Origin of the sequence: Vibrio sp. S12_S33 (genome assembly GCF_963889785.1) — a bacterium.
Taxonomy (GTDB): Bacteria; Pseudomonadota; Gammaproteobacteria; order Enterobacterales; family Vibrionaceae; genus Vibrio; species Vibrio aestuarianus.
The window spans coordinates 57,672-173,014 of the sequence record NZ_CAWPQZ010000002.1 but is presented as its reverse complement, the minus strand read 5'-3'; the positions used below and the strand labels follow the sequence as shown (position 1 = coordinate 173,014).

At 42.3% G+C, this 115,343-nt stretch carries 91 protein-coding genes, 2 tRNA genes and 2 pseudogenes (2 of these 95 cut by a window edge); 36 read left to right on the top strand and 59 right to left on the bottom strand.

What is annotated here, in order from left to right:
- Positions 1-304 (bottom strand): annotated as a pseudogene (locus tag AACW06_RS01830) (thymidylate synthase) (its annotated part extends 371 nt beyond the left edge of the window); the annotation flags it as partial.
- A gap of 415 nt (positions 305-719) precedes the next feature.
- Between AACW06_RS01830 and AACW06_RS01825 the strand changes: the two are divergent.
- Positions 720-2,276: an AAA family ATPase gene (locus AACW06_RS01825; RefSeq protein WP_192073749.1), complete on the top strand. Its 1,557-nt coding sequence runs from the start codon at positions 720-722 to the stop codon at positions 2,274-2,276.
- Between the two features lie 32 nt (positions 2,277-2,308).
- Here the strand turns inward: AACW06_RS01825 and AACW06_RS01820 are convergent, their stop codons facing one another.
- From AACW06_RS01820 to AACW06_RS01810, 3 genes are all read right to left on the bottom strand, one after another.
- Positions 2,309-3,199 carry a DNA adenine methylase gene (locus AACW06_RS01820; RefSeq protein ID WP_238336608.1) on the bottom strand — a complete coding sequence of 297 codons (891 nt, stop codon included), beginning with the start codon at positions 3,197-3,199 and terminating at the stop codon, positions 2,309-2,311.
- Entirely contained in the window at positions 3,196-4,779 is a 1,584-nt protein-coding gene (locus AACW06_RS01815; protein ID WP_192073748.1) for a ParB/Srx family N-terminal domain-containing protein, read from the bottom strand. The genes AACW06_RS01820 and AACW06_RS01815 overlap by 4 nt, the downstream gene beginning before the upstream one ends.
- Positions 4,780-4,974: 195 nt before the next feature.
- A complete protein-coding gene (locus tag AACW06_RS01810; RefSeq protein ID WP_192073747.1) occupies positions 4,975-5,184 on the bottom strand; it encodes a helix-turn-helix domain-containing protein in 210 nt (69 codons plus the stop codon).
- Between the two features lie 106 nt (positions 5,185-5,290).
- On the opposite strand from AACW06_RS01810, the gene AACW06_RS01805 reads away from it, so the two are divergent.
- The 5 genes from AACW06_RS01805 to AACW06_RS01785 are packed head-to-tail and all read left to right on the top strand — an operon-like array spanning position 5,291 to position 7,972.
- Positions 5,291-5,830 carry a hypothetical protein gene (locus tag AACW06_RS01805; RefSeq protein ID WP_192073746.1) on the top strand — a complete coding sequence of 180 codons (540 nt, stop codon included), beginning with the start codon at positions 5,291-5,293 and terminating at the stop codon, positions 5,828-5,830.
- A 1-nt stretch (position 5,831) separates the two neighbouring features.
- Entirely contained in the window at positions 5,832-7,139 is a 1,308-nt protein-coding gene (locus tag AACW06_RS01800; RefSeq protein ID WP_192073745.1) for a HipA domain-containing protein, read from the top strand.
- A gap of 60 nt (positions 7,140-7,199) precedes the next feature.
- Positions 7,200-7,409: a hypothetical protein gene (locus tag AACW06_RS01795; protein WP_136980313.1), complete on the top strand. Its 210-nt coding sequence runs from the start codon at positions 7,200-7,202 to the stop codon at positions 7,407-7,409.
- Positions 7,399-7,596, top strand: a complete 198-nt coding sequence (locus AACW06_RS01790) for a hypothetical protein (RefSeq protein WP_192073744.1) — start codon at positions 7,399-7,401, stop codon at positions 7,594-7,596. The genes AACW06_RS01795 and AACW06_RS01790 overlap by 11 nt, the downstream gene beginning before the upstream one ends.
- A gap of 13 nt (positions 7,597-7,609) precedes the next feature.
- On the top strand, positions 7,610-7,972 hold the full coding sequence (locus AACW06_RS01785; protein WP_095661243.1) for an HVO_A0114 family putative DNA-binding protein: 363 nt from the start codon (positions 7,610-7,612) through the stop codon (positions 7,970-7,972).
- Positions 7,973-8,152: 180 nt separating this feature from the next.
- On the opposite strand, the gene tenpIN is transcribed toward AACW06_RS01785, so the two are convergent.
- The 3 genes from tenpIN to AACW06_RS01770 form a co-directional block, all read right to left on the bottom strand.
- Entirely contained in the window at positions 8,153-8,632 is a 480-nt protein-coding gene (tenpIN, locus tag AACW06_RS01780; RefSeq protein WP_017042795.1) for a type III toxin-antitoxin system TenpIN family toxin, read from the bottom strand.
- A 999-nt stretch (positions 8,633-9,631) separates the two neighbouring features.
- Positions 9,632-10,018, bottom strand: coding sequence for a hypothetical protein (locus AACW06_RS01775; protein ID WP_088721514.1), 387 nt, complete (start codon positions 10,016-10,018; stop codon positions 9,632-9,634).
- Positions 10,011-10,886, bottom strand: coding sequence for a hypothetical protein (locus tag AACW06_RS01770; RefSeq protein WP_045591519.1), 876 nt, complete (start codon positions 10,884-10,886; stop codon positions 10,011-10,013). The genes AACW06_RS01775 and AACW06_RS01770 overlap by 8 nt, the downstream gene beginning before the upstream one ends.
- A gap of 194 nt (positions 10,887-11,080) precedes the next feature.
- On the opposite strand from AACW06_RS01770, the gene AACW06_RS01765 reads away from it, so the two are divergent.
- Positions 11,081-12,580, top strand: a complete 1,500-nt coding sequence (locus tag AACW06_RS01765; protein WP_045591518.1) for an SIR2 family protein — start codon at positions 11,081-11,083, stop codon at positions 12,578-12,580.
- A gap of 238 nt (positions 12,581-12,818) precedes the next feature.
- Here AACW06_RS01765 and AACW06_RS01760 read toward each other — a convergent pair whose 3' ends face one another.
- The 13 genes and pseudogenes from AACW06_RS01760 to rppH all read right to left on the bottom strand — a co-directional run bounded on the left by AACW06_RS01760 (position 12,819) and on the right by rppH (position 28,004).
- A complete protein-coding gene (locus AACW06_RS01760; RefSeq protein WP_136998840.1) occupies positions 12,819-13,061 on the bottom strand; it encodes a hypothetical protein in 243 nt (80 codons plus the stop codon).
- A gap of 104 nt (positions 13,062-13,165) precedes the next feature.
- Positions 13,166-15,331: an AAA family ATPase gene (locus tag AACW06_RS01755; RefSeq protein ID WP_192073742.1), complete on the bottom strand. Its 2,166-nt coding sequence runs from the start codon at positions 15,329-15,331 to the stop codon at positions 13,166-13,168.
- Positions 15,328-15,765, bottom strand: coding sequence for a VPA1267 family protein (locus AACW06_RS01750; RefSeq protein WP_192073741.1), 438 nt, complete (start codon positions 15,763-15,765; stop codon positions 15,328-15,330). Before AACW06_RS01750 ends, AACW06_RS01755 begins: the two co-directional genes overlap by 4 nt.
- A gap of 1 nt (position 15,766) precedes the next feature.
- Positions 15,767-16,591, bottom strand: coding sequence for a thymidylate synthase (locus AACW06_RS01745; protein WP_192073740.1), 825 nt, complete (start codon positions 16,589-16,591; stop codon positions 15,767-15,769).
- A gap of 15 nt (positions 16,592-16,606) precedes the next feature.
- The gene (locus AACW06_RS01740; protein WP_192073739.1) at positions 16,607-17,074 is read right to left on the bottom strand and encodes a hypothetical protein; all 468 of its coding nucleotides are present in this window, start codon (positions 17,072-17,074) and stop codon (positions 16,607-16,609) included.
- Complete coding sequence (locus tag AACW06_RS01735) at positions 17,071-19,134, bottom strand: tyrosine-type recombinase/integrase (RefSeq protein ID WP_192073738.1); 2,064 nt, start codon at positions 19,132-19,134, stop codon at positions 17,071-17,073. The genes AACW06_RS01740 and AACW06_RS01735 overlap by 4 nt, the downstream gene beginning before the upstream one ends.
- A complete protein-coding gene (locus AACW06_RS01730) occupies positions 19,131-21,989 on the bottom strand; it encodes a site-specific integrase (RefSeq protein WP_192073737.1) in 2,859 nt (952 codons plus the stop codon). The genes AACW06_RS01735 and AACW06_RS01730 overlap by 4 nt, the downstream gene beginning before the upstream one ends.
- The gene (locus AACW06_RS01725; protein WP_192073736.1) at positions 21,986-23,239 is read right to left on the bottom strand and encodes a tyrosine-type recombinase/integrase; all 1,254 of its coding nucleotides are present in this window, start codon (positions 23,237-23,239) and stop codon (positions 21,986-21,988) included. Before AACW06_RS01725 ends, AACW06_RS01730 begins: the two co-directional genes overlap by 4 nt.
- A 150-nt stretch (positions 23,240-23,389) precedes the next feature.
- Positions 23,390-23,575: pseudogene (locus tag AACW06_RS01720) on the bottom strand (thymidylate synthase); the annotation flags it as partial.
- 9 nt (positions 23,576-23,584) lie between these two features.
- A complete protein-coding gene (gene lgt, locus AACW06_RS01715; protein ID WP_192073735.1) occupies positions 23,585-24,397 on the bottom strand; it encodes a prolipoprotein diacylglyceryl transferase in 813 nt (270 codons plus the stop codon).
- Between the two features lie 45 nt (positions 24,398-24,442).
- Positions 24,443-25,234: a TSUP family transporter gene (locus AACW06_RS01710; RefSeq protein ID WP_192073734.1), complete on the bottom strand. Its 792-nt coding sequence runs from the start codon at positions 25,232-25,234 to the stop codon at positions 24,443-24,445.
- Positions 25,235-25,242: 8 nt separating this feature from the next.
- Positions 25,243-27,489, bottom strand: a complete 2,247-nt coding sequence (ptsP, locus tag AACW06_RS01705; RefSeq protein WP_192073733.1) for a phosphoenolpyruvate--protein phosphotransferase — start codon at positions 27,487-27,489, stop codon at positions 25,243-25,245.
- Positions 27,490-27,491: 2 nt separating this feature from the next.
- Positions 27,492-28,004: an RNA pyrophosphohydrolase gene (gene rppH, locus AACW06_RS01700; RefSeq protein ID WP_172531807.1), complete on the bottom strand. Its 513-nt coding sequence runs from the start codon at positions 28,002-28,004 to the stop codon at positions 27,492-27,494.
- A gap of 614 nt (positions 28,005-28,618) precedes the next feature.
- On the opposite strand from rppH, the gene mutH reads away from it, so the two are divergent.
- Together mutH and AACW06_RS01690 are read left to right on the top strand one after the other, a co-directional pair.
- Positions 28,619-29,284 (top strand): DNA mismatch repair endonuclease MutH, encoded by a 666-nt coding sequence (gene mutH, locus AACW06_RS01695; protein ID WP_192073732.1) that lies wholly within the window; start codon positions 28,619-28,621, stop codon positions 29,282-29,284.
- A gap of 136 nt (positions 29,285-29,420) precedes the next feature.
- Entirely contained in the window at positions 29,421-30,455 is a 1,035-nt protein-coding gene (locus tag AACW06_RS01690; RefSeq protein WP_192073731.1) for an NADP(H)-dependent aldo-keto reductase, read from the top strand.
- A gap of 38 nt (positions 30,456-30,493) precedes the next feature.
- Here the strand turns inward: AACW06_RS01690 and AACW06_RS01685 are convergent, their stop codons facing one another.
- The 5 genes from AACW06_RS01685 to brnQ all read right to left on the bottom strand — a co-directional run bounded on the left by AACW06_RS01685 (position 30,494) and on the right by brnQ (position 36,994).
- Positions 30,494-30,745, bottom strand: coding sequence for a hypothetical protein (locus AACW06_RS01685; protein WP_053311244.1), 252 nt, complete (start codon positions 30,743-30,745; stop codon positions 30,494-30,496).
- Positions 30,746-31,242: 497 nt separating this feature from the next.
- Entirely contained in the window at positions 31,243-32,577 is a 1,335-nt protein-coding gene (vpsR, locus tag AACW06_RS01680; RefSeq protein WP_192073730.1) for a cyclic-di-GMP-binding transcriptional regulator VpsR, read from the bottom strand.
- A 270-nt stretch (positions 32,578-32,847) separates the two neighbouring features.
- On the bottom strand, positions 32,848-34,380 hold the full coding sequence (gene lysS / locus AACW06_RS01675; protein WP_192073729.1) for a lysine--tRNA ligase: 1,533 nt from the start codon (positions 34,378-34,380) through the stop codon (positions 32,848-32,850).
- A gap of 30 nt (positions 34,381-34,410) precedes the next feature.
- Positions 34,411-35,509, bottom strand: a protein-coding gene (gene prfB, locus AACW06_RS01670; protein WP_141652882.1) for a peptide chain release factor 2 whose coding sequence is annotated in 2 segments (ribosomal slippage) — positions 34,411-35,433 and positions 35,435-35,509 — 1,098 coding nt in all. Because the reading frame shifts where the segments join, the coding sequence is not laid out codon by codon here.
- 171 nt (positions 35,510-35,680) lie between these two features.
- Positions 35,681-36,994, bottom strand: coding sequence for a branched-chain amino acid transport system II carrier protein (gene brnQ / locus AACW06_RS01665; protein WP_192073728.1), 1,314 nt, complete (start codon positions 36,992-36,994; stop codon positions 35,681-35,683).
- Positions 36,995-37,302: 308 nt separating this feature from the next.
- Between brnQ and AACW06_RS01660 the strand changes: the two genes are divergently transcribed.
- Complete coding sequence (locus AACW06_RS01660; RefSeq protein ID WP_192073727.1) at positions 37,303-38,022, top strand: tRNA1(Val) (adenine(37)-N6)-methyltransferase; 720 nt, start codon at positions 37,303-37,305, stop codon at positions 38,020-38,022.
- A 92-nt stretch (positions 38,023-38,114) separates the two neighbouring features.
- Positions 38,115-39,353, top strand: a complete 1,239-nt coding sequence (gene srmB, locus AACW06_RS01655; protein ID WP_192073726.1) for an ATP-dependent RNA helicase SrmB — start codon at positions 38,115-38,117, stop codon at positions 39,351-39,353.
- 117 nt (positions 39,354-39,470) lie between these two features.
- Here the strand turns inward: srmB and prfC are convergent, their stop codons facing one another.
- Positions 39,471-41,060 carry a peptide chain release factor 3 gene (gene prfC / locus AACW06_RS01650; RefSeq protein WP_172531801.1) on the bottom strand — a complete coding sequence of 530 codons (1,590 nt, stop codon included), beginning with the start codon at positions 41,058-41,060 and terminating at the stop codon, positions 39,471-39,473.
- A 243-nt stretch (positions 41,061-41,303) separates the two neighbouring features.
- On the opposite strand from prfC, the gene AACW06_RS01645 reads away from it, so the two are divergent.
- Positions 41,304-43,355, top strand: coding sequence for a putative bifunctional diguanylate cyclase/phosphodiesterase (locus AACW06_RS01645; RefSeq protein ID WP_192073725.1), 2,052 nt, complete (start codon positions 41,304-41,306; stop codon positions 43,353-43,355).
- Between the two features lie 5 nt (positions 43,356-43,360).
- Here the strand turns inward: AACW06_RS01645 and rimI are convergent, their stop codons facing one another.
- The 4 genes from rimI to ubiT form a co-directional block, all read right to left on the bottom strand.
- Complete coding sequence (rimI, locus tag AACW06_RS01640) at positions 43,361-43,807, bottom strand: ribosomal protein S18-alanine N-acetyltransferase (RefSeq protein WP_053311252.1); 447 nt, start codon at positions 43,805-43,807, stop codon at positions 43,361-43,363.
- Positions 43,808-43,814: 7 nt separating this feature from the next.
- A complete protein-coding gene (locus tag AACW06_RS01635) occupies positions 43,815-44,216 on the bottom strand; it encodes a DNA polymerase III subunit psi (protein WP_192073724.1) in 402 nt (133 codons plus the stop codon).
- A 159-nt stretch (positions 44,217-44,375) separates the two neighbouring features.
- A complete protein-coding gene (locus AACW06_RS01630) occupies positions 44,376-44,879 on the bottom strand; it encodes a GNAT family N-acetyltransferase (protein ID WP_192073723.1) in 504 nt (167 codons plus the stop codon).
- Positions 44,863-45,390 carry a ubiquinone anaerobic biosynthesis accessory factor UbiT gene (ubiT, locus tag AACW06_RS01625; RefSeq protein ID WP_192073722.1) on the bottom strand — a complete coding sequence of 176 codons (528 nt, stop codon included), beginning with the start codon at positions 45,388-45,390 and terminating at the stop codon, positions 44,863-44,865. The genes AACW06_RS01630 and ubiT overlap by 17 nt, the downstream gene beginning before the upstream one ends.
- Positions 45,391-45,589: 199 nt before the next feature.
- Here ubiT and AACW06_RS01620 point away from each other — a divergent pair, with 199 nt between their 5' ends.
- The 3 genes from AACW06_RS01620 to AACW06_RS01610 all read left to right on the top strand — a co-directional run bounded on the left by AACW06_RS01620 (position 45,590) and on the right by AACW06_RS01610 (position 49,648).
- Positions 45,590-47,641 (top strand): sensor domain-containing protein, encoded by a 2,052-nt coding sequence (locus AACW06_RS01620; RefSeq protein WP_192073721.1) that lies wholly within the window; start codon positions 45,590-45,592, stop codon positions 47,639-47,641.
- Between the two features lie 98 nt (positions 47,642-47,739).
- Entirely contained in the window at positions 47,740-48,753 is a 1,014-nt protein-coding gene (gene ubiU / locus AACW06_RS01615; RefSeq protein ID WP_192073720.1) for a ubiquinone anaerobic biosynthesis protein UbiU, read from the top strand.
- 16 nt (positions 48,754-48,769) lie between these two features.
- A complete protein-coding gene (locus AACW06_RS01610) occupies positions 48,770-49,648 on the top strand; it encodes a U32 family peptidase (protein WP_420895659.1) in 879 nt (292 codons plus the stop codon).
- Between the two features lie 189 nt (positions 49,649-49,837).
- On the opposite strand, the gene AACW06_RS01605 is transcribed toward AACW06_RS01610, so the two are convergent.
- From AACW06_RS01605 to rlmE, 16 genes are all read right to left on the bottom strand, one after another.
- The gene (locus AACW06_RS01605; RefSeq protein WP_168523205.1) at positions 49,838-51,181 is read right to left on the bottom strand and encodes an MATE family efflux transporter; all 1,344 of its coding nucleotides are present in this window, start codon (positions 51,179-51,181) and stop codon (positions 49,838-49,840) included.
- An 89-nt stretch (positions 51,182-51,270) separates the two neighbouring features.
- Complete coding sequence (nlpI, locus tag AACW06_RS01600; protein WP_192073719.1) at positions 51,271-52,185, bottom strand: lipoprotein NlpI; 915 nt, start codon at positions 52,183-52,185, stop codon at positions 51,271-51,273.
- A 155-nt stretch (positions 52,186-52,340) separates the two neighbouring features.
- The gene (gene pnp, locus AACW06_RS01595) at positions 52,341-54,476 is read right to left on the bottom strand and encodes a polyribonucleotide nucleotidyltransferase (RefSeq protein WP_192073718.1); all 2,136 of its coding nucleotides are present in this window, start codon (positions 54,474-54,476) and stop codon (positions 52,341-52,343) included.
- Between the two features lie 316 nt (positions 54,477-54,792).
- Positions 54,793-55,062 carry a 30S ribosomal protein S15 gene (rpsO, locus tag AACW06_RS01590; RefSeq protein WP_192073717.1) on the bottom strand — a complete coding sequence of 90 codons (270 nt, stop codon included), beginning with the start codon at positions 55,060-55,062 and terminating at the stop codon, positions 54,793-54,795.
- A 109-nt stretch (positions 55,063-55,171) separates the two neighbouring features.
- Positions 55,172-56,122, bottom strand: coding sequence for a tRNA pseudouridine(55) synthase TruB (gene truB / locus AACW06_RS01585; RefSeq protein ID WP_192073716.1), 951 nt, complete (start codon positions 56,120-56,122; stop codon positions 55,172-55,174).
- Positions 56,123-56,539 carry a 30S ribosome-binding factor RbfA gene (gene rbfA / locus AACW06_RS01580; protein WP_053311263.1) on the bottom strand — a complete coding sequence of 139 codons (417 nt, stop codon included), beginning with the start codon at positions 56,537-56,539 and terminating at the stop codon, positions 56,123-56,125. It lies immediately after the preceding gene.
- Positions 56,540-56,643: 104 nt separating this feature from the next.
- Positions 56,644-59,355, bottom strand: coding sequence for a translation initiation factor IF-2 (gene infB, locus AACW06_RS01575; RefSeq protein WP_192073715.1), 2,712 nt, complete (start codon positions 59,353-59,355; stop codon positions 56,644-56,646).
- 24 nt (positions 59,356-59,379) lie between these two features.
- Positions 59,380-60,867: a transcription termination factor NusA gene (nusA, locus tag AACW06_RS01570; protein WP_192073714.1), complete on the bottom strand. Its 1,488-nt coding sequence runs from the start codon at positions 60,865-60,867 to the stop codon at positions 59,380-59,382.
- A gap of 35 nt (positions 60,868-60,902) precedes the next feature.
- Positions 60,903-61,358, bottom strand: coding sequence for a ribosome maturation factor RimP (gene rimP / locus AACW06_RS01565; protein WP_053311266.1), 456 nt, complete (start codon positions 61,356-61,358; stop codon positions 60,903-60,905).
- Between the two features lie 206 nt (positions 61,359-61,564).
- A tRNA-Met gene (locus AACW06_RS01560) sits at positions 61,565-61,641 on the bottom strand.
- 54 nt (positions 61,642-61,695) lie between these two features.
- Positions 61,696-61,779 (bottom strand) — tRNA-Leu (locus AACW06_RS01555).
- Between the two features lie 27 nt (positions 61,780-61,806).
- Positions 61,807-62,142, bottom strand: coding sequence for a preprotein translocase subunit SecG (gene secG / locus AACW06_RS01550; protein ID WP_192073713.1), 336 nt, complete (start codon positions 62,140-62,142; stop codon positions 61,807-61,809).
- Positions 62,143-62,403: 261 nt separating this feature from the next.
- Entirely contained in the window at positions 62,404-63,744 is a 1,341-nt protein-coding gene (gene glmM / locus AACW06_RS01545) for a phosphoglucosamine mutase (protein ID WP_192073712.1), read from the bottom strand.
- A 22-nt stretch (positions 63,745-63,766) separates the two neighbouring features.
- Positions 63,767-64,597 (bottom strand): dihydropteroate synthase, encoded by an 831-nt coding sequence (gene folP / locus AACW06_RS01540; RefSeq protein ID WP_192073711.1) that lies wholly within the window; start codon positions 64,595-64,597, stop codon positions 63,767-63,769.
- A gap of 58 nt (positions 64,598-64,655) precedes the next feature.
- A complete protein-coding gene (ftsH, locus tag AACW06_RS01535) occupies positions 64,656-66,614 on the bottom strand; it encodes an ATP-dependent zinc metalloprotease FtsH (RefSeq protein WP_192073710.1) in 1,959 nt (652 codons plus the stop codon).
- A 99-nt stretch (positions 66,615-66,713) separates the two neighbouring features.
- Positions 66,714-67,343: a 23S rRNA (uridine(2552)-2'-O)-methyltransferase RlmE gene (gene rlmE / locus AACW06_RS01530; protein WP_192073709.1), complete on the bottom strand. Its 630-nt coding sequence runs from the start codon at positions 67,341-67,343 to the stop codon at positions 66,714-66,716.
- Between the two features lie 119 nt (positions 67,344-67,462).
- Here rlmE and yhbY point away from each other — a divergent pair, with 119 nt between their 5' ends.
- A complete protein-coding gene (gene yhbY / locus AACW06_RS01525) occupies positions 67,463-67,759 on the top strand; it encodes a ribosome assembly RNA-binding protein YhbY (protein ID WP_053311272.1) in 297 nt (98 codons plus the stop codon).
- 84 nt (positions 67,760-67,843) lie between these two features.
- On the opposite strand, the gene greA is transcribed toward yhbY, so the two are convergent.
- Positions 67,844-68,317, bottom strand: a complete 474-nt coding sequence (gene greA / locus AACW06_RS01520; RefSeq protein ID WP_053311273.1) for a transcription elongation factor GreA — start codon at positions 68,315-68,317, stop codon at positions 67,844-67,846.
- Between the two features lie 558 nt (positions 68,318-68,875).
- On the opposite strand from greA, the gene AACW06_RS01515 reads away from it, so the two are divergent.
- On the top strand, positions 68,876-69,937 hold the full coding sequence (locus AACW06_RS01515; protein WP_192073708.1) for a porin: 1,062 nt from the start codon (positions 68,876-68,878) through the stop codon (positions 69,935-69,937).
- A 100-nt stretch (positions 69,938-70,037) separates the two neighbouring features.
- The gene (dacB, locus tag AACW06_RS01510; RefSeq protein ID WP_192073707.1) at positions 70,038-71,480 is read left to right on the top strand and encodes a serine-type D-Ala-D-Ala carboxypeptidase; all 1,443 of its coding nucleotides are present in this window, start codon (positions 70,038-70,040) and stop codon (positions 71,478-71,480) included.
- Here the strand turns inward: dacB and AACW06_RS01505 are convergent.
- Both AACW06_RS01505 and tyrS read right to left on the bottom strand, forming a co-directional pair.
- Positions 71,459-72,304, bottom strand: coding sequence for a magnesium transporter (locus tag AACW06_RS01505; RefSeq protein WP_192073706.1), 846 nt, complete (start codon positions 72,302-72,304; stop codon positions 71,459-71,461). The two genes, dacB and AACW06_RS01505, sit on opposite strands and share 22 nt — an antisense overlap.
- 440 nt (positions 72,305-72,744) lie before the next feature.
- Positions 72,745-73,932, bottom strand: a complete 1,188-nt coding sequence (tyrS, locus tag AACW06_RS01500; RefSeq protein ID WP_171979557.1) for a tyrosine--tRNA ligase — start codon at positions 73,930-73,932, stop codon at positions 72,745-72,747.
- 129 nt (positions 73,933-74,061) lie between these two features.
- On the opposite strand from tyrS, the gene AACW06_RS01495 reads away from it, so the two are divergent.
- Complete coding sequence (locus AACW06_RS01495) at positions 74,062-75,354, top strand: peptidoglycan DD-metalloendopeptidase family protein (RefSeq protein ID WP_192073705.1); 1,293 nt, start codon at positions 74,062-74,064, stop codon at positions 75,352-75,354.
- 59 nt (positions 75,355-75,413) lie between these two features.
- On the opposite strand, the gene AACW06_RS01490 is transcribed toward AACW06_RS01495, so the two are convergent.
- The 3 genes from AACW06_RS01490 to erpA form a co-directional block, all read right to left on the bottom strand.
- Positions 75,414-78,515, bottom strand: a complete 3,102-nt coding sequence (locus tag AACW06_RS01490) for an efflux RND transporter permease subunit (protein ID WP_192073704.1) — start codon at positions 78,513-78,515, stop codon at positions 75,414-75,416.
- 8 nt (positions 78,516-78,523) lie between these two features.
- Positions 78,524-79,630 carry an efflux RND transporter periplasmic adaptor subunit gene (locus AACW06_RS01485; protein ID WP_192073703.1) on the bottom strand — a complete coding sequence of 369 codons (1,107 nt, stop codon included), beginning with the start codon at positions 79,628-79,630 and terminating at the stop codon, positions 78,524-78,526.
- Between the two features lie 105 nt (positions 79,631-79,735).
- Positions 79,736-80,077, bottom strand: a complete 342-nt coding sequence (gene erpA, locus AACW06_RS01480) for an iron-sulfur cluster insertion protein ErpA (RefSeq protein WP_053311281.1) — start codon at positions 80,075-80,077, stop codon at positions 79,736-79,738.
- A 441-nt stretch (positions 80,078-80,518) separates the two neighbouring features.
- Here erpA and hemL point away from each other — a divergent pair, with 441 nt between their 5' ends.
- The 14 genes from hemL (at position 80,519) to AACW06_RS01410 (ending at position 103,408) form a co-directional block, all read left to right on the top strand.
- The gene (hemL, locus tag AACW06_RS01475; RefSeq protein ID WP_192073702.1) at positions 80,519-81,811 is read left to right on the top strand and encodes a glutamate-1-semialdehyde 2,1-aminomutase; all 1,293 of its coding nucleotides are present in this window, start codon (positions 80,519-80,521) and stop codon (positions 81,809-81,811) included.
- A gap of 239 nt (positions 81,812-82,050) precedes the next feature.
- Positions 82,051-83,136, top strand: coding sequence for an AI-2E family transporter (locus AACW06_RS01470; RefSeq protein ID WP_192073701.1), 1,086 nt, complete (start codon positions 82,051-82,053; stop codon positions 83,134-83,136).
- A 75-nt stretch (positions 83,137-83,211) separates the two neighbouring features.
- Entirely contained in the window at positions 83,212-84,237 is a 1,026-nt protein-coding gene (rsmC, locus tag AACW06_RS01465) for a 16S rRNA (guanine(1207)-N(2))-methyltransferase RsmC (RefSeq protein ID WP_192073700.1), read from the top strand.
- Positions 84,238-84,444: 207 nt separating this feature from the next.
- Complete coding sequence (locus tag AACW06_RS01460; RefSeq protein WP_192073699.1) at positions 84,445-87,831, top strand: hybrid sensor histidine kinase/response regulator; 3,387 nt, start codon at positions 84,445-84,447, stop codon at positions 87,829-87,831.
- A gap of 897 nt (positions 87,832-88,728) precedes the next feature.
- On the top strand, positions 88,729-90,402 hold the full coding sequence (locus AACW06_RS01455; RefSeq protein ID WP_192073698.1) for an ABC transporter substrate-binding protein: 1,674 nt from the start codon (positions 88,729-88,731) through the stop codon (positions 90,400-90,402).
- Between the two features lie 167 nt (positions 90,403-90,569).
- Entirely contained in the window at positions 90,570-91,556 is a 987-nt protein-coding gene (locus tag AACW06_RS01450; RefSeq protein ID WP_192073697.1) for an ABC transporter permease, read from the top strand.
- Between the two features lie 2 nt (positions 91,557-91,558).
- Positions 91,559-92,593, top strand: coding sequence for an ABC transporter permease (locus AACW06_RS01445; RefSeq protein WP_192073696.1), 1,035 nt, complete (start codon positions 91,559-91,561; stop codon positions 92,591-92,593).
- A 2-nt stretch (positions 92,594-92,595) separates the two neighbouring features.
- A complete protein-coding gene (locus AACW06_RS01440) occupies positions 92,596-93,579 on the top strand; it encodes an ABC transporter ATP-binding protein (protein ID WP_192073695.1) in 984 nt (327 codons plus the stop codon).
- Between the two features lie 35 nt (positions 93,580-93,614).
- A complete protein-coding gene (locus AACW06_RS01435; RefSeq protein WP_192073694.1) occupies positions 93,615-94,610 on the top strand; it encodes an ABC transporter ATP-binding protein in 996 nt (331 codons plus the stop codon).
- A gap of 165 nt (positions 94,611-94,775) precedes the next feature.
- Positions 94,776-96,497, top strand: a complete 1,722-nt coding sequence (locus tag AACW06_RS01430) for a glycoside hydrolase family 9 protein (RefSeq protein ID WP_192073693.1) — start codon at positions 94,776-94,778, stop codon at positions 96,495-96,497.
- Between the two features lies 1 nt (position 96,498).
- Positions 96,499-97,374, top strand: a complete 876-nt coding sequence (locus AACW06_RS01425; protein WP_192073692.1) for an N-acetylglucosamine kinase — start codon at positions 96,499-96,501, stop codon at positions 97,372-97,374.
- A gap of 9 nt (positions 97,375-97,383) precedes the next feature.
- Positions 97,384-99,297 carry a beta-N-acetylhexosaminidase gene (locus tag AACW06_RS01420; RefSeq protein ID WP_192073691.1) on the top strand — a complete coding sequence of 638 codons (1,914 nt, stop codon included), beginning with the start codon at positions 97,384-97,386 and terminating at the stop codon, positions 99,295-99,297.
- 91 nt (positions 99,298-99,388) lie between these two features.
- On the top strand, positions 99,389-101,794 hold the full coding sequence (locus AACW06_RS01415) for a GH36-type glycosyl hydrolase domain-containing protein (RefSeq protein ID WP_192073690.1): 2,406 nt from the start codon (positions 99,389-99,391) through the stop codon (positions 101,792-101,794).
- A 201-nt stretch (positions 101,795-101,995) separates the two neighbouring features.
- Complete coding sequence (locus tag AACW06_RS01410; protein ID WP_192073689.1) at positions 101,996-103,408, top strand: phosphoglucomutase/phosphomannomutase family protein; 1,413 nt, start codon at positions 101,996-101,998, stop codon at positions 103,406-103,408.
- Between the two features lie 200 nt (positions 103,409-103,608).
- Here the strand turns inward: AACW06_RS01410 and AACW06_RS01405 are convergent, their stop codons facing one another.
- From AACW06_RS01405 to AACW06_RS01380, 6 genes are all read right to left on the bottom strand, one after another.
- Positions 103,609-104,637, bottom strand: a complete 1,029-nt coding sequence (locus AACW06_RS01405; RefSeq protein ID WP_192073688.1) for an ABC transporter ATP-binding protein — start codon at positions 104,635-104,637, stop codon at positions 103,609-103,611.
- Positions 104,637-106,262: an ABC transporter permease gene (locus tag AACW06_RS01400; RefSeq protein ID WP_192073687.1), complete on the bottom strand. Its 1,626-nt coding sequence runs from the start codon at positions 106,260-106,262 to the stop codon at positions 104,637-104,639. Before AACW06_RS01400 ends, AACW06_RS01405 begins: the two co-directional genes overlap by 1 nt.
- Before the next feature lie 100 nt (positions 106,263-106,362).
- The gene (locus AACW06_RS01395) at positions 106,363-107,376 is read right to left on the bottom strand and encodes a Fe(3+) ABC transporter substrate-binding protein (protein ID WP_192073686.1); all 1,014 of its coding nucleotides are present in this window, start codon (positions 107,374-107,376) and stop codon (positions 106,363-106,365) included.
- A 139-nt stretch (positions 107,377-107,515) separates the two neighbouring features.
- Positions 107,516-108,745: an ammonium transporter gene (locus tag AACW06_RS01390; protein ID WP_192073685.1), complete on the bottom strand. Its 1,230-nt coding sequence runs from the start codon at positions 108,743-108,745 to the stop codon at positions 107,516-107,518.
- Between the two features lie 28 nt (positions 108,746-108,773).
- Positions 108,774-109,112, bottom strand: coding sequence for a P-II family nitrogen regulator (locus AACW06_RS01385; RefSeq protein WP_053311301.1), 339 nt, complete (start codon positions 109,110-109,112; stop codon positions 108,774-108,776).
- A gap of 190 nt (positions 109,113-109,302) precedes the next feature.
- Positions 109,303-109,677 (bottom strand): YacL family protein, encoded by a 375-nt coding sequence (locus AACW06_RS01380; RefSeq protein WP_192073684.1) that lies wholly within the window; start codon positions 109,675-109,677, stop codon positions 109,303-109,305.
- A gap of 70 nt (positions 109,678-109,747) precedes the next feature.
- On the opposite strand from AACW06_RS01380, the gene AACW06_RS01375 reads away from it, so the two are divergent.
- The 3 genes from AACW06_RS01375 to AACW06_RS01365 all read left to right on the top strand — a co-directional run bounded on the left by AACW06_RS01375 (position 109,748) and on the right by AACW06_RS01365 (position 113,574).
- Positions 109,748-110,890, top strand: a complete 1,143-nt coding sequence (locus AACW06_RS01375) for a sugar diacid recognition domain-containing protein (RefSeq protein ID WP_192073683.1) — start codon at positions 109,748-109,750, stop codon at positions 110,888-110,890.
- 184 nt (positions 110,891-111,074) lie between these two features.
- Positions 111,075-112,427 carry a GntP family permease gene (locus AACW06_RS01370; RefSeq protein ID WP_192073682.1) on the top strand — a complete coding sequence of 451 codons (1,353 nt, stop codon included), beginning with the start codon at positions 111,075-111,077 and terminating at the stop codon, positions 112,425-112,427.
- Between the two features lie 10 nt (positions 112,428-112,437).
- Entirely contained in the window at positions 112,438-113,574 is a 1,137-nt protein-coding gene (locus tag AACW06_RS01365) for a glycerate kinase (protein WP_192073681.1), read from the top strand.
- Positions 113,575-113,638: 64 nt separating this feature from the next.
- Here the strand turns inward: AACW06_RS01365 and acnB are convergent, their stop codons facing one another.
- Positions 113,639-115,343, bottom strand: the 3' portion of a protein-coding gene (gene acnB, locus AACW06_RS01360; RefSeq protein ID WP_192073680.1) for a bifunctional aconitate hydratase 2/2-methylisocitrate dehydratase. Its footprint extends 884 nt past the window's final position; only the last 1,705 of its 2,589 coding nucleotides appear in the window; its start codon lies beyond the right edge, outside the window — the gene reads right to left on this strand; it ends in the stop codon at positions 113,639-113,641.

Genomic DNA, 115,343 nt, shown 5'->3' with positions numbered 1-115,343 from the left:
TGCAAGGACGCAAACACCCCATATGAAACTCACCAGGGTTATAAAAATTGAGAATTTCGCCCCGATCATCAACACCTCGAGTTAAGTCATCAACAATTTTGCGCAGTTGATCCACATGCCCGCCATCAGGCTTTGCCCATGCTCGACCTTGAACTCCGTATACTCGCCCCATATCGTCTTGCCCTTTGCGGTATGGGTTGTTCAACCATGCTTCGTTAAGGTTTGCATTTGCATCCCAAGTTTTGGTACCCAACTTACGAAAGTCTTCCGCATTATCATAGCCACGAATATAACCAAGCAGTTTTATACCACACAAAAAATGCACAATACGACTGATTGAGTGAGTGAATAAGCACTTTTATAGGTGTGCATTTAAAATATTGCACAGTTACCCAGGGATTTTTTGGTAAGGCAAACATCCATAGATCTTAAAATTCGATTCAGGTTTTACGAACTTATGTCGGAAACAGAACCGTATCAGTGTAAAGTTTAATAAGAAGCATGTGTTGTTGAACATTAAAGTTTGATATGCATATTTCGGAGCATTCCGATCAGTCATTTCGGGATTATCCGATCACCACAAGTGGCAAAAAACTTTAATAGATTGAAATGTAAAGTTAATATCTATGAAAATGCGCTCTATTTCCGTTAGAATCGCTTTATATTGGGCAATACCGTATTAGCTTCGCCCCTCAAAATTTGTAATTTACGTGGTTCTCATGATTATTGATAAAGCTCATATCGAAAAGTTTCGTGGTTTTACAGATGTCAAATTTTCTCTAGGGAAATATGTAACGCTCATTGCTGGTCAAAATGGTACACAAAAGAGTACTTTGCTAGGGATTCTTAGTCAAACCTTTACAATCCCAAGCAAAGATCATCCTTTTTCACACGAAAAGCCTTTGGTAGGTGGAAGTTACCGTTCATCTTTTGCCGATAAATTTAGTTTGTCGCCTAAAAGGGACTTGGCGGGAAACCATGAGTGGACTCTTTATTTTTATGATCATAATTTACACGAAGATATTGGCGAGGATGGTGGATTCACTGTTGAAAGCATACCTCGAACAGCTGATTCCATTCGATTTTGGCAAAAGGGTAAACGAGAAGCAGGAAGTGGCTATATTCAGCTCCCAGTACTATATCTCAGCTTGAAGCGCCTCATCCCTATTGCTGAGGCAGGGAAAGTCCAAGAAAAGGATATAAAACTAACTGATGCGGAACAACGTTGGTTTACCAAACACTACAAGAAAATTCTCTTAACCAGAGATAACGTACAAGCTATTGACTATTTAGAAGGACCTTCCAAAAATACTCTAGGTGTATCAACTGAGCACTATGACTGGCTTTCGAATTCAGCAGGGCAAGATAATCTAGGTAAGATTCTTCTAGCGATTTTGTCATTTAAACGACTAAAAGCAAAGCATCCTGACGATTACAAAGGAGGGATTCTAGCTATCGATGAGATTGATGCGACCCTCTATCCTGGCTCACAAGTGCAACTGTTAGAGCTACTAGCTAGTATTAGTAGTAAAGATAACATACAAATAATAGCAACTACTCATTCACTTCAAATGCTTGAAAAGCTTTCCGAACTGAAAAATTCACGTGGTAGAAGTCAACAGTTCAATACCGTATATTTAACAAAGCAGGACAACCTAATTTTAGTAAACGAAGCACCTAGCTTCGAGGATATTCTACACAATTTAAATGTTAGTATAGGTCGAACTGAAATAGTCAAACAAATATCTGTTTATACTGAAGATAAAGAGTGCATTCAATTTACAAAAGCATTATTGCAAGGAAATAAGTTAAGCTTAAAATACGAACCATTAACAATGGGCTGTAATAATTACCTAGAGCTAGGAAGAAAAAAAGTACCTAGTTTTCAACACCCTAACTCTATTGTAATCTTGGATGGGGATGTCAGAGGCAAGCTACCAAAAGGTCCAGCTACACTTAAAAATTATATATGCTTACCTGGAGAGTTAAACCCAGAGAGCTTACTTGCAGATTTTCTTGACTCATTACCAGATGCACATCCATTTTGGAAACAGAAAAAAAATCATTACTCACATCAAGTCTGCTTTAGAAACTTCGATGTTGAGGAAATAAAAGCAAATAGAGAAACCGCAAAACAATGGTATTTAGAGCAAGTAGAATCTGGAGCTTGGGGAAGAGGAGCTAATAACATCTACAAACACTATTTAGAATCGATACCTGAAGATAGAAAATCTTTTGTAGAGCAATTTACAAATATATATAACTCTTGCCTTTAATAATAAAAATCCCTGTCAAACAGGGCTTTTTATTATTTTATCTCTGTGCCTAATCTTTGTAGTTTTTTAATTTCATTGAACGTCACATCAGGCTTAAAGAAAACTTTACGAGTTATTGGGCTATGAATGATAACCTCCGATCCCTTTCGCTTCGTTTGTGCCGTGTATGTTAATCCAAATTCCTGAGGTTCAAATTCAGCATAAATACCATAAATTTCAGGTGTATTATCATACGTAACAATCCATGGATGCTGTATATTCCTCACACTCCTAAATAAACGATAGTGATCATCATGTTCAAAAAAGTTTTGATATAAACCCTTACCTTTTACATAGTAAGGTGGATCTATATTGACGAGGCATGGCCCCTCTATAGAAAAAAGATATTCATCTATAAACTGCGTGGCATCAAGATTAGTTAAAACAATATTATCTTTATATTCTGAGATAGATCGAATTTGTTCGATCAACCTATCTTTATTAAATCGACAATCAAGTAGATAATTACCATTTTGTTCCAGACCTCCTATTACACCAGCTTTGATGATTCCAGAGCGATTTGTTCTATTAAGAAAAAGCGTCGCAAATCCTAGCTGAAGTGAATTTGTCCGATAATTGGCATAGATTGCTTTCTGCCTGTGCCATTCTTCAATAGTTACTTCAGTATCTTTAATAAGTTGACATAATTCATCAGTACGATTTAGAACACTGAACCAAAAGGCGTGAATGGCAGGGTCTAGATCATTAATCCAAACGCTATGTACATGCTTTTCTAGGAGTAAATACCATGCTATTGCACATCCACCCGCAAATGGTTCCACGTACGTTCCGCCCTCAAGCCCATTAAGCTTCAAAGTCTCCACGACATAAGCAGTGAGTTTTGACTTACCACCAGGATACCTTAAAGGTGAATAAAACATCATCTTTCCTTCAATTCAATCAGGACTTTTAGCAAGGGCGTAAGCATATCCCAAAAACCATTTACAAATCTATAATCAATTTTGTGAGTTTCGTGCCCATGCATGTAGCTATTTAGCGTATCTAAACTATGTTCATTTTTGGGCTGAAGAAGCTTACTAATCACTTTGTTCGCTTGAGAGTCATTCATATGTTCATCACATAAGAATTTTAGTCGCTGCTGTAAGATCGTGTGATTGTAATCTTTCTTGTATTGTGTGGCCACACTCTTCTCTAACCCATTTCGTCGAATAAAGTCATCTACTGATAGATCTAGAAATACTCGCAAAGTAATTGACGCTGAAAGAGTGTATAGATGTACTGGTACTCTTTTTAATTCACTAAATAAACTGTTAAGTTTCGCACTATGTACTTTTATCGTGGTCTGAGGAACAACCATACGACGTCTATCATTTTTATTCTTGACGTTAACAAGATTAACATCTTTGGATGCTTCGTCACCATTGTTACTCTCGTGCTCTTCTTGGTTGCGTTCATCAGGTAATGGAACAACGAATTGGTTATCCCTCTCTTCAGACACTTCAGACACTTCAGACACTTCAGACACTTCAGACACTTCAGACACTTCAGAAGATGGATTCAATATCTTTTCTTCTTGTACGCTAGGAAAAGTGACCTCAGGGAGTACTTTAAAAATCTCCTCGTTCTTTTCTGGGATGGAACGAGTGTTTACAACAAATTTTAAATCATTCGGCTCAACGTTGAACATCAACTTCAAAAACTTACCGTATGCATGTAAAAAACTATCTTCATTAGAAGTAATTTTAACTTTCATACCATCAAACTTAACCCCCCAACGCTCCCGAACAGACTCACTCGCAAACCAGCGCTCAAGGATTGTCATTGATATTCTATTGCTGTATATCAGCTCCTTTTCTTCGGTAGTCATGAGATCTGTGACTTGTTTACGCGTAGCAAGGTCTCGTAACTGAACATATCGTAAGGCTTGTATAATCTCTGAACGAGTAAATCCTGTAACAGATATAATCTTTTCTATATCGTGGTTATACTCATCATATAAACTCACAATAAAACGCTGTTGTTGTAAACGCTGCCAGGGCTTTTGAATTGAGCTTGTCGAATGTCGCTGTAATACATACCACCGCGTAGCTTCAAGACTTGGAGCCACGCACACTTGAACCTTTTCGATATCATTACGGCTGATCAATTTTGACTGCTGCAAGATAAACTTACGTATCGATATAGGGGCCTTATCGGGGTTTCTGAGTAATTTGAGAGCTAAGATTCGGCGATTCCCCTCAGCGACCACATAGCGATCACTATCATCTTTCCAGACAACTATAGGCTCAAAGTCCATAAATCCAAGTTTAATAATTGACTTAATAAGCTCAAAAAAGCTCGCTTTATCAGAAGGTTCACTAATAATGTCTTCTGCAAAATCAGCTAACTTTATTCTTGATTGACTTTCTGCTGTATCAAAACGTGGATTTTCTTTCCATAGCTTAAGATAATCAACTGAGCGTGGAGTACGCTTTTCCCACCACTTATTTTTATTGTCAACCATGTCACATCAACCTTCAATCCAATATACAACGAGATGATATACATACATAGGTGTATGTTAAGCACATTTTTAATTATTTGAGACGTTTACTATCTTCTAGTGCAGACCTTTACTACAACTAAAAATAAAAAGGCTCTTCCTTTTGTCTCTGCAATAGCTAATTGGTTTATCGAAAGCCGACCTATTCTTGCACCATTAAGGTAGTAGCTCCTTAGCATCACAACCCAAAGTCTCCGCAATCTCATACAACTTCTCAATCGTGAGATTGACTTCACCGCGCTCAATGCGTCCCACATAACTTCTATCTATCTCTGCGAACAACGCGAGTTTATCTTGAGTTAACCCTTTGGATTTCCTAATTTTTGCAATGCGTTTGCCCACAAGTGCTGCAAGCTTCTTGTTCATGTTTTTTATTTATGAAATTAATTTGTTGAACAATTGCACAGTTGCGGCATATAACTCCACGGATTATAATCCCCAAAATCATCAATAAAGGCCATTTTTTGAACACATGAAGATAAAAATCAGAAAAGAGTTATTTCTCGCCATTTATTACAATGAACATTTCTCTGCTAATGACTTAACGTCCTTTCCAATAGACTGTGATGAGAAAGAATACTTATCAGATGAATACGTCGAAAAAAAATTGAAGGAAATGTCGCTTATCGGCGCAGTCCTGTCGTGCGGTTTCGATCAGCATGGAGATGAGTTGTTTTCCAAAGGTTTTATGTTTAACCATACCGACTGGGAGGTTGTTGATTACGACAATTACAGTGAGGATTCCAATTACCTTTCTCTCAAAAAAGAAAGTCTCTTGACGATTTTGCAAGATAAACAGTCAGAGCTGTCAGAGTCCAATTCTCTTCATCAAAGGGCATGGAAGCATTTCAATCGGTTGTGTGCGCAATACTCCGAGCTTAGACCATGCATAGAACAATACATCTCAGAACATGACAATCGTAGATTGGATATCAAAGCCGAAATGCTGGCAGTAGAAAATGCAATTAACCTCTACAAAAACACAGCCCAACTAGAAGAAAGTGGGAGCTAATTTGCACAATCCTATACTTTACGTACATGCCACAAATAACAACATGCTCGTGGGGCAGTTTGTCCAACAGTCGAAGACCAACGGGGCATTTTCATACTCTGATGAGTGGTTAGCATATGATTCAGCTTTCCCTATCTCGTTAAGCCTGCCGCTCGTAAAGGGAGAACGCTCATCATTTAATGCACTGAATTTTATGCATAACCTGCTTCCTGACTTGGAAGAAGAACGATTAAGTATTGCTCACTCGGTCGGTGTGCAATCCAACGATGTATTCACCTTACTCTCAAAAATTGGTCACGATTGCACGGGCGGCATTTCATTTACTGAGAGTAGGGAGCCGCCAAAGATAGGGTGGAAATATCGAGAGATCTCGGCAAGTGAATTAAATGAACTCGTTACCCAGCGTAAGTCATTTCTTCCATTCTTTGGGGATTATCGACCTTGTATTTCGGGAACACAGCGAAAAACAACGTTAACTAGGTTGAACGGTAAATGGTATGTACCTCAAGAGAAATCACTAAGTAGCCACATTATCAAATTCCCAATGGATGTAATTGCGCAAAGCAACTCAGTATTAGATATGAGCGGCAGTGTTGAGAATGAATTCATCTGTACTCAAATAGCGAAGGAACTTGGTTTTAAAGTCCCAGATATTGAGATAATAACCGCAGAATCAGGAGCTAAAGCCCTTGCAATAAAACGGTTCGACCGATGTTTTGGTGACGGAGTTGTGACTCGTAGACACCAAGAAGATTTCTGCCAGATTTTTGGTGTACCTGAACATCAAAAATATCAATCGGAGAACAACCTAAGTGTCTCCAAAATTGTTGATGCTTTAAGTCTCTCTGCGGAAAGCAAGGTGAACAATTATGACTTTTTTAAGTTCATGATTTTACAGTGCCTTCTTGGAGCCACTGACGGTCATCTCAAGAACTTTTCCGTGCATATTGCTCCTGGCGGACACTATCAGCTCGCACCGTTCTACGATTTGCTATCAGCTTATCCTGCCGTCGGTGCTACTGGGTTAAATAAGCGAAAGTTAAAGCTAGCTATGGGACTGAAAGCATCACGAGGATACAAATACCATATCAACAAAATTTGCTTACGCCATATAGAGCAGACAGCTAATCAGTTCGGTATCAGCAATACGAACTGTCATGAAATCATCTCTGCCTTTCTCGCTCAATTTAGTAGCGCACTTAGCTCTGTAGACAATCGATTTCCTGAAAAGGAGTTCACGTTAGTAAAGGATGCAATATGTCAACATGCCACTGAAATCGTAGGAAAGTTAAACAGAACAATCAAGTAAACATCTTGGGTAATAATTTTTGCCCTTTTTGTACATATACTCGTTAGTAGTGAGGGAAAGATGACTGAAACCACGACCAATGGAAGTAACACGACTCTTGATTTGAAGCAGTCTTTCGCTCTGTTAAGTGTCGATAAGAATGGAATCGTAACGATGAAATTTGGTGATGAAGTAACGGTTTTTATGAACGACAAATGCCCAGCAATCGCAACAGATTTGTTAAAAGTGATCGCGTCAATAAAAACGGGAGCAGCTAACAATGGAACGTGAGGAAGATAAGAGTAATGATCTAACAGAACCTTCTTGTGAAAACCTGGGCGTAGCTCGCTTTTTAGCCTTAATCGAAAAAGACATCGAGCAGCATACAGACAAATTAGTTTTTCCTTCTCACGAAATGAAAGATGAATTGGGCGAGGTCGTTGGAAACTGTTCAGCCGATTTAGATGGCGACTATTAGGAGTGAGGATGGTATGAAAGCAACAATCGGCATTCTATCAGAAGAGCTTGCTCGTAAGCGCATGATTCGGATTGCAGAAGGAAAAGTGACCTCTAAAGAACAATACCCTAAATTTTTGTTTGAGTCACTGGCTGATCTTTCACTACTGCTGTCTAACGAAAATGTTGATCTGCTGAATTTGATTGCTCGCGAAAAGCCAAACAGCCTTGATGACCTTGCTGAAATAAGTGGGCGCAGTATCAAGGATGTTACTGATACCTTTGAAGCTCTGTCATCTAAGGGCTTTGCTTATCTGGATGTGAGGGGAAGTGAATCTCGACCAATAGCGTTGTTTACGACATTCGAGATCGTTATGGGCAGGTCCCTTTTACTTTGAATCGCTAACACACAATTGGACAATTATCAGTTTCGGAAAATCGAACATTAGCAAATCATGAATAACTAGGGGTATGGAAAAGTTGTTGTGAAGTGCCAGTGCGATGAATAACATCGCACTGGCAAAAAGGTTGGACTAGGGTGCTCACTAAGTGACGTTACGTTAAATACTGGTTCAGAATTAGATCCCTAAATCAGCATGGTAGTTAATAAGCGTAGTGTGTACATACTCCTGATCAGAAAGGATATTTTGATCTTTCACCGTCACTGCATGTATGTATTTTTTTACATATTTCTCAAACTGGTCTGTAACATGCTTTTCTTTCCCTACTAACTTTTTACCTGCATCCTTAACCTTCAAGTTAAAGTTTTCATCACTTACATACTCTGGTTTTCGAATTAACAAAGCTTTTGAATAATCAAGCCCCATCCCCTTAATCCAGCGATTTTTGGTGTTTTTTAATAAAATGTAAGATGCTGAGTGAGTGACATTACTTCTCACAGGAATTGCGAACATCAAATTATTAACTGTAATGTTAACCACCCCATGCCCACGAACTTTCGTTTGATCCCAAAGACCATCATCACTGTAATAATCTAGAGCATTCTCAACTGTAGGGTTTTCATCGTAAAAAGATGCGTTTAGTTTTTTTAGTTCCATATAAAATCCATAAACGAAAAAGCCCTGAACGAGTCAGGGCTTTTAAGGTAGTTAATACAAGGAATTTGAGTTTTTAACGTGGGGATGTTCCTACCGCCACAAATAACTGGAATTTGAGTTTTTAACGTGGGGATGTTCCTACCTCCACAACTACACTCTAAATATACACGTCACTGTTACACCTGTACAGAAAAATCCACCCACCCTAAGGTAAAATTAGGTAGTCATTATTGGTCATATGTTAAATAGCCCCAAAAGCCCCTAAAAACACCTCACTGGAACGCCTCAGACGCTCTAGGCTCGTTTTTAAGCACTCACTATGTCCTACTGACCCAGAAATCGGGCTGAAAGTTTGTGACGCTTTTCAGGCGATTTACAGGGTAAAAATCAGCAAGTCTATTTAAAACAAAAAACTCCCTCTAAGGCGTGTTTTTGTCATTTTTCTTGGCAAGGGGGTGTGAAGCCCAATGGAACGAAAACGTACGCTAAGCTTTTTTCGCCATTGAACGCTCACTTGCCAACTTTTTAGCAACGCGAATTAGGGGTTTTGCGCCCATTTCAGCGAAAAGTCCAATGTAAGCCGTTAGCCCTTTATTTATAAGGGCTTTGGAGGAGGACTGGTTGGGAAAGATCTTAATTTTTACATTAAAGTAGCGAACTTTTTATGTGGGAAGCACAGCTATTACCTTACAGCTCTAGCACGTCTCTGGACAGAAATGAGCTGGTTCGTTGGAATGCCTTTGCCTACTTTGGATAATCTGGGTTTAGTTAAAATAAAGCTGACGACTTTAATAAACGCGATTTAAGAGTGGGTAAAACCCCATCACTCATGATTGTAGTAGCTATATTTATTCAAATAATGAAATGATACGTATCAAAAGCTGACCTGTAGACGGTGGACTCTTTTATTTGAGTGAGTATGAGACGATTAAGAAAACAACAGTTTTCCGATATTTTGTTTTTTAGGCAGTTCGAAGTTGCTTCAGGCTTCTAGTATCATTACTCTTTTGATAAATCACTCATGAGTGTTGATAGCGGGATATAAAACACAATCCCAGCAAAGAAAGTAACTATCTGAGCTATGTAAAAGTTGAAGTTAACATCAGGTATCAACTGAAATCCGATATACATTGCCATCGACAAAATAGACACAACAAAAATGTATACCTGATAAGTGCTGAACCTATCTCTTTTCTTGTTTTTATCAGGTACATCAAGTGTCTTAGCTAGTAACTGTCCGTACATGATGGAGGTCGCTAGAGAGAAGTCAGACAGCTTTAAGAAGGACATCAGCTCATTGTTAAGTATCTTTATCAAGAACAGCACCAGAAGCGGCAATGCTATGAATACCGCTTCTTTCTTAGCCGTGTCATAACTTCTAGTCATTTTCTAAGTCCAGTGTGAACTGCTTTATCTCACTTTGCGGGATAACTCGAATCACTTTTAAAATCTCAGTTTCATATGATGCTTTTTTCTTGAGTTTGTTCGTACTTCTCTTCGTTCTTACTTGAACATGCAATGCATCACCAGGCCATATTTGTTCTTCATGATTCGACCATTTTTTGAACCATTTCTCGTCTAACATTTTCGCGCTGAATTTCTTAGGTTTGCGTGTATTGCACTCAAAGTCCCATTGTAGATTCTCAACATAAGACGGACGACGAACAATGAACACTTCTTTCGACGGAAAAGGCTGAACAGTATCTTCAAAAATTTGGTCTCCCGTTCGCGGGCAGGAGAAATCTTTATTAATGTCATCAAAGTCTAGTTCACGACCGAATTGAACCAAATCGGATGTTGAAAGCATACCTTTGGCTTTGTAGATTTTATTCAATGCGTCTGCCACATCTATTAAGTGAGCATCACCCTCACAAGTAAATTGCTCGAAAGATGATTCATTTGCAGATGCTGTTTTATAAACGTTATCCACGAACTTTCGTACATCATTTTCTGAATCAATTTTATTAGCAGTGGCGATTTCTTTTCTTACACCATTATAGATGCCGTCAAAGATTCTATTCAGCTTCGCATTGAGAACTTTATCTTTAAACTTTGTACCAATATCAGCGATACAAGAGCCTTCGCGAGTACTCTTTAATGAAGAAATAAACTCTATGTCTTTGCCGTAGCCTTTGATAAAAGCTTCTTGAAGCTCGTTGAACCCTTCGATGAATACAGCCATTGCGTGAAAGACTCGTTCTGGTCTTCCCTCTGTTTTGTCGAAGTCGATTCGGATTGAGTAGCCAACAGACATACAGTTCTCCATTATTTAGTCTATTAGATTTTCACCTGTAACTAGCAGTGACACAAGTAGTTTGCCGTTGCATATTAACGCAAGTCCATCAAAAGCAATAACAGGAGTAAGATATCAATATGAAAATTAACACTATGCCACTGAGGATATAGACATTACTCTAGTAGTAAATTTTTGATGTTTTAGAGGGTAACGTGGACATACGAAGATTTATTGAACTGTATCGAAATCACCCAGTACTTTTTGTTGGTGCTGGCGTCAGTCTTCGATACTTAAACAACTCATACACATGGGATGGTTTGCTCAAGAACATTGCTATCGAGCTAACAGGCAACGGTGAGTTCTATCTTGATATCAAGTCACAGTGCCAAGTAGATGGTAAGTACGACTTCACTAGGGTTGCTTCTAAGCTTGAAAAAGCATTCAACCAAGCTTTGAGTGAAGACCGTCACGGCAAATTCAAAGCGGTGAATGACATCTTCTACGAGGAGATGGAAAAAGAGAACAACTTGAGCCGCTTCAAAATCTATATCTCGCAGCTACTAGGTGAGCTAGATTATCGCGCAGTAATGGCAGACGAGATTGCCGAGTTAAAGAAAGTTCGTAAGAACATCGGTTCTGTTATCACGACTAACTATGACCGTTTGATTGAAGATGTGTTCGGCTTTCAAGCACTAGTAGGTAATGACATCTTGTTGAGTAACCCGTACGGATCTGTATACAAGATTCACGGCTGTCATACTGATCCGTCTAAAGTGATTATCACAGAAGACGATTACAGTAAGTTCAATGATAAGTACGAGCTTATTCGTGCTCAACTGCTTTCCATCTTTATTCATAACCCAATCATTTTTATGGGCTACGGTATCGGTGACGAGAACATCAAGAGTCTGTTGAAGACCATCTTCACTTATGTAGAACCTAACTCAGAAGACGCGGAACGTATTCGCAATAACTTCTTACTAGTAGAGTACGAGCGTGGTTCAGCTTCGCATGAAATTTGTGAGCATGATATTGACCTTGAGGGCTTCTCTACAATTCGAATCAACAAGGTCAAGACCGATGATTTCTTGGAAATCTACAAAGCACTTTCTGACTTGAATCTACCTGTTTCTGCAATGGACATCCGAAAGGTACAGGGCATTGTGAAAGAGATTTACTCAGGCGGTAACATCAAAGTAAGCATCACAGAAGACTTAGACTCGCTTGATAATAACGCTAAGATTCTTGCTATTGGTTCAAGCAAGACGATCACTTACACCCATCAAGACGCTTCAGGAATGATGAGTAATTATTTTGATATCATCGACGAAGCTAACGCTCAGCTACTAAAATTGATTAATAAAATCAATATTGCTAGCACTCAGTGGTTCCCTATCTTCGGATTTCATCAAGTTTGTCCAGATATCGCTAAAGCTGAGACGCTAAAAGCACAACAAGTGGCTAAGCTTGAAACTTATCTAAGGACTTTGAGCGCTAATGTTCAAAACACTCTGACAAGCATTGATGAAATTATTGCTGAAGAGTGCATAACCACAGCTAACAAAGTTAACGCTATTCTCTGGTCTGTATTGCATGGACACTTAGATTTGAGCGAAGTCGAAGAGTTCTTACTAGCAATGACAGATAAAAAAGACACTCACTATCGTCGTTTGCTTTGTGCATATGACTATAAGAAGTACGGAGCAGAATAAAAAACAAGCAAAAGGGACTCTAGCGAGTCCCTTTTTAATATAAATACCTTAGCTACTATTAACATAACTCAAAATAGGTCGAATCAATTTGTAGGAAAACATGTCTTATTACTTTGAATAACATGTTTGGGGGCAAAAATGCGTCAGATAAACGCATTGGGACAATGGCGTGAAAACATCAAACCAGTTGGCTCAAAGGTGGGTAGATTTCAGACATTATGTGTATAATATCCGCAAGCTAAGCTTCATCATACTTACCCGAATCTAATTCAGTGAAAAAATAATCGCCATCCATTAAGTCATCTTCTGTGATATCTAAAAAACGAGAACAAACTAACCTCATTTTCTCTTCTTCCGTAAGAGAATCGTTTTGCTCTAGCCCTAACTCACCTGATGCTACATTTGCAATTTCATTAGCGTGTACAGTAGAAGGGGTCATTCCCTCTAGAAGTTCTTTCTCTGATGGCCGCATTTTGCTCATTTTTCTCTTCTCAGCACATGATGACATTAGATAATGTATAGCATAATGAGTTACCAGCAAAATGCTGTAAACCACTCAACAACAAGGTTTGGGGCAGATCCGAGCTAGCTCAAAAGCTCTTTCAGGTAGCTATTCCGCTTATGAGAGTGGCTTGGTGCTTTGGTGATACTCTTCATATCATCGCTACTACCAACGATATGAATTTCACTTTCAGCTCTCGTGATTGCCGTATAGAGCCATGCTCTATCAACTATTCTTCCGTTTTGTAGGGCGATGATGATACGTGGAAACTGTGAGCCTTGGGCTTTGTGTAAGGTGATGGCATAACCTAATTCCATACAGTCTAGGACGGATTGTGTTACCTCGATCTTATCACCTGTATCTAGTGTTATTTCACCGTAACTATCACCAGAATGCTTTACGCTAGTTAGTGTGCCAAGAGAGCCGTTCTGAATGCCTTTTTCGTAATGATTCTGAGTGAATAACACCGCATCATTGAGGCGAAGTGGAAGAAAGAATTTGTCACCATTGATTGCGAACTCAAGGCTGGTACTATCTGGGTTAACTGCTTGTTGAGTGAGTTTATTTATTTCTGATGCTAGTGTCTTTGTTGGAGCCATGACACGACTGCTATCAGGAGATTCTTGGTAAAGCTCGCAACAGACTTTGGAAATGTCTGTTTTACTGGTTTCGTGAAAGTGTATTGCACCTGTGCTTAATTGTTCAGGCATCGCACCTTGATTAATGAGCTTTGAATATTCGGGGATACCCGTCGAACCTTCTTGTCTCTTGACGATATCTAGCATCGTATTAGCCACCGTTTTTGCTTCAACGATGTCTGCCAACACCTTGCCGCAGCCGATTGGTGGAAGTTGGTCAGGGTCGCCAGTGAATATCAATCGTACAGAGGGGTGAATGTGATTCACAAGACGATACATGGTTGGCAAGTCAATCATGCTTGCCTCATCAATCACCAGTAGGTGATTTGGTTTATCGACACTGGGTTCAATAGGGTCTTCACGGAGCAATTTGGCAATGGTTGAGGTAACAAAGCCGATGGACTCATGAAGTCTCATTGCAGCACGGCCACTGAGCGCAATGGCGTGTATTTCAAATCCAAGTTGATGGTAAGCCCTGAGAGCTGTTCTGAGTACCGTTGTCTTGCCTGTTCCTGCACCGCCCGTAATACAGCTTACCGAATTATCTAGACACGTTGTTACGGCTTCGATTTGTTTAGGAGTTAATTCGTAGGGAAGCTCCGCAGCCGCAGAGCAATACGCAGCATTGGCGTTTTCATCAAACAAGTCATTTCGCTTAATCAGTGTATTTAGCCGCTTGGCAACGACACTTTCCATCAGAAGTTGCGCAGTTGGATGGTAGGTTCCTGTGTCGGGATTTAAAATGTACTGGGCTTTATCATGACCTGATTGGAACGCTTGAGTGACTAGCACTTTGTCTTTCAGTAACTTGTTGAGATAAGGGCGCACATTAGCATGAGTGGTGTAGGTGTGACCTTTTTCAATCTCTTTTCGAATCGCCATTTCCAGAGCAGCGCTGAGCCTTCTTGGATCATCCTGCGCAACATCGGTCTTAAAATTCGTTACCTTGATAATACCTTCAATGGCACTGAACGAAAGACCAAAGCCCATCAGAGCATAAGGATTACCCTTGATAACATCGATGGAGGCTTCACCGTGATGCTTGAGCAGCCGTTGCTGCACACTGGCAGGGATTTTGTGCTCACTCATCCAGTTGCAATGCGCCAAATTTTTGTATTTGGCGTACCCTCTATAGAGTGCTTCTACTGAATCTTCACTCAGAATCGATGTCAGGTACTTTCTGGATTCTGGGGTGTCATTTCTTAATGTGGCATGGAATTCTTTCCCCAAGAGCTGCCAGAGCGCCCTAGCTTTGCTTTCGCCAATACCCTTGAAGTCACTTTCTCTGGCGATGAAGCGAATCAGTTGCTCACCTGTTTCGGGCAAGGTGCATTCAACATGCTCTGGCGATTCATAAGTGTGCTGCTGCATCACATAATCGCCTACCTCCATGTTTTCTATCTGGCGAGCGCCTTTGACTGACCAATGCTGACCCAGCGTTGGAAGCACAGGGATGCTATCGGGGTCGGCTTTGATAGTGACATAATACTTCCCACTATTGGTTATATAAGAGTCCTTCGCCAGTGGCACACCAGTGAATATCACTAAATTTTTAGAGTGAAAAGGGATACTAGTTACGCGCACCTGATCTTCATGCAAAATGGCGCTCATCGTGGCATCAACCCCATTTCGGATAATGTTTCAGAAAGTTCACCAAAGCGCTCAAGTCGTTTTTCAAGCTCCTTAACTTTGGCTTTCAATTCGATATTCTCAGCCTCCAATGAAGACACCCGCTTTGAATCAAGTAGTCTACGGTTAGCTGTATTATCGTAGGCTTTGAGTGTATCCACATCCTTGCTGGCAGTGTCAATTAAAGGTGGCAGGACACCTTTATTGCGCAGTTCATCTTCTAATTCTTTGACTGATTTTTTGAGGGCAGGATTTTGAGTAAGAGCAGACTTACCGCAGCCAATAGCTTTAGCTATTTCACCACGATTGAGCTGTCCTCTGAATATAATTTGAGTAAAATCATCGTCAGTTTGGGTAGCAGCCCAAATGTCAAAAGCTGCTACGATTCTCTTTGCTTTTTCCTGACCATTCGCCATATTAAATTGCAACCTCAGCTTTGATGGCTGCCTGTGGCTCATAGCCTATTAACTCAAAATCTTCTAATTTGTAATCGTAAATAGAATCTGGCTTTCTATTCAGTTTAAGCGTTGGAAGCTTGGTAGGCGTACGAGACAGTTGCTCTTCTACTTGCTCAATGTGATTATTATAAATATGTGCATCACCAATCGAAATAATCAGATCACCTACTTGTAAATCACACTGCTGAGCAAGCATGTGAACCCATAATGCAGCCTGTGCAACATTGAAAGGATGCCCAAGGAACAAGTCATTTGATCTAATCGTCAACATTAAGTTTAATTTATTATCAATAACTTGGAATTGATACAAGAGATGACAAGGTGGAAGTGCCATCTTGCCCTGTCGCACATTTTCATGCGGAGACAGTTTTTCACTAGGAAGATATTCAACATTCCAGCCATGGAATAAAATACGTCTGGATGTAGGGTTATTTTTCAATAAATCAACAACATAGTCAATTTGATTAATGGTTGAGCCATCTTTACATTCCCAGGCTGTCCACTGTTTTCCATAGACAGGACCAAGAGAGCCGTCCTCTAACGCCCACTCATCCCAGATTCTCGCATTCAAGTCATTAATGTTGGTGCTCCCAGAAATAAACCATAACAACTCATTCACCACACCTTTGAAGAATACTTTCTTCGTGGTTAGGAGTGGGAATCCCTCTGACAAATCAACACGATACATGCGACCAAATACTGAACGAGTTCCTGTTCCTGTCCTATCATCTTTTTGTGCGCCATTTTTTAAGACGTCATTTAATAATTCTAAATACTGTTTCATACTGCTTAATTAACCTCAATTCAATACATTTTTAATTTGATTAAGTTCTGCTTTAAGAGCGACGACCTTCTGTCTCTCCTCGCTTAGCATTTGTTCATATACCTTTCTTGATTCGGACATTTTATCAAGATTTTTCTGTAGTTGTTTATTGCTGGTATCAAGAGCACTACATTTCTGAAACCAGTAAACTAATTCTTTTTGAGCATTATCCAGTGAATCTTCAAGAATTTTCTTTTGAGTAGGGATCTTTTCTTTCTGCTCAGCTTTCTTTTTCTCCAGTCGATTCTTTTTTATCTCTTTAAGTCGTACTTTCGGGAACTCTCGCGCACTTATAGTATTTCGATGAATCCCTGTAAGCTCAGCTAATTGAGTAATCGTCGGACTCAAATTTTTATTTCTCTCTATCTCATCAATTTTTTCGATAAGAAGTTTTGTATTTCTTTCATAGTCATCCTGATTCTTCTCATCATAAGCTTCAGTCATAAGATTATTTCCTCATTTAAATATTGAAGAACCATCTTAGCTTCATTCATCGCTTCTAAGATCTGGTCAGTACTATCTGCATATTCAGGCTTATGCAGATTAGCTTTATTAGAAAAATACACATCTCTCCATTTCTGAGCGTTGGATTTAGAAACAATTGCATTACTACAACGAATAGGATTACACCTTAAAGAACCAATACATGGGATATTTTCATCAAAATCTTCAAATGCACCACCGTAACAGAAACCTTGACCGACATTAATAAGTGCAATCCCTTGTTCAGCAAGAGCTTCGAATATCTCTTCTTTCGAATAACCTGCTTCTATGTAACCTCTAAAGGCCTTTTGTAGTCTCTCCTTATGCTCTTTACCTTTTCCTCCGAGATAAATACCATCAGGATCCATTGTAGATTTTATGGCTTCTAGCTCAGCCTGATGACGCAAACCTCTAGTACCATAAGCGAGCTTGTCTCCGATACTACCGTAGTCGATAGTAACCTCGCTAACTCCTCCTAATTTCGAGTGTTTTTTTACAGCATCAACAAAATGTTTTAATTGATATGAAATAAATGAAAGACCTAAATCGGCTCGGAAAAGTTGATAAGCAAGGGTATGCCTGATCATATAAGTATTAAACTTCAACCCATTAGGATTACTGGTGCAAAAAAAAGCTTCTAAGAGCAAATTAATTTGATGTGAAAAAGAAGAACTCGTTAGTTGTGCTAAAGAAGATCCAACTTTTGCCGTCTTTAGTGACGAAAAAAGATAATCGCTTTGATGAATTTTATTTAGTAAGCTCAATGCAGATAGTGCATCTTTCAAACAGGGGATTACTATCCACTTATCATCAAACAGTCCTTTATAGAGATTTTCTCTATGCTTCAACACTCTACTTTTAATTAAGGCGATACCACCTTCTTCACAAAAACAATTAATCGGAACTTCTGCTAATTCAGAGGGACGCATACCTGTAAATTGAGCAATCAAATACTGACATGCATACTTAATAATTCCTAAATGATTCTTAATCTCTTGAAACGAGAACCCCATACTATTAATGCGTTGGATCATTATAGCAGGGCTAGCAATACCATTACGACCAGACGATAATTGATTATTTTCGATATCATCTAGCTGTGAGGATATAAAGTCATAATCATATTTCGCAGCATTTAATCGTAACGCGGCATAAGCATTAAATGAAGTATGATCAATACCTTTATCAATACATAGTCCAAGCCCATGCGACTCTATCCTTAAGTGTTTTAAGGTGATTTTATCTTCTGGTTCTATACCTTGAGATAAGAGAAAATCAGTTATTATAAGGCTAGAATAAAGTACCAGTTTTTCATAAACCTGATCAGGTATTATTTTCTGAGCTGGTATGATTTTAATATTACCACTAATCTTATTCCAGTCAAAAGTTTCTGAAAGGTCGCTCTCGATCATCTGCCCAAAAATATTCTTCTTTGCGAATGAATGATTTAAGTTTTCCAAAAATATCTTACAATCAGTACAATATGCATAATCATGTACAGTAGCAGCTTCTTCAAAGATATCCCTTCCCACTTCTGTTAAAGAATAATGCTCTCTTTGTATATATTCAGAACCATACTTTGAACTTAAAGTACTGTATACAGTATCAAGAAATGCCAATCCATCTTTTGTCACTTTCACAAGAGTGTTGGGTTTAATTACTTTCTTTTTTCTTCCATTTCTCATGAAAGATCCTGGATGAAGCATATAGAGATGTGTTACACACTTAACTTCAGTGATAACAAATTTTGGTATGTTTTCGTATTTGTCGTAATCAATAACAAGATTCGAACCTCTACAATTAACCGACGAGCCATGTGCATCTTCGCTATAATCCCAAATGCTATCAATGAATTGTGATTTACTCGTAACTCTTTGATACATTAAACTCGCGAGATATTTGGATATCGCACTATCAGGTTCTAGAGGTTTATCTTCATACATGTGCTTAAGGATCAACATTCGATACGTTGTAAACTGTTTAAAAACTTCCAACGTATTCTTCTGACTTTTAGTATTCATGCAGAAACCCCATCTACTACCACCGACGTGTCTATATGCATTGACAGTTTTTCAGCTTGCTCTAAGTCATTTTTACTAAATTCAGATTTTCCTGGATTTAGTATTTCGTCCAATAGAAACAAATTTTCTTGAATAACTTGACCATATGGTGTATCACTTAATCTACTTCGCTGATTAAGCTCTGTGTAATCTCTTTGCATAGCAAACAACTCAGGAAGGTGAACTTTAGAGATCATTATGTTGTCACAACCTAGACACCTGTTGTAATTGCCACATGGTGTACCTGCCACATAATTTTTTGATTTTTTTATAAAGTCAGGTGGATTAAAGATATTCTTGCAAGCAGCTAATGGTGTCTTGAATACTACATTTCCATTAAAATCACTGCCTTTTTCGACCTTCTCGTTTCCATCTTGATGATTCTTACAATTGCTTAGCGCATTCTCATGAACCAACTCTAGCTTTAACTTAACCTTATTCCTCGCCAACTTATTAAAATCAAGTTTATCCAAGTAAGATATTGTTGTTATTATGGTCGAATGTCCTAACAGTACCTGTATATCTCTGATTGATGCACCTAGTTCAATCATTTCACTTACAAACGTAGGACGGAATCTTGCAACATTTAATTGAATAGCCTCATTATTAGAGTCACGTAAATTGTGCTTTTCTGAAAATGTTTGAAGTGATTGATAAATAGAATTGAACCGCACTCGATAGACATCTCCTCCAGACACACGTTCATAGATAAACAGATAACCTTTTACTTCATCTGGTGCAGAATCTCGAATTCGCTTTGTAAGTACCTTTATTTCAGAAAAGATTTTTCTGACTTCAGAAGATTGTTTAATTGTGAGCCAAGTTAGTTTTGCATCAAACAAGTCCACCAAATCTAATTGATACTCCTTTTCACCAGTAGAGCGTTCTTTCCAATATCGTAAACATGGCTTACCTGTAATATTGTGCTCTTCAAGATAGTCATCTAGTTGAAGTTCAATTAGTGATTCCAAGTTTAGACCTGTAACTTGTGCTAAACGTAGTATATATGGCAGAATAAAGTCCATATTTGTCAATGAATTAACACCAAATCGAGCATAAACTTCATGCAATCTGCCAAGCTTACTCATGGATTTTATGAATGCTATTTCTAAGGGGGCTTCAGTTCGTGTATTAACAATCTTTTGGTTTAACTTATTTTCAAACAACCATTTGACATTGTTTTCGTTCAATAATGACCAATTAACTCGATTGTTACTGTCAAGAGGATCATGACCATCAACGCTTTCTTGATATGGTTTTAATAATTCTCTGCGTTCATTAAGTTCACTATGTATTGCATCAGATATACATCTCCTTTCAAATTCAGTAAAAGGCCGATAACGATCTGTTACTCTCTTAGAATCAAAACCTTGAGCATCAAGAAATGGCTCTAACTTTAACTGATTGATGTGTTTAGTTTTATCCAATGCTTTTCTGAGACAACTTAATAAACCATTTGAGTAAGACGGTGAAATTTTTTTGTCAACAACAAGTTGTTGAAGATACGCTTTATAGTTAATAACTGTATATTCATTAAAAAAATCAGCTATATACAGATTTTCACTTCCTCTATATGACATAAGGTAGCTGGAATATTTATAGTAAGCATCTTTCAAACTATCTTTTGCAGATTTTGACTTTGATTCTTTTAGGCAACGAGCAAAAAGTTGCTGAATCTGTACGAAAGGTTCATCGTCTGTCGGTTCTAAAAAATCATCAATGCTACTAAGAGTTAAGTTTGACAAAAATAACCAGTATTGTGACTTTTCATCTCTCTTGATTCGAAACTCTTTATCTTGTAATTCTCTACGTTGAGAATACGATAAAAAGACCTCATCAGGCTCAACGATCCCTTTACTACAAAGCTCATTGTGTATTTTTTTAAGAACATCGCTAACAGCCAAAGATTGTTTATAGATCGAGTATCCAGTACATATTTCACTAAGATAAGCTCTAGAGACTTTATTATTATAAATAGGTATTTCTCGTAGTTGATTTTGAGTCAATCCATCAAACCACAAAAAAAGTTCTCTTCTTGCATTGGTCGCACCTGCTGGTTCATCAATATAAACGATGCCAGCTTCAATCATCAATGGTATCACTGCATTAATTTCATATTTAAGAGTATTATATGTAGCTACCGTAATACCAAATGCATTTCTTGCCCACTCTGCTGAAACAGCGTAATGGTTACAACCATCTTTGTTAACTTTCTTAGTTACTACTGGGATTTTCCACAGAAGTGTGGACTTTCTAGATACTCTTTTAACCCACTTCCGAATGGGCTTTCGGTAATCTTCTGCGACTTGCCGTTCTGTTTTATTCCGTTGAGTTCCCGAGTAATTCTTTCTGACGATAGAACGATAATCTCTGCGAATTTGTTTAAAAGCTAACTGTATCGCTTTAGATGATCTAAATTTTCGATATGAGTGAGATTTTACCACCTTACTAAAAAGCGGCATTCCTTCTTTTAATCGTAATGATGCTTTTTCACTTTTAGATAGTTGATTATATTCAGATAGTAATAAGCGTCTTGCTTCATTCGCACCGCTAGATTCACCCTCGATCAAGATATCAGCATCAATCATTGCCTGAATTACTCTGTCAAGCTGAGCTTGTATTAATGGGTTTCTCTCTGCTGCTTTTCGATGTACAGGAACTTGCTTTTCTAACCAACTTTTATTAATACCCATACCATAATGATTCAGTTTAGTGCTGTAGACTGGTATACACCAAAGAAAATCAATATCCTTAATAACGGTCTCAACCCATTCTGAAATAACTTCTAAATTCGAAAGGGGCTGTTTAACCGTCATTTTCTATCTCCTATTAGAATCTTAATTTTTGTCCTCTTTGTAAGAAGTTCCATTTTCTTTGCTTTGGTCAGTACCTCGCCGTCTTTATCTAACATTTTTTGATATATATCGACTGGTATTCTGGTATAAGTATTTTGTGTAGTTTCGATCTTAGAGTGTCCCAATGTTTTAGAAACATTGACTAAACGATCTAGATAGTCATCACCAAAATCTTTCGAATTTAGAACTTCATATGCATATCCATGTCTGAGCTTGTGCGGAGATATCAATTTCAAAATTCGACCATTTGCTAAAGCTTTGTTACTGAGTTTTTCAAGCAAATTATCTATAGACTTTGCGTTAATCCTTTCTCCATGAGAATTTAAAAATGCAGGTGTTAACTCAGGGTGTCTCCGATAATCATATTTTCGAGCATACTTTTTATAAAGAGGGGATGCATGATAAGCCTTAATTCTATTCAATGTTGCAATACTTACGACAGCAACTCTTGGCTTTATTTGTCGAGATTTTCCTTTGGAACCAGCGATTATTATTGGAATATAGCCACTGGGTGATATGGCTTGATCTTTACTAACGCCCCATAATTGCGATTCTGTAAAACGTAGTGCTTCTTGTATGTCACTTAGATTAATTCTCCCAAGTTCTGATCGGCGTACTCCAGAATCGAATATAAACTGCAATATTAAACGCTCTCGCTCGTATTTTGAGCTTAACATCAATTGTTCAAGGTCTATAATATCACAAGGTTTTACGATATTTTTCTTGGGTGATGGAGTCATAAAACCGCCCTCGCAATATGGATTGTCATCACGAAGAGCAGGACGTTCAGATGTAGTCTTACACAAGAATTCATCAAAAAAAGCTTTTAAAGATGCATCTCTATTTCTTATTGTAGAGTCTTCAATTCCATCAGATTGTAAAGATGAAAAATAGTCTTCAAGAACAGCCCTACTAACAGTCAGAAAATGCTGATCTAGTTCAAAGTGCTTAAATTCAGATCTCTTACTCAAATATGAGAGTATATACGACAAATTTCGGCCATATGTTTTGGCCGTTGTATCTGCGTTTTTGTTCTTTGTTTGACGTTCACACAAGAATGCCGAAATCAAAGGCAAGATTTGCATTTTCTCATTTAGAACTATAGTTCCGTCAATATCGACAACAGACTCATTTAGATCCACGCCATCCAACTCATGAAGCAAAGAGTGAGCTAAATTAAGTCGTTGTCGATTTACAGATACTACTTTCACACTATGCACCTCGATTGCACCCTAACTATAGAATACAATCGCACTGTGCAAAAGTCAAACGATGGACATAAACAAAAGGTAATGAAGAAATATCGTTTCGACTAATTACCTGATATATACGTACTGTGCAAAAATTTCAAGAGGGGAAAAAAGCAGTTCTGCAACCGCCGCTTTCCAAAAACTTTTGCGGGTTGTCACCAAAGGAAAATGGTTATTGCCAACATCATAAGTAAGATCTGCATTAACCACCGTTAAACACCGCTTTCCGGTACGCTCATTTTCAATCCAAATTCCGTCGTCTACGATTCGACGACAAAGATCTAAATACTGTTTCACTCTAATTCCTTACTTAGCGATTGCATCTATGTAGTGGCCACGCTTGTAAGCCCAAACCATCATCAACACTCCCAGAATTACCATAGGTAGAGATAGAATTTGCCCCATGGAGATAAACCCACCAAATAAACCTAATTGCGCGTCCGGCTCACGTACATATTCAACAAGAAAGCGAAATGTACCATATCCAGCTAAAAATAATCCGGAAACCGACCCTAGCGGCCGTGGCTTCTTGATAAACCAGTTAAGGATGAAGAACAAGACAATCCCTTCCAGCGCCATTTCATACAACTGAGATGGGTGACGTGGCACTGGTCCACCATTTGGGAAGACTATCGCCCAAGGTACATCCGTAACTCTGCCCCACAATTCACTGTTCATAAAATTACCTAATCGCCCCATACCAAGCCCAAATGGCACTAATGGTGCAATAAAATCAGCAACCCCAAAGAAAGTGCGACCATTTTTCTTCGCATACCAGAACATCGCACTAATCACACCTAATAGACCACCGTGAAAAGACATCCCTCCCGTCCAAACTTTAAAAAGATAAAGTGGATCATCGAGGAACAATTCAAAGTTATAGAAAAGTACGTAGCCAATACGACCACCGACAACTACTCCTAGAAAACCAGCAAAAAGAAGATCAGATACTTGTTCTCGAGTCCAGCCGCTGTTTGGTTTGTCCGCACGGCGATTCGCTAACCACATGGCAAATACAAAACCGACTAAATACATCAAGCCATACCAACGAATGGAGATTGGCCCAATGGCAATTAAAACGGGGTCAATATTAGGAAATTGAATAAAACCCTGAGACATAAATGCGCTCTCTTATTAAGCAAGTAATAGATAAATAATGAGTGATTACAGCAGCATGGTTGCCGCTATGCACATAAGGAAAATGGAGAATATTTTTTTCAAGACCACTGTAGGCAATTGACTCGCATAACGAGCACCTATTCTGGTCGTCAAAATAGAGGTCGAGGCAATAGCGACCAATGCTGGCAAATAAACATACCCCAGACTGTACTGAGGAAGACTTTCAACTTGGTAACCATGTAAGATAAAACCTATCATTCCAGAGATAGCAATAACACAGCCACATACCGAAGACGAACCAACCGCTTTACGCATTTCAACGCCATGGCGGCTTAAAAATGGCACAGATAAAGACCCTCCACCAATACCAGCCAAGCTAGATACAACACCAATAGCGCCACCGCATAGCATCGTCACCCACGCATTAGGCATGCTACGTGAGGTGGTCGCTTTGATCGATAGAAACATTTGTATAGCGAGGAAAAAAACAATCACACCAAACACTTTAGGAAGATATTGAGTCGGAATAAGTTCAGCGACAATTGAGCCCAAAAAACCACCAACAATGACACCAGGCATCAACCATTTCACGACAAACATATCTACGTTGCCCAGTTTAAGGTGGTTTAGGGCAGATGATCCTGAAGTAACAATGATGGTCGCGAGTGATGTAGCCAAAGCAAGGTGCATGCTCAATTCAGGAGCAATGCCCGCTATAGGAAGCAAAAACAACAGCGCAGGAACAACAATTAACCCACCACCGATGCCGAGTAACCCAGCCATAAAACCGACAACAGAGCCCAACAACAAGAGCAAAGACAACAACTCAAAATTCACATCGGTTCCTATTTTTTACCAGCACGGATAAAGCCAGCAAAACCTTTATTTTCAAAATATGAATGCATCATATTATAGATATCATTACCATAAGGTTGCATCAGCGCTTTGTCAGCAAGTGCTTTTAAATGTTTCGATTGAGAATGACGTACCAGATACTTCACTTTAGCCACATTAGACGTATTCATACTTAGCGTCTCATACCCCAAACCAATCAGCAGTAGCGATCCAATAGGATCCCCAGCCAACTCACCACACACACAAACAGGAATATTATGTAGCTTACAGGTATCATGAATTTGCTTCAGTGCTAGCACAACTGCGGGATGCATCGATTCATAGACATCAGCAACATGGGCATTGTTCCGATCCACAGCTAATAAATATTGTGTTAAATCGTTGGTTCCAACCGAGACGAAATCGATCTTCTTCGCGATTAGTGGGAGTAGGTAGATCATCGATGGTACTTCAATCATAATGCCAATTTGTGGCATTACAATTCGCTCATCAACAGCAGAGACTTCTCGGTACGCCTGATGGATGAGGTGCAGAGCATCATCTAGCTCTTTTGCTCCCGATACCATGGGTAACAAAATACTTAAGTTTTGATGATCAATACTGGCGCGCATCATCGCGCGCAGTTGAATTAAGAAAATATCTGGATGATCTAAAGTAAAACGAATACCGCGCCACCCTAAAAATGGGTTGTCTTCTTCGATCGACAGGTATGGTAATGGTTTATCGCCACCGATATCTAAGGTTCGCATCACGACTCGTTTATCAGGGTACGCATTAAGAACACTACGATACTGTTGCAACTGTTCATCTTCAGAAGGAAAACGATGCTGCAATAAAAAGGAGATTTCGGTTCGATATAAGCCGACACCATCAACACCTTGATTAATAGCAATATTGGAGTCGGCGCTCAACCCTGAATTAAGCAATAATTCAATGCGCTGGCCATCTAAGGTCACAGGTGCTTCGGCAATGGTTTCATTCACCATTTTGGAAAGCTCTGTTTCTTCATCCGCTAAAGCACGATATTCAGCTAACAGTTGTCGATTAGGCGCAATGAATATTTTGCCACTATAGCCGTCAACTATCCCTTGCTTACCATTAATCTCTTTAAGATTAAGCGATACTCCCATCACGGCAGGAATACCCAGCGCGCGTGACAGAATCGCCGCATGCGAGTTAGCCGCCCCTTCGATAGAAACCACCGCGAGAAGTTTATCTTTGGGAATGGAAGCTAAAATTGAAGCGGTTAGTTCTCGTACCACCAAAATAATTGGCTTATCCAACTGCTGTTGATCATGTTCACTATTATGCAAAAAGAATAACAGACGCTGCCCAAGCTCACGAATATCTTGCGCCCTTTCGCGCAAGTACACGTCCGACATTCTGGCAAATCGGTTTGAATAGGTCTCGACCACTTGTCTTAACGCCCAATCGGCGCGATCACCTTTTTGGATCTGACCTTTAAGGTCACTGCGTAACATCGGATCGTTTAATAAGTGGGTAAAAAGATCAAAGATAGCTAAAGCATCTTTATTGATTTCGCTATCTAATTTTTTTCTCAGTCGACGAAAATCACTAAGCGCATTTTCAATCGCTAGTAAAAGCCATTCTTGTTCACGGTCAATATCTAACGTAGAAGCCGGATAAACCTCGGATAACTGAGGTTGAGTGTTATCCCACCAAAACTCACCAATCGCGACACCAGAAGACGCAGCAACACCCGTCGTTGCTAATTGATTCTTTGAAAGTAACCACTGCCCTTGTGTTTGGGCATGAGCGATAATAACCGCCACTTGGGCGGCCAGAGTCACAATAAAAGACTCTTCCATTTCACTAAATAAACGGGGAGATTTTTGCTGGACCACCAGCACACCAAGTACTCGCTTACGGTGGATAATCGGCGTGCCAAGAAAGCTGTGATAAACCTCTTCACCCAACTCTTTGACATATTTGAAATTAGGATGCTTCGACGCTTCAGCAAGGTTGATTAGCTCAGCTGAGCGCTTAACTAAACCAACCAACCCCTCATCAAAACCGAGATGAATTTTATCGCCTTTGAATTTTAAGCCTTGTGTGGCCATCAATTCTAAGCGCTGCTTTTCTTCATTAGCAAGATAGACAGTGCAACACTCTGTACTCATTGCATTGCACGTTTGCTTAACCAAAATATCCAACGCTTGATAAACGTTTTCTAGCTTGGATACTTGTTCAACTATTTCCCTTAGCTGAGAGAGCATGTCTATCCTCTTCGGTTTTTGCGTTTACCTTTACGTTCTTTAAATGGCATCGCAACTGATGCAAACTCTTTCATCGCCCGGCGATAAACATCGCGCTTAAAAGAAACCACTTGTCTAACTGGATACCAAAAACTTACCCAGCGCCAACCATCAAATTCAGGGGTATTTCCACGTTGCATGTTGATTCTTGATTCATCACATTCCATACGCAGAAGGAACCATTTCTGTTTTTGTCCGATACAAACCGGTTGTGAATCCCAGCGAACTAATCGTTTGGGTAATTTGTATCTTAACCAATGACGACTTGTTGCTATGATTCTCACATCTTTTTTGGTGAGACCAACCTCTTCATAAAGCTCACGAAACATGGCTTGTTCAGGAGTTTCGTCTTCATCAATTCCACCTTGTGGAAATTGCCAAGAATGTTGTCCGTATCGTTTCGCCCAGAATACCTGACCATGGTTGTTACAAATCACAATACCAACATTGAGTCGGTAACCATCGCCATCGATCACTGGCCAACCTCTAATAAAATCTTAATTACTTTGATTTTTCCACATATCCCCAATCGGAGCAAACTTACTAATGTGATTAACACGAGATTTATGTGCTCCCAACAGAAGATTGGATAACTTTTAATCTAAAATGAACTTATCAACAAAATAATGAGAGCACTGCCACATTTATTCACGTTTTCTGTGAGTAACTATGTGAAGAATATCGCTCCAAAGCATGAAAACCGCATAATTCACGATCCAAACCATAAAAAAGCAACATACAAAAAAATTAATAACAAACAAAAACAATAGGTTAAAAACAAAAAAAGATACAAGCCTACTTGTAAAACGTATAAAATTTGATCTTTCAGCAAGATGCTCAAAGATCCACCACTTTATTCGTTATCCACACAACCAAACGGAAATTATAGAGATAAGCGTAATGAATGCTCACATCCCACCTCTAAAACCCCTGTAAATACATACATACATACCAACTGTATAATATTTTTGAGGTCAACATGTGGATAACTCACTTTTCGATGATCTTTTAGACAAAAGATCCAAACACGACACAACACTACATTACCTGTTAGATTTGCTACAATCCGACTTTTACAAGTCCAACTATCATGAAACCAGTACCTAAAACCGAACATGAACTGCTGCTTAGGGCGCAAGATATCGCTGGACTAAGCTTTCGAGAGCTGGCCGAAGAAGCTCAGATGCCGATTCCTCCTAACCTTAAGAAAGACAAGGGCTGGGTTGGACAGCTGTTAGAGTGGCATTTAGGGGCCACTGCAGGCAGTAAACCTCAGCAAGACTTCGAACAACTCGGCATTGAACTAAAAAGTATTCCAATAGGTTACTCAGGCAAACCTCTTGAAACGACGTTTGTTTGCGTCGCTCCCTTAACCGGTGTTCAAGGATTAACCTGGGAACAAAGTCATGTACGAAACAAGCTATCACGAGTTTTATGGGTTCCTATCGAAGGAGAAAGAGAAATTCCACTTGCAGAACGCCACGTTGGATCGCCACTACTTTGGAGTCCTTCGGTAGAAGAAGAGCAACAGCTCAAAAATGACTGGGAAGAGTTAATGGAATTTATTGTGCTAGGCAATGTAGAACAGATCACTGCAAGGCATGGTGAAGTGTTACAACTACGCCCAAAAGCGGCTAATAGCCGAGCATTAACCGAAGCCTATGGCGCTAACGGCAAACCCATCAGAACCTTGCCTCGTGGTTTTTATTTAAGAACCCAATTTACTGCTACAATTCTTGAGCGATATTTTATTTAAACAAGTAAGGTCAGTGGTTGTAAAATAGTTAACAGTTTGATCTCTAGTCACAAATTTCATTTCCGTTTATCAATATTCTTCGCTTATAGTGAAAAAACATCACGCACTCATCCGCGATATTCAGCAAGGAAGGATTATGCAATATACCAAACTGCCGCATTCAACACTGGAAGTGAGTAAAATCTGTTTAGGCACAATGACTTTTGGTGAACAAAACAGCCAACAAGAAGCCTTTCAACAACTCGATTACGCATTTGAACGAGGGGTTAATTTCATTGATACCGCAGAGATGTACCCCGTTCCTCCTACAGGACAGACTCAAGGATTAACCGAGAGTTACATTGGTAATTGGCTTGAAAAATCAGGTAAACGAGAAAAAATCGTATTAGCGACAAAAGTAGCAGGACCTCGTAATGTTCCTTACATTCGCAACAACATGTCACTCGACCGACGTAATGTCCACCTTGCTATTGATGACAGTCTTAGCCGTCTAAAAACGGACTATGTCGACCTATACCAACTACATTGGCCACAGCGTCAAACTAATATGTTTGGCCAACTCAACTATCCTTATCCAGATGAGCAAGAAGAAGTGACGCTTATCGAGACACTTGAAGCACTAAATGACTTGGTTAAAGTGGGCAAAGTACGGTATGTAGGAGTATCTAATGACACCCCTTGGGGAGTAATGACTCTGTTAAAATTGGCTGAAAAGCACGATTTGACACGAATAGTCTCAATCCAAAACTCCTACAACCTCCTAAACAGAAGCTTTGAAGTGGGGCTATCAGAAATCAGTCACTTTGAAGGGGTTAAGCTGTTAGCCTATTCACCATTAGCTTTTGGTTGTTTGAGTGGCAAGTATCTCAACGGTGCTCGCCCGCAAGGAGCTCGTTGTAGTTTGCATGAACGTTTTTCTCGTTACTTTACTGCACAGGGAATGAAAGCCACCCAAGCCTATGTGGAACTTGCCAATCAATATGGCATAGATCCGGCTCAAATGGCTCTCGCATTTGTCAACCAACGTCCGTTTGTCGCTGCCAATATTATTGGAGCGACAAACTTGGAACAATTGAAAAATAACATAGATAGTTTAGATGTCGTGTTAGATGAAGAACTGCTTCTTAAGATTCAAGAAATTGGGACGACTTACTCCAATCCTTGTCCATAAATAACGCCGGGGCTGGTGAAGTAACCAGCCCCTATTGATTACGTCGGTATTCGCGCACTTAAAACTCGACGTAGATGACGCACACGACGCTCGGCTTTAACGGCATCTGGCTCGGATTGACCAATTGGACGGCCATCACTCTCTAGACCAATATCTTTCAACAGATGGACGTTATGCACAGGTAAGTCAAACGCACTACGACGAAATTTTCGTTTCCATTCGCGTTCTTCACGACGCAAATCGGCACGAACAAGTAGAGTAGCAAGTTGTAGATAAATTGAATGACGCATGGGTATTCTCCAGTTTTAAAATGTTTACTGGGGAAAAATGAAAGCCAAAGGAAAGGTAGATAGAACACTCTCATAAGCTGCCATTTTTCCGCAGCCTATTAGAGGTTACGGATTAACTAAAAATCAGTGCCTTTGATATGATCACAGAAACGAATAGCGTCGGAACGCTTAATCGCTTTGGGCATAGTGATATCATCAGAAACGCGAACAGTGTGAACAAATACGTAATGTGTCATGTTGCGCCTCCAAGCAAATAAGTTAATCCAATAAGAGATGTACGTGAGTTAATCTCACAGTTAAATTCTAAGTAACTGAGCTTATTATTCAACCATTAATATTCAACTGATTTAAAAACAACGTATTAACCTATAATCACACCCAATCAATAGAAAAAAATAAGATATTCACCTAAAGAATATCTTATTCACAAAAGATATTATTACAAAAAAATGGCCACTTCTTACGAAGTGGCCATTTTTATTATTAACATCATGGTGTTAATACGTATTTTCATTAATTAAATTATGTTTATTGAGCAATCGATACATGGTTGCTCTAGAAATACCAAGTTCTTTTGCGGCCATTGAGACTTGACCGGCGTTAGATTCCAGTACCAGCAACAGTGCGTCTCGTTCAGAGCGCTCACGTATACTTTTAAGACTTCGTTTACCATCACTTCGCTTCGGCAAATCTAAGTGGACTTCATCCAACATTACCGAGTCTGACATCAAAACAATTCGCTTGATCTGATTCATTAACTCACGAACATTACCCGGCCAGTGATAACGAGTCAGTGAACGTATTGCTTCTTCAGTGAAACTACGAGCTTGTGCGTTAAATTCTTTAGAATACTCTTGTAAGAAATGACGAGCCAACAGTGCAATATCACCGACCCGTTCCTTTAAGCTAGGCACATTAATACGCAACACATTGATATAATGGTAAAGTTCTTCATTAAAGTTTCCATCAATCAACGCTTTTTCAATATCCGAAGAGTTTGCCGCCAATATCCTGACATCAGCTTCTTTTACTCCTTCTGGAGTCTCAATGGTTCCTTCCTGCATGAAACGTAACAGGTTAACTTGCTGACTCTTTGGTAAAGTCAGAATGTCATTGAGTAAGAGAGTACCGCCATCAGCTTTCTCTAACAATGGAGTTTGCGCGGGATCGTCACAACCAATACCAAATAGCTCACATTCAAAACGGCTCTCAGACATTGCTCGACAATTTACTGAAATAAAAGGTTTTTGCGAACGAGCGGAGGTTTTATGGATCGCTTTAGCAACCGTCTCCTTACCAGTACCGCTTTCACCATAAATAAGAATACTGACATCAGTTGGACCAATACGCTTGATTTGATCACGAAGACGTTTGACTGGTGTTGAATCACCAATCAGTCCGATGTCACCAGTCGAGCCATAATGTGGCCACACTTTCTTCTCGAGTTTCAACATCCCCAACTGATGGCCTATCGTACTCAGAAGCTGCGCATCAGGAATTGGAGCGGTAAAAAAGTCGATACAAAAGTTCACGATAAACTGGCAAATCGTATCGGAACTCAATTGCGATTCTCGAATAAATGCAAGCCAGCGAACTTGCTTGTGATTACTTACTAAATTCGCAATACCATTGAGGCTAAATTCATCGTGGCTTAAATCAACAATACCGATACACGGACCTGTTTCAGAAAACAGAACATCAGCTTTACGTAAATCTGCACACTGTGTGCAGCGCCAGCCTACCTGTTCAAGGACAGATAACCAAGGTTCGTATGTTCCACCAACCACGACAAGCGAACCAGGGACAGAATCCATTCGGAATTGAGTTCCCATCAGCTATTCCTTATCTTTTGATTTATATTTCTATGCAGTGCTAGTTTAGGCACATCAGACGAACGATACATTAACGAGACTTATCGATGTAGTCTGTCTCATCTTTAAGACTGAATGCTATATAAGCCATCTACCAATCGATATAGAGAAGTATTTCATAGTTATAATGAAAGTTTTACTTCATATTTCATACAAATGACGGAATTATTCAATAGAACTGATACAAAAAAAGCCGCCAATTAAGGCGGCCAATATCAACTAAAGTAGCAATTACTGCTGTGGACGCATCGCAGGGAATAAAATTACGTCACGTATAGTATGTGTATTGGTGAATAGCATGGCTAAACGGTCAATACCAATCCCTTGACCTGCTGTTGGTGGTAAACCGTGCTCTAGTGCAACAATGTAATCTGCATCATAGAACATCGCTTCATCATCACCTGCATCTTTCGCGTTAACTTGTGCGAGGAAACGTTCATCTTGATCTTGAGCATCGTTTAGCTCAGAGAAACCATTAGCTACTTCACGCCCACCAATGAAAAACTCAAAGCGGTCAGTAAAGAATGGGTTATCATCGCTACGACGCGCCAATGGCGAAATATCGGCTGGATAACCGGTAATGAACGTTGGTTGGATAAGCTTAGGTTCAGCCGTTTCACCAAAGATTTCTTCTAACAGTTGGCCACAAGTCCAAAATGGCTCTACTTCTACATGCACTGACTTGGCGATCTTCACCATCAATTCACGATTTTGTACGCCTTCATTATCAAGCGCTTGGATCTCTTCATGCTTAGGGTTGTAATGTTTAATGGCTTCCAACATGCTCATACGTGCATATTTACCACCAAATTCAACCACTTGATCACCATATGGCATTGAGGTTGAACCTAGAACAGACAATGCTACCGTGCTGAGCATCTCTTCTGTTAGATCCATCAAATCTTTGTAGTCGGCATAAGCTTGGTAGAATTCCATCATAGTGAATTCTGGGTTATGACGTGGTGAAAGACCTTCGTTACGGAAGTTACGATTGATTTCGAATACGCGATCAAAGCCACCAACAACCAAACGTTTTAGGTATAACTCAGGAGCAATACGCAGATACATATCAATATCTAACGCATTATGGTGAGTAACAAATGGACGAGCTGAAGCGCCACCAGGGATAACGTGCATCATTGGTGTTTCAACTTCTAAGTAACCTTTAGAAGTCATGAAACTGCGAATGGCAGCAACAAGCTTGGAACGAATAATAAATGCATTACGTGAATCTTCGTTAACGATTAAATCAACGTAACGTTGACGATAACGCATCTCTTGGTCAGTCAAACCGTGGAACTTTTCAGGAAGAGGACGCAGCGCTTTAGTCAGCAACTCGAATTCTTCCATATTCACGTATAAATCACCTTTGCCAGATTTATGCAAAGCACCTTTTACACCGATGATGTCACCAATGTCTAAACCTTGGTATTGCTCTTTCAATACTTTTTGTACTGCTTTATCAGCGTATGCTTGAATGCGACCAGACGTCTCTTGAATCACAAGAAAAGGACCACGTTTAGCCATAACACGACCAGCAATAGCAACGACATGATTTAGCTGTTCTAGCTCTTCTTTGCTTTTTTCACCGAATTGTTTTTGAAGGTCACCCGCTAGGCTATCACGACGAAAATCGTTAGGGTGGCCATTTGCTTTACAGCTCTTACGGATGTGATCCAACTTGCTGCGACGTTCTGCAATCAGTTTGTTCTCTTCTTGCGCTATTTGCTCTTGATTCATTTCGTTTTGAACAGCATCAGCCATTTTACATACACCTTATATGTCGGAAAAAGCTTAAAGACCTGATTTCAGGCTAGCTTCAATAAATTTGTCTAAATCGCCATCTAATACTGCTTGAGTATTACGGTTCTCAACACCTGTACGTAGATCTTTAATGCGAGAGTCATCTAATACGTAAGAGCGGATCTGGCTACCCCAACCAATGTCCGACTTCGCGTCTTCGTTGGCCTGTTTTTCTGCATTTTGCTTTTGTAACTCAAGTTCAAACAATTTTGCACGCAATTGTTTCATCGCCTGATCTTTATTCTTATGTTGCGAACGATCATTTTGGCATTGAACAACGGTATTGGTTGGTAAGTGAGTAATACGAACCGCTGATTCTGTGGTGTTTACGTGCTGACCACCCGCACCTGACGCGCGGTATACATCAATACGCAGATCCGATGGATTAATATCAATAGCGATGTTTTCATCAATCTCAGGATATATGAATGCAGAAGCAAACGAAGTATGACGACGGCCACTAGAGTCAAATGGAGATTTACGAACCAAGCGATGAACCCCAGTTTCCGTGCGCAGCCACCCGTAGGCATAATCGCCAGAAATACGCACTGTCGCACCTTTCAAACCAGCAACATCACCTTCTGAGACTTCAATAACTTCAGTTTTGAAACCTTTGGCTTCAGCCCAACGAAGGTACATACGCAGTAACATCGAAGTCCAATCTTGTGCTTCAGTACCACCAGAGCCAGACTGCAAGTCGATATAGCAATCAGAGCCATCGTGATCACCAGAAAACATACGACGAAATTCAAGTTGGCCTAATTTTACTTCTAACTCTTCAAGTTCAGGGCCAATTTCGTCAAACGTTTCTTGATCTTCAGCTTCAATAGCAAGCTCAAGCAACCCTTCAACGTCATCAACACCTTGATCAAGCTGATCAATAGTATCAACAACGGCTTCAAGTGATGCGCGCTCTTTACCTAACGCTTGGGCGCGCTCAGGTTCGTTCCACACATCGGGTTGTTCTAGTTCGGCATTAACTTCTTCTAAACGCTCTTTCTTAGCGTCGTAGTCAAAGATACCCCCTCAGGATATTTGTGCGCTCTGACACATCCTGAAGACGGTTTTTAATAGGATTGATTTCAAACATGTTTGCTCAGCATTTATGAGTAGAAAATAACCGAAGAATTCTACTTAAAAATGTGACGAAGATACAGGAAAAATTAGTTTGATGAGATAGAAGGGAAACGAGTATTTACTTTCATTTTTAGACAAAAAAGAGACTGATCATCAATGACCAGTCTCTCACTTTATTTTTGAACTAAGCGGTTTCTTTAACCAGTGTTTCTTGTACAGAACCTGCCACAAAAAACATACAGACGATCGCAACAGTAGTTGGTAACAACCATCCCATACCAATTTCAAACAGTGGTAGCATGTTGAATGCAGAAACATCAACCCCAGCAACCTTGGCAGCATCAATCAAAGCAAATAGCAATGAAATTAATAATACTACGCGGTATGCCACCCGAGGATTAGGCAGTTTGCTACGAACAAACGTAAGGGCTACTAAAGCAATCGCCACTGGGTAAAGTGCAAATAGTACAGGTACTGATAGCGAAATAAGCTGAGATAAGCCAACATTAGCGACAATAGCGCAAATAGTACCAATGATTAATACCCACTTTTTATAAGTAATAGAAGTCAATGAACTAAAGTAATCAGAACATGCTGAAATCAAACCAATCGCCGTTGTTAAACAAGCTAATAGAACGATAACTGACAGCACAATTTGACCATAAGGACCAAATAATGCCTGAACGTATTGGCTAAGCACCACACCACCGTTTTCAGCGCCAGCTGCAACCACAGAGCTCGTAGCTCCCAAGTAGAACAGCGAAACATAAACAAATGCTAAACCGGCTGCTGCAATACATGCTGCATTGATTAAATATTTAGTGGTTGCAGAACGCTCAGTGATACCTTTGCTACGTAGAGCATCAACCATCAACATACCAAACATTAGTGAACCAAACGTATCCATTGTGTTGTAGCCTTCAAGGAAGCCTTTCGTAAATGGTTGGGTTAAATATTCACCGTGTGCACTCAGCATTTCACCTTGAGGGTCGATAAAAACGGCCACAGCAAGAACGATCAGCGCAATAAATAATGCAGGTGTTAGCACCTTACCAATCACATCAATTAACTTGCCTTGAGACCAGGCAAAAAACATCGCTACAGCAAAAAATATAATGGAAAAAAGTGTCAAATGTGATTGCTGAGCATCAATGAAAAATGGCTTAATCGCCATCTCGTAGGCAACAAGACCAGTTCGTGGCGCTGCAAATGCAGGACCAATAATGATAAAGATCATTACCGCCATAAGCGTTGCCGCTTGTTTTGGTAGATCTTTAGTGAGGTGCTCCCATGTACCACCAGCGATCGCAATTGCGATAATGGTAATCAACGGTAAACCAACCGCTGTAAATAAGAAACCTGTCATTGCTGGAAAGAGGTGATCCCCGGCAAGTTGGCCAGCAATTGGCGGAAAGATGATGTTACCAGCACCCAAGAAAAACGCGAAAAGCATAAAGCCGATCGCGATAATATCTGTTAGTTTTAACGTCTGCTTCACAGATAGCCCTTAATTATTATTTGATAAATGTTGTGTATGCATTGATGGGTATATAACCACATCTATTTTTTAAAATTAAGGGCGAATAATGACGAAACACTTAATATTTCGCAAGGGCAAAGCCAAAAACGCTACATTAATTTATATATATAGCAAAAAAGCAGTGAAAAAACCTAAATGTTAAAAAATAGATAGAATGATATTCCGATCTTCTTATTATACAAAACAACAACAGTTAGAACAAAAAACCAAACAAACCAGTAACAATGGTGGTATTCACTCAAAATGAATCAAGTTTTGAAATAATCATGAAAAGTAGCATATTAAAGACTAAAGACTTCCAATTTAAACAGTTTTCCGTTGAAGGCGGTCATTCTGGTATGCCAGTTAGTACCGATGGTGTACTGCTCGGCGCATGGGCCTTCACTCATTCCCCCAATTCCATCTTAGATATTGGGACAGGAACGGGCCTGCTTGCGCTAATGTCTGCTCAACGCTTTCCCGATGCGTATATTACAGCTGTCGAAATTGATGATTTTGCTTTTGCAACAGCTAGTCACAACAGCGCAGCTTCACCATGGTCAAGTCGGATTCAAGTCATACATAGTGATATTATACATACGCCATTCGTGAAACAATTTGATGCTATTATCTGTAACCCGCCTTATTTCAATGATGGCGAGCGGTCTCAGCATCAACAGCGCGCTACCGCAAGGCACACTACAAGCCTTAGTCACCAAGACTTATTGCTAAAAGCAAAAAAACTGCTTCATCCCAACGGAAATGCCTGTTTTGTCTTACCCAAATATGAAGGGGAGCTATTTATCAGTTTAGCGAAAACATTGGGATGGCATATCAGCCGGCTGTGTACTGTACAACCAACCGTCAATAAACCCGTACACCGCCTTCTGATTGAGCTCAGTTTAACAGCAGTGGATACAATGCAATCACATCTAGTTATTCATTCTCAAGAGGGTTACAGCAAAGAGTTCATCGCCTTAACAAAAGATTTTTATCTCAAGATGTAGAAATAACATGTGATCCTAATCACCAATCCCACTATAATGTCCGACCTTAATTTTTTTGCCAAATAAGCCCCTCGGCTTGTGGAGTACTCACTGTGATCAAAACCTTTGCTGACCTCGATCTTGACCCTAGCATTATTGCGGCCATTGAAGATATGGGCTTTGAACGTCCCACCCAAGTTCAAGCAGAAGCGATCCCACAAGCCCTAGATGGACGAGATATTCTTGCCTCAGCGCCAACGGGAACCGGTAAAACCGCTGCATTCGTTTTACCAGCACTTCAGTATCTTTTAGATTTTCCTCGTAAAAAATCAGGTCCTGCACGCGTACTGATTTTGACACCAACTCGTGAATTAGCGATGCAAGTCGCTGATCAAGCTCGTGCACTGGCTAAAAATACTCGCTTGAATATCTTTACGATTACCGGTGGTGTTCAATACCAAGAACACGCAGATATTCTTGCAACCACTCAAGATATTGTGGTTGCAACGCCAGGCCGTTTGATGGAATACATCGAAGGTGAGCGTTTTGATTGCCGCGCTATTGAATGGCTCATTTTGGATGAAGCTGACCGCATGTTGGATATGGGCTTTGGCCCAGTTGTTGACCGTCTTTCAGCAGAATGTCGCTGGCGTAAACAAACGCACCTTTTCTCGGCAACCTTAGAAGGCCGCGGCGTCGAAGGATTTACAGCAGATCTATTAAAAGAACCAGCTGAAATCAATGCCGATCCTTCTCGTCGTGAGCGCAAGAAAATCACTCAGTGGTATCACCGTGCTGACACCATGGAACATAAAGTCGAGCTACTGAAGAAGATCCTCACCGAGCAAGCAGAACGCTCTATTGTCTTTCTTAAAACACGTGAGCGCCTTGCCGACTTACGTAACGAATTGGAAAAAGCGCAAATTCCATGTGCGTGGATCCAAGGTGAAATGCCACAAGATCGCCGCAACAATGCCATTACTCGTTTCCGTGAAGGTGATGTAAATGTGTTGCTAGCGACGGATGTTGCGGCTCGTGGTATCGACCTTCCTGACGTGAGCCACGTAATCAACTTCGATTTACCTCGCTCTGCGGATGTTTATCTGCACCGTATTGGCCGCACAGCTCGTGCAGGCAAAAAAGGCAACGCAATATCTCTAGTTGAAGCACATGATCAACAAATGATGGATCGTGTAGCACGCTATGTTGATGAGGAAATCAAAGAGCGTTTTATAAAAGATATGCGCCCTCAACATAAGAAATCGGTATTTAAGAAGAAAAAGAAAAAGGCCGATGACAAAAAAACAAAAACCATTGCCAAGAAAAAGAAAGTGAAACCCAAGAAGAAATAATCTTCGTTTGTAAAACTGACTGATCAAAAATGCCGATGTTTTCACATCGGCATTTTTCTATTTCCACTTTTTAAATTCAATTTCCGGTGAAAATGACTTCCACCAGAAAAGTACGAATTAGTGTTCGCGAGTCGCGCGGAAATCTATCTCAGGGAAACGCTCTTTCGCTAAGTTTAAGTTGACCATCGTTGGCGCAACATACGCAAGGTTATCACCACCATCGAGTGCAATATTACTTTGATTTTTACGCTTAAACTCTTCGAGTTTTTTCTCATCGGCGCATTCAATCCAACGTGCTGTCGCTACATTGACACCTTCGTAAATCGCTTCAACGTTGTATTCTGATTTCAAGCGAGAAACCACCACATCAAACTGCAGTACACCAACCGCACCAACAATTAAGTCGTTGTTTTGTAGCGGACGGAAAACTTGTACAGCCCCCTCTTCAGATAACTGTACTAACCCTTTAAGCAATTGCTTTTGTTTCAGAGGATCGCGCAGACGAATACGACGGAAAAGTTCTGGGGCAAAGTTGGGAATACCAGAGAACTTCAGTGATTCACCTTGAGTAAAAGTATCACCAATCTGAATCGTACCATGGTTGTGTAAACCGATAATATCACCAGCATACGCGTGATCAGCACGAGAGCGATCACCCGCCATAAACGTAACAGCATCAGAAATGCTCACTTGCTTGCCACTACGCACGTGGTTCATTTTCATGCCTTGGCTATAAGTGCCCGACACGATGCGCATAAAAGCAATACGGTCACGATGTTTTGGATCCATATTTGCCTGGATCTTAAATACGAAACCAGAAAATTTCTCTTCAGTTGCTTCCACAATACGTTCATTGGCTTGACGCGGCATGGGTGCCGGAGCCCAGTCAGTCAATCCATCAAGCACGTGATCAACACCAAAGTTACCTAAAGCAGTACCAAAGAAAACTGGCGTTAACTCCCCCTTCAAGAACAGCTCACGATCAAATTCGTGTGAAGCTCCAAGCACAAGTTCCAACTCATCACGCAATTGTGACGCTAGCTCTTCGCCGACAGCTGTATCTAGCTCAGGGTTATCTAACCCTTTAACAATACGCTCTTCTTGAATGGTATGGCCTTGGCCTGTTGCATATAAAATCGTTTCATCACGATGAATGTGATACACGCCTTTGAACTCTTTACCACAACCGATAGGCCATGAAACAGGTGCACAGGCGATATTGAGCTCGTTTTCAACTTCATCAAGCAATTCCATTGGGTCGCGAATATCACGGTCCAATTTGTTCATGAAGGTCACAATAGGCGTATCACGCAGACGCGTTACTTCCATCAGTTTACGTGTACGATCTTCGACACCTTTAGCGGCATCAATCACCATTAGACAAGAGTCGACAGCGGTGAGCGTACGGTAGGTATCTTCAGAGAAGTCTTCGTGCCCCGGAGTATCAAGTAGGTTAACCAAACACTGGTGATAAGGAAACTGCATCACCGATGTTGTCACCGAGATACCACGTTCTTTTTCCATCTCCATCCAGTCCGATTTGGCATGCTGGTTAGAGCCACGGCCTTTTACTGTCCCAGCTTTTTGAATGGCATTCCCGAATAAAAGTACTTTTTCGGTAATGGTGGTTTTACCCGCATCCGGGTGCGAAATAATAGCAAAGGTTCTGCGTTTAGAAACTTCACTTAAAAAAGGAGTATTTGACATGAAACAGGTCTTCTTAATATGCTGTATTAAAGGAAGCAGAAATGCTTTTACTCGTCAGCGATTCGATTCAATTTTGCGCGGTATTCTCCCCTATATTTGATCTAGGAGCAACTTCCGTCTCAGTACTTACCGCTTGCAAGCTCAATTAAAGGTGAAAAGAAACTCACTACTTTGCTCATTCAAATTAAGTTATCAAGAAATATGAGCTATAACTTAACAAGATAAAAGGGATAAGCGGGCATTATGCGGATAACCAAACAACGAAATTCACTAGCGTTTAAACAAGCCAAAACCGTATTCCTAGTTTCTGTGATCCTTGGGATAGGGTTTAGTTTGTATCATATTTTGGTTGATCTGCACCAAGAACAGACCAAAATTGAAGATCATTATCGTTTTAAGCTATTACAAAACTACGCTAACGCAAGCCAAGCAGCTTACCATTTAAACAATATGCTCGCTGAGCAAGTCGCTTCAAGTTTAATGGTCGATAGCGCTATTTATCATGTCGAAATTATTGATGATTTTGGTGATACGCTTGCCAGTAAAACCAGAGAGGTAGCCCCTCAGACCACCTTCATGCAACTGCTATCCAATTACTTGACGCCAGAGATTCCTGTTTTCAAAACAGACTTACATCAGCCGAGCTCTGATGTGGTGGTAGGAAGATTAAGCTTTTCGGTTAACGGTTCTTCAATCGCTGAAAGTTTTATTGCTAAAACTACCCGTGTATTGCTGTTTGACCTATTTAGAAACGTACTTCTAACCTCTATTTTACTGTTTTTCTTTTACTATAAATTATCAAAACCTTTAACGACACTCACCTCTTGGGTGCGCTCGCTACAAGATAATGAACGTGCCAGCGTACCACCGCTGCAAAAGCAGAATAATGAACTCAATGAGCTTGCCTTTACTTTTCATTCACTCTGGAAAGATAGAGAAATTGCTGATGCCAAACGCAATCAATTGGCCTATTACGATACCTTAACTGGGCTTGCTAACCGTAGCTTGTTATTACAAATGTTAACCAAAGCCATTGACGAAAGTATTCAGGCTAAAATCTCTGGGGTTTTGTTTTATCTCGATCTGGATCGTTTCAAAACCATTAACAATTCATTAGGTCACACTATTGGCGATAAACTGATTAAAGCCATCGCGATGCGGATGGATGCATGGCTTAAAAGTAGTCATTTAGCCGCAAGGATCGGCGGCGACGAATTTGCGATATTGATACCAAATTTAAACAGAAACCAGGCCGAAGAACTGGCGCAGCAACTGTTGGCGTTAGTTTCAAATCCGTATTCCATTGATGAACACCAACTGTATTGTACCGTCAGCGTAGGTATTTCTATTTTTCCTTCGGTTGGTAAAACCAATATCGACGTACTCAGACAAGCCGATACCGCGTTATACCGAGCCAAAGTGAATGGGCGCAATAAATACATATTTTATGAGCCGGAAATGCATGCTCAGGTTGAGTCGTTCTTAGAGATAGAAAAAGGGCTGCACGAAGCATTAAACATGCAGCAGCTTGAGCTTTACTACCAACCTCAGGTAGATGAAAAACATAACATTATTGGAGTCGAAGCATTAATTCGCTGGAATCACCCAACGAAAGGCGTTCTACCTCCTGGTGTGTTCATGCCCATCGCAGAAGAAACAGGACAAATCATTCCGATTGGTCAGTGGATCATTGAGCAGGCATGTTACCAATATGCGGCATGGAAAAAACAAGGCGTGCTACCTGCACATTTTCGTCGTCTTGCGATAAACATCAGCCCACTCCAATTTTCTCAAGACTCATTCGTTGAGCACATAAATCAAGCTCTACAACATGCAGGAATAACCGGTGACCATATTGAGTTAGAAATTACCGAAGGTTTATTACTTGAAAATGTTGAAAGCGCCATCCAAAAAATGGTTCAGCTTAAAGAGAGCAACTTAAGTATTTCGATTGATGATTTTGGTACTGGTTATTCATCATTGCGCTACCTAAAGTTATTATCTGTTGATGTGCTAAAAATTGATCGCTCGTTTGTCGCTCAACTGCATTTAGATGAAAGTGATCAAGCGATTGTTGATACGATTTTGATGATTGCTCGACGCCTGAATTTAGAGGTGATTGCCGAAGGGGTCGAAGATTGTGAAGAGCTTTATGCACTCAAGCAACTTGGATGCACTCAATTTCAAGGCTACTTGTTCGATAAACCACTACCGGCAAACGAACTCGTGAAACGTTTTGAGGCTGCTTGTTATCATATAGAAACAAACACCCCAGATAACATCCACGACCATTAATGTGCTTACAAAAAATAGTAGCTCATGATGATCGCGTCCTCTGAACCTTTATCGGTTGGGTAGTAATTAACTCGGCGATCCAGTTCATTAAACCCTAACGACTCATACAAAGAATAAGCGCGGACATTACTTTCACGAACCTCAAGCCATGCGCTTTCAGCTTTTGCTTTCTCACACATAGCTAAGAAAAACTCGGTCAGCATTTTACCATAGCCCTTTCCTTGCCACTTGGGATCGACCGCTATGTTCAATAACGTCACTTCACCAATAATATTCTGGGCGTAAAAGTAACCGACGACCTCTTCATTTTTCAACATCACATAGTGACAAGCACCACGGTTATTGAGATCACGCACTAAAGACTCAGCCCAAGGGTGGCTATGTGCTTGTTGCTCAATACACCAAACGGCATCAAGATAAGGCAGAGATAATGGAACAATATCAATATTCATCAACGTATTACTCATAAGAACAAATCTGCTGCCACAAATCGCGGCGATGTTCGTTATTACCATCAATATCGCTAAGATTTGGAGAAACTAAAACCTTGGCCGACACTTTGCTGTATGACGGCTCACAGCCCGCAAACCAAACCCATTCAGGCAAAGACCCACCTAATTGATCAACATACTGAGGTTCAAGATGACGCGCATCATTTAGCTCAATCCCCATACTTTTTAGCACACGAGAGAATAACAACGCACTGCTTTTCTGTGGGCCGTTGGGTGAAACCAGTAGTAACCGACAAGAGTCTGGCAAATCAATCGTGGGTAACGACACCCCTAATAAACGCTCAGGATGCACCAACTCCCAACACTGAATGCCCATTTCTTGTAAATATTGATATTCGTGATTTGACATCTGTTTATGACCTTATTGAACGCCTCAATGCTAGCAAATCAGTGCCGATACAGAAACCGTTAATCGCTTTATCTTGGCTAATAAAAGAATCAACTACACTTAGTGCTATAAAAATTGGGAGCACATTGGCTCCCAATTCACAATCATGTAGTGAGACGATTACCGTTCAGAGAACTCTGAGCAGTACTCAATCAAACCAGAGCGTCCAGACAATTCTCCATCAGCTAACTCTGCAATACGAAAAGCGCCAGCGGGTACGTCCCAAGCGCAATGAAACTCCAGTTGCGCTGCATCTTCAAAAGCAAACCGTTGGTAGTACTCTGGATTGCCAAGCACCACACAAGCAGGATAACCAAATTCAGCTAAAGAGATCAGCCCTTCAGTAACTAATTGTGCAGCAATGCCTTGTTTGCGCCACTCTTTTTTGACCGCTAACGGTGCAAGACCTTGCCAATTTAAGTCTTCACCATTGAGGAATACAGGGCTAAACATTGCGTAACCGACAACTTCGCCTTTATCATCACAGGCAACAAGCGCTAACGTCAGGTGACTATTTTCTCTTAATGACATCACGAGCTTGGCTTCAGCATCGGTTTCAAATGCAGACTTCAATAAACGATCGATTGCTAAGATGTCTGCTGGGGCTTCAGTTCGAATAAGCATTGATTACCTCATTTTGTGTCGCCGACGATTGTACGCCTTTATACACAAAATCTGCTAGCTGATTTATTAACATCTGTAACGATTTAGGCAAAAGATCTAAATCAACGCTATCCATTAGATTTTTCACTTCCAAACCAAGTTCGGTATCACCTTCAATCGAAAGACGACGCTGAAAAAAGAGCGTGTCAGGATCTTCTTTGCGTCCCGCAATTAGAACTAAATCATTCAAATTCGCGCTAAAGCTAACGTCTTCTTGTTGTGCCTTATCGGCCACAACAAGTCGCTGCATTTCATAACTAATGTACCAACGCAGATTCAAATCTCGTATGGAAACTTTTAACCATTTTCCTTCAAGAAAATCGAAGTCACCGTCCTCTAAGGCCTCATGGAATATGGCTTTAAGCCCTTCTAGTAAGGCTTTTTTTTGTACAGTTTGCGGTAATAAGTGGAGTGGAGATCGCAAAATTGATGCGGCGTTTTGAACTAGTTGAGTACGAATCTTGTTAATCACGCGCTTTATCCGTTACCTTGTAATGTAATAGTAGCTAATCATAATGGATGTGATAGTGCTGGTTCCTGTTATGCATCAAAAAACGTACATTGTTTGTAAACCTTTTCCATCGTTGCAATCAGAGAATTATAGTTAATGTGTTACTTACGTTGTAACATCCTCATGAATATAAGTACTCTGGAGAGTTGGTAGTACCTTGATGTCTTCGCAACATTTACAACATTGGTTTACAAAGATAACCGAGGACAACTCGTTCTTTTTTGCGATCTTAGATGACCAACATAATTATGTTATGGTCAACGAACGTTATTGCGACATCGCTGGACTGAGCTCAACCGAATTGGTTGGGATGAATGACTGCCAAATTCTCGGTGAGTATTTCTATCATCATCTCAAACCCTATTATGAACGTGCATTTCAAGGTGAAACTCTAGAAACGGAATTAACTTTCCACGAAGTAGATTTAGAAACTAGCTTGCATTTTTCTATCTCACCTATATTGATTGACAAGGAAGTAAAACAGATTGTTTTTCATGCCATTGACACATCTGAAAAACAGATACTGATTCGCTCTCTAGAAGAATCTGAAAGTAAGTTTTCAACACTTACCTGTTTGCTTCCTGACGGACTATTATTGGTCGACAACGACTGCATTATCTCAGCAAACCCAGCCTCAGCTCGTCTACTTGGCTTTGAAAGCACCGCAGAACTACTCGGTGAAGACCTATCTAGTTTGTTTATTGATGACAAGGCAAAAACCGTTTTCAGTTCTCAACTGAGTTCATTGATAGCAAAGGCACCTCTAGTCTGTCTAACTGGCCCTAGGTGTGGTTTTGAAAGACAAGTGCAATTACACGCCAGTGAAACCATTGTGTTAGGTAACAACTCGCAATTGGTGTTGATCCAAGATGCTGAAGATTCACCCAAACAGCTATCTGCAACCGCTCAAGCCGATATTCATATTGATTCAATGACTGGTTTATATAACCGCTTTGGATTTACCAAACGTTTAGAGCAATTTATTCAAAATGAAACATCGCTGGTAATGCTTTACCTCGACATTGATAACTTCAAAAATATCAATGACTCTTTAGGTCACCATATCGGTGATAAGGTGATCAAAGAAGTCTCGATGCGCCTTAAACGCTTGCTGCCTCAACAAGCAGTTGTTGGGCATCTCGGTGGAGATGAATTCGGTTTAATTCTGCCAGAGCCTGAAAATAACCGCGCAGCAGAGATGCTTGCTGAACGTATTATTGCACTAATTAATCAACCTTTTGATCTTCACCATTTCAGCAAGCGCCTCGCTTGTTCTATTGGTAGCGTTACCTACCCAGGTGATGGCAACGATGCTCGAATGCTACTCCAAAATGCCGACACCGCCATGTATGAAGCGAAAGATCGTGGCCGTAATCGCTTAATTAAATTTAATGATCAAATGAACAAAGAAGCGCGGATGCGCTTATGGTTAGAAATTGAACTGCAAAAAGCATTGCAGCAAAACGGGCTTGAAGTGTGGTATCAGCCTAAAGTCAATGCACGCGACTTTAGCATTAATGGTGCTGAGGCATTAGTACGCTGGAAACACCCTGTTGAAGGCTATATTAGCCCTGGAGCCTTTATTCCAGTCGCGGAAAAGGCGGGATTAATTGAGCGCTTAGGTCGCGTTGTGATGCGTGACGTTTTTGCTACCGTTAAACGTTGGAAGCTACAAGGTATTTTGCCTGGGCGTGTGGCGATAAACCTATCTCCTGAACAATTTGGTAACCCTAAGCTAATCGATTACATGGAAAAGCTACTGCGCACCACCAAGTTGGATTCAAACTGTATAACCTTCGAATTAACCGAAAGTGCAGTCATGAGCGACAGTGAACACACACTGCAAATGCTAAATGCGATTAAGAAACTTGGTTTCTCGCTTTCGATTGATGACTTTGGCACTGGTTACTCGTCACTCTCCTACCTTGCTAGATTCCCAATTGATGAGCTTAAAATTGACCGAGCCTTCATCACCAATATTGACACCTTACCCAAACAGGTGACGGTGATTGAAAATATCATTAATTTAGGTAAATCATTAAACCTCACGGTTGTTGCTGAAGGTGTAGAAACACAACAACAAGCGACTTTACTCTCGAACTTAAACTGCAATTCAATTCAAGGATTTCATTTTTATCGCCCTCAACCAAGGCAAGAAGTCGAAGAGTTATTTGTACAAAACCGCCGCCACCGCGCGACTCTCGCCAAGTAAATCTTACTTATTCACCACAAACCTGCCTTACATCAAACTTGCCATTAATAATTCTTCATAAAATACAGCCACTTTTCCTCAAAATATCTTACAGAGCAATGGAACTTTTATGTCCTGCAGGTAATCTACCTGCGCTAAAAACTGCGATTGATTGCGGTGCTGACGCAGTGTACATCGGCTTTCGAGATGACACTAATGCACGTCACTTTGCAGGCTTAAACTTCGCAGGCAAGAAATTAGAGAAAGCCGTGCAGTACGTTCACGACAACAAGAAAAAAATTCACGTTGCTTTAAACACCTTTGCTCATCCTAATGGATTTGAACGCTGGACAAACGCTGTCGATAATGCAGCAAACTTAGGCATTGATGCTTTGATCGTCGCAGATATTGCAGTGCTCGATTACGCTGCTAACAAATATCCAGACCTTGAGCTACACCTTTCGGTACAAGCATCAGCCACCAATGTCGCAGCCGTCGATTTCTATAAACAAAACTTCAACATTAAACGTGTGGTCCTGCCACGAGTGCTGTCTATTCACCAGGTCAAACAGCTTTCACGTAACATCACTTCCGATGTAGAGCTCGAAGTGTTTGCTTTTGGTAGCTTATGCATTATGTCTGAAGGGCGTTGTTATCTCTCTTCGTACATGACAGGGGAATCACCCAATACAGTAGGCGCTTGCTCTCCCGCCAAATATGTTCGCTGGCAAGAAACCGACTCGGGTCTTGAATCTCGCTTAAACGAGATTTTAATTGATAAATATGCTGCAGGTGAAAATGCCGGATACCCAACGCTGTGTAAAGGTCGATTCAAAGCTGTGATTGATGGCGAAAACAAACGCTATCATGCACTAGAAGAGCCAACCAGCCTTAATACACTATCGCTGCTTCCTGAACTATTTGCTGCCAATGTGACCTCAGTGAAAATTGAAGGACGCCAACGTAGCCCCGCCTATGTCGAGCAAGTTACTCGTACTTGGCGTGCAGCAATAGATCGCTACCAAGCTAACCCACAAGCATACAAAGTTGAAGCCGCGTGGAATGCCGCCTTGGCCAATGTGTCCGAAGGCACACAAACCACACTGGGTGCATACCACCGTAAATGGCAGTAATCGAATGGAAAATACAATGAAATACGCGCTGGGTCCTTTACTCTATTTCTGGCCAAAACAAGAGGTCGAACACTTCTACCAGCAGGCACAGCAAAGTGCTGCAGATATTATCTATTTGGGTGAGTCTGTCTGCTCAAAACGGCGAGAGATGAAAACACAACATTGGCTCGATATCGCTAAAGAGCTTTCTCAAACTGGTAAACAAGTGGTGTTATCCACCATGGCACTATTAGAGGCACCTAGCGAAATCACCATCATGAAGAAATACATTGATAACGGTGATTTTGCGATTGAAGCCAATGATGTTTCCGCGATTCAATTAGCCAGTGAAAAAAGAGTCCCTTTTGTGGTTGGTCCTGCGGTCAATACCTACAATGCGCACACGCTACAGCTATTTCTAAAGCAAGGAATGACTCGTTGGTGCATGCCAGTTGAGCTATCTCGAGACTGGTTAAAAAACGTATTAATTCAATGTGATGAACTGGGTATCAAAAATCAATTTGAAGTGGAAGTCTTTAGCCATGGCTATCTACCATTAGCCTACTCTGCACGTTGCTTTACCGCTCGCGCGGAAAACAGAGCAAAAGATGAGTGCGAAACTTGCTGTGTCAAATACCCAACTGGCATTCAAGTACATAGCCAAGAAGGACAAGCGGTGTTTAATCTCAATGGTATTCAGACGCAATCTGGCTATTGTTATAACTTGATTAATGACTTAGCAAGTATGGATGGGTTGGTTGATGTGGTTCGCCTCAGCCCACTCGGTATAGAGAGCTTGTCACTGCTTGAACAATTCAAAGCAAATGAGAAGGGCACGCATTTTTCACCGCTAGTCGATCATCAATGTAACGGTTATTGGCATCAACTCGCTGGTCTAGAGATCCAACAGAGCTGATGCTCTGCAAGTATATATCTCTAAACCACTTGAAGTTGCAGGTAGGCGGCAAGTGAGTGAATCCTCATGATCATAGATAAAGTATGTGGTTAGGGTGAGCAAACGTAGCCAATACCGCTGCAACTGCAAGTAGGAAGGATAACCGCCTTCAATTCAGGAGGCGGTTTTCAATAAACTGGCAACTATAATTTATACCAATACTGGCTGCGGCTTCGATTGATCATTTGGCAGTGAACGTAAATCTCGCCACAGCATAGCCCCCACCAATAAACTCAAAGCAATGTTTGAGATTGGAAAAGCAATCCACACACCTGTAACACCGTAAAATTTTGGTAATAAGTATAAAAATGGAAGTTGAATCAGCATATTACCTATGGTGATAAAGAGAGCCTTACTACCATGATTAGTTGATTGATAATACGCTGCCGTCACCACCAAAAATCCATCCAAAAACAGCGCAAACATATGCAGTCTCAGCCCACGAACCGCATCAACCATAAGCTGTGAGTCAGTCGAGTTAAACACCGAGACCACTTGATGCGCAAACAAGTTAAGTAACACTATAAAACCGATACCACCGAGCAGCGCAATACTCATCGATAATCGAAGTAACTTGCGAATATTGTGGTAATGCTTGGCGCCATAATTAAAGCTTGCTAGCGGCTGCATTCCATTAGCTATACCTTCGACCGTTAAGTAGTAAACCGTCACGATATAGCCCAAAATAGCATAAGCTCCAACGAGCGTCGCACTACCATAATGAGTGAACAGAGTGTTGTGTACCGCGACCATCATTGAACCATAAGCGTACATAAAGAAACTGGATAAGCCGATCGCAACAATTTTAGGTAATAATGACCATTGAAAAGTCATCACAGCAAGCGAAAGTCGTAACTTCGCACGTGACGAGAAAAAGTAGCCAATACCGAGTAAAGTGACACTGAACTGCGCAATAGCAGTAGCGATCGCGGCGCCCATTAATTCCCAGCCTAAGTAAGCGATCAAGATATAATCAAACACAATATTAATGATCGCACCGCAGACCATCAGTAGCGTTGCTAAACTGGGGCTATCATCATTGCGCAGTAAAAACGGTATTGCGATAGAACCTAGCGTAAAAGCACAAGCGATAATCAATACTTCTAAGTATTGTAAACCTAGCTCGTATACTCGTCCTTGTGCACCTTGCCATAATAGAAAATCATCGGCATAAAACCAGAGAATAGCGGCAACAATTGGCGTCAGTAACAGTATTAATAATAAACCAGTTGAAAGCACCTGTTTGGCGCCCGTTATGTCTTGCTCACCTTGTTTAATCGACGCTAACGCCCCAGTACCAACCCCAACCAACATACCGATTCCTAAAATAGAACCGATCACAGGCCAAGCAATGTTGATCCCAGCTAAGCCATCGGCCCCTATATAGTGACCAATGAAAATACCATCGACCACTTGATATAAGCCATTCACCAACATAGCCGCTACCGTTGGAATGGTATAACGCCAAAACTGACGATAAATCGAATTTTTCATACGACACTCCATAAGCTATCTATTTTTTGGCATGATGAGCAATAAAAAAGCCGCGGCATTACGCAGCGGCTTAGATGAGATATTTCCAGTTACTCTGAAGTCGCCTGCGTTTTAGCTTCAGCCTGTACTTTTGTCAGGTACTCAGCTCGCACTTGTTGAAATATTTTACCCAACTCAAGGAGGGAGTAACGATGCTCAACATATTCATACACATTGAAAGAGAGGGCTAATTTATACAATGAGATCGCATGAGCATAATCCCCTTCTTGTTGGTAACGTTTTGCCAGATAGAAATAGGTTTCCGTTAAACGCTGTGCCACGCGAGAACCGTTTAAAATCGCTTTAAAAGCTTGCTCTTCAGAGATTTCATCTAAAGTTAAAGCAACCAATACCCACCCCCACTGCTCGTCACGTTCTTGATAACGATTAAGCAGGTCAGAGCGAACGGTAGCTGAGTCAACTTCGCTTTGAATGATATACAACCATAATGCACGGAACGGATCACTTGGATCTTGCTGATAGTGATGAGTCATCTCTTGCAACGCTAAATCAATGCGATCTCCATAATATAAGGCGATCGCGCGATTTCGTTCGGCATAGAAGTTATCAGGGTCTAATTCGAGTGTAGAATCAAACGCTTCATAAGCGGCATCAAACTCCCCGACTTGCGTGTAATACACGCCTAATAAATTAAAAATATCAGGTTGAGCTGGGTTAATCGCAAGTGACTGATTAAAGTCGACACGAGCCAAATCACGTAGTCCAACGCTGTCATAGCTGTTGCCGCGCTCATAAAACATTTTGGCGCGCACATCGTCAGCTAAGTCTGCACGTTGTAGCAATTGTGTGAGACGTGCAATTTGTACTTGCTGTTGTACAGTCGACTGCAAAGGCACCGCCATAGGTGGATATAGCCACTGTCTCTGATTTTCATCTTGAGTTGAAGCACAGCCTGATACCGTAAATATCAAAATACTCAGCGCTAGTGTTTGAAACCATTTCACAAATAAGACTCCTGTATACCCCAAGCCAATACCGAATAAATCCATTATATTACGATAATTTAGGCATAAAAAAGGGAGCGAATAACGCTCCCTTTATATCATGCTTTATGCCGAAAAGGCGACTAAAGCCCTAAGCTTCTCTGCCTAAAACTATATTACTCAGCTTCTGGTGCCGATTTTTCTTGAACCGCTTCTTCAGCAGGTTTTTCTACCGCTTCTTTCATGCTTAGACGAACGCGGCCTTGGCGGTCAATTTCAAGTACTTTAACTTGAACTTCTTGACCTTCTTTCAAGTAATCAGACACTTTCTCAATGCGTTGATCAGCAATTTGAGAAATGTGTACTAAACCATCTTTACCAGGAAGAATGTTAACGAATGCACCGAAATCAGCTAGACGAGCAACCTTACCTGTATAGATAGCGCCGACTTCAACTTCAGCCGTGATCTCTTCGATGCGACGGATAGCTTCTTTCGCTTGAGCGCCATCGGTTGCCGCAATCTTGATTGTGCCATCATCTTCGATTTCAATCGTTGTGCCTGTTTCTTCCGTTAGAGCACGGATAACAGCGCCACCCTTACCGATCACATCTTTGATTTTCTCAGAGCTGATCTTCATGGTGTAGATACGTGGAGCAAATTCAGAAATCTCTTCACGAGCGCCAGAGATAGCTTGGTCCATCACAGAAAGAATGTGTTTACGTGCACCTTGCGCTTGGTTAAGAGCAATTTGCATGATCTCTTTAGTAATACCTTCGATCTTAATGTCCATTTGAAGTGCAGTGATACCGTCGTTAGTACCTGCTACTTTAAAGTCCATGTCACCAAGGTGATCTTCGTCGCCTAGGATGTCAGAAAGAACAACGAAATCATCGCCTTCTTTAACAAGACCCATTGCAATACCTGCAACAGAAGACTTAATTGGTACACCTGCATCCATAAGAGCAAGAGAAGTACCACATACAGAAGCCATTGAAGATGAACCGTTAGATTCAGTGATTTCTGAAACCACACGAACAGTGTATGGGAACTCTTCTACTGAAGGCATTACCGCAGCAATACCACGCTTAGCCAGTTTACCGTGGCCAATTTCACGACGCTTAGGAGAACCTACAAAACCAGTTTCGCCCACACAGTATGGAGGGAAGTTGTAGTGTAGTAGGAAATTATCTTTACGCTCACCTGTTAGCTCATCGATGATTTGAGCATCACGTTGAGTACCAAGAGTTGCAGTTACGATTGCCTGAGTTTCACCACGAGTAAATAGTGCAGAACCGTGAGTGCGAGGAAGAATACCAGTGCGTACGTCTAGCGCACGAACCATGTCTTTCTCACGGCCGTCGATACGTGGGTTGCCTGCAATGATGCTGCGACGTACAACTGTCTTCTCTAGATCGTGGAAAATAGTGTGGATTTCTTTCGTATTTGCTTCAGGATCTTCAGCAAGAATCACATTGTTTACTTCAGCAGCAATTTCATGAATACGGTCGTAGCGAGCCATCTTCTCAGTGATTTGGTAAGCTTCAACAAGCTTAGCTTCTGCCAGTTCTGCGATCTTATTATTAAGTGCTGTGTTCTCTTCAGGAGCAACCCAATCCCAAGCTGGAGTGGCAACTTCAGCAGCAAATTCGTTGATCGCATTGATCACAACTTGTTGTTGATCGTGACCGAACACAACTGCAGCAAGCATCTCTTCTTCAGTTAGATTGTCGGCTTCAGATTCAACCATAAGAACGGCGTTATTAGTACCCGCAACAACAAGGTCAAGCTTAGAAGTAGCTAGCTCTGTCATGCTTGGGTTAAGTACAAGTTGACCATCAATGTGGCCAACACGTGCTGCACCGATAGGACCGTTGAATGGGATGCCTGAAATAGCAAGTGCTGCAGAAGTACCGATCATTGTTACCATATCCGGTTGAACGTCAGGGTTTACTGACATAACCGTAGCGATAACTTGTACTTCGTTTTTGAATGCGTCTGGGAACAGTGGGCGAATTGGACGGTCGATCAAACGAGCCGTTAGTGTTTCGCCTTCTGATGGGCGACCTTCACGCTTGAAGAAGCCACCTGGAATTTTACCTGCAGCGTAAGTACGCTCTTGGTAGTTTACGGTAAGAGGGAAGAAGTCTTGACCTTCAACCGCTTCTTTTTTACCGACTACAGAAACGAATACTGCAGTATCGTCCATAGTTACCATTACGGCTGCTGTAGCTTGACGCGCGATAACGCCGGTTTCGATAGTCACGGTATGGTTACCGTACTGGAATGTTTTCACTACTGGTTTATCAAACATGTATCTTTGTATCCTTGCTCTAGAGTTACCTCTAGATTAAATGAAATTACACTCAAGACATTACGAATCGCGACTAGTAAAAATAGGCTCTAACTCTTGAAAGCAAGAATGATGCTTTGGCTCACTCTTGTATCTGAACGCTACTTTTAATAGCCGCGACCTGCTGGCCGACTTCGGTGACTGTAATGCTTTAAGTATGGTTGCTAATGTGTAAAACACACTTTTACGGCGGGTAGTATAAACTACTTAGAGAAGGTTGTACCAAATTTAGATAACAAAAAAGGGGCTAAAAGCCCCTTTTCTGAACAAACCGATCTTAGCGACGAAGCTCAAGACGTTTGATTAGGTCTTGGTAACGATCAAGATCTTTACCTTTTAGGTAATCAAGAAGCTTACGACGGCTAGAAACCATGCGTAGTAGACCGCGACGGCTGTGGTGATCGCCTTTGTGAGCTTTGAAGTGACCTTGTAGGTGGTTGATAGAAGCAGTTAGTAGTGCTACTTGTACTTCTGGTGAACCTGTGTCGCCTTCGCCACGTGCGTATTCTGCTACGATAGCTGCTTTAGTTTCTGCATTCAGAGACATAATTCTCTCCTAATAAGAGTAAGTTTAAAGGTGTAGCAGCCAATCTCTGATTCAGCCGCTACGCGAAGCGAGGATTATAGGGAAATCACTCACGTTAAGCAATAGCTATTTATAGTGACTCTTCGTCTCTAAAAACGACTAAACGCTTCGGTGCCACGCGACCATCATTATCGATTTCACCCACGCCAATAAAGAGTTTTTCTTCTCCCATTGTCATGCGAACGCTACCTTCGGTTGGTACACCAAATACTTGAACAGGCTGCCCATGTTGAACCATGTCTGCCAATTCAGGAATCAAATTCACCTCAGGGAGATCTTCTACTGCGGTATCCATAGCCATCAGTAGCGGATCGAGTAACTCTTTTGGTGCAATATCTTGCTCGCGCGCTTGCTCAAGTAACTCATTAAGCTGCTCTAGTGTCACCATTTTTTCATACGGGTATTTAGCAACCGCAGTACGACGTAGCATAGTGACATGCGCGCCACATCCAAGCATTTCACCCAAATCATCAACAATCGTACGAATGTAAGTCCCTTTTGAGCAGTGAACTTCCATTTCCACTTCATCGCCTTCAAAGCGAATCAGTGTAATTTCGTATACCGTGATTTTGCGAGATTCGCGCGGAACATCAATACCTTCACGAGCATACTCATAAAGTGGGCGACCTTGGTACTTCAATGCTGAAAACATTGAAGGAATTTGGTCTGTTTCGCCACGAAACTTATCAATGCAAGCATGTAAATTGTCTAATTCGACATTAACTGGACGCGTTTCAACCACTTCACCATCAGAGTCTGACGTATTGGTACGCTCACCGAGTTTAGCGATCACTCGATACTTTTTATCAGAATCTAACAGAAATTGGGAAAACTTGGTCGCTTCACCTAAGCAGATAGGCAGCATACCTGTCGCGAGAGGATCTAAAGCTCCAGTGTGACCCGCTTTTTCTGCAAAATAGATACGCTTTACTTTTTGCAGTGCATCGTTAGAAGAAATGCCCGTTGGCTTATCAAGTAAAATTACCCCGTTAATTGGGCGACCTTTACGACGACGTGCCATCTATTCATTTCCTTCTTCTGCAGCTTGTTCATCTTCACGACCAGCATCTTTTTGTTTGCGCTTATCGTTACTGACCACTTCACTTACAAGGTTTGACATACGCATACCTTCAACCAAAGTATTGTCATAAGTAAAACGGATTTCAGGCGTCAAACGCAGACGGATGCGCTTACCAAGCATCATACGAATATGAACTTCATGCTCTTTTAATGCCGCTAAACAACTTTCTGGAGTTTGCTCACCCACACATAGAAAAGTGACAAACACTTTTGCATAAGCAAGGTCACGAGACACTTCAACTTCAGAGATGGTAACCATACCCAAACGTGAGTCACGAACTTCACGTTGTAGGATCATGGCGAGTTCTTTTTGCAGCTGTTGCGATACGCGCTGCGTGCGGCTAAATTCTTTTGACATATCTTTTCTCACATATAGAAAGAATGGGGGGATGGTTAAACCCAGCCCCCCATGGTGTATTCAACAACCGATTACTGTCTATTTAATACAGCAACGTTAGTCAATTAATCCAGTGTACGTTTAATTTCCACTGTTTCGAAGACTTCGATTTGGTCACCAACGCGAACATCATTGTAGTTCTTAACGCCGATACCACACTCGTAACCATTCTTAACTTCTTGTACGTCATCTTTAAAGCGACGTAGTGATTCTAGCTCACCTTCGTAGATAACCACGTTATCACGTAGTACGCGAATTGGGTTACTACGTTTGATAACACCTTCAGTCACCATACAACCTGCGATTGCACCCAGTTTCGGTGACTTAAATACGTCACGAACTTGCGCAAGACCAATGATCTCTTGCTTGAATTCTGGAGCTAGCATGCCGCTCATTGCCGCTTTTACTTCGTCAATCAATTGGTAAATGATTGAGTAGTAACGTAGATCTAAGTTTTCAGATTCAATAGTACGACGAGCCGAAGCATCAGCACGAACGTTAAAGCCAAGTACGATAGCGTTAGAAGCTGCGGCAAGTACTGCATCAGTTTCCGTAATACCACCAACACCAGAACCTACGATGTTAACTTTCACTTCATCAGTAGAAAGCTTACGTAATGAATCTGCAATCGCTTCAACTGAACCTTGTACGTCTGCTTTCAGAACAACGTTCAATTCAGCAACTTCACCAGCAGTCATGTTAGAGAACATGTTCTCTAGTTTAGATTTTTGCTGACGAGCAAGTTTCACGTCACGGAATTTTCCTTGACGGTAGTTTGCAACTTCACGAGCTTTACGCTCATCACGTACAACAGTCGCTTCATCACCAGATGCAGGAACACCTGAAAGGCCGATGATTTCAACCGGAATTGACGGACCAGCTTCAACGATTTCTTGACCATTTTCGTCACGCATCGCACGGACACGGCCATATTCTTGACCACAAAGAAGGATATCACCTTTACTCAAAGTACCAGATTGAACCAATACAGTTGCTACAGGACCACGACCTTTATCTAAGCGAGATTCTACAACCACACCAGAGGCCATGCCTTCTTTAACTGCAGTCAGTTCTAGAACCTCTGATTGAAGCAGAATGGTTTCTAGAAGACCGTCGATGTTCGTTCCTTGTTTCGCAGAAATGTGAACAAACATGTTCTCACCGCCCCACTCTTCAGGGATAACATCATACTGCGCTAATTCATTCTTAACGTTGTCAGGGTTTGCATCTTCTTTATCGATTTTGTTAACCGCAACAATTAAAGGAACACCCGCCGCTTTAGCGTGCTGAATAGCCTCAACCGTTTGTGGCATAACACCATCATCTGCTGCAACCACAAGAACAACGATATCTGTCGCTTGAGCACCACGAGCACGCATAGCAGTAAACGCTGCGTGTCCAGGAGTATCAAGAAAAGTAATCATGCCGTTTGGTGTTTCAACGTGATAAGCACCGATATGCTGCGTAATACCACCCGCTTCGCCAGAAGCAACGTGAGCTTTACGAATGTAATCAAGTGTTGACGTTTTACCGTGGTCAACGTGACCCATAATAGTAACAACCGGTGCACGACTTACTGCCACTGCATCATTGTCGCGATCGGCAAGTACCGCTTCTTCAAGTTCATTCTCTTTACGAAGAACAACTTTGTGGCCCATTTCTTCAGCAACAAGCGCTGCTGTTTCTTGGTCAATCACTTGGTTAATTGTCGCCATAGCACCCATTTTCATCATCACTTTGATGACTTCAGTGCCTTTAACTGACATTTTGCTCGCCAGTTCAGAAACAACAATTGTTTCACCAATTACAACATCTTGTTTAGCAACTACTGCTGATTTATCAAAACCATGTTGCATAGAAGCTGGCTTAGACATGCGACCTTTACGAACTTTACCACGGCGAGAATCACGCTCTTGCTTATCATCTTTAGATGACATTTTACGCTTGTTCGCTTTGGTTGGCTTACGAGCACCTTCTTCACGGCGATCTGCTTCATCTTCGGCTTCACGTGCATATGTTGAAGTCGTAACATGGTAATCTGTATTTTCTTCCATACTACCCTTTTTCTCTTCTTCAGCAGACCAACGCTCTTTGTTCTTCTCAGCCAATTCACGCGCTATTTCTAGCTGGCGCTGACTTTCCTCTTCAGCTTTACGTAATGCTTCGGCTTCTTGACGACGTTTTAGCTCTTCGGCTTCTTTTCGCGCTGCTTCTTGCTTAATTTTATCTTTAGCAGAAAGTTCTGGTTTCACTGCAGAACGTTTTGCTTTCTCATCAGCGTTGCTCTTGTCACTTGCTTGTGCTTCAAGTTTCGCTTTCTCTTCTGCTTCACGCTTTGCTTTTTCTTCCGCTTCGCGTTTTGCTTTTTCTTCAGCTTCACGTTTTGCTGCTTCTTCAGCTTCACGTTTCGCTAATTCTTCGGCTTCGCGCTGTGCAGCTTCTTCAGCTTCACGTGTCGCTTCATCATCAATTGCACTGCGCTTAACGTAGGTACGTTTTTTACGCACTTCAACTTGAACATTCTTACTTTTACCACCGCCGGCATTCACGCTAAGAGTACTGCGCGTTTTACGTTGCAGAGTCAAACGCGTTGGTTCGTTATCACCAGTAGTGTCGCCATGTTCTTTTCTCAGGTGAGATAGCAGTTGTTGTTTCTCGTCATCGGAAACGCTATCTACATCTGTTTTTTTCATGCCTGCATCAGCAAGTTGTTCTAATAAGCGGTCAACTGGCGTACCAATTTCTTCACTCAGTGCTTTAACTGTTAGTTGTGTCATGCCGCTTTCTCCCCTTGCTGAAAATTATTCTTCGTCGCCAAACCAACAAATGTTACGTGCTGCCATGATAAGTACACCAGCGCGTTCTTCGGTAAGGCCTTCAATATTTTCAAGTTCATCAATACCTTGGTCAGCTAAATCTTCAAGTGTTACTACACCTTTGGCTGCCAGTTTAAATGCCATTTCACGCTCTAAACCTTCAAGAGCAAGTAGATCTTCAGCAGGCTCTAGACCTTCAAAAGACTCTTCTTGTACCAATGCAATCGTTGTTAGAGCATTTTTAGCGCGAGTACGTAATTCTTCAATGAGATCTTCATCCAAGCCATCAACTTCGAGCAACTCAGCCTCTGGGACATAAGCCACTTCTTCAAGTGTTGAGAAACCTTCTTCGACAAGAAGCTCAGCGAAGTCTTGCTCAATATCAAGATACTTCATGAAGTTCTCGATTGAAGCCATTGATTCTTCTTGGTGTTTCTTCTGAAGATCAGCCACTGTCATGACGTTCAATTCCCAACCGGTCAATTGTGACGCTAGGCGAACGTTTTGACCATTACGGCCAATAGCTTGTGCTAAGTTGTCAGCTTCAACAGCGATGTCAATTGAGTGTGTGTCTTCATCCATGATGATAGAGGCGACATCAGCAGGAGCCATTGCGTTGATAACAAACTGAGCTGGGTTATCATCCCAAAGAACGATATCAATACGCTCGCCACCAATTTCACTTGAAACCGCTTGAACACGTGCACCACGCATACCAACACAAGCACCTACAGGGTCGATGCGTCTATCGTTGGTTTTTACTGCGATTTTTGCACGAGAACCAGGGTCACGAGCCGCACCTTTTAGCTCGATCAACTCTTCGCCAATTTCTGGCACTTCAACACGGAAAAGCTCTGCAAGCATCTCAGGTTTTGAGCGAGTAATGAACAATTGGAAACCACGCGCCTCTGGGCGAACGGCGTACAACAGACCACGAACACGATCGCCTGGACGGAAGTTTTCGCGTGGCAGCTGATCATCACGTAAGATAACCGCTTCAGCATTGTTACCAAGGTCAAGAATAACAGAATCACGATTCACTTTCTTAACCACACCAGTAACCAACTCACCTTCGTTGTCGATAAACTGTTCAACAATTTGCGCACGTTCAGCTTCACGTACTTTCTGTACGATAACTTGCTTTGCAGTCTGCGTGGTAATACGGTCAAACGTAACTGATTCAATTTGGTCTTCAACATATTGACCAAGTTCTGCCGTTTCGTCGTAGTACTTAGCCGCTTCGAAAGAAATTTCTTTCGTTGGGTTCTCTACTTCTTCAACAATTAACCAACGGCGGAATGTTTCAAACTCACCTGTTTTACGGTCAATGGCAACACGAACATCGATTTCGATGTCATGTTTCTTCTTTGATGATGTTGCTAACGCAGTTTCAAGCGCCTCAAAAATACGTTCACGAGGTACTGCTTTCTCGTTTGAAACCGCTTCAACTACCGCTAAAATCTCTTTACTCATTTATCTAGCCTCTTAAGCTCTTTTCTCTAGGAGAACTAAAATTTAGGAATCAGGTTAGCTTTTGAAATGTTGCTAAGCGCAAATTGCTCTTCTTGCCCATCAACGCTAATCGCAACAGTTTCACCTTCAATAGAATGAATAATTCCTTTCCATTTTCGGCGGTTGCCTACGGCCATTTTCAAAACGATGCTGACTTCGTGACCAACAAACTGTTCATAGTGTGCTGCTTTAAAAAGTGGTCTTTCTAAACCTGGTGAAGAAACTTCTAGGTTATAAGCCACTGAAATTGGATCTTCAACATCAAGAACGGCACTTACTTGACGACTCACTTCAGCACAATCGTCAACAAGAATGCCATTTTCATGATCAATATAAATGCGTAGTGTTGAGTGCTCACCGGCACGAATAAACTCTAATCCAACTAACTCATAACCAGATGCTGCCACTGGAGCTTCAAGCATTTCAGTCAGTTGTCTTTCTAAACCAGTCATTTAAACCACTCCAGAAACAAAAAAAGGGCACAGAGCCCAATTTAAATCCCAAGCAACTATCTAAAATCTCAGCTTGAGAAATTTAGATAACAAAAAACCCCGAAAGTCGGGGTTTTTTGTTGCTGGACCCTGATGATTGAGAATCTAAATTCTCAATTGCAGTGAGGTTGACACTGCTCAAACTTGCATCCAAAACCTTAAAGAATTGGTTGCGGGGGCCGGATTTGAACCGACGACCTTCGGGTTATGAGCCCGACGAGCTACCAAGCTGCTCCACCCCGCGTCCGACTTGCGAGCATTATACGCTCAATCAAGTGATTTACAAGTTTGTAAATAATGGTGCCGAGAGAGGGACTCGAACCCTCACACCATAGGCGCTAGCACCTCATGCTAGTGTGTCTACCAATTTCACCATCTCGGCAATTATTTATACTTATCTAACGATAAGTTATTGCGGTATTTCATCACCAGCTTTTGCTGGTACATCAACCGCGGCATCAGTAGCTTGCTCAATCACTTGACCTTGTGTAGGGTCAACCCATTGTGATTCAGTTTTATGCGTAGACATATTGCCTAATGCCAAACTAAGGATGAAAAATACTGTTGCAAAAATTGCAGTCATTCGGGTTAGGAAATTTCCTGAGCCACTAGCACCAAACACTGTGTTTGAAGCGCCAGCACCGAAAGAGGCTCCCATATCTGCGCCTTTACCTTGTTGAATTAACACTAGGCCAATGATACCAAGCGCCGCCAACAGGTAAATCACAAGTAGAACTGTAAACATTACTTCCACCTATGTTCCAAATTGTTGAGCCAGCGCCGTTCTTATCAGTTGACTTGAACAAGGCTAGCGACCTCCTCAGTGAAGGCGGACGCAATACTAACTAATGCAACCAATACTGACAAGCGCTATTTCGTAAAAAAGTACTGTTTGCGTATCAAACGCTCAAAAAAAGGGCAATAAACAGATACAAATACGGCTAACCAATTTTATTAATGCTGATTCATCAAATAAAGCTTAGATCAGCCGTTATTTAGCGCTAATTTAACAACTTGCTTTCACGGCTTGTGCAATTTTCAGTGCAGAATTTTCAACCAACTCCGCATCTTCACCTTCAACCATAACTCGTAGCAGTGGCTCAGTACCTGATTTACGTAGTAATACTCGCCCTTTGCTGCCAAGTTCAGCTTCAACAGCAGTAACCGCAGCTTTAACCGCTTCCGCTTCTAAAGGATTCGAATCACCGCTAAAACGGACATTTTCTAACACTTGTGGGTAGAGTGTCATGCCCTTGGATAATTCATTTAGCGACAATTCACTGCCAACAACCGATGCAAGTACTTGCAAAGCGGCAACAATTGCATCGCCGGTAGTCACTTTGTCGAGCAGGATAATGTGCCCTGAATTTTCAGCACCAATTTTCCATCCCTTCTCCAGAAGTTTTTCCATCACATAGCGGTCACCAACGGCAGCTCTGGTAAATGGAATACCAAGCTGTTTTAAGCCATTTTCCATACCAAGGTTGGTCATTAATGTCCCCACAACACCACCTTTCAACTCGCCTCGGCGCAGAGCATCACGGGCAATAATGTACGCAATTTGATCACCATCGACTTTATTGCCAAGCTCGTCAACCATGATGATTCGATCGCCATCACCATCAAATGCCAAACCTAGCGCGGCATTTTCTGCGACCACGCGCTGCTGTAGCGCTCTTACATCTGTAGCACCGACTTCATCGTTGATATTGAGGCCATTCGGTTCCACCCCCATAGCAATAACTTCCGCGCCTAGCTCTTTAAATACATTAGGTGCAATGTGGTAAGTGGCACCATGTGCACAATCCACTACAATTTTTAAGCCAGCCAAGCTTAATTTTGACGGAAAAGTGCTTTTACAAAACTCAATGTAACGACCCGCAGCATCAACTAAACGTGTTGCTTTACCTAATTCTGCCGATTCAACACACTCGATATCTTTATCCAGTTCTGCCTCAATCGCCAATTCGATATCATCTGGCAATTTTGTGCCTTCTGATGAGAAAAATTTAATCCCATTATCGTAATAAGGGTTATGTGACGCCGAAATAACTATCCCCGCTTCTGCACGGAAAGTTTGTGTTAAGTAGGCTACCGCTGGTGTTGGCATTGGGCCAGTCAGTGTCGCTTTTAGTCCCGCAGCCGCCAACCCAGCTTCTAAAGCTGATTCAAGCATATAACCAGAGATACGCGTATCTTTACCAATGATAACTTTTTTTGTGCCTTGTTTTGCTAGTACGCGCCCAGCAGCCCAGCCTAGCTTTAATACGAAATCAGGAGTGATAGGGTATTGTCCAACTTTACCGCGGACACCATCTGTACCAAAGTAACGTCTTTTGTCAGACATAATTCTTCCTTAATTATTATTTTTAACTATTTTGAATAATGGTTTGCACAATTTTCATTGCTTCAAGGGTTTCATCTACATCATGAACCCGAATAATTTGCGCACCTTTCATCGCTGCTACCGTCGCACATGTCACGCTCGCTAACATACAGTCTGCTGGATTTTTTTCTAGCAGCTTAAAAATCATAGATTTCCGAGACATTCCCGCCAAAATAGGAAAACCTAGCTGATGAAAGGCTTCAAGGTGTGCCAGAAGATGATAATTGTGCTCGAGTGTTTTTCCAAATCCAAAACCGGGATCAAGAATAATTTGTTCACGAGCAATACCTACATTCTCACACGCAGCAACGCGCTCTTGAAGAAATGACTTTACATCGGTAAGAACATCTTGATAACAAGGGCTCACTTGCATGGTTCTTGGTTGGCCTTGCATATGCATTAAACAAATAGGCACTCCAGCCTTGGCTGCTACCTCTAATGCTCCAGGCTCTTGTAATGCTCGTACATCATTGATCAGATCGGCGCCGGCATTAACCGCCTGCCTCATCACTTCTGCTTTACTGGTATCTATCGATATCCATACATTATGTTTCGCTCGAATTGCTTTAATGACTGGAACAACGCGTTGTAGCTCATCCTCTAATGTCACTTCAGGCGCGCCCGGTCTTGTTGACTCGCCACCAATGTCAATAATGCTAACACCTGCTGCGATCATTTTTTCTGCGCGTTCTATAGCCAGTTCAAGTGAATTAAATTTACCGCCATCTGAAAATGAATCTGGCGTTACATTAAGTATGCCCATCACATGTGGGCGGTCGAGAATCAGCGTTTTGGTTGGAGTTTGAATCTTCATTTTGCTCTAAAACACAAAAACCCCGAGTGAACTCGGGGTTTAATTAAAGGATTAATGATTACTCAGCATCTTTCTTTTCTGAGGATTCATCTGGTGTAGCTTCAGCAGCAGGCTCTTTGGTTTGCTCTTGAGCTTTTTCCGCTTCAGTACTGACTTCCGCATCATCGGCTTTTGCCTTTGCTTGATCGCCCCAACCAGCAGGCTCTCGGATTTCAGTTTTACGTTCCATTAGATCATCAATTTGACCAGCATCGATAGTTTCATATTTCATCAATGCATCTTTCATTGAGTGCATAATATCCATGTTATCTTCAAGGATTTTACGCGCTCGGTCGTAGTTGCGATCGATAATCTTACGGACTTCATCATCAATAAGCTTAGCGGTGTCGTTCGATACGTGCTTGGTTTGAGTTACGCTACGACCAAGGAATACTTCACCTTCATCTTCAGCATAAAGCAATGGACCCAGTTTTTCTGAGAAGCCCCATTGTGTCACCATCTTACGAGCGATATCAGTGGCACGTTCAATATCGTTAGAAGCGCCTGTTGATACGTTATCCTTACCATAAATTAGCTCTTCAGCTAAACGGCCGCCATACAAGCTAGAAATCATCGACTCTAGATGTAGTTTCGACATGCTGACACGATCTTGCTCAGGCAGATACATAGTCACACCTAACGCTCGGCCACGAGGGATAATTGAGACTTTGTATACTGGATCATGCTCAGGTACTAAACGCCCAACGATAGCGTGCCCAGCTTCATGGTAAGCGGTTGATGCTTTGGTTTCTTCAGACATCACCATTGAACGGCGCTCAGCACCCATCATGATTTTGTCTTTGGCCAATTCGAATTCAACCATAGAAACATTACGCTTGTTACCGCGAGCCGCAAACAATGCCGCTTCGTTTACAAGGTTCGCAAGGTCTGCACCAGAGAAACCAGGTGTACCACGTGCAATCAATGAGGGTTCAACATCACTCGCTAGCGGCACTTTACGCATATGAACTTTCAATATTTGTTCACGGCCGCGTACATCAGGCAAGCCAACAACCACTTGACGGTCAAAACGACCAGGACGAAGCAACGCAGGGTCTAAAACATCCGGACGGTTCGTTGCAGCAATGACGATGATACCTTCGTTACCTTCGAAACCATCCATCTCAACCAGCATTTGGTTTAGTGTTTGTTCACGCTCATCGTGACCACCACCAACACCAGCACCACGTTGACGACCAACCGCATCGATTTCATCGATAAAGATGATACAAGGTGCAGCTTTCTTTGCTTGTTCAAACATATCACGCACACGAGATGCACCAACACCAACAAACATTTCAACGAAGTCAGAACCTGAAATGGTAAAGAATGGTACTTTCGCTTCACCTGCAATTGCTTTGGCAAGCAGCGTTTTACCCGTACCAGGAGGACCAACCATTAAGATACCTGTTGGTATTTTACCGCCTAGTTTTTGGAAGCGACTTGGATCACGCAAGTAGTCAACCAGCTCTTTCACATCTTCTTTCGCTTCATCGCAGCCTGCAACGTCACCAAAGTTAGTTTTAATTTGCTCTTCACTCATCATACGAGCTTTGCTCTTACCAAATGACATAGCGCCTTTACCACCGCCGCCTTGCATTTGACGCATGAAGAAGATCCAAACCCCAATCAATAGAATCATTGGGAACCAAGATATGAAAATAGTTCCGAGCAAGCTTTGCTCTTCTGGAGGCATTCCTTGTACTTTCACGTTTTGGTTGATCAAGTCATCAAGTAGCTTTTGATCATACACTGGCATGTAAGTTACATAACGAGCACCACCACCTCTACGAGTAAAGGTAATTTCACTGTTGTTAAATTGAGCATCTTGAATCTGGCCTTGGCCAACTTCCTGTACAAACGTGGTGTAATCAACTGCTTTGCCGTTACTATCACCAGGGCCGAAGCTCTGGAACACCGACATTAAAACAACAGCGATAACTAGCCACAGAATTAAATTTTTTGCCATATCACTCAAGGTGTAAGCCTCGCGATAACTAGTTGTAATTAAAGGTAGGGTACTACAGTTTGTGACCTGTAGCCATAGTGTTAACTCATGCTTTGCACAGCAAAAACGTTAACTTTTGTAACCAGTGGCTACAATGTACACTTCTCGAGAGCGAGCTCTCGATGAGTCTGGTTTGCGAATCTTTACGGCCTTGAACATGTCTCGGATATCCTTAACATATTGGTCGAACCCTTCGCCTTGGAATACTTTGACCACAAAACTACCATTTGGGGCAAGAACTTGTCGACACATATCTAAAGCAAGTTCAACTAAGTACATTGCTCTGGGTTGGTCAACCGATAAATTGCCGGCCATATTAGGGGCCATATCAGACATCACTACATCTACCATGTCTGGCTGGATGCGTTCTAATAGTGCTTCTAACACCGATTCTTCGCGGAAATCACCTTGTAGAAAGGCAACGCCTGCGATGGAATCCATTGGTAAGATATCACATGCGATAACTTGCCCTTCATCACCGACAATACCTGCTGCATATTGAGACCAACCACCAGGGGCTGCCCCCAAATCAACGACGGTCATTCCCGATTTCAGCAATTTATCTTTATTTTGAATTTCTTCAATTTTGAAGATAGCACGAGAACGGTAACCTTTCTTCTTGGCTTCATTCACATACTTGTCATCAAAGTGTTCTTTCAACCAACGGCCAGAGCTCGCTGAATGCTTCTGTTTACTCATTCGATTCCTAACTGAAATGCTTCTATCCAAGAAAGTATGGTATAAAATATAGTCTTCAAGCATAGATGGCGTTAAAATAGCGTTTTTCAACCCTTATATTAAATAAAATTGGCCGCGTAATGAACCTAAGCACCAAACAAAAGCAGCATCTTAAAGGCCTAGCACACAGTCTAAAACCTGTTGTGCTTATGGGCGCAAATGGACTCACTGAGGCTGTTCTAGCGGAAATCGAAATTGCACTGAACCACCACGAACTGATTAAAGTTAAAGTGGCATCAGAAGATCGCGAAACTAAACAGTTGATCATTGATGCCGTTGTTCGTGAAACTGGCGCAGAAAAAGTACAGACTATCGGTAATATTCTTGTACTGTTCCGCCAATCAGAGCAGCGTAAAATCGAAATTCCTCGCAAATAGAGTCTATCGTTATTCTCTATTTAGTCATGGATAAAGACAAAAAAGGTCGCATGTTGCGACCTTTTTGATTTCTGACCTTCAGAGTTAAATGTATTCAACTTTGTCAATTTCGAAATCTTTATCGCCACCTGGGGTGGCAATAATCACTTCATCACCTTCCATTTTACCGATCAAACCGCGTGCAATCGGAGAACTAACAGAAATTCGGCCCAATTTAATATTAGCTTCATCTTCACCGACAATTTGATAACGCTTTTCTTCGTCGGTATTGACATCGATCACTGTTACTGTCGAACCAAAAATTACTTTACCCGTATTTTCCATTTTAGTGACATCAATCACTTGAGCAACAGAAAGCTTGTATTCGATATCGCGAATTTGAGCTTCGCAAATGCCCTGCTCTTCACGAGCGGCATGATATTCAGCATTCTCTTTTAAATCGCCAAGCTCACGCGCAGTTGCGATAGCTTCTGAAATTTGTGGGCGCAGTTTTAATAGCCTATCTAGCTCGGTACGCAGTAGCTGTTCACCACGTACTGTCATTGGAACTTTTTCCATTTTACACCTCATATGCCAAAACTTTCTTTGGGCAAAACAAAACTACCCAACCTGTTAGGCTAGGTAGTAGATGGAACAACATAATTACTAATTAGTGTAATCAAACTTTGTGACTAAATCACCTGAAATCAAGTGACTCTTTGATCATCTTTTGTCAATTGAATCAAAAAAAACGGCAGTGAAATACTCACCGCCACACTATAAGGCAAATCATTTCGCACAAAAAACCGACTCATCTCACTAAAAAAAAATAAAAACAGAACAGATCGAATCAGTTTTAAAAATTAATTTTATTTAATAAAAAACAAAGGCTTGATATTTATTTACCACAAATAAACCATCGTTCATAAGTTCGATTTATATCATTTTACTAACTAATAAGGGAACTTAAGGGTAAAAAGTAACACAAGAAATATTAAAAGCACCTTGTCGTATATGATTTTTTAAGGTTTTACACAAAGCTAACATATGCAATATATTTGGTATTTATTATTTCTCTTAGGACGATACATACGTCGGAAATAAAAATTTATGAACAATAAATTAGGACTAAATAAGATGAACAAAACTCTGATTGCTCTAGCAGTATCAGCCGCAGCAGTGGCTACAGGCGTAAACGCAGAAGGCGTAAACCAAAGCAGTGACCGTGCTGGCTCTACAGTGTACAGCTCTCAAGGCAACACTCTAGAAATCGGCGGTCGTGCTGAAGCGCGTCTGTCTCTTAAAGATGGTAAAGCTCAAGACAACTCTCGTGTACGTTTGAACTTCCTAGGTAAAGTTGCGATCAACGACAGCCTATACGGTGTTGGTTTCTACGAAGGTGAATTCACTACTGCAGATAATGACGTAACCGTTGATGGTGATCAAAAATCAGGTTCAGACCTTGATAATCGTTATGGTTACGCTGGTATCGGTGGTAACTTCGGTGAAGTGACTTACGGTAAAAACGACGGTGCACTAGGTGTTATCACAGATTTCACAGATATCATGTCTTACCACGGTAACTCTGCAGCAGATAAAATCGCTGTTGCTGACCGTACTGACAACATGCTGTCGTACAAAGGTCAATTTGCTGACTTTGGTCTAAAAGCAAGCTACCGTTTTGCTGACCGTACAGACTCATCAACAGATTCTGGTTATGATGATAACCGTGCTGACGGTTACTCAATCTCTGGTATCTATGCATTCGGCGACACTGGTTTCAAACTAGGTGCTGGCTACGCAGACCAAGATGAGCAAAACGAGTACATGGTTGCAGCATCTTTAGCTATCTCTGATGCCTATATCGCTGCTATTTACACTGATGGTGAAAAAGCAGAGACTAACGGTGATTACACTGGTTATGAAGTTGCATTCGGTTACAAACTACCAGGCTCATCTGCAATTACAGCAACGTACAACAACGCTGAAACTTTTGATGAGACTTCTGCAAATAACTTTGCAATTGACTACACCTACTACTTCAAGCCTAACTTCCGTACTTACATCTCTTACAACTTCAACATGATTGATGAAGGCGATAAGATCGGTTCAGTTAAAAATAACGCTGGTCTAATCAGCACTGCAACTAAAGCACAAGCTGAAGATGAGCTAGCTCTAGGTCTTCGTTACGACTTCTAATCTATTGACTTAATGTCTTAGATGCCAAACGCCTGCTGACTAGCAGGCGTTTTTGTATCTCGCTATACTGTCAGCCACACTCTGTTTTGAAATACTGATTATGTCACTACTGCATCGCCGCTTTATCTCACTTGTTTCTTTTGTGCTGCTACTCAGTAGTTCTACCTTTACAGCCTTTGCCTACTCGCCACTTGAAGCCTTACCTCAAGGAAGCCGTGTCGGGCTGCTGGTAAAGCCATTAGGTTCTGAACATATTTTCCAGCAAACAGACAATCTCGGTCTTTATTTTCCACCAGCCAGCACATTAAAGCTGGTTACTGCCCTAGCAGCCAAACTGGAGCTCGGTGATCAATATCGTTTTTCAACTACGCTCACGCACAGTGGCAATGACATCATCATTCGCTTTTCTGGCGATCCAACATTAACCAACCAAGATCTCAAAAATCTACTTACCACCCTCAAAAAACAAGGATTAAGTAGAATTAGTGGTGATCTCTGGTTAGATAATTCCATTTTTAGCGGTTACGACCGCGCAGTCGGTTCGCCGTGGGATATTCTAGGGGTATGCTATAGCGCCCCATCTACAGCCATCACCTTAGATGGCAACTGTGTACAAGCTTCTATCTATACTCAAGATGATAGAAAAACCCGCGTCTACGTTCCTGAGCAGTACCCGATTCATGTAACGACTAATGCGCAAACGGTTAGCAAACTCGAACAAGAAAGTACCCGTTGCGATTTAGAACTAACCACCTCTGAGCAAAATAATTACCAATTAAATGGCTGCTTAGCCGAGCGGAGTAAACCATTACCGCTCAAATTTGCCGTGCAAGATCCTAACTTGTATACCACTCGAATGATCTATAAACAGCTAAAACAGATCGGAATTAGCTTAGAAGGTGAAGTGAAAGTGGGCCGCTACCATGCTGAAAAAGGACGTGTTATTGCAAAGCACCAATCCCAGCCACTTGAGGTATTGCTAGAGATCATGCTCAAAGAATCGGACAATTTGATCGCTGATAGCCTCACAAAAACATTGGGTCGCCACTTTTTCATTCAACCGGGCAGCTTTAATAATGGTACCGAGGCAATTAAACAGATCATCTTATCTCGCACTGGGGTCAATCTCGAACATGCTCAACTTGCTGATGGTTCCGGTTTATCACGAAATAATCGACTTTCAATCAACAGCATGGCTAATATCCTCAACTACATTTGGCAAAATGATCACACACTAGGCTTAATTGCGATAATGCCCAAAGCAGGCGAATCAGGCACTTTACGCTATCGTTCTAGCATGCGCGGGCAAAATGTTAAAGGGCAGTTAGTTGCCAAGAGTGGTTCGTTATATGGCAGTTATAACATGGCGGGGTTTGGCTTAGACAAACAGGGCAAGCCAAGTACTCTATTCGTCCAGTTTGTGACCGATTACTACCCAAATAATAGAAGCAGCCAACCTAATGTTACTGCTCCTATTACTCAATTTGAGACGCTTTTTTTCCAAGATGTGGTCAAATTCAGTCAGCTTAATCCTAAGAAGTAGTTAACCACATTGAAATAGATCCACATACCAGAAATATCAACCATAGAGGCCAGCACAGGGCTGACGAGCACGGCGGGGTCTAATTTAAACACTCGCGCAATGATCGGCAATATACCGCCAATAGTGGTCGAAATAGTCACTTGGATAAACAACGCCACTGCTATTGCCAAGGCAATACTTTGCAAGCTAAAGCCACCCGCTGAATTGGCATCACTAAATAGCATAATGCGCGCGACCATCACCGCAGAAATCGCCACAGCAAGGCAAACAGCTACCCGGCTCTCTTTCCACAGCACAAGTAACCATTGACGCTTTTTTAATTCCCCAACCGCTAACGCGCGTACAACCAATGTCGCGGCTTGCGAGCCAGTATTGCCGCCCGCCGCCGCGATGACTGGCATGTACACGGCTAATAACACTAGTTGACTTAAAGTATCTTCGTATTGGGTAATAATAAGCCCTGATACGATGCCTAATAGCGCTAACACAATGATCCAACCAATACGTTGTTTGACGTGTTCGAGCACACTAGTAGTTAAATAGCTTTGTGAAGTTTCGACCTCTGAATAAATAAAACCAAGTTGGTTAGCATAGTGACGTGCACACATGTCATGACCATCTTTGTCTAATTCAGTTAATAGTTGTTGCACATACCCCACCGAGCAATGACGCAAAATAGCGACAGCCTCTTCAATAGGCATTACGGTGAGTAAATGTACCTGTTTCTCCTGCTCATACTGTAAAAATGCATTACGTGCTGCACCGATCTCTTCTTGAGAAAAGCTTGGTGAATTTTCAATGTAGATGTTGCTCATTACCGTCATGGCGAATCTCCCGATTGGCAAAGGTAACGACCACCGAAATGAACCCCAAACAACCCAATATCACAGCAGCGAATAATGCTGCGGTCATAAAAACGTTGATCAGTGATTTTCATCTCAATCTAGAGATAAGGAGAAAAATATAGAAAGGACTGAATAGAAAAGGAATGCCCTACCACCTAAGGTAGGAACGAAGCTCGCCAATACCGAAAGCGGTTATTTTTCTCCCTTCATACTAGGGGGATGGTCGGTATTGTTCATATAAATCTCCGAAGGTACTGCCCAATTAGCAGTGGCATGAGTCTACCAAAAGTAAAACTAAAATACAGCCTGATTTTAAAGTTTTTAATTCATTTCAACTTATTGATAAGTAATCATAAAAATAGAATAAATAGGCAACCAATAAAAAAGCGCCCGCAGGCGCTTTAACGTTCACAATAGGCTTATTTTATCGTAACTCGTGCAAACTTACGCTTACCAACTTGATAAACGTACGTGCCAGCGGTTGGTAGATACTTAGTATCTTCGATTTTCTCACCGTCTTGCTTTGCGCCACCTTGCTTAATCATTCGCATTGCATCAGACGTTGAGCCAACTAGGCCTGCATCTTTTAACAAGTTGGTAATTGCAATACCGGCATCAAATTCAAACTCTGGCATTTCGTCAGGCATTGCACCTTTTTGGAAACGGTTAATGAATTCTTGCTCAGCCGCATCGGCATCGGCTTCTGAATGGAAGCGAGCAATAATTTCTTTAGCAAGTAAGATCTTAATATCTCGAGGATTAGTGCCACTTTCGACATCCACTTTAAACTGTTCAACTTCCGCTAATGGACGGAATGAAAGCAGTTCATAGTAGCTCCACATCAAGGTGTCGGAGATCGACATGATTTTACCGAACATTTCACTTGGTGATTCGCTAACACCGATGTAGTTATGCGCAGACTTAGACATTTTTTTCTCACCGTCTAAGCCGACAAGCAATGGCATCATCAACACAATTTGTGGCTTCTGACCATTGGCTTTTTGCAATTCACGCCCCATCAGTAGGTTGAATTTTTGGTCAGTACCACCTAACTCAACGTCCGTTTCCATTGCTACTGAATCATAACCCTGTAGGAGTGGATACATAAATTCATGAATAGCAATAGGTTGGCCGTTCGCATAACGCTTTTTAAAGTCATCACGCTCTAACATACGAGCCACGGTTTGGTTTGATGCAAGGCGAATCATACCTTCTGCGCCCAATTGCGATAACCATTCCGAGTTAAACTGAATCTTAGTTTTAGCTGGGTCTAAGATTTTAAACACCTGCGTTTTATAGGTTTCAGCGTTACGCAATACGTCTTCACGCGTCAACGGTGGACGAGTGGTATTTTTGCCACTTGGATCACCAACCATACCGGTGAAATCACCGATCAAAAACGTGACTTCATGACCAAGGTCTTGGAAAGTACGAAGTTTGTTTAAAATCACCGTGTGACCAAGGTGAATGTCTGGTGCCGTTGGATCTGCGCCTAACTTAATGCGTAGTGGGCGACCTTCTTTTAGCTTCGCGATTAATTCTTCTTCTGGGATTAGCTCTTCAACGCCGCGTTTAATCTCAGCTAAAGCCGCTTCAATACTCGCCATTCTTGTTCACTCCTACAGATTTGGCAAAATTTAATAGTTGAACATCTTACTTGAATAGCGATGCTTTTTGAAACCAGTTAGACTAACGAACTGGCCAATTTTTTTATAATTTACTAAACGAAACTGAATATGCTGTCTATTTTTGCTCGTCTTCCTTGGATACACAGAGCCCTTATCGCTTTTCTCAGTGCCATCATTGTATTTGCTCTGTTTTTTCTGCCCGATCCAAAAGACCTATCGAGAGATCAAGAACGCTTGGAAATTGGTCGGCATTATCCACTGACAATAAACGCTGAAGTACTCTCTCCCGGCATGTCTATCGCCCCATCTGCGGTAATGCGTTGGGAAACATATCAGGTTCGCCCTGGCGAAAGCACCGCCGTACTGTTTCAGCGGATTGGACTTTCTTCGCGTTTACTTTATCAACTTACATCGACTAACGATGATATTAACCACCAATTATCACGCTTGAACCCTGATGATGAACTGCAGTTCGGATTTGATGAAAATAATGAGTTAATTCAACTTAAACGAAAAATTAATGCATTTGAAAGTTTCCGTATTACCAAGTCTGGGGACAGTTTCACCTCTGAGTTTGATAAAAAAGAGGTGGTGTACCAATACAATTATGCTGAAGCGAGCATTACCTCCAATTTCTGGAATGCTGCGATATCCGCGGGCCTGACAGCGAACCAAATCATGGAGTTGGCGGGGATATTTGGCTGGGACATCGACTTTGCGCTCGATATTCGTGAAGGTGACCAATTCAAATTGCTTTATCAAGAAAAAGTGGTTGAAGGTGAAATCATTGGCAGAGGCAATATTATTGCCGCCACCTTTACCAACCAAGGTACCCAGTTCACGGCCATTCTTGATGACAGCACGGGCAATTACTACGACGAAAATGGCCGGGCGATGAAAAAAGCCTTCTTACGCTCGCCTATCGATTTTCGTCGCGTGACTTCAAACTTCAACCCAACACGCCGCCACCCAGTGACAGGAAAAGTAACCGCCCACCGTGGTACTGATTACGCCGCTCCTGTCGGCACACCAATTTGGGCTGCCGGTGATGGCGTTGTCGAGAAATCTAGCTATAACCAATTTAATGGTAATTACGTATTTATCCGCCATAGCAATACCTACATCACCAAATATTTGCACTTACAACGCCGCTTGGTCAAAACCGGTCAGCGTGTTAAGCAAGGACAAACCATCGGTACTTTGGGGGGCACAGGGCGAGTTACCGGCCCGCACTTGCACTATGAATTTCTCGTTAACGGAGTGCATAAAAACCCAAGAACGGTCTCTTTACCGCAGTCAAAATCACTAACGGGCAAAGCGAAAACGACCTTCATTGCCAACGCACAAATTCGTATGGGTAAATTAGAACGCTATAGTCAATTACTGTACGCTAGCAAATAATAAGTTGCTGATTTGATGACAAAGATAAAGCCCAATGCTGTGGGCTTTACTTTGTTACGTTAGCTATTTTCACTGTCAGTCTGAACCCGTTGCCGCCCAAGCATCAGTAAACAAGGCGTCAATACTAAGGTTAACATCGTTGCAAAGGTCAACCCACCAGCAACTGCCGTTGCAAGCTGTGACCACCACTGCGTACTTGGCGCACCAAACTCAATTTTTTGGTTAATCAGGTCAATGTTCATTTCAAGAACCATGGGCAATAAGCCAAGAATTGTCGTCACGGTGGTAAGCATTACCGGTCTTAAGCGCTGAACACCGGTACGTAAGATCGCTTCTTGCTTTGATAAACCTCGGCCTAACAGTTGGTTGTAAGTATCAATCAGTACAATATTGTTATTCACCACAATACCAGCCAACGCAATTACACCAATTCCTGACATAATGATGCCAAACGGTTTTTGGAAGATAAGTAACCCAGCAAAAACGCCGACCGTTGAGAACAGCACCGCACTTAAAATGAGGAACGCTTGATAGAAACTGTTGAATTGAGTGACCAGAATTAGCGCCATAACGGCTAGGGCAATCAAAAATGCATTTTGCAGAAACGCAGATGAATGCTCCTGCTCTTCATTTTGACCACGCAACTTAAATTCAACACCGCTTGGTAAGTTTAGCTCAGACAAAGCTTGAGTCACTTTCGGCAACTCTAACGCAAGGTTATAGCCTTCATTGAGATCCGCCATAATGTCGATAACGCGTCGTCCATCAATACGCTTGATGGTATCTTGTTTATGGTCAGGCTTAATCTGAGCAAAGTTGGTTATCGGCACCAGACCAACTGGCGTGTTGACTCGTAATTGATCAAAGCGGCCAATATCTCGCTTCTCTTCCGGATAACGAACCAAGATATCGACTTCTTCATTCGCATCATCAGGCAAGTAATCACCAATTTTTAAGCCATTAGTGACAAACTGAACGGTATTGCCAACCAAGGTGGCGTCTGCGGAAAAACGCGAGGCATCATCGCGACGAATATCAATACGCCAGTCAATTCCCGCTTTGCTCGAAGTGTCACTAATATTAGTTAAGGCTGGGTTATTATCCGCCCATTGCCTGACTATTTTAGCCGCGACTTCAAGGTTTTCTGGTGTGCGAGCCGACATTTCGATCACCAGATCATTCTCAACCGGTGGTCCTGCATCGGGAAATTTATACTCAATTTCTACACCAGCAAATTGATTGGTCACAGCTTTGAGATCTTCAATGATAACTTTTACGCTACGTCGGTATTGCCAATCAACAGGGGTTATTTGAATTTGACCGATTTCATCTTCACCACCAGTGCGAGTATAAACGCTTTCAAACTCCTCATGGCCGAGCATCACTTGCTCGATTTCCTGCATGATCACATCTTTCTCTTGAATAGAAAGATCGCCATAAGATCGTACTTTGACATTAAAATAAGGCGGATCAACTTCCGGGAAAAACTCTGCCCCTAGCCCAGCCTTGGCATAGGTAAAACCAATCGCGATCGCCAGTAAAATAGCACTGAGCAAAATTTTCAGTGGGTGCTTAATCGCAATGGCAAGAGTGTGGTAGTAAAGCTTAGTGATACCCGTTGCTTGTGTGAAGTCACCATCATGCAATGCCTGCATTCGGACCTGACTTTGCGCGGATACATACTGTGGCCGGCCGATTAAACTACCGAGTACTGGCACAAACAACAGCGCCATAACCAAAGAGGCCGCTAGTGTTGCTATCAAAGTTAAAGGCAAGTACTTCATGAACTCACCGGTAACACCTGGCCAAAAGAGCAAGGGAGCAAAAGCAGCAAGTGTCGTGGCCGTTGAAGCGGTTATCGGCCATGCCATACGTTTTGCTGCATCTCGATACGCCTGTTTACGAGGCGTACCTTCTTGCATGCGGCGATCAGCGAATTCCGTGACGACTATCGCCCCATCAACCAACATGCCAACGGCCATAATCAATGAAAACAGTACGACAATGTTAACGGTTAAACCAAACAGCGACAGAACCAACAACCCAGTTAGAAATGATCCAGGGATCGAAATGCCGACCAATAGGGCGGTTCTCATCCCCAAAATCGCGATAATAACAATTACCACCAAAATAATGGCAGAAAGAATATTGTTTTGTAGATCATTGAGCATGCTCTCCACATCTTTGGATTCATCCCATGTGTATTTGACTAGTAAGTTGTTTGGCCATTCCTCTCGCTTTTGCGCTTCGTTCATTACCGCTTTGACTAGCTCTACGGTATCAATAATATTTTCGCCCGCCCGCTTTTTAACATCCAAAACCACCGCAGACTTACCATCTAAACGCGCAAAACTTTCTGGGTCACGAAATGCCCGCCGGACCGTAGCAATATCACCAAAAGTGATCACTTGCTTACCATCAACCTTAACTGGAAGCTCTAATACATCTTTCAGTGAGTCAAATACTGAAGGGACCTTCACCGAAAAGCGACCATAACCAGTATCTACAAATCCGGCAGCAACTACTCGGTTATTGAGCGCAATTAAGTTATAGATATCACCTTGATCTAACCCGTAGCTCTCCATTAACAACGGATCGACGATGATCTCAACAATATCGTCACGATCCCCTGCAATATCAACTTCCAGCACTTGACGATAACTCTCTAATTTATCTCGAAGTTGACGCGCAATTTGCACAATTGTTCTTTCAGGAACAGTACCATACAACACCACCGACAATACCGGCTGCTCAGAAGCTAGCGTCACTTCATTGACCGTCGGCTCATCACTGTCTGCTGGTAGTTTTGGCTCTGCTAAGTTAACCGCATCTCGAACATCTGCCATTGCTTTATCTAGATTAACGCCAACATTAAACTCCAACACCACCGAAGCATGTCCTTCAGAAGCATTCGAAGTCATCTCTTTTACTCCCTCAATCGAGCGCATTTCCTGCTCTAAAGGGCGTACGATAAGACGCTCGGCATCACTCGGTGAAATACCTTGATGGCTGACAGAAACATAGATAATTGGAATTGTGATGTCAGGGCTAGACTCTTTCGGAATGGTCAAATAGGTTGCTATGCCCGCAATTAAGCTCAGCAGTAGCAATGACAGCATGGCTCGCGAACGTGATAGCGCCGCATCAATAATGGAAAACATCGCGCCTCCTACTGTGCTTCAGCGTTTGCTTGCTTGACCGCAATCACTTGATCGCCATCTCGCACAAAGCCTTGCCCAACGGTGATAATATCAACCTTCTCACCAAGCCCAGTTAGCCATACTCCGTCTTGTTCTGCTTTGACTAAATTAATGGGCATAAAACGGACGCGATCTTCAACTAAGGTTTTGACGCCAAGGTTGCCATCAGCATCTAACGCAAGCATGGCTGGTGTTATTTTCACAGCAAGTTGCATTTCTAGACTGAGCTCTACCTCTGCACTAACGCCGGCAGGAATGGTTTGGTTTGGGTTAGCCAGTTCAACTTCAATGGCAAAAGTATTGGTGGTTGGTGAAGAAACCCGGGAAATATACCTCACCCGTCCCTCTACTGTTGAATCATCAATAAAACGAATTGTGGCGAGCTGATCTTGTTTTATTTTCTGGATATGTCTCTCGCTCACATCCGCCTCGATGACTAATTTACTTAAATCAATAAACGTCGCTATCGGGTCACCGATACCAACAAAGTCACCCTTTTCTACCAAAAGATTTTCAACAATACCGTCAAAAGGAGCAACCACCGATGTATTACGCAACGCTAATTTTGCACGGCTTTCCATCGCCTTGGCATCAGCTAAAGCTGCCTGCGCAGTAGCAAACGCCACCTCACCTTGTAAACCTCGACTTTTTAATGATTGTGCGGCTTTGAACTCTTTTTGCTTCACTTGTAAAAGCGCTTGAGCACTGTCTAATTGTGCAGTTAAATCACCTTTATCAATGGTAAGGATTGGCTGCCCTTTGGTGATTGATTGACCTTTAGTAGCCGTTAATTGAGTAATTTTCCCCGCAATTTCAGCGCCAATAGTTGCTACGCGATCCGGCGCCGTTCGACCGTATAAATCAATACGTTTATCGGTTTGTTGTGCTTGAAATGATTGGTAAACAACTTTAGCTAAGGGAATAGTTGTGACGGATTTCTGGCGAGGTTCTTCAGCTTTCAACGAACCAAGTCCTAGCCAAAGAGCAAGAAGCACGATGAAAAAAGTAGAAATAAGCCATGGTCTTTGCGTAAAAAAGCCACCGAACTGTCGGTTGCTCGCCTGAGTATCTGGCATAGATAATCCCTTATTATGTTATTGCCTGGACGGCAAAGCCCTACGAAACATCCTCATACGTAGGGCTTGTTAACTAGTTCATTTGTCTAGCTAAATATGCATCATTTATACGCTAAATGATGCACCACAACCGCATGTTGTTGTGGCATTAGGGTTATTCACAAAAAAACGTGAACCTTCTAACCCTTCGGTATAATCAACAACACCGCCAATGAGATATTGTAAGCTCATAGGGTCAACCACTAGGGTTACACCGCTATTAACAATCGTGGTATCACCTTCATTGACATTTTCATCAAAGGTAAAACCATACTGGAAACCGCTACAACCACCACCTGTAATGTATACACGCAGCTTTAATGCAGGGTTTTCTTCTTCAGCAATTAACATTTGAACGCGTTTTGCAGCTGTATCAGAAAACGACAATGGTACGTTTACTTCACTCACGATGACCTCTCTCACTCGTGTAAATACCCGTCAGGCTTATACCTTTCCAACTTGAAACTACAGCGGAATTGGCTACGTTCGCTCACCCCATCACATCGTTTATCTATGCTCATGGGGTTAGCTCACCAGCAGCCTAGCTGCAACTGCAAGTTGTTGGGGTATATTATGATCAATTCATACCTGCAAAGGTGACTCTTTTTTAATAATGAATCGATTATCCAATACCCGACCTATTCGTTCAAGTATTCATCATCACTTAACTTAAACTCTGATTTTACAGATAGTGAACAGTAAACTAGTGGTTGTATCACCAGTTGTACACCATGTTTAACACCGCTGGCTGTGAAAGCGCTCAGAAAATCAGTGAAAAAAAGTGTCTTTGGTTCATTTGGGTATACAATGCCCCGCAACTGGTCCGAACGAGCAAAAGAGGATAAATCCATGACCAAATCAGCAGAGCTTTACCAAAAAGCACAACGATCTATTCCTGGCGGTGTTAATTCTCCAGTCCGTGCTTTTAATGGTGTTGGCGGCTCGCCGATTTTTATCGACCGCGCAGACGGCCCTTTGATTTTTGATGCCGATGGCAAAGCCTATATCGATTACGTTGGTTCTTGGGGGCCAATGATTTTAGGCCATAACCACGTGGTTATCCGTGAAGCAGTGATCAGTGCAGCGCAGCGCGGCCTAAGCTTCGGTGCCCCCACTGAAATGGAAATTGATATGGCGGAACTGGTCTCTGAACTGGTTCCATCGATGGAACAATTGCGCATGGTTAGCTCTGGTACAGAAGCAACAATGAGCGCGATTCGTTTAGCTCGTGGCTATACTGGCCGCGATAAAATTATGAAATTTGAAGGTTGCTACCATGGTCACGCCGATAGTTTACTGGTTAAAGCAGGTTCAGGCGCACTGACTTTGGGTCAGCCAAGCTCTCCTGGCGTTCCGGCTGACTTTGCTAAGCATACCCTAACCGCAACGTTTAATGATTTAGATTCTGTACGCGAGCTATTTACCGCTAATAAAGGGGAAATTGCCTGTATCATCGTTGAACCTGTTGCTGGCAACATGAACTGTATTCCACCTGTTGAAGGCTTTCATGAAGGGCTGCGTGAAATCTGTGACCAAGAAGGCGCACTATTGATTTTTGATGAAGTCATGACGGGTTTTCGTGTCGCTTTAGGTGGCGCTCAAGCGTATTACAACATCAAACCAGATTTAACCACATTAGGTAAAGTGATTGGTGGTGGCATGCCTGTTGGCGCATTTGGTGGACGCAAAGAAGTGATGCAATATATCGCACCAACTGGACCAGTTTACCAAGCGGGGACGCTATCAGGAAACCCTGTAGCGATGGCTGCAGGTTACGCCTGTTTATCGCTGCTTAAAGAAGAAGGCAATGAAAAACGTCTAAATTCAAAAACCAAACACTTAGCTGATGGTTTTAAAGAATTAGCAGATAAACACGGTATTCCAATGGTAGTTAACCAAGTGGGTGGCATGTTCGGCTTCTTCTTTACCGAGCAAGAACGAGTGACATGCTATGAAGATGTAACAAAGTGCGATGTTGAACGCTTTAAACGCTTCTTCCATTTGATGCTTGAACATGGTGTATACTTAGCCCCTTCTGCTTTTGAAGCAAGCTTTACTTCATTAGCTCATGGCACTAAAGAGATTGAAGCAACGCTAGAAGCAGCCGATCGCAGCTTAGCGATTATTGCCGCAGAAGCTTAAACACTATCTTTTGTAACCCAAAGGGCTGCACACGCAGCCTTTTTTATTGCCAATTTAGCGCAACTAACATACCAAGCACGAGCAAAGTGAGGGTAAACCAAGGCACTTTACGCCGCTGATGTGACTTTCCACTGCACCCTTTTTCATTGTTGCAACAGCCCATATCCAGAGTTCCTCATTGATAACGCGCTGATTTACAGCCATTATAAAACCAATACCTTATTTTGTGAGAATAAAAAGTGCCTGAAAAAATAAAAATAACCTCTAGTCATTGGGTGTTGGTGTTTGCACTACTGGCTTCTGCAATAGCGTGCTATTTACTAGTCGAGCCTTATATTAACTCCATTGTGATGGCCTTTATTATTTCGTTACTGATGTTCCCTATTCACGAATGGCTTGAACGCAAAATGCCGAAACATAAAAATACTGTTTCGCTCATTTCCTGCGTGATCTTAACTTTTATTATTGTGATTCCATTGCTATTTGTTTTCGCGGCAATTGTCCAACAAGGCTCTTTATTTTCTCAAAATATGTATCAATGGGTAACTCATGGCGGCATCCAAACCGTTTTTGCTCATCCTTGGGTGGTTAAAGGGTTATCGATCGCTAACCAATACTTACCTTTTGATGAAATACAGCCACAACAGATCGCACAAAGAGTAGGACAATTTGCCACTTCATTTGGCTCGAATCTGGTCAGTATTAGTGCAAAAATCCTTGGCGATGCCACCAACTTTTTGATGGATTTCTTTTTGATGCTGTTCGTGTTGTTCTTTTTATTACGTGATCACGACAAAATCATCAATGTCATTCGACACATATTGCCATTTTCACGCACCCAAGAAGACAAGCTACTATCTGAAATTGAGCAAGTCTCTAAATCAGCAGTAATGGGGTCATTTTTGACGGCAATAGCACAAGGGTTTGCTGGTGGTTTGGGGATGTGGCTTGCAGGTTTCCCTGGCCTATTCTGGGGAACCATGATGGGCTTTGCCTCGTTCATTCCAGTCGTTGGTACAGCATTAATTTGGATTCCAGCCACCGCTTATTTATTTTTGATAGGCGATACGACTTGGGCCATTTTCCTTGCGGTTTGGAGCATTGCAATTGTCGGCTCTATCGATAACCTACTTCGTCCACTATTAATGCAAGGCAGCTCAGGTATGAACACTTTACTGATTTTCTTTTCATTACTAGGTGGTATTCAACTATTTGGTTTGATTGGCTTAATTTATGGTCCATTGATTTTTGCCATTACCATGGTGCTGTTCAACATTTATGAAGAAGAATTTAAAGAGTTTCTAAACCAGCAAGACAACAGCTAAATACAGTAGAAATAACTTCAAGCAAGGGGACGATTATGCGAAAATCGGCCCCTATTTTTTAGCGTAGAGTTCCCCATGTTACCTTACACCGCACCGAGTCAAATTGCCCAACGTCAACTCGCTTATTTCGCCGATAAGCATGTTTTAGTTGCCGGAGAGGTTGAAGACCTATTTCCGGTTGAATTAACTCATCATTGCCGTTCAGTTTCGGTGTTCACTACCCATTATGGTTACTATCGCCAGTTAAACGCTCATAGCCAGATACAACGATATTTTGGCGCTCAATTTGTAGCAGAAACCAACGCTGATCTGATTTTACTTTACTGGCCTAAAGCTAAGTTAGAAGCGGAGTATCTGCTTGCAATGTTACTTGCTAAATTAGGTAAAAATACCGAGATCGTGGTTGTTGGTGAAAATCGCTCTGGTGTAAAGAGCATCGAAAAAATGTTCCAACCCTACGGCATAGTAAAAAAGTATGACTCTGCGCGTCGTTGTTCTTTTTATTGGGGGCAATGTATCGAACAACCAGCCACCTTTGACATCAGTGACTGGTTCAAAACCTATCAAGTTCAATATCAACAACATTCATTGATTATCAAAAGCCTACCGGGTGTATTCAGCCATGGTGAGTTTGATCTCGGTAGCCAATTATTGCTCGACACACTACCGAACCTCAGAGGTAAAGTGCTCGATTTCGGTTGTGGTGCTGGTGTACTCGGTACTGTCATGGCAACACTCAATAGCGATATTGAACTGGAAATGTGTGATATTAGCGCACTGGCTATTGAATCAAGCAAAGCAACTTTAGCCGCTAATGGTTTAAGCGGAAAAGTATTTGCCTCAGATGTCTACTCTGACACAAACAGCAACTACCAGTTCATCGTCAGCAACCCACCATTCCACTCAGGTTTAGAGACTAGCTATAGCGCCACAGAAACTTTACTCGCAGATGCACCTAGCCATCAAACATCAAATGGTGAGTTATTTATCGTCGCCAATAGTTTTCTAAAATATGCTCCCATTATCAATCACGCCTATGGTAATTGTGAGACAATAAATAAGACCAATAAATTTGTCATTTATCATGCTAAGAAGTCTTAAAACATTTCACCTTAGCAGTTTAATCCATCTAACCACGGCATTGGCACATACCGTTATAGCTAATTTTGCGTTGATGACAACACTTTCAATAGGACTTACTTGTCAAAGTAAAAAAACTTGTTAATTTCATTGCTTTAAGTTTTCTTTGTTTTTCATTTGCTTTAACTGGAAACAGTTAAAGCCTCACAGAAAGTAACGCCTTTTTCTATGTTTAGGTTCTCTCGTAAGCAAAAATTTAAACGCCTGCAAAATACATTGATGCTGGCTTTTCTTGTACTAAGTATCACCCCTTTGACGGTGATGGCCATCTTTTTTCTCCAATCACACAGTCAAGACCTGCAAGAACAAAGCACCTCTCACTTACTTTCCGTTCGTGATAATAAGCAGCAGCAATTATTCGACTACTTCGCGGCCAAAGAATCGGAAGTAATGGGCTTTGTCCGCTCAGAACTTGCCTATGCCAGCGGTGGGCGATTTTACGGTTTAGTTAATGCATTTCAAAGACTTGGTCCTGACATTAAACAAGCACGAGAACATGCACAGCAGCGCTACATCCCAGGTTCTGGCGATCAAATAAAAACTTCCATTTTGCCTCAATCAAGTAGTTATGTGGGCAGTGAAAGATATCGTTTGTTGCATAAACGATATCACTGGGCTTATTTAGAATTACTAAAACGATCGGATTTTGATGATATTTTATTAGTCGACATTGCTGGGGATGTTGTTTATTCAGTCTATAAACATGATAACTACGGAACGAACCTACTCACCGGAAAATATAAAGACTCCAATATAGGAAAAACTTTCCACCGTTTGACACAGGAAGTCAACGAGCATCATAAAAGTAATGGTGAATATACTCCGGTCATCGTTTCAGATTTCTCACCACAAGATGGTAAGCAAGTCGCGTGGCTAGGAGCACCTATCATTCAACAAGGTTATCTGCACAGTTATGCCATGTTCCGTTTGCCAAATAATGGCATTACAAAACTGGTGGCAGATACCAACAAAACCTCACAAATAAAAACCTTACTGGTTGGTCAGGATCATCTATCCCGCACTTTGGAATATGAGCAAGTAGAAATCGATAAAAGCCAAAAGGTCATTAACTTGGCACTCTCAGGAATCAGTTCCGTTGGCACCTACACCAATACCTTGGATGAAAAAACCATCGCGGCCTACACTCCGGTTATCACCACTAGCCTGCAGTGGGCTTTAGTCGTTGAACTTCCAGAGAAAGAGGCTTACGCACGAGTCCACCAGCTAGAAAAACTGTTTATTTTTGCCATGCTGACCGCCATTATTTTAGTGGTCATCGCCTCTCACTACTTATCCAACTTCATTACGTCTCCACTATTGAAGCTGACATGGGCAGCCGAAAAAGTATCCGCAGGTGATCTGGATGAAAACGTCATCAATACTGAACGCAAAGATGAGATCGGCCGTTTGGCGGTTAGCTTTGAACGCATGCAACGATCTATTCGTGAAAAAATGCAGTTGATCAAATCGCAAAACAAAGAACTTGAAAGCAATATCCAACTGATCCGAAAACAAAATGAAGAACTACACTTAGCCAATAAGTTAAAAGATGAATTTCTCGCGACCACCTCACACGAATTAAGAACACCTTTGCACGGTATGGTGGGGATTGCCGAAGCCTTAGTCTCTGGGGCCAATGGCCCGATTACGGCTGATCATCGTTACCAATTAGGCATTATCATCAGCAGTGGACAACGCTTAGCAAACTTGGTTGATGACCTATTGGACTACCATAAAATGCGTTATGGTAGTTTGGATATCAACCGCTGTGCTGTTGATCTCTCTAGCGCAACCCGTTTAGTGTTAGAGCTTTCAAGCCACCTACTGGGTAAAAAACCAATACGCATTATTAACCAAGTCCCTGATGAATGTGTTTGGGTTTCAGCCGATCCACAAAGACTCGAACAGGTACTCTATAACTTAATCGGTAATGCGATTAAATATACGACTGAAGGTAAAATTGTTATTTCAGCCAATGCCGTCGATGACAAGATTCGTGTTCAAGTCGTCGATACTGGGCAAGGAATTCCAGCAGAACAGCTTGAGCATATTTTTGAACCTCTTATTCAAGCAGGACAAGATGCAAGTCGCTACCGTCAAGGTGCTGGACTTGGGCTTTCGATTAGCCGTCAACTGATTGAACTGATGCAAGGTACGCTGTATGTCAGCAGCCAACCTATGGTGGGTACTACCTTTAGCTTTACCCTACCGATAGCTTCAGACCAAGAGATCCAATTCGCCAGTCATATAGAGCCGCGCCACTTCCAAGCGCCTGAAATTGCAGAAATAGAGCAGCCAGAACCGAACACTCTCCCTGATAATAATTCTGGTCCACTGCTTCTAGTCGCTGATGATGAACCCGTCAATTTACGAGTGTTAGACAGTTTCTTACGCTTAGAGGGCTATCAAGTCCGCACAGTAAAAGATGGCAATGAAGTATTGGCGGCTGTTGAACAACAGAAACCAGAACTGTTGCTACTCGATATCATGATGCCAGGTCTTAGCGGTTATCAAGTTTGTGAAAAACTCAGAGAACAGTACGACCACGCTGAACTGCCTATCATTATGCTTACCGCATTAAATCAGACTGATGATCGTGTTCGTGGCTTTGATGCTGGTGCTAATGATTACCTATCAAAACCATTTAATAAACATGAATTGGCAGCTCGGATCGTGGCTCATCTGTCTGCTAGTAAGGCAGAGCAGCGCCGCATCGAAAACAAACAACTACAGCAAGAACTTAAACATCGGGCCATGGTTGAAGCCAGCTTGCTAGAAACACAAGGCCGCCTTCTTGAACAACTAGAGTCAGCACCAGAGGCAATTATCTGCATTCGAGATGACCATAAAGTACGTTTTGCTAATGAGGCCGCCGCTAGGTTATTTAGGCGCAGCCAGGAGCAGTTAAAACGCTCTAATGCCGATGAATTGATCGCACCAAAGTACTTAGTTGTCGATCAAGAACACTATTGCGGCAATATCGATATTTATGTAGATGATACTCGTCAGCACATGTCTGCCGATATTCTACGATTACCAGAAGGCTCTGGGCTGCAAGCTATGTATATTTTTAATGTTGGGGGAAATATTAACGCTGCTCGCATTAATAATCTGGAAACCGCCATCGAAGCACTCTCGAGTTATGCTTTTGAAGGTGATAGAGAGAAACTTCAACAATTAAAAGAGCTCGGTGGGGAGTTTACCCGTATTGCTGAAAAAGTATCGGGTGATAATCAGTCAAAGCAAGATCTGATGCGTGAAGTCCTCGTAGAGGCCATGACTTGTGCTTTAGATTACTGGGAGAGAGTGACTAGCCAAAGCAAGTTTACCTTCGCCGAACAAAGTGGCTTGTGGCGGGTGTATCTTGATAGAAGCACTCTGCAGACAAGGACGTTAGATAAATACTTGCGAATAGAGACACTACCCAAAACCCCTCGTTGGCGGACAGTTCTAAACTCTTTAGATTACATTTTAGAGCACTGCCAAGAGCAAGGACCGGAACGGGCTCATATCGAAACTCAGCGTGACAAACTACAAAAACTGCTGACTAGCTAATGCTATATTGTCTACATAAACCCGCCTAGTGCGGGTTTTTTATTACCGCTAGCCAAGGCATCACAGATGGCCACATAATCTCTCTTATACCAATCACAGTAAATAAGTGATCAGAAATAGCGTAGAAAAAAGGCTTGAGAACAAGGCAGGATTTTTCGATAAGTAGTTATTCTACAATCAAAAATTCTAACGCAGTTATCGAGTATTTTAACCAGCTAGGATGAACAGTTATTTACTACGATTGGTATTACCTATCTCCAAAACGCTTTTCTAGTGTCTGATGTCGTTTAATGGCTTAAAATTTTAACGAGTATTGGCAGGCAAAAACCTTGCTTTACAAAAGAAAAAAAGGGAGGGAACAACATAAAGATTCCAGTTAAAAAGTCAGAGGATTCTCATTCAACAGTGAAAAATCACCAATAGTATTGAGTAAAGATAGAGATTGCGAACCGAATCACAACAATTCGGCAGATTTAATTTAAGTACGCAAATTAACTAAAATTCGAAGGAGTGAGCAAGATCTCCACTTACAAAAAAAATAAAAAAAACCTTTTAAATAAAGGCCAAAATACGTAGTGAACACTTACATAAAGTGGAGTGCTTATAGTTATTTGAGAGGTTGATCACTGTCGATAAATTGAGCAACATTGAAAGCAAATCGATAATATTGACGTTTATGACATCAAAGCGTCATGTTTTGACGTTTTTAACGGGAATTGGAATTGATAATTTCCTCTGCAAGGTGTCTTCTTACTCCTACCAAAGGTCTACAGGCCACTCAAGTTGACTCACTCCTCCGGTTTGTTAACAGATAATGAGGTAGGCCTTGGAGAGTGTTTATCAATTGATAACATTCAAATCCATTAGTGAAATGAAAGCAAATAGTAAGGAACAGCTATGCTTGCCAATATAAAAAAAACAGCACTAGCCGCAGCAGTAATCGCCGCTGCAGCAACGAGTGTTTCAGCTCCAGCAGCAGCACGTAGTGAGCTAACTATCGTACCGGATTTCTACCCTACAATGGTGCGCAACTTTAACCCGTACCTAGCAACAAACCTACGTACTACAACTGACTTCATCTACGAACCTCTTGTAGTATTTAATGAAATGCACAGTAATACTCCGGTAATGCGTCTTGCTGAAGGCTTTAAAATGTCTGATGACTTGATGAGCGTTACATTTGATATCCGTAAAGGGGTTAAATGGTCTGACGGCCAAGCATTTACAGCTGATGACGTTGTGTTCTCTTATGCCCTTTTACAAGGCAAGCCAGAACTTGACCAACGTGGTATCAATAAATGGGTAACTAGCGTTGAGAAATTAAACGAGTACCAAGTTCGTTTCCACCTAACAGAAGCAAACTCTAACGTACCTTATGAGATTTCTCTGGTTCCTATCGTTGCTGAGCACGTATGGAAAGATGTGAAAGATCCAACAACCTTTACCAATGAAAACCCTGTAGGTACTGGTCCATTTACCGAGATCGACACATTCACTCCTCAGCTTTACATCCAATGTCGTAACCCGAATTACTGGGATGCAGCAAGCCTTGAGGTAGACTGTTTACGTGTCCCTCAAATTGCAAACAATGACCAACTTCTAGGTAAGATCGTAAACTCTGAGCTTGATTGGACATCATCATTCGTTCCAGATATCGATCGTACTTATGCTGCAGCAAGTCCAAATCACCATTACTGGTACCCTGCAGCGGGCACTCAAGCATTTATGATTAACTTCAAGAATCCAGATGCAGCGAAAAATGAAGCGTTAACAAACGTAGACTTCCGCCGCGCATTCTCTATGGCTCTTGATCGTCAAACCATCATCGATATCGCGTTTTACGGTGGCGGTACTGTCAATGACTTCGCATCAGGCTTAGGTTACGCATTTGAAGCTTGGTCAGATGAAAGTATTCATAATAAATACAAAGGCTTCAACGCATACGATGTAGAAGGTGCCAAGAAACTACTAGCTAAAGCTGGCTTCAAAGACGTAAACAACGATGGATTTGTTGATACACCATCAGGCAAGTCTTTTGAGCTACTAGTTCAGTCTCCAAACGGTTGGACTGACTTTAACAACACCGTACAGCTGGCTGTAGAGCAACTTGGTGAAGTTGGCATTAAAGCACGTGCACGTACACCAGAATTCGCAGTATATAACCAAGCCATGCTTGAAGGTACTTACGATGTCGCGTACACCAACTACTTCCACGGTGCCGATCCACATCTATACTGGAACAGTGCTTACAACTCAGCACTGCAAGGTGGTGAAGGTATGCCTCGTTTCGCGATGCACTTCTTCAAAAATGAGAAGCTAGATAACTTACTTGATAGCTTCTACAAAACAGCCGATAAAAACGAGCAACTAGAAATCGCTCATGGTATTCAGCAAATCATCGCTGAAAATCAAGTAACGGTTCCTGTAATGTCTGGTGCATATATGTACCAGTACAATACAACTCGCTTCACTGGTTGGTGGAACGAAGAAAATCCAAAAGGCCGTCCAAACATTTGGGCTGGTATCCCAGAGCGTCTATTGCATGTACTGGACCTAAAACCAGTAAAATAAGTAGAAGTTCAATCCTTGCGGCGTACCTTGTACGCCGCTGATAAAAATCCCCTTTAATACCTATTAAAAGTATAGCGCTCGTCGTTAGGGGATTTATCGCTCTAAATTTCGCTAGGAGCGACCTGAAACCAGATACAGGATAAAACTGGGTGAGTAAGGTGTGAGTTATGGGTTATTTTTTAAGACGTTTGTCGTTCTATTTTGTCGCGTTGCTAGTCGCAGCAACTTTAAACTTTATTATTCCGCGAGCGATGCCAGGTGATCCAGTTACCATGATGTTCGCGAATGCAACAACACAAGTAACACCAGAGCGAATTGCAGCCATGAAACAACTTCTTGGCTTCGTTGATGGTGGATATTTAGTTCAATATGTAACCTACATAAAAAGCATTTTAAGCTGGGAGCTAGGTACATCCATTAAATTCTACCCTTTGAGTGTTAATGAGTTACTTGGTAGTGCTTTTGGTTGGTCACTATTTCTAGCTGGCACGGCGGTAGTTATCTCTTTCTCTATCGGTTCCATTTTAGGTATTTTCGCTGCATGGAAGCGCGGTAGTCGCTATGACACTTTCGTTACCCCAGGCATGTTAGTCATTCAGGCGGTTCCACAGGTCGTTATCGCGATGATCGCCATGTTTACCTTTGCTATTGGCTTGCAATGGTTCCCTACAGGCTACGCCTATACTGCAGGAGTAACGCCAGATTGGACTAGTTGGATATTCATTAAAAATGTGGCTTACCACGCTTTCCTTCCTCTGGTTTGTGCTTCGTTAGTCCAAATCGGTGGGTTCTTGGTCAACATGCGTAACAATATGATTAACTTGTTGGCAGAAGACTACATCACTATGGCAAAAGGTAAGGGCTTAAGCGAAAACCGCGTAGTCTTTAACTACGCTGCACGTAATGCTCTATTACCAAGTGTAACGGCACTGTCGATGTCTCTTGGTATGGCGATTGGTGGCCAGCTCATCATCGAAATTATCTTTAACTACCCAGGTCTTGGTACGGTTCTCTTTAACGCTATCAACGCTCGTGACTACCAAGTACTGCAAGGCCAATTGTTAATTATGACTCTGTTTATGCTGTTCTTTAACTTACTAGCAGACATGCTGTACGTCGTTCTTGACCCTCGCCTACGTAAGGGAGGTAAATAATCATGAAAGATCTTATTAAACTTGTTCGTGGTAATACCGTTGCCATGGTTGGCGTGGTAATTCTCAGTGCATTCTTATTTATCGCTTTAGCAGCACCACTTATCACAAGCCACGCTCCTGATAAACGCACGGGTAATCCGCATGAATATCCATCATTTGTCGTAAAAGCTGCCAAAGCTAATCCAAATGGTTGGGTCGCTGAAAACCTAGCAACAGACCGCCGTACGCTGTTAATGTCAAAAAAAGCTGATCACGTACTTGGCACATCACGTATGGGTCGTGACATCTGGTCACAAGTTGTTTATGGCGCACGCGTTTCCCTAGCGGTTGGTTTTGGTGCAGGTATTACCGTCTGTTTCTTAGCAACCGTAATCGGTGTTTCTGCTGGCTACTTTGGCGGAAAGATCGATGATTTTTTAACCGCAGCGATGAATATCATGCTGGTTATTCCTCAGTACCCACTTTTATTTGTGGTCGCCGCCTTCATTGGGGAGGCTGGGCCATTGACCATCGCGCTGATCATCGGTTGCACCTCCTGGGCATGGGGTGCACGTGTTGTTCGATCGCAAACACTCGCATTACGTGAGAAAGAGTTTGTAAAAGCGGCTGAAGTGCTCGGTGAATCCTCCTGGCGCATCATTTTCATTGAAATTTTGCCAAACCTTATCTCTATCGTTGGCGCAAGTTTCATTGGTTCAGTGATGTACGCCATCATGATGGAAGCGACAATTTCATTCCTTGGTCTAGGCGATCCCAACACCATCAGTTGGGGCATCATGCTGTACAACGTACAAACCTCATCTTCAATGCTGATTGGTGCTTGGTGGGAACTGCTCGCTCCATGTATTGCTTTGACACTTCTCGTTACAGGGCTGGCACTGCTTAACTTTGCCGTCGATGAAATTGCGAACCCTCAGTTACGTTCACACAAAGGCATGAAACGTTGGAAAAAACTGGCAGCTCAAGACAAAAAAGAGCGTAAGCCTGAAGAACAACTACCACCACAAAACAATGCACTTTGGAGCGGAGATAAATAATTATGACATCACCACTTATTTCAATCCGTAACCTATGCGTAGACTACATTACTGACGCTGGCGATGTCCGTGCTTGTAATAATGTCAGCTTCGATATTGCTCCAGGCGAGGTTTTTGGCCTAGCGGGTGAGTCTGGTTGTGGTAAATCAACCGTTGCATTTTCCTTAATGCGTCTGCATAAACCGCCTGCATTTATTACTGGTGGCGAAGTGATCTTCAATGGCGAAGACATCATCCAATACAGTGATGAACGCATGCAATCATTTCGTTGGAGCCAGATGTCGATGGTATTCCAAAGTGCAATGAACGCATTAAACCCAGTATTGACCATGGAAGAACAGTTCTGTGATGTGATTATGCGTCACACCAACATGACACGTGAACAAGCGAAACGCCGTGCTGAAGGGTTATTGGAAATCGTTGATATTCACCCTAGCCGCTTGAACGATTACCCACACCAGTTCTCTGGTGGTATGCGCCAACGCTTGGTCATCGCGATTGCACTCGCACTCAACCCTAAAATGATCATTATGGATGAGCCGACCACTGCACTAGACGTCGTGGTTCAACGTGAAATTTTGCAAAAAATCTACGCTCTGAAAGAAGAGTTTGGATTCTCAATTTTGTTTATCACTCATGACTTGTCTTTGATGGTCGAGTTCTCAGACCGCATTGGCATCATGTATTCAGGCGAATTGATTGAGGTTGCACCTTCTAAGCAAATTCTGGAAAGCCCTTACCACCCTTACACCAAAGGGTTGGGAAGCTCTTTCCCTCCATTAACTGGCCCAAAAACAAAGCTAACTGGTATTCCTGGCAATCCACTTAACTTACTAGATATTCCTCATGGTTGTCGCTTTCAGGCTCGCTGTGATCGCGTCCATGAAGCATGTACAAAAATACCAACGGCTTTGCGCCAAATAGAGCCTAGTCGCTTCTCCAATTGCCACCTTTACGGTGAACCAATTGCTCAAATGAAGCTGTAAAAAGCGCTGTATTAAAAGAATTTCTGGAGACAATTATGAGCAAAGAGCTTGGTCAATTACTGGTAGAAGGCAAGAATCTGATTAAAGATTTTCCGCTCAACAGTAACGCCCTTAAACAACCGATGATGCGAGCCATTAACGATGTATCATTCAAAATGTATAAAAGTCGTGGTTTATCTGTGGTAGGTGAGTCTGGTTCAGGCAAATCAACTACCGCCAAAATGATAGCGAAAATGTACGCTCCAACCGATGGCATCATCGAATACAAAGGCCGCGACATTCAAGCAATAACATCACGTAGCGATCTGATGCACTACCGTGAAGGTGTGCAAATGGTATGGCAAGATCCGTTTGGTTCTTTAAACCCAACACATACAATTTTCCACCATATTGCACGCCCGTTGTTGATCCACAAAAAGGTGACGTCTGGTAATAAAAAGGAACTGGAAGAGCGAGTTCACGATCTTCTCGAACAAGTTGGGTTAATTCCACCCAAAGAGACGGCGGCTAAATACCCGCATCAGCTTTCCGGTGGTCAGCGTCAACGCGTTAACTTAGCGCGTAATATTGCGGTGGGGGCTGAAGTTGTACTTGCTGATGAACCAACATCAATGCTAGATGTGTCAATTCGTGCCGGTGTTTTAAACCTGATGGAAGAGATGAAGTTTGAAAAACAAATGTCACTTCTTTACATCACCCACGATATCGCGACCGCACGTTATATTGCCGAAGATCTTGCCGTAATGTACGTAGGCCACATGGTTGAATGGGGCGACACCGAAGAGATCATCCACACTCCTCAACACCCATATACTCAACTCTTGGTTTCAGCCGTTCCAGATCCAAGCAAGTCAATCCACGAGCCATTAAAAGGCAACAAAGGTGAAATACCGCTATGGACACCAGACTCTGTCGGGTGCCCATTTGCAGGTCGTTGTACTCATGCCACTGCAAAATGTGGTGAACAATTACCAGCTGTTACTCAACTGTCTGATAACCATTTTGTTCGTTGTTATCTCTATGAGCAGTAAGCAATCACCAACTAAAACAATAACTATTTAACTCAATCAACCATCAAGTACTTGAAGTTGTAGTACAGCAACCACACTAGCCAAGCCTCAACTTCAGCTTGATGGGAAGGTACCAAAACAGACGGTACGTTAACGACAGCACATTGATTGACCTGGAGAAACTGAATGCAATTACTCACTAACCATATTGGCTATGAATCTCAAGGCCCTAAACAAGCCATTTTGACAACCAGCAGTAAGCGTTTGTCTTCGTATATGGCTTTATTAGTTTGTGCAGATAAACACCAAACGGTCACTACTTTAGAGATCAAAGCACAAGGTTGTGTCGCCAATTGGCATGTGGGTAACTTTTACACTATCGATTTCTCCGAATTTACCACTCAAGGAAGATACTATTTACGTTTCGAAAATACTCGCTCCGAGACTTTCGAAATAGGCACAGCAGTATTAATGCAGAAAACTTTTTCTGATGTGCTGCACTATTTCAAGTCTCAACGTTGTGGTGGTCTTTTCGATAAGCAAGATAAGCGCGTACCACTGCTAGGTACATCAACCACTGCCGATGTGCATGGTGGGTGGTACGACGCTTCTGGTGACGTTAGCAAATATTTAAGTCACCTTTCTTATGCTAACTATTTAAATCCTCAGCAAACCCCAATGGTGGTTTGGAATATATTAAAAGGGTTAGCAATTTTAGAGCATCACTCGGATTTTGCTGCGTTTTCACGTACTCGTCTTAAGGAAGAGGCCTTATTTGGCGCGGATTTTCTTGTTCGCATGCAAAATTCCGAGGGATTTTTTTATTCAACAGTCTTTGACAAATGGAGCAAAGATATCAAACAACGCGAGATTTGTGCCTATAGCCATCAAACAGGCGACAAGTCTGATGACTACCAAGCGGCTTTTCGCCAAGGTGGTGGCATATCAATTGCTGCTCTCGCCGCTGCGGCTCGATTAGATGTATACGGCGACTTTACCTCCGAGCACTACCTTGCAGCAGCCGAACATGGTTATTGGCACCTCAAAGAGTACAACACTCGTTATGTTAATGATGGCCAAGAAAATATTATAGATGAGTATTGTGCTCTATTAGCGAGTGTTGAGCTCTATCGCTCAACTCGCCAAGAGCGTTATTTGCAAGAAAGCCGTCTATGGGCTGAAAGATTATCAGCTCGCCAAATGTGTGATGACGAAATCTCTCATTACTGGTCAGCCAATCACGATGGTAGCCGGCCTTATTATCACGCAGCCGAAGCGGGCTTACCTGTTATTGCACTGTGTGAATATCTAACGATTGAGCACCAAGACGATAAAAAATTAGCCATCATTTCTGTCGTAGAAAATGCTTGTCATTTTGAGCTGAATATAACCCAACAAGTCACCAACCCATTTGGCTACCCTCGTCAGTATGTAAAGTCAGTCAACGGCGAAAAACGAACGGCATTTTTTGTCGCTCACGACAACGAATCAGGCTACTGGTGGCAAGGCGAAAATGCACGTTTAGGCTCGCTGGCAACATTAGCCTACAGTGTGAAACCTCATGTATCTCCACAGTTGCACCAGCAATTGCTCACTTTTGCGCAGAATACTCTGAACTGGATTGTTGGCCTTAACCCATACAACATGTGCATGCTTGATGGACATGGTCATAACAACCCAGACTACCTGCCACAGTTAGGCTTTTTCAATGCAAAAGGTGGAGTTTGTAATGGCATTACTGGTGGCTTCGACGATGAAGAAGACATCGCCTTTAATCCACCAGCACAAAAAGATGACATGTTACAAAACTGGCGCTGGGGGGAACAATGGATCCCTCACGGAGCTTGGTATTTATTAGCCATTATCCAGCAGTTTGATCATTTCTCTTCTTTAAAAGGAGAGCAATAACATGACCTATTTTTACGTGGGTATTGATGGTGGCGGTACCTCTTGTAGAGCGCGGATCCGAGATGAACAAGGCGTGCTGATTGGGGAAGCAAAAAGTGGCAGTGCCAATATTTTATTGGGCGTTGAAGTCGCGATGGCATCGATTATCGAGGCAATTACACAGGCCGCTCATCAAGGTGGTTTATCATCAGCAGATTTCCCTAAAATGCATCTCGGCCTTGCTTTAGCGGGTGCAGAGCAAAAGTCCGCTTGGCATGACTTTATGCAGCAAGCACATCCTTTCGCATCATTGACGTTAAACACCGATGCTTATGGAGCCTGCATTGGCGCTCACAGTGGTGATGATGGTGCAATCATGATTGCAGGAACTGGTTCGTGCGGCATCTTACTTAAAAACGGTCAACAATATGTGGTTGGTGGACGAGAGTTTCCAATTTCCGACCAAGGTGGTGGGGCCGTCATGGGGCTACGCTTGATTCAAAAAGTATTGTTAATTCAAGATGGTATTGGAGAACATTGCGAATTAAGTCAACACGTTATGCAGCACTTTAATGACGATGTCGACCATATTGTTACTTGGTCAAAAAGTGCCTTACCACGCGATTATGCTCAATTTTCACCAGTAATTTTCGCTCTCGCTCATCAAGGGGATTACCTAGCGATTGAGATGCTAAAACACACCGCTTCAGATATTGAAATGTTGCTAATCGCTTTGAATAACAAGGGAGCTCATCGCATTTGCCTGATGGGCAGCATTGCCGAGCGCATTGTTTGTTGGTTATCCCCACCAATACAACAATGGATTGTTCAACCTCAATTCGACGCTATCGAAGGCGCGATTATGTTTGCCGGCAAAGCCGAGCATAATTTGTATTAAGGAATACTTATGAGCTATCGAATTGACTTCGCGGTTCTCTCTGAACAAAAACAATTTTGCCGTTTTGGGTTAACTTTTCACAATTTAAGTGACCAAGATTTAAACGACTGGTCACTGCATTTTGTGATAGATCGCTTTATCCAACCCGACAGTGTGACACACGGTGAAGTCACTCAAGTAGGTAGCTTTTGCTCACTTGAACCAGATAGCAAATGCTTACCTGCAAATTCAAATTTTTACTGTGAATTCAGCATAAAAACCGCACCGTTCCACTACTACACCGATGGTGTCAAACACGCATTTGTTCGAACCAATGAATTAGGAATTCAAGTTCAACACGATGTGACCGTTACACCGATTGCATTAGCCTCACCTTATCGTGAACGTAGCATCGTAGCGAAAACTGACACCGCAGCAATGTGCCTAATTCCCAAACCGAACAAAGTTGAAACATTTGATGGGCATTTTACCCTGACAGCATCAAGTCAAATCACATTACAATCATCGTGTGCTGAAATGGCGGCAACCTGGCTACAGCAAGAGCTTAGCTCTCTCTTTGATTGGCAAGTGAAACCCATTGGCAGTGCTGATATTGTATTAAGAACCAACCCGACCTTCGACGAAGGCACATATTATGTGGTTGTCGACCGAAGCGGCGTGCGCTTAGAAGCCAGTGGACACGTTGGTTTCATTCATGCTTGTGCGACCTTGTTACAGCTTATCCAGCAGCAAGATACAGCACTGATTATTCCTTACATTAAAATTAGCGATGCCCCTCGTTTTAAATATCGCGGCATGATGCTTGACTGCGCCCGTCATTTTCATGGAGTTGATCGCGTCAAACGCTTAATCAATCAACTTGCCCACTATAAATTCAACGCCTTCCACTGGCATTTGACCGATGATGAAGGCTGGCGTATCGAGATTAAAGCCTTCCCTGAATTAACCACTATCGGCGCTTGGCGCGGAACCGGTGAGGTTCTTGAACCACAATACAGTTTGCTCACTCAGCGTCACGGTGGTTTTTATACTCAGCAAGAGATCAAGCACGTCATTGACTATGCCAGTCAACGTGGGATCACCATCATTCCAGAAATAGATATTCCAGGACACAGCCGCGCAGCAATTAAATCGCTACCGCACCTTTTGGTGGATGATGAAGATCAATCTCAATATCGCAGTATTCAATACTACAACGACAACGTGCTCTCCCCTGCACTTCCTGGAACCTACCAATTTTTAGATGCCGTGTTGGAAGAAGTCGCAGCACTGTTTCCTTCTCAGTTTATCCATATTGGTGCCGATGAAGTCCCTGATGGTGTATGGGTTAACAGCTCAAAATGCCAGCAGTTGATGGCGGAAAACCATTATACCGACGCCAAAGAATTGCAAGGCCACCTACTGCGTTACGCCGAACAAAAACTTCGTGCATTAGGTAAACGCATGGTCGGTTGGGAAGAAGCGCAACACGGTAATAAGGTCAGTAAAGACACGGTTATTTATTCCTGGTTATCGGAAGAATCGGCACTAAACTGTGCCAAGCAAGGCTTCGATGTGATCTTACAACCGGGTCAATATACCTATTTAGATATCGCTCAAGACTATGCACCGGAAGAACCTGGTGTTGATTGGGCTGGCGTTACCCCTTTAGAAAAAGCGTATCACTACGAGCCTTTAGCCGAAGTGCCTGATGACGATCCACTTCGTAAACGTATTCTCGGTATTCAATGCGCACTTTGGTGTGAACTGGTCAATAACCAACAGCGTATGGACTACATGATATTCCCACGCTTAACCGCACTCGCTGAAGCAGGATGGACGCAAAAATCCCATCGTGATTGGCAAGACTATCTATCACGGCTGAAAGGTCACCTTCCCTTGTTAGACAAACAAGAAATAGGCTACCGATCACCTTGGAAATAACATGAAGCAGGGAGAGTTCACTTCTCTCCACCGTTTTCACTAGCATTAATTTTCGCTGCACAATACGCAGTGTGTTTAAAAGGAAAGAACAATGAAATACGGCTATTTCGATAACGACAATCGTGAATATGTCATTACACACCCAGACGTACCGGCACCTTGGACAAACTACCTAGGAACAGAAAAATTCTGTACGGTCATTTCCCATAATGCTGGCGGTTACTCATTTTATAACTCGCCAGAGTATAACCGTGTGACTAAATTCCGCCCTAACGCATCGTTTGATCGTCCAGGGCACTATGTGTATCTGCGTGATGATGCAACTGGTGATTACTGGTCCATTTCATGGCAACCGGTAGCAAAAAGCCTAGACGAAGCAAACTACGAAGTTCGCCACGGTCTTTCTTATTCAAAATTTAAGTGTGAATACAATGGTATTAGCGCCAGCAAAACCTTATTTATACCAAAAGGGGAAGATGCAGAAATTTGGGATGTCGTGATCAAAAACGATTCTGATCAACCTCGAACGATCAGCGCCTTTTCATTCGTTGAATTCTCATTTAGCCATATTCAATCTGACAACCAAAATCACCAAATGTCACTGTACTCGGCTGGTACAGCTTACGATGCGGGTGTTATTGAGTACGACCTTTACTACAACAACAATGATTTTGAAGGTTTCTACTACTTAGCTTCAACATTTGAACCTGATTCATATGATGGCCAACGCGACAGCTTCTTAGGGCTATACCGTGACGAAGCGAACCCGATTGCAGTTGAAAAAGGTCGTTGTTCAAACAGCGCGCAAACTTGCTACAACCATTGTGGTTCTTTACATAAGCAATTTGTTATTCAACCGGGCGAAGAAGTTCGTTTTGCTTACATTCTTGGTATCGGCAAAGGGAATGGCGCTCGTCTACGTGAAAAATATCAAGATATTGCCAACGTTGATGCCGCTTTTGCTGATATCAAAGCGCACTGGGATGAACGCTGCAATAAATTCCAAGTGAAATCACCTAACCAAGGGTTGGATACAATGATCAACACTTGGACACTCTATCAAGCCGAAACATGTGTAGTTTGGTCGCGTTTTGCTTCATTTATTGAAGTCGGTGGGCGTACAGGTCTTGGCTACCGTGATACCGCGCAAGACGCTATTTCTGTGCCTCATGCGAACCCGAAAATGACACGTAAACGTCTGGTTGATTTACTACGAGGCCAAGTGAAAGCCGGTTACGGTTTACACCTCTTTGATCCTGACTGGTTTGATCCAGAAAAAGCTGACGTTAAACCATCTAAGTCACCAACTGTGGTGCCAACGCCAAGTGATGAAGACAAGATCCACGGCATCGAAGATACCTGCTCTGATGACCACTTATGGATAGTACCTACCATTTGCAAATACGTGATGGAAACAGGTGAAACTAGCTTTTTTGATGAAGAGATCCCATACGCTGACGGTGGCAATGCAACCGTTTACGAGCATATGAAAGCGGCATTAGATTTCTCTGCAGAATACGTCGGACAAACCGGCATCTGTAAAGGTCTACGCGCTGACTGGAACGACTGCCTAAATTTAGGCGGTGGTGAATCATCAATGGTATCTTTCCTTCATTTCTGGGCACTACAAGAGTTTATCGACCTTGCCAAGTTCCGTAAAAATGAGGCTGATGTAGCGAAATATACAGAAATGGCAGCTAACGTACGCGAAGCTTGTGAAACTCACCTGTGGGACGATGAAGGTGGTTGGTATATTCGAGGCCTCACCAAAAATGGCGACAAAATTGGTACAGCCCAACAAACTGAAGGTCGAGTTCACCTTGAATCCAATACGCTAGCGGTACTTTCTGGTGCCGTATCGCAAGAACGTGGTGAGAAAGCGATGGATGCAGTTGATGAAAACCTATTCTGTGAATATGGTCTGCACCTGAATGCGCCTTCTTTCTCAACACCAAACGACGACATTGGATTTGTGACTCGTGTATATCAAGGGGTAAAAGAGAACGGTGCTATCTTCTCACATCCAAACCCTTGGGCATGGGTGGCTGAAGCTAAATTAGGCCGTGGTGATCGTGCAATGAAATTCTATGACGCACTAAACCCGTATAACCAAAATGACATTATCGAAAAGCGCATTGCTGAACCGTATTCTTACGTGCAGTTCATCATGGGACGCGATCATCAAGATCATGGTCGCGCCAACCACCCATGGCTAACCGGCACTTCTGGCTGGGCATATTTCGCGGTGACAAACTTTATTCTCGGTGTTCGTGCTGGGTTTGAAGGGCTGACGGTAGATCCTTGTATTCCAACGAATTGGCCAGGCTTCGAAGTGACACGTCAATGGCGTGGTACGACTTACAACATCAAAGTTGAAAACCCTAGTTCGGTGAGCAAAGGCGTGAAATCTATCACGGTGAACGGCAAAGTCATTGAAGGCGTTATTCCAGTACTTGAAGCTGGTAGTGTCAATGACGTAGTCGTAGTGCTTGGTTAAGGTCAACAGACAACTCGATACCCAAAGCACTTGGAGTTGCAGGTAGGTAGCAAGTAAGTTTCTCCCCATGAGCATAGATAAACGATGTAATTGGGGGGAGCAAACATAGCCAACACCATTGTGGCTGCAAGTAGGAAGGGGATATTTGCTCCCTTAATGAGATTAGGGAGCAAATTATAGTGAATCCCAAAGGATGAAATTATGATCAAATTTGGTACAGGTGGTTGGCGCGCTTTTATTGGTGAAGAGTTCACAAAAGACAATGTATGTCTTGTAGCTCAAGCTCTTGCCAACATCATCAACAATGAACAAGTGGCAGATAAAGGTTTTATTATCGGCTACGACCGTCGCTTTTTATCAGATAAAGCTGGCCGTTGGTTCTCTGAAGTATTAGCGGCAAATAGCGTACCTGTTAGCTTCATTGATAAGTTTGTTCCAACCCCTATCGTCATGTTCAAAGCCAAAGAAATGGGCTGTGCTTATTCTGCTTGCATTACGGCATCGCATAACCCAGCAGACTACAACGGAATTAAAGTATTCATCGAAGGTGGACGGGATGCGGATGAAATCATCACGCAAAAGATTGAGCAACAAATTGCGCACCTAACCCTTGCAGATGTAAAACGGGTCGATTTCGAACAAGCGATTAATGATAAAACCATTGAAATCATCAATCCCATGAACGAGTTTGTCGATTCAATCATCAACTTCATTGATATTGAAGCCATCAAAAAAGCGAATTTACGTGTCTTGATTGATCCTATGTTTGGGGTGGCTAAAAATGCACTGCAAACCGTATTGATCAATGGGCGCTGTGATGTTGATGTTATCAATGACGGTAAAAACCCCGATTTCGGTGGTTTAATGCCCTCGCCGAGCGCAGCAACATTGTATCGACTTAAGCACCTTGTGGCGGCGGAAGGTTATGACATCGGCATTGGTACCGATGGTGATGCTGACCGCTTAGGTATTATCGATGAGAAAGGGAACTTCATTCACCCCAACGAAGTGCTTATCTTGCTTTATTACTACCTATTGGAATACAAAGGTTGGAAAGGGTCGGTCGTGCGCAATATCGCTACCACTCACCTGCTTGATAAAGTCGCACAAGATCATGGCGAAAAATGTTTTGAAGTGCCCGTTGGCTTCAAACACATCAGTTCACAAATGGAAGCGGATGACTCTTTGATCGGAGGTGAAAGCTCGGGTGGTTTAACCATTCGTGGGCATATTAAAGGCAAAGATGGCGTTTTTGCTTCAAGTCTACTAGTTGAAATGATCAGTGTAACCGGTAAAAAATTGTCAGAACTGTTAGCCGAAATCTATGTTAAGTACGGCTACGCCTACACTGCAGAGGGAGATTGCAAGTTTAAATCTTCCGAGAAAGAAGCACTCTACAACAAGATTTATGTCGATAAACAATTGCCTCAATTTGAATATGAGATTGAAAAAGTCAGTTACGAGGATGGCGCTAAGGTCTATTTCAAAAATGGCGGATGGGTTATTGCCCGTTTCTCAGGTACTGAACCACTGCTGCGAATTTTTGCCGAAATGGCCGATAAAGAAACCGCAGAACGCGTTCTTCTACAGGTAAAAGAATTCTTGTCGTTGTAACTTTCATTCCCACCCAACTTGGAGCTGAAGGTAAGCAACAAGTAAGCTTATTCCCATGCACATCGGCAAACTATGTGATTAGGGATAAGCGAGCGTAGTTAACACCACATCCACTTCAAGTAGGAAAGGTAACCACCTTCGCTCAAATGAGTTCCCTATAGGTGAAGACATTTGCCCGGCATTTTTGGCCGGGCTTTTTTTTAAAATGCCAATACCCCTTGAGTATCAATATTGACCGAAACACTTTGGCCAATAAGCAATGCTTGAGAAGAAGTGGCTAATAATTTACTGCCGTTGACTTCAATCACATAGCGACAGTGATCACCCATAAACTGCTGCTCAATAACATGAACACTGCTTTCATCTTGAGCTGAAATCTGCACATGTTGCGGGCGCAATAACAACTCACACGCAGCGTTCAGTGGTATCTCTTGTTGCGCTATCGCCTCGACCACGCCCAATTCCGTGTTAAACTGAGAATCAGAAAGACGCGTTGCCGCGAGGTAGCCTCCCCCACCTAGGAAGTCAGCAACAAATTTACTCGATGGCTGATAATACAATTCTGATGCCGTGCCATATTGTTCAATCACACCATGGTTCATGACTGCCATTTTATCGGCAAATGCAAACGCTTCTTCGCGGCTGTGTGTCACAAAAATAGCTGTCACTCCCTGCTTTTTGAAGATCTTACGAATTTCAGCAATCAATTCATGACGGACTTGGGTATCAATATTAGAGAACGGCTCATCGAGTAACAGCAGATCCGGTTTGTAAGCCAATGAACGAGCTATCGCAACTCGTTGCTGTTGACCACCGGACAATTGATGCGGATAGCGCTCATCCAAACCTGACAAATGGACCAATTCCAACATCTCTGAAACTTTGTTGGCACGCTCAAGCTGTGGTAGGTGTCGTAAACCAAATGCAACATTCTCAGCCACCGTGAGATGAGGGAAAAGCGCATAATCTTGAAAAATCATGCCGATATTACGCTCTTCTGGTGGCAGCCAATGTTCGCCATCATCAATAGTCACGCAATTTAAGCTCATCACACCAGAGCTCAAAGGCAATAAACCCGCAATCGCTTTCAGCAAGGTGGTTTTACCGCACCCACTGGCTCCAAGTAAACAGACAATTTCACCGTGTTCGACATCCAGAGTCAACGATTCAAGCACCGTTTGAGATTCATACTTACAAGTCAAATTATGAATAGAGAGTGCACAGCTCATCAGTGATTTTGCTCCAGAGAACGGTTAACGATAACAAGCGGAATTAAGCCTACTAATACTAATAAAACGGCAGGTAGCGCAGCTAATTCCAAATGCTCATCAGAGGCATAGTTGTAAACATAAGTCGCCAAGGTTTCAAAATTAAATGGGCGCAGCAACAGAGCGGCATTCAACTCTTTCATTGACTCAATAAAAACCAATAAACCAGCAATGAGTGCACCTCGGCGGATCAGTGGAAGATGTACCCGCCACAACATACCGTTTGTCTTACAACCCATAGTACGTGCAGCCATATCTAAGGAAGGCGAAATTTTATTGAGGCTGCTTTCGATACTGCCAATTGCAACCGCAGAAAAACGCACCACTAAAGCAAAAATAATGGCAAACATTGAACCAGAAAAGACCAATCCCGGGCGTCCCCACTGCATATATTTGGCAATGTCATTCACGAGGTGATCCATAAATAGCACGGGCAACATAATACCAATCGCCAGCACAGTTCCGGGAACTGCATAGCCCATTGAAGAGAGTCGCATGAAGCTTAAATTACTGCGATTGGGAGACAAGCGATAGCAGAAATTGACCACCAGCGCGACAAACACGGCTAATATCGCTGCGCTAAAGGAAACCGTAAAACTGTTTATTGCGTACTCACGAAACTCAATCGTAAAACTCTGTTCGAAATAATGATAAGCGTAAGACAGCAGTTGCATCAGTGGCAAAATAAAGGCAATAGCCACCAACCCCCAACACCACATTAATGCCAACCATTTTTTCCAACCTTGTAACTGATATCGGAAATCTTCATGGCTATTGAACTGGCTTTGGAAAAGTTTTTGTTTACGCCGACTGTAACGTTCCGCGCTTAATAACAAGATAACAATCACCAACATCACCGCCGATATCTTCGCAGCAGCATTTAAATTGGAATAACCAAGCCAAGTATCATAAACCGCCGTGGTTAAGGTGTTGACCGCGAAATAGCTCATCGTGCCAAAATCACCCACCGTCTCCATCGCGACAAGCGACAAGCCAACCGCCATTGAAGGACGAACTAACGGTAACGAGATACGTCGAAAACTTTCCCACGGAGTACATTTCAGTAACCGCGCCGATTGCAGTAAAGAGACATTTTGCTCCATAAAAGCGGCTCGACACAGTAAATACACATAAGGGTAAAGCACCAACGCCAACACAATGCTAGCACCCGTTAAAGAGCGAAGATCCGGGAACCAATAGTCACCGACACCCCATCCGGTCAAATCACGCAGTAGAATTTGGATTGGTCCGGCATAATCAAACCATCCGGTAAAAATATACCCAACAATGTAAGCGGGCATCGCCAATGGCAGGACTAACGCCCATTGTAAGATACGCTCGCCAGGAAGCTGGCACATCGCCATGATCCAAGCGCTAGGAATGCCAAATAATAATGACAACCCCATCACACTCAAGGTCAGAACGATGGTATTAAAGGTATAGGTAGGCATCACTGTCGACATCAGATGAGAAAAAACATCATCAGTTTGTCCAACAGCCGTATAAAAGATCGCTAAGATCGGCAAAACCAGTAATACCGCAAGTGAGGCACTACTGGTTTTCCATAATAAATTTTTTTCTTTCATCGCCTAATTACAACAAGGCCTTATGAAATTCAAATACAAGTGAAAATACATCTCATATCCCTTTATCAGAATAGGGGTATGGTTATACCCCTAAAGTCAATTAAAGGTCAAATTTGACTTCATCTAGCAGTTTAATAGCCGCAGCGTGATTGTCTGCAATTTTCTCTAGTGGCAATGTATCCGCTTTGAACTCACCCCAAGAAGCAACGAGTTCTGAACGCTCAACACCCGCTTTCACTGGGTATTCAAAATTCACTTCTGCGTACATGTGCTGCGCACTGTCGCTAGTTAAAAATTCCATTAATTTAACGGCATTCTCTTTATTTGGTGCATATTTCGCTAACGCCATTCCACTGACATTGACGTGAGTACCTTGCGCATTTTGGCCTGGAAAATTGATGTAAACCGAATCTGCCCAAGACTTCTGCTTAGGATCGTTGATCATTTTACCTAGGTAGTAGCTGTTACCTAGCGAAACGTCACATAGCCCTTCTTTGATCGCTTTAACTTGGTCGCGATCATTACCTTGTGGTTTACGGGCTAAGTTTGCTTTCACACCTTCAAGCCAAGCTTTGGTTGTCACTTCACCTTGTTCAGCAATCATTGAAGCAACAAGAGCAACGTTATAAGGATGCTTGCCGCTGCGTGTACAAACTTTTCCTTTGAATTCAGGCTTAGCGAGGTCGGCATAATTAAAGTCATCACCCAACTTTCCAACACGGTCACGTGAAGAATAAACGCTGCGAGTACGCACTGTTAATGCGAACCATTCATCAGCGCTGTCACGGTATTGCGCTGGAATATTACTGTCGATAGTGTCGTTGTCGACAGCCTGAACTAAACCTTTTTCAGACAATTCAAATAAACGACTAAACTCAGAAGTTAAGATCACATCAGCAGGGCTGTATTCACCTTCTTGCGCCAATTTTTCAGCAATACCTTCTTTTGCAAACTTCACATTGACCTTAATACCAGTCTCTTTAGTGAATTCTTTGAACATAGGTTCAATCAAAAATGGTTGGCGGTAAGAGTAAACATTAACTTCTTCCGCAGCCATCGCTGATGGAGCCAGTACACTACAAGCGATTGCAGAAAGAGTAAGCAGTTTCTTCATTGTATCGTTCCTTTTAATTGGTAATGATAACGCATATCAGTTTCGTTATTATATTCATATTCAATCTTGAAACAATTACTAATCGAAAAAAACCTGCCGGTTGTGACAGGTTCTTCAGGGTTTTGTTTGTAAGGAAATATTATTTCACAGTGACAAACTCAGGATAAGCTCCTACGCCACAGTCATGCATATCCATACCTTCTAGCTCTTCTTCCTCGGTTACTCGAATGCCGATGGTTGCTTTCAATATCGCCCAAACCACTAGACTAGCACCAAATACCCAAGCAAAAATGACAGCGGCACCCAATAACTGTGAGCCAAAGCTTGCGTCACCGTTACTGATTGGCACAACCATTAGGCCGAAGAAACCGCACACACCGTGTACTGAAATCGCACCAACTGGATCATCAATTTTCACTTTGTCTAGAGCAATAATGCTAAACACCACGAGTACACCAGCAACAGCACCGATAGCAACAGAATAGAGTGGTGATGGCGAGAGAGGGTCTGCTGTGATAGCTACTAGACCAGCCAACGCACCGTTAAGGATCATCGTTAAATCCGCTTTACCCCATGTGGTCTTACAAACAAGTAACGCCGCAATTGAACCTGCAGCTGCCGCAGCGTTAGTGTTCAAGAAAATTTGACTTACAGCAGTTGCATTTTCGAAATCAGACAGCATCAATTGTGAACCGCCGTTAAATCCAAACCAACCAAACCAAAGGATAAACGTACCTAGCGTTGCTAATGGCATGTTTGAACCAGGGATTGGGTATATCTCACCATTTTTGCCGTATTTACCCTTACGAGCACCCAGCAGTAATACACCAGCTAACGCGGCAGAAGCACCGGCCATGTGTACAATACCTGAACCTGCGAAATCACTAAATCCAGCATCAGCGAGGAAACCTCCGCCCCATGTCCAATAGCCTTCCATTGGGTAGACAAATGCAGTCAAAATGGCAGAGAAAATAAGGAAAGACCACAATTTCATTCGTTCTGCAACCGCGCCAGAAACCACAGACATCGCAGTTGCAACGAAGACCACTTGGAAGAAGAAATCTGATTCTAGTGAGTGATCAGCACCTTCACCTTGGCTACCAATCAGTGAACCAAATGATGGTAACCAACCCGCTTCAGCGTTGTCGACATACATAATGTTGTAACCAACTACTAAGTAAGTCGTACATGCAATAGCGTACAAACAAAAGTTCTTAGTTAAAATTTCGGTTGTATTTTTCGAACGTACTAAGCCCGCTTCTAACATGGCAAAACCGGCTGCCATCCACATCACTAACGCGCCCGAAATTAAGAAAAAGAACGTATCTAGAGCGTAACGTAACTCTGTTACTGTTGCTGATAATTCCATAATAGTTTTCTCCAATCCTTTGAATCTTTTATAGTGCTTCTGTATCCATTTCACCCGTACGAATACGAACCGCCTGGCTTAAGTCATACACAAAAATTTTGCCATCACCGATCTTACCGGTATGCGCAGCCTTAATAATCGCTTCAACCACACGATCAACATTTTCTGACTGTGTCGCTATCTCCAGTTTCACTTTTGGTAAAAAGTCCACTTGGTACTCTGCACCTCGGTATAGTTCGGTATGACCTTTTTGACGGCCAAAACCTTTAACTTCTGATACTGTCATCCCTTCGATGCCAACATCTGCCAGTGCTTCACGCACATCATCTAACTTAAATGGTTTAATTATCGCGTTTATTAGTTTCATCGCATCCTCTCTGAAGCTGTAGTCCGTTTACGATTAATTAAATCCAAGGTACGTGCCATCTTTTTAACCTGTTGATTTAAAACAATTTAAATTAAATTCCCGATAAAAAAACAAAAGGGCCGCACCAATTGGGTGCAGCCCTTTCCCGAAAATAAGGCGAAACGCTTAAGCTTCACCAGTATTGCGCAACTTAGCGGTGGTAATCGATAAATTGACACCATTTATCCATCATTAAAACAAAATCATCAATGCCACAGCTCGCGGTGCTCTCACAATCATAGAAATCAAACTCACTGTCTGTATCTAATTCATCTGCATGAGATAACACGTTTTCTTGCACCGTTACCTCGTCAGATAAAATGATGAGACTGATTTCGCGTCCTTCAAGCGCCACTTCTCGGCTGGCTTCATTTTGTGCCGTTTCAATCAACTGCAACACTTGACCTATTTTGGTGTGATCCTTATTAATCTCTTCTTGCAACCAGCGACCAATGATTTCGTGCCCCATAGAGAAAGCGCAATAATAACTGCCATCAAGGGTGTTTTTTTTAAATTCGTAATCCATGTTTTACTCTATTGATAATAAGATCAGGTACTATTATCGACAAATTCCCACTTGGACTCCACTCTCAAGCATGAAACTGAATGAAACTATTGCTCGCCAAATCGTTGAGCGCACCATGAAGATAATCCCCTATTCCGTTAATGTGATGGACGATCAGGGGAGAATTATTGGTTCCGGGGATCCTAGCCGTATTTATCAAAAGCATGAAGGAGCGATTCTCGCCATCAACGAATCACGTGTGGTAGAGATAGATACAGCAACGGCCGAACACCTCATGGGAGTCAAACCTGGCATCAATCTCCCCATCGTGCACCACGAGCAAGTGCTTGGAGTAGTAGGTATTTCGGGCGCGCCACTTGAAGTTCAGCAATACGGTGAACTGGTTAAAATGACCGCAGAACTCATTGTTGAACAAGCTGAAGTCATGGAACAAATTCAATGGGACAAGAGGCATCGGGAGGAAGTGGTACTTCAACTTATCTCTGCTGATATAGAGCAGCCGAGCCAACTAGCGTTGATCGCACAGCGCTTAAATATTGATATATATGAACCCAGAATTGTCGCGATCATAAAGTTGATACCAAAGGGAAACAATCACATCACTTTGGAACACATGCAGCATCTTGTTCACTTGCTCGAATATCCAGAACGCAATAACTTAGTCGGGATCTTATCGGTCTCAAAACACCAAGTAGTTGTGCTAAAACCGGCCTCTCTTGTGCACGGTTCTTGGAATCCAGTAAAAGAGAAACAACGTGTTCGCACGCTAATAAAACGTATCGATAGCGAAGCGGGTTATTCTATCCGTGTCGCCGTTGGCGACTACTTTCCTAGTATTAATGGTTTGATTCAATCCTTTCAAACCGCGAAAACAACCTTAGAAGTCACCCGCAAGCTCAAAGGGACAATGTTCTTTTATCACGATCACCAACTCCCTGTGTTACTAAGCTCAATTCACTACGACAGTTGGCAAAGAACACGACTACAAGCACCTCTTGTTCTCCTTGCAGAACACGATAAGCAAGGGCTACTGTTACGTACTTTGAAAAACTATTTTTTATCAAATTGTGATCCAGTTAGAACCTGTCAGATTATCCATATTCATCGAAATACGTTGCGTTATCGCTTAGAGAAAGTACAACAAATAACCTCAATAAATATCAATACATTAGATGGGAAAATACAACTCTATTTGGCGCTTAAATTAACCTAAATAAATTCACAATATGTATAAGTGCACAAATAACAACTTTTATGAAGCTATTATTTTGTCACATTGCACAGTTATTTTTTGAACAACTCCTTGATAATGTATTTTGCTATCGATAATTAATCTACTACAACAATATGAGATCAATAGCAACTCACTTACCTACCCAACATCATGGAGATTTTACATGGAACTCATTTTGATATTGTTGGCGGTGATTACCTTTATCGTCATCGCTACAACAAAATTTAAACTACACCCTTTTTTAGCACTGATTTCAGCTGCCTTTTTAGCCGCCTTTGCCTACGGTTTACCCTCCGCCAATATTGCAAAAACCATTACCAGTGGATTTGGTGGTATACTAGGTTATATTGGTTTAGTTATCGTACTTGGTACCATTATTGGTGTCATTCTGGAAAAAAGTGGCGCTGCTATCACCATGGCTGATACTGTTATCCAAGTACTGGGGGAGCGTTTTCCAACGTTAACCATGACCATTATCGGCTATATCGTTTCGATCCCAGTCTTTTGCGATTCTGGTTATGTCATTTTGAACTCTTTAAAAGAGTCACTCGCAAAGCGACTACAAACTTCCAGTGTCGCGATGAGCGTTGCTTTGGCCACCGGCTTATATGCTACCCATACTTTTGTTCCCCCAACACCAGGCCCAATCGCAGCTGCTGGTAACTTAGGATTAGAGTCGAACCTCGGCTTAGTGATTGGCGTCGGTGTCTTTGTTGCCGCCGTAGCAGCTTTAGCCGGTATGCTATGGGCAAACCGATTTAAAGATATTGAGCCAGATAACCTTGAACAACAGGCAGAACTGCAACAAGACTGGCAAGAATTGAAAGCATCCTACGGCACGCTACCTTCTGCTAGCCAAGCTTTTTCACCAATATTTGTGCCGATTCTTCTCATCTGTCTTGGCTCTATCGCAAAATTCCCATCACTTCCTCTGGGTGAAGGTTTCCTATTCCAAACACTCGTTTTTTTAGGACAACCTCTCGTCGCATTGTTTATTGGTTTACTTCTTTCTATCCGCCTCCTGAAATCAGACAATAAAGCTGAAGAATTTGGACAACGCATCAGTCAAGGCATTATTGCAGCTGCACCAATTCTGCTGATTACTGGTGCGGGTGGTGCATTTGGTGCGGTACTTAAAGCCACGGAGCTGGGCAACTATCTCGGAGCAACACTTTCTGCTCTAGGAGTCGGTATTTTCATGCCATTTATCGTTGCAGCAGCACTAAAATCTGCTCAAGGCTCTTCAACCGTTGCACTAGTCACCACCTCAGCATTAGTCGCTCCAATGCTCGCTCAATTAGGTTTAGATTCCGAGATGGGCCGAGTTCTAACCGTGATGGCCATCGGCGCTGGAGCAATGACTGTATCTCATGCGAATGACAGCTTCTTCTGGGTTGTCTCACAGTTTAGTCGTATGAGTGTCGGCTTAGCATATCGTGCGCAAACCGCCGCAACGTTAGTGCAAGGCATCACGGCCATGCTACTGGTTTATGTATTAAGTTTAGTTTTACTGTAAGAGAGTCTTTATGAAAATCGTTATTGCTCCTGATTCCTATAAAGAAAGCCTCACTGCCATGGATGTGGCAATCGCGATTGAAAAAGGGTTTAAGCAAGTCTTGCCCAATGCACACTACGTTAAGCTACCGATGGCCGATGGTGGTGAAGGCACTGTGCAATCGATGGTTGACGCCACTGGTGGCAGTATCATCGAACACACAGTAACAGGGCCGCTTGGCCAGCCTGTTTGTAGCTTTTTCGGTTTATTGGGTGAAGGTAAAACGGCAGTGATTGAAATGGCCGCAGCTTCTGGCCTTCATCTTGTGACGCCTAAGCAACGCAACCCACTCGTCACAACCACATTTGGTACGGGAGAGTTGATCAAAGCCGCACTCGATCAAGGTGTAGACCACATTATCGTTGGCATAGGCGGCAGCGCGACCAACGATGGTGGCATTGGTATGGTGCAAGCCTTGGGCATTAAATTGCTTGACACACAAGGAGAAGCTCTTGGCTATGGCGGCGGTGAGCTAGCGAAACTGGCAACGATTGACTGCTCTCAACTCGATCCTCGTTTGGCTCAGGTTCGCCTCGAAGTGGCGTGTGATGTTGATAACCCACTGTGTGGCGAGAAAGGTGCTTCTGCCATATTCGGTCCGCAAAAAGGCGCAACACCCGAGATGGTCGCGACCTTGGATGAAAATTTGGCACACTATGCCGCAATCATTAAACAGCAGCTTGGTGCCGATGTTCGCGATATGGCAGGCGCTGGTGCCGCTGGTGGTATGGGCGCTGCGCTGCTCGGCTTACTTAATGCCGAGCTTCGCCCTGGTATTGAAATTGTCATGGATGCCGTCAACTTAGACGAAATCGTCGCTGATGCGGATTTGGTGATCACTGGAGAAGGTCGTATCGACAGTCAAACGATTCATGGCAAAACGCCCATTGGTGTCGCTCGTACTGCAAAAAAATACGGTTTACCGGTTATCGGTATCGCGGGCTGTCTGTCGGCCGATTGCGCAGTGGTGCATGAGCATGGCCTTGATGCCGTCTTTGCTGTGGTAAATCGCTCCGTTGATCTACCAACCGCGCTGGCAGAAGCCGCAGAGAACGTAGAACTGACGGCAAGAAATATCGCCGTAGCCTTTTGTATGACTCGCCGTTAAACTTAGCTTAACGTAAAACAAAAACCGCTGAAGATTCAGCGGTTTTTTATTATCGAAGATCGAATTAAGTAGGTTGCTGGAAAATCACCGCATCCGCTTTTTTCGTGTACTGTTTCATAGTATGAAAGTTGAGGTAACGGTAAGTATCCGCTGCTGTCGCATTTATTTGCTGTGCATACTCTAAGTATTCTTCCTTAGTTGGAATACGACCTAAAATAGCCCCTACCGCTGACAGCTCAGCAGAAGCAAGATAAACATTCGCACCTGTACCCAAACGGTTCGGGAAGTTACGAGTTGAAGTTGACATCACGGTTGCCTTATCGGCAACTCGTGCTTGGTTACCCATACACAACGAACATCCTGGCGTTTCAATACGAACTCCAGCTCGGCCGAAGATGCCGTAATAGCCCTCTTCGGTCAATTGATCCTTGTCCATCTTCGTTGGTGGAGCAACCCACAAACGAGTATCAAGCTGCCCATTAAATTTCTCAAGCAGCTTACCAGCGGCACGGAAGTGACCAATGTTGGTCATACAAGAACCAATGAACACTTCATCAATTTTGGTACCTTGTACATCAGACAACAAACGTGCGTCATCAGGATCGTTCGGTGCACATAAAATTGGCTGATCGATTTCCGCCAGATCAATTTCAATCACATGAGCGTATTCTGCGTCTTTGTCCGCTTCCATTAACTCTGGGTTCGCTAGCCACTCTTGCATAGCGGTGATACGGCGTTCAATAGTACGACGATCGCCGTAACCTTCAGCGATCATCCACTTCAGCATCACGATGTTTGAATTTAAGTATTCAGCAATCGATTCTTGAGAAAGCTTAACCGTACAGCCCGCGGCACTGCGCTCTGCTGATGCATCTGATAGCTCAAATGCCTGCTCGACCGTCAGGTGCTCAACTCCTTCGATTTCCAGCACGCGGCCAGAGAACTCGTTAATCTTACCCGCTTTCTCTACAGTAAGTAGACCTTGCTTGATACCGTAATAAGGAATGGCATGAACCAGATCACGTAACGTGATGCCCGGTTTCATCTCACCTTTGAAGCGCACCAAAATAGACTCTGGCATATCCAAAGGCATCACGCCGGTGGCGGCAGCAAACGCTACTAAACCAGAACCTGCTGGGAATGAAATACCCAATGGGAAACGAGTATGTGAGTCACCACCAGTACCAACAGTATCTGGTAATAGCATACGGTTTAGCCATGAGTGAATAACACCATCACCAGGGCGTAAAGAAACACCGCCACGGTTCATAATGAAATCTGGCAAAGTATGGTGTGTATTAACATCAACCGGTTTTGGATAAGCAGAGGTGTGGCAGAATGACTGCATAACTAGATCTGCAGAGAAACCTAAACACGCTAAGTCTTTTAGCTCATCGCGCGTCATTGGTCCGGTTGTGTCTTGAGAACCTACGGTCGTCATCTTAGGCTCACAGTATTGACCGGCACGCACGCCTTCGACACCACAAGCTTTACCAACCATTTTCTGCGCAAGTGTATAACCTTTTTCTGATGCTAAAGGATCAACAGGCTTAGCAAATAACTCAGACTCTGCTAGACCAAGAGAAACGCGAGCACGACTTGTTAATCCACGACCAATAATTAGTGGAATACGACCACCAGCGCGCACTTCATCAAGCAGTACGCTGCTCAATTTGAAGCTTGAAATCTCAATACCGTCTTTGCGTACAACACCTTCATATGGATAGATGTCAATCACATCACCCATATGCATTTCTTGTACATTCAGT

Bases quoted from the DNA above. Each gene is read 5' to 3' on its own strand.
- AACW06_RS01825 (WP_192073749.1), top strand. From the start codon at position 720: ATGATTATTGATAAAGCTCATATCGAAAAGTTTCGTGGTTTTACAGAT.
- AACW06_RS01820 (WP_238336608.1), bottom strand. From the start codon at position 3,199: ATGATGTTTTATTCACCTTTAAGGTATCCTGGTGGTAAGTCAAAACTC.
- AACW06_RS01815 (WP_192073748.1), bottom strand. From the start codon at position 4,779: ATGGTTGACAATAAAAATAAGTGGTGGGAAAAGCGTACTCCACGCTCA.
- AACW06_RS01810 (WP_192073747.1), bottom strand. From the start codon at position 5,184: ATGAACAAGAAGCTTGCAGCACTTGTGGGCAAACGCATTGCAAAAATT.
- AACW06_RS01805 (WP_192073746.1), top strand. From the start codon at position 5,291: ATGAAGATAAAAATCAGAAAAGAGTTATTTCTCGCCATTTATTACAAT.
- AACW06_RS01795 (WP_136980313.1), top strand. From the start codon at position 7,200: ATGACTGAAACCACGACCAATGGAAGTAACACGACTCTTGATTTGAAG.
- AACW06_RS01790 (WP_192073744.1), top strand. From the start codon at position 7,399: ATGGAACGTGAGGAAGATAAGAGTAATGATCTAACAGAACCTTCTTGT.
- AACW06_RS01785 (WP_095661243.1), top strand. From the start codon at position 7,610: ATGAAAGCAACAATCGGCATTCTATCAGAAGAGCTTGCTCGTAAGCGC.
- tenpIN (WP_017042795.1), bottom strand. From the start codon at position 8,632: ATGGAACTAAAAAAACTAAACGCATCTTTTTACGATGAAAACCCTACA.
- AACW06_RS01775 (WP_088721514.1), bottom strand. From the start codon at position 10,018: ATGACTAGAAGTTATGACACGGCTAAGAAAGAAGCGGTATTCATAGCA.
- AACW06_RS01770 (WP_045591519.1), bottom strand. From the start codon at position 10,886: ATGTCTGTTGGCTACTCAATCCGAATCGACTTCGACAAAACAGAGGGA.
- AACW06_RS01760 (WP_136998840.1), bottom strand. From the start codon at position 13,061: ATGAGCAAAATGCGGCCATCAGAGAAAGAACTTCTAGAGGGAATGACC.
- AACW06_RS01755 (WP_192073742.1), bottom strand. From the start codon at position 15,331: ATGAGCGCCATTTTGCATGAAGATCAGGTGCGCGTAACTAGTATCCCT.
- AACW06_RS01750 (WP_192073741.1), bottom strand. From the start codon at position 15,765: ATGGCGAATGGTCAGGAAAAAGCAAAGAGAATCGTAGCAGCTTTTGAC.
- AACW06_RS01745 (WP_192073740.1), bottom strand. From the start codon at position 16,591: ATGAAACAGTATTTAGAATTATTAAATGACGTCTTAAAAAATGGCGCA.
- AACW06_RS01740 (WP_192073739.1), bottom strand. From the start codon at position 17,074: ATGACTGAAGCTTATGATGAGAAGAATCAGGATGACTATGAAAGAAAT.
- AACW06_RS01735 (WP_192073738.1), bottom strand. From the start codon at position 19,134: ATGAATACTAAAAGTCAGAAGAATACGTTGGAAGTTTTTAAACAGTTT.
- AACW06_RS01730 (WP_192073737.1), bottom strand. From the start codon at position 21,989: ATGACGGTTAAACAGCCCCTTTCGAATTTAGAAGTTATTTCAGAATGG.
- lgt (WP_192073735.1), bottom strand. From the start codon at position 24,397: ATGTCTCAGGGTTTTATTCAATTTCCTAATATTGACCCCGTTTTAATT.
- ptsP (WP_192073733.1), bottom strand. From the start codon at position 27,489: ATGCTCTCTCAGCTAAGGGAAATAGTTGAACAAGTATCCAAGCTAGAA.
- mutH (WP_192073732.1), top strand. From the start codon at position 28,619: ATGAAACCAGTACCTAAAACCGAACATGAACTGCTGCTTAGGGCGCAA.
- AACW06_RS01690 (WP_192073731.1), top strand. From the start codon at position 29,421: ATGCAATATACCAAACTGCCGCATTCAACACTGGAAGTGAGTAAAATC.
- AACW06_RS01685 (WP_053311244.1), bottom strand. From the start codon at position 30,745: ATGCGTCATTCAATTTATCTACAACTTGCTACTCTACTTGTTCGTGCC.
- vpsR (WP_192073730.1), bottom strand. From the start codon at position 32,577: ATGGGAACTCAATTCCGAATGGATTCTGTCCCTGGTTCGCTTGTCGTG.
- lysS (WP_192073729.1), bottom strand. From the start codon at position 34,380: ATGGCTGATGCTGTTCAAAACGAAATGAATCAAGAGCAAATAGCGCAA.
- AACW06_RS01660 (WP_192073727.1), top strand. From the start codon at position 37,303: ATGAAAAGTAGCATATTAAAGACTAAAGACTTCCAATTTAAACAGTTT.
- prfC (WP_172531801.1), bottom strand. From the start codon at position 41,060: ATGTCAAATACTCCTTTTTTAAGTGAAGTTTCTAAACGCAGAACCTTT.
- AACW06_RS01645 (WP_192073725.1), top strand. From the start codon at position 41,304: ATGCGGATAACCAAACAACGAAATTCACTAGCGTTTAAACAAGCCAAA.
- rimI (WP_053311252.1), bottom strand. From the start codon at position 43,807: ATGAATATTGATATTGTTCCATTATCTCTGCCTTATCTTGATGCCGTT.
- AACW06_RS01635 (WP_192073724.1), bottom strand. From the start codon at position 44,216: ATGTCAAATCACGAATATCAATATTTACAAGAAATGGGCATTCAGTGT.
- AACW06_RS01630 (WP_192073723.1), bottom strand. From the start codon at position 44,879: ATGCTTATTCGAACTGAAGCCCCAGCAGACATCTTAGCAATCGATCGT.
- AACW06_RS01620 (WP_192073721.1), top strand. From the start codon at position 45,590: ATGTCTTCGCAACATTTACAACATTGGTTTACAAAGATAACCGAGGAC.
- ubiU (WP_192073720.1), top strand. From the start codon at position 47,740: ATGGAACTTTTATGTCCTGCAGGTAATCTACCTGCGCTAAAAACTGCG.
- AACW06_RS01610 (WP_420895659.1), top strand. From the start codon at position 48,770: ATGAAATACGCGCTGGGTCCTTTACTCTATTTCTGGCCAAAACAAGAG.
- AACW06_RS01605 (WP_168523205.1), bottom strand. From the start codon at position 51,181: ATGAAAAATTCGATTTATCGTCAGTTTTGGCGTTATACCATTCCAACG.
- pnp (WP_192073718.1), bottom strand. From the start codon at position 54,476: ATGTTTGATAAACCAGTAGTGAAAACATTCCAGTACGGTAACCATACC.
- rpsO (WP_192073717.1), bottom strand. From the start codon at position 55,062: ATGTCTCTGAATGCAGAAACTAAAGCAGCTATCGTAGCAGAATACGCA.
- truB (WP_192073716.1), bottom strand. From the start codon at position 56,122: ATGGCACGTCGTCGTAAAGGTCGCCCAATTAACGGGGTAATTTTACTT.
- rbfA (WP_053311263.1), bottom strand. From the start codon at position 56,539: ATGTCAAAAGAATTTAGCCGCACGCAGCGCGTATCGCAACAGCTGCAA.
- infB (WP_192073715.1), bottom strand. From the start codon at position 59,355: ATGACACAACTAACAGTTAAAGCACTGAGTGAAGAAATTGGTACGCCA.
- nusA (WP_192073714.1), bottom strand. From the start codon at position 60,867: ATGAGTAAAGAGATTTTAGCGGTAGTTGAAGCGGTTTCAAACGAGAAA.
- rimP (WP_053311266.1), bottom strand. From the start codon at position 61,358: ATGACTGGTTTAGAAAGACAACTGACTGAAATGCTTGAAGCTCCAGTG.
- secG (WP_192073713.1), bottom strand. From the start codon at position 62,142: ATGTTTACAGTTCTACTTGTGATTTACCTGTTGGCGGCGCTTGGTATC.
- glmM (WP_192073712.1), bottom strand. From the start codon at position 63,744: ATGTCTGACAAAAGACGTTACTTTGGTACAGATGGTGTCCGCGGTAAA.
- folP (WP_192073711.1), bottom strand. From the start codon at position 64,597: ATGAAGATTCAAACTCCAACCAAAACGCTGATTCTCGACCGCCCACAT.
- rlmE (WP_192073709.1), bottom strand. From the start codon at position 67,343: ATGAGTAAACAGAAGCATTCAGCGAGCTCTGGCCGTTGGTTGAAAGAA.
- yhbY (WP_053311272.1), top strand. From the start codon at position 67,463: ATGAACCTAAGCACCAAACAAAAGCAGCATCTTAAAGGCCTAGCACAC.
- greA (WP_053311273.1), bottom strand. From the start codon at position 68,317: ATGGAAAAAGTTCCAATGACAGTACGTGGTGAACAGCTACTGCGTACC.
- AACW06_RS01515 (WP_192073708.1), top strand. From the start codon at position 68,876: ATGAACAAAACTCTGATTGCTCTAGCAGTATCAGCCGCAGCAGTGGCT.
- dacB (WP_192073707.1), top strand. From the start codon at position 70,038: ATGTCACTACTGCATCGCCGCTTTATCTCACTTGTTTCTTTTGTGCTG.
- AACW06_RS01505 (WP_192073706.1), bottom strand. From the start codon at position 72,304: ATGACGGTAATGAGCAACATCTACATTGAAAATTCACCAAGCTTTTCT.
- tyrS (WP_171979557.1), bottom strand. From the start codon at position 73,932: ATGGCGAGTATTGAAGCGGCTTTAGCTGAGATTAAACGCGGCGTTGAA.
- AACW06_RS01495 (WP_192073705.1), top strand. From the start codon at position 74,062: ATGCTGTCTATTTTTGCTCGTCTTCCTTGGATACACAGAGCCCTTATC.
- AACW06_RS01490 (WP_192073704.1), bottom strand. From the start codon at position 78,515: ATGTTTTCCATTATTGATGCGGCGCTATCACGTTCGCGAGCCATGCTG.
- AACW06_RS01485 (WP_192073703.1), bottom strand. From the start codon at position 79,630: ATGCCAGATACTCAGGCGAGCAACCGACAGTTCGGTGGCTTTTTTACG.
- hemL (WP_192073702.1), top strand. From the start codon at position 80,519: ATGACCAAATCAGCAGAGCTTTACCAAAAAGCACAACGATCTATTCCT.
- rsmC (WP_192073700.1), top strand. From the start codon at position 83,212: ATGTTACCTTACACCGCACCGAGTCAAATTGCCCAACGTCAACTCGCT.
- AACW06_RS01460 (WP_192073699.1), top strand. From the start codon at position 84,445: ATGTTTAGGTTCTCTCGTAAGCAAAAATTTAAACGCCTGCAAAATACA.
- AACW06_RS01455 (WP_192073698.1), top strand. From the start codon at position 88,729: ATGCTTGCCAATATAAAAAAAACAGCACTAGCCGCAGCAGTAATCGCC.
- AACW06_RS01450 (WP_192073697.1), top strand. From the start codon at position 90,570: ATGGGTTATTTTTTAAGACGTTTGTCGTTCTATTTTGTCGCGTTGCTA.
- AACW06_RS01445 (WP_192073696.1), top strand. From the start codon at position 91,559: ATGAAAGATCTTATTAAACTTGTTCGTGGTAATACCGTTGCCATGGTT.
- AACW06_RS01440 (WP_192073695.1), top strand. From the start codon at position 92,596: ATGACATCACCACTTATTTCAATCCGTAACCTATGCGTAGACTACATT.
- AACW06_RS01435 (WP_192073694.1), top strand. From the start codon at position 93,615: ATGAGCAAAGAGCTTGGTCAATTACTGGTAGAAGGCAAGAATCTGATT.
- AACW06_RS01430 (WP_192073693.1), top strand. From the start codon at position 94,776: ATGCAATTACTCACTAACCATATTGGCTATGAATCTCAAGGCCCTAAA.
- AACW06_RS01425 (WP_192073692.1), top strand. From the start codon at position 96,499: ATGACCTATTTTTACGTGGGTATTGATGGTGGCGGTACCTCTTGTAGA.
- AACW06_RS01420 (WP_192073691.1), top strand. From the start codon at position 97,384: ATGAGCTATCGAATTGACTTCGCGGTTCTCTCTGAACAAAAACAATTT.
- AACW06_RS01415 (WP_192073690.1), top strand. From the start codon at position 99,389: ATGAAATACGGCTATTTCGATAACGACAATCGTGAATATGTCATTACA.
- AACW06_RS01410 (WP_192073689.1), top strand. From the start codon at position 101,996: ATGATCAAATTTGGTACAGGTGGTTGGCGCGCTTTTATTGGTGAAGAG.
- AACW06_RS01405 (WP_192073688.1), bottom strand. From the start codon at position 104,637: ATGAGCTGTGCACTCTCTATTCATAATTTGACTTGTAAGTATGAATCT.
- AACW06_RS01400 (WP_192073687.1), bottom strand. From the start codon at position 106,262: ATGAAAGAAAAAAATTTATTATGGAAAACCAGTAGTGCCTCACTTGCG.
- AACW06_RS01395 (WP_192073686.1), bottom strand. From the start codon at position 107,376: ATGAAGAAACTGCTTACTCTTTCTGCAATCGCTTGTAGTGTACTGGCT.
- AACW06_RS01390 (WP_192073685.1), bottom strand. From the start codon at position 108,745: ATGGAATTATCAGCAACAGTAACAGAGTTACGTTACGCTCTAGATACG.
- AACW06_RS01385 (WP_053311301.1), bottom strand. From the start codon at position 109,112: ATGAAACTAATAAACGCGATAATTAAACCATTTAAGTTAGATGATGTG.
- AACW06_RS01380 (WP_192073684.1), bottom strand. From the start codon at position 109,677: ATGGATTACGAATTTAAAAAAAACACCCTTGATGGCAGTTATTATTGC.
- AACW06_RS01375 (WP_192073683.1), top strand. From the start codon at position 109,748: ATGAAACTGAATGAAACTATTGCTCGCCAAATCGTTGAGCGCACCATG.
- AACW06_RS01370 (WP_192073682.1), top strand. From the start codon at position 111,075: ATGGAACTCATTTTGATATTGTTGGCGGTGATTACCTTTATCGTCATC.
- AACW06_RS01365 (WP_192073681.1), top strand. From the start codon at position 112,438: ATGAAAATCGTTATTGCTCCTGATTCCTATAAAGAAAGCCTCACTGCC.